At 72.1% G+C, this 115,343-nt stretch carries 97 protein-coding genes and 3 tRNA genes; 40 read left to right on the plus strand and 60 right to left on the minus strand.

The features are described 5' to 3' along the window. Positions 1–377 precede the first annotated feature (377 nt). The 3 genes from LPA27_RS06755 to LPA27_RS06770 all read right to left on the minus strand — a co-directional run bounded on the left by LPA27_RS06755 (position 378) and on the right by LPA27_RS06770 (position 4,649). Positions 378–1,781 carry an MFS transporter gene (locus LPA27_RS06755; protein ID WP_228941955.1) on the minus strand — a complete coding sequence of 468 codons (1,404 nt, stop codon included), beginning with the start codon at positions 1,779–1,781 and terminating at the stop codon, positions 378–380. Positions 1,782–2,356: 575 nt separating this feature from the next. Beyond that, positions 2,357–3,070: a TetR/AcrR family transcriptional regulator gene (locus tag LPA27_RS06760; RefSeq protein WP_267477187.1), complete on the minus strand. Its 714-nt coding sequence runs from the start codon at positions 3,068–3,070 to the stop codon at positions 2,357–2,359. Between the two features lie 79 nt (positions 3,071–3,149). After that, positions 3,150–4,649, minus strand: a complete 1,500-nt coding sequence (locus tag LPA27_RS06770; RefSeq protein ID WP_324251246.1) for a fatty acid desaturase — start codon at positions 4,647–4,649, stop codon at positions 3,150–3,152. A 144-nt stretch (positions 4,650–4,793) separates the two neighbouring features. On the opposite strand from LPA27_RS06770, the gene ppgK reads away from it, so the two are divergent. Further along, entirely contained in the window at positions 4,794–5,546 is a 753-nt protein-coding gene (gene ppgK / locus LPA27_RS06775) for a polyphosphate--glucose phosphotransferase (RefSeq protein ID WP_414855744.1), read from the plus strand. Positions 5,547–5,570: 24 nt separating this feature from the next. Here the strand turns inward: ppgK and LPA27_RS06780 are convergent, their stop codons facing one another. After that, complete coding sequence (locus LPA27_RS06780; protein ID WP_267477188.1) at positions 5,571–6,680, minus strand: alkaline phosphatase family protein; 1,110 nt, start codon at positions 6,678–6,680, stop codon at positions 5,571–5,573. Positions 6,681–6,824: 144 nt separating this feature from the next. Between LPA27_RS06780 and LPA27_RS06785 the strand changes: the two genes are divergently transcribed. Then, positions 6,825–7,676 (plus strand): hypothetical protein, encoded by an 852-nt coding sequence (locus tag LPA27_RS06785; protein WP_228941956.1) that lies wholly within the window; start codon positions 6,825–6,827, stop codon positions 7,674–7,676. A 52-nt stretch (positions 7,677–7,728) separates the two neighbouring features. Here the strand turns inward: LPA27_RS06785 and LPA27_RS06790 are convergent, their stop codons facing one another. After that, positions 7,729–9,066, minus strand: a complete 1,338-nt coding sequence (locus LPA27_RS06790; protein ID WP_228942015.1) for an NAD-dependent malic enzyme — start codon at positions 9,064–9,066, stop codon at positions 7,729–7,731. A gap of 158 nt (positions 9,067–9,224) precedes the next feature. Here LPA27_RS06790 and LPA27_RS06795 point away from each other — a divergent pair, with 158 nt between their 5' ends. Together LPA27_RS06795 and LPA27_RS06800 are read left to right on the plus strand one after the other, a co-directional pair. Then, a complete protein-coding gene (locus tag LPA27_RS06795; protein ID WP_228941957.1) occupies positions 9,225–9,860 on the plus strand; it encodes a TetR/AcrR family transcriptional regulator in 636 nt (211 codons plus the stop codon). An 86-nt stretch (positions 9,861–9,946) separates the two neighbouring features. Beyond that, positions 9,947–12,388 carry an MMPL family transporter gene (locus LPA27_RS06800; protein ID WP_228941958.1) on the plus strand — a complete coding sequence of 814 codons (2,442 nt, stop codon included), beginning with the start codon at positions 9,947–9,949 and terminating at the stop codon, positions 12,386–12,388. Between the two features lie 98 nt (positions 12,389–12,486). Here LPA27_RS06800 and LPA27_RS06805 read toward each other — a convergent pair whose 3' ends face one another. The 3 genes from LPA27_RS06805 to LPA27_RS06815 form a co-directional block, all read right to left on the minus strand. Further along, entirely contained in the window at positions 12,487–12,966 is a 480-nt protein-coding gene (locus LPA27_RS06805; RefSeq protein ID WP_228941959.1) for a CoxG family protein, read from the minus strand. Then, complete coding sequence (locus tag LPA27_RS06810; protein WP_056865138.1) at positions 12,963–13,445, minus strand: glutathione peroxidase; 483 nt, start codon at positions 13,443–13,445, stop codon at positions 12,963–12,965. The genes LPA27_RS06805 and LPA27_RS06810 overlap by 4 nt, the downstream gene beginning before the upstream one ends. Before the next feature lie 119 nt (positions 13,446–13,564). Next, positions 13,565–14,539: an SDR family NAD(P)-dependent oxidoreductase gene (locus LPA27_RS06815; RefSeq protein WP_056905097.1), complete on the minus strand. Its 975-nt coding sequence runs from the start codon at positions 14,537–14,539 to the stop codon at positions 13,565–13,567. A gap of 340 nt (positions 14,540–14,879) precedes the next feature. On the opposite strand from LPA27_RS06815, the gene LPA27_RS06820 reads away from it, so the two are divergent. Beyond that, on the plus strand, positions 14,880–15,788 hold the full coding sequence (locus LPA27_RS06820) for a hypothetical protein (protein ID WP_056865136.1): 909 nt from the start codon (positions 14,880–14,882) through the stop codon (positions 15,786–15,788). Here LPA27_RS06820 and eda read toward each other — a convergent pair. Genes eda through zwf form a run of 3 tightly spaced genes read right to left on the minus strand, consistent with a single transcriptional unit; the run spans position 15,745 to position 19,977 of the window. After that, positions 15,745–16,425, minus strand: a complete 681-nt coding sequence (gene eda, locus LPA27_RS06825; protein WP_228941960.1) for a bifunctional 4-hydroxy-2-oxoglutarate aldolase/2-dehydro-3-deoxy-phosphogluconate aldolase — start codon at positions 16,423–16,425, stop codon at positions 15,745–15,747. The genes LPA27_RS06820 and eda overlap by 44 nt on opposite strands. Then, on the minus strand, positions 16,409–18,340 hold the full coding sequence (gene edd / locus LPA27_RS06830) for a phosphogluconate dehydratase (RefSeq protein WP_416383232.1): 1,932 nt from the start codon (positions 18,338–18,340) through the stop codon (positions 16,409–16,411). The genes eda and edd overlap by 17 nt, the downstream gene beginning before the upstream one ends. A 50-nt stretch (positions 18,341–18,390) precedes the next feature. Then, a complete protein-coding gene (gene zwf / locus LPA27_RS06835; protein ID WP_228941962.1) occupies positions 18,391–19,977 on the minus strand; it encodes a glucose-6-phosphate dehydrogenase in 1,587 nt (528 codons plus the stop codon). An 83-nt stretch (positions 19,978–20,060) separates the two neighbouring features. Between zwf and LPA27_RS06840 the strand changes: the two genes are divergently transcribed. After that, positions 20,061–21,380, plus strand: coding sequence for an ROK family transcriptional regulator (locus tag LPA27_RS06840; RefSeq protein ID WP_228941963.1), 1,320 nt, complete (start codon positions 20,061–20,063; stop codon positions 21,378–21,380). A 50-nt stretch (positions 21,381–21,430) separates the two neighbouring features. Here LPA27_RS06840 and ppsA read toward each other — a convergent pair whose 3' ends face one another. Both ppsA and LPA27_RS06850 read right to left on the minus strand, forming a co-directional pair. Further along, positions 21,431–23,905, minus strand: a complete 2,475-nt coding sequence (gene ppsA / locus LPA27_RS06845) for a phosphoenolpyruvate synthase (RefSeq protein WP_228941964.1) — start codon at positions 23,903–23,905, stop codon at positions 21,431–21,433. Then, complete coding sequence (locus LPA27_RS06850) at positions 23,902–24,801, minus strand: pyruvate, water dikinase regulatory protein (RefSeq protein WP_056865134.1); 900 nt, start codon at positions 24,799–24,801, stop codon at positions 23,902–23,904. The genes ppsA and LPA27_RS06850 overlap by 4 nt, the downstream gene beginning before the upstream one ends. A 160-nt stretch (positions 24,802–24,961) precedes the next feature. Between LPA27_RS06850 and tpx the strand changes: the two genes are divergently transcribed. After that, complete coding sequence (tpx, locus tag LPA27_RS06855) at positions 24,962–25,456, plus strand: thiol peroxidase (protein ID WP_228941965.1); 495 nt, start codon at positions 24,962–24,964, stop codon at positions 25,454–25,456. Here the strand turns inward: tpx and LPA27_RS06860 are convergent. The 3 genes from LPA27_RS06860 to LPA27_RS06870 are packed head-to-tail and all read right to left on the minus strand — an operon-like array spanning position 25,426 to position 30,173. Further along, positions 25,426–26,697, minus strand: a complete 1,272-nt coding sequence (locus LPA27_RS06860) for an MFS transporter (protein WP_228941966.1) — start codon at positions 26,695–26,697, stop codon at positions 25,426–25,428. The genes tpx and LPA27_RS06860 overlap by 31 nt on opposite strands. A gap of 5 nt (positions 26,698–26,702) precedes the next feature. Then, the gene (locus tag LPA27_RS06865) at positions 26,703–28,031 is read right to left on the minus strand and encodes an AI-2E family transporter (RefSeq protein ID WP_200919179.1); all 1,329 of its coding nucleotides are present in this window, start codon (positions 28,029–28,031) and stop codon (positions 26,703–26,705) included. Between the two features lie 57 nt (positions 28,032–28,088). Further along, entirely contained in the window at positions 28,089–30,173 is a 2,085-nt protein-coding gene (locus LPA27_RS06870; protein WP_228941967.1) for an MMPL family transporter, read from the minus strand. A gap of 146 nt (positions 30,174–30,319) precedes the next feature. Between LPA27_RS06870 and LPA27_RS06875 the strand changes: the two genes are divergently transcribed. Together LPA27_RS06875 and LPA27_RS19245 are read left to right on the plus strand one after the other, a co-directional pair. Then, positions 30,320–30,721 (plus strand): MarR family winged helix-turn-helix transcriptional regulator, encoded by a 402-nt coding sequence (locus LPA27_RS06875; RefSeq protein ID WP_228941968.1) that lies wholly within the window; start codon positions 30,320–30,322, stop codon positions 30,719–30,721. Positions 30,722–30,870: 149 nt separating this feature from the next. Continuing rightward, positions 30,871–32,535: an alpha/beta hydrolase gene (locus LPA27_RS19245; RefSeq protein WP_267477189.1), complete on the plus strand. Its 1,665-nt coding sequence runs from the start codon at positions 30,871–30,873 to the stop codon at positions 32,533–32,535. 376 nt (positions 32,536–32,911) lie between these two features. On the opposite strand, the gene LPA27_RS06890 is transcribed toward LPA27_RS19245, so the two are convergent. Beyond that, a tRNA-Leu gene (locus tag LPA27_RS06890) sits at positions 32,912–32,995 on the minus strand. 174 nt (positions 32,996–33,169) lie between these two features. Here LPA27_RS06890 and LPA27_RS06895 point away from each other — a divergent pair. From LPA27_RS06895 to pknB, 7 genes are all read left to right on the plus strand, one after another. Further along, positions 33,170–33,937 (plus strand): FhaA domain-containing protein, encoded by a 768-nt coding sequence (locus LPA27_RS06895; protein ID WP_227488770.1) that lies wholly within the window; start codon positions 33,170–33,172, stop codon positions 33,935–33,937. After that, positions 33,930–34,406 carry an FHA domain-containing protein FhaB/FipA gene (locus LPA27_RS06900; RefSeq protein ID WP_056865128.1) on the plus strand — a complete coding sequence of 159 codons (477 nt, stop codon included), beginning with the start codon at positions 33,930–33,932 and terminating at the stop codon, positions 34,404–34,406. The genes LPA27_RS06895 and LPA27_RS06900 overlap by 8 nt, the downstream gene beginning before the upstream one ends. Further along, a complete protein-coding gene (locus tag LPA27_RS06905) occupies positions 34,403–35,818 on the plus strand; it encodes a PP2C family protein-serine/threonine phosphatase (RefSeq protein WP_228941969.1) in 1,416 nt (471 codons plus the stop codon). Before LPA27_RS06900 ends, LPA27_RS06905 begins: the two co-directional genes overlap by 4 nt. Next, positions 35,818–37,230, plus strand: a complete 1,413-nt coding sequence (locus tag LPA27_RS06910; protein WP_228941970.1) for an FtsW/RodA/SpoVE family cell cycle protein — start codon at positions 35,818–35,820, stop codon at positions 37,228–37,230. The genes LPA27_RS06905 and LPA27_RS06910 overlap by 1 nt, the downstream gene beginning before the upstream one ends. A gap of 76 nt (positions 37,231–37,306) precedes the next feature. After that, positions 37,307–38,806, plus strand: coding sequence for a peptidoglycan D,D-transpeptidase FtsI family protein (locus tag LPA27_RS06915; RefSeq protein WP_056865126.1), 1,500 nt, complete (start codon positions 37,307–37,309; stop codon positions 38,804–38,806). Continuing rightward, positions 38,803–40,494, plus strand: a complete 1,692-nt coding sequence (locus tag LPA27_RS06920; RefSeq protein WP_228941971.1) for a serine/threonine protein kinase — start codon at positions 38,803–38,805, stop codon at positions 40,492–40,494. The genes LPA27_RS06915 and LPA27_RS06920 overlap by 4 nt, the downstream gene beginning before the upstream one ends. After that, the gene (gene pknB, locus LPA27_RS06925; RefSeq protein WP_228941972.1) at positions 40,491–42,365 is read left to right on the plus strand and encodes a Stk1 family PASTA domain-containing Ser/Thr kinase; all 1,875 of its coding nucleotides are present in this window, start codon (positions 40,491–40,493) and stop codon (positions 42,363–42,365) included. Before LPA27_RS06920 ends, pknB begins: the two co-directional genes overlap by 4 nt. On the opposite strand, the gene LPA27_RS06930 is transcribed toward pknB, so the two are convergent. Continuing rightward, a complete protein-coding gene (locus LPA27_RS06930) occupies positions 42,341–43,222 on the minus strand; it encodes a DUF881 domain-containing protein (protein WP_228941973.1) in 882 nt (293 codons plus the stop codon). The genes pknB and LPA27_RS06930 overlap by 25 nt on opposite strands. Positions 43,223–43,314: 92 nt before the next feature. On the opposite strand from LPA27_RS06930, the gene LPA27_RS06935 reads away from it, so the two are divergent. Continuing rightward, complete coding sequence (locus LPA27_RS06935) at positions 43,315–43,773, plus strand: cell division protein CrgA (RefSeq protein WP_056865123.1); 459 nt, start codon at positions 43,315–43,317, stop codon at positions 43,771–43,773. 353 nt (positions 43,774–44,126) lie between these two features. On the opposite strand, the gene LPA27_RS06940 is transcribed toward LPA27_RS06935, so the two are convergent. Further along, the gene (locus tag LPA27_RS06940; protein ID WP_227488772.1) at positions 44,127–44,831 is read right to left on the minus strand and encodes a rhomboid family intramembrane serine protease; all 705 of its coding nucleotides are present in this window, start codon (positions 44,829–44,831) and stop codon (positions 44,127–44,129) included. Between LPA27_RS06940 and LPA27_RS06945 the strand changes: the two genes are divergently transcribed. Continuing rightward, complete coding sequence (locus tag LPA27_RS06945) at positions 44,821–44,997, plus strand: hypothetical protein (protein WP_227488773.1); 177 nt, start codon at positions 44,821–44,823, stop codon at positions 44,995–44,997. The genes LPA27_RS06940 and LPA27_RS06945 overlap by 11 nt on opposite strands. A 128-nt stretch (positions 44,998–45,125) precedes the next feature. Here the strand turns inward: LPA27_RS06945 and LPA27_RS06950 are convergent, their stop codons facing one another. Further along, complete coding sequence (locus LPA27_RS06950) at positions 45,126–45,638, minus strand: peptidylprolyl isomerase (protein ID WP_056865121.1); 513 nt, start codon at positions 45,636–45,638, stop codon at positions 45,126–45,128. Between the two features lie 165 nt (positions 45,639–45,803). Here LPA27_RS06950 and LPA27_RS06955 point away from each other — a divergent pair, with 165 nt between their 5' ends. Beyond that, positions 45,804–46,607: a hypothetical protein gene (locus LPA27_RS06955; protein ID WP_228941974.1), complete on the plus strand. Its 804-nt coding sequence runs from the start codon at positions 45,804–45,806 to the stop codon at positions 46,605–46,607. Between the two features lie 168 nt (positions 46,608–46,775). Here the strand turns inward: LPA27_RS06955 and LPA27_RS06960 are convergent, their stop codons facing one another. The 5 genes from LPA27_RS06960 to LPA27_RS06980 all read right to left on the minus strand — a co-directional run bounded on the left by LPA27_RS06960 (position 46,776) and on the right by LPA27_RS06980 (position 51,726). Further along, on the minus strand, positions 46,776–47,831 hold the full coding sequence (locus tag LPA27_RS06960) for a 1-acyl-sn-glycerol-3-phosphate acyltransferase (RefSeq protein WP_228941975.1): 1,056 nt from the start codon (positions 47,829–47,831) through the stop codon (positions 46,776–46,778). Continuing rightward, on the minus strand, positions 47,828–48,685 hold the full coding sequence (locus tag LPA27_RS06965) for a patatin-like phospholipase family protein (protein WP_227488820.1): 858 nt from the start codon (positions 48,683–48,685) through the stop codon (positions 47,828–47,830). The genes LPA27_RS06960 and LPA27_RS06965 overlap by 4 nt, the downstream gene beginning before the upstream one ends. Then, entirely contained in the window at positions 48,682–49,122 is a 441-nt protein-coding gene (locus tag LPA27_RS06970; RefSeq protein ID WP_056865119.1) for a DUF3817 domain-containing protein, read from the minus strand. The genes LPA27_RS06965 and LPA27_RS06970 overlap by 4 nt, the downstream gene beginning before the upstream one ends. After that, positions 49,119–50,117 carry an SURF1 family protein gene (locus tag LPA27_RS06975; RefSeq protein ID WP_228941977.1) on the minus strand — a complete coding sequence of 333 codons (999 nt, stop codon included), beginning with the start codon at positions 50,115–50,117 and terminating at the stop codon, positions 49,119–49,121. Before LPA27_RS06975 ends, LPA27_RS06970 begins: the two co-directional genes overlap by 4 nt. Before the next feature lie 700 nt (positions 50,118–50,817). Next, on the minus strand, positions 50,818–51,726 hold the full coding sequence (locus LPA27_RS06980) for a hypothetical protein (RefSeq protein WP_228941978.1): 909 nt from the start codon (positions 51,724–51,726) through the stop codon (positions 50,818–50,820). A 377-nt stretch (positions 51,727–52,103) separates the two neighbouring features. Between LPA27_RS06980 and LPA27_RS06985 the strand changes: the two genes are divergently transcribed. Both LPA27_RS06985 and LPA27_RS06990 read left to right on the plus strand, forming a co-directional pair. Further along, positions 52,104–52,877, plus strand: coding sequence for an HNH endonuclease (locus LPA27_RS06985; RefSeq protein WP_228941979.1), 774 nt, complete (start codon positions 52,104–52,106; stop codon positions 52,875–52,877). 320 nt (positions 52,878–53,197) lie between these two features. Further along, positions 53,198–54,298, plus strand: coding sequence for a tyrosine-type recombinase/integrase (locus tag LPA27_RS06990; RefSeq protein WP_228941980.1), 1,101 nt, complete (start codon positions 53,198–53,200; stop codon positions 54,296–54,298). 159 nt (positions 54,299–54,457) lie between these two features. On the opposite strand, the gene LPA27_RS06995 is transcribed toward LPA27_RS06990, so the two are convergent. Then, complete coding sequence (locus LPA27_RS06995) at positions 54,458–55,273, minus strand: DUF7701 domain-containing protein (RefSeq protein ID WP_228941981.1); 816 nt, start codon at positions 55,271–55,273, stop codon at positions 54,458–54,460. A 1-nt stretch (position 55,274) separates the two neighbouring features. Beyond that, the gene (locus tag LPA27_RS07000) at positions 55,275–55,658 is read right to left on the minus strand and encodes a TIR domain-containing protein (protein WP_267477190.1); all 384 of its coding nucleotides are present in this window, start codon (positions 55,656–55,658) and stop codon (positions 55,275–55,277) included. Between the two features lie 967 nt (positions 55,659–56,625). Between LPA27_RS07000 and LPA27_RS07005 the strand changes: the two genes are divergently transcribed. Continuing rightward, on the plus strand, positions 56,626–57,786 hold the full coding sequence (locus tag LPA27_RS07005; protein WP_228941983.1) for a CBS domain-containing protein: 1,161 nt from the start codon (positions 56,626–56,628) through the stop codon (positions 57,784–57,786). A 246-nt stretch (positions 57,787–58,032) separates the two neighbouring features. On the opposite strand, the gene LPA27_RS07010 is transcribed toward LPA27_RS07005, so the two are convergent. The 3 genes from LPA27_RS07010 to mobF form a co-directional block, all read right to left on the minus strand. Next, complete coding sequence (locus tag LPA27_RS07010) at positions 58,033–58,230, minus strand: helix-turn-helix domain-containing protein (protein WP_228941984.1); 198 nt, start codon at positions 58,228–58,230, stop codon at positions 58,033–58,035. Next, positions 58,223–58,462 (minus strand): hypothetical protein, encoded by a 240-nt coding sequence (locus LPA27_RS07015; protein WP_228941985.1) that lies wholly within the window; start codon positions 58,460–58,462, stop codon positions 58,223–58,225. The genes LPA27_RS07010 and LPA27_RS07015 overlap by 8 nt, the downstream gene beginning before the upstream one ends. Before the next feature lie 170 nt (positions 58,463–58,632). Continuing rightward, positions 58,633–61,392 carry a MobF family relaxase gene (mobF, locus tag LPA27_RS07020; protein ID WP_228941986.1) on the minus strand — a complete coding sequence of 920 codons (2,760 nt, stop codon included), beginning with the start codon at positions 61,390–61,392 and terminating at the stop codon, positions 58,633–58,635. Between the two features lie 324 nt (positions 61,393–61,716). Here mobF and LPA27_RS07025 point away from each other — a divergent pair, with 324 nt between their 5' ends. From LPA27_RS07025 to LPA27_RS07035, 3 genes are all read left to right on the plus strand, one after another. Next, the gene (locus LPA27_RS07025; protein WP_228941987.1) at positions 61,717–62,820 is read left to right on the plus strand and encodes a hypothetical protein; all 1,104 of its coding nucleotides are present in this window, start codon (positions 61,717–61,719) and stop codon (positions 62,818–62,820) included. After that, positions 62,817–63,779, plus strand: coding sequence for a hypothetical protein (locus LPA27_RS07030; protein ID WP_228941988.1), 963 nt, complete (start codon positions 62,817–62,819; stop codon positions 63,777–63,779). The genes LPA27_RS07025 and LPA27_RS07030 overlap by 4 nt, the downstream gene beginning before the upstream one ends. A 187-nt stretch (positions 63,780–63,966) precedes the next feature. Next, positions 63,967–64,410: a very short patch repair endonuclease gene (locus LPA27_RS07035; RefSeq protein WP_267477191.1), complete on the plus strand. Its 444-nt coding sequence runs from the start codon at positions 63,967–63,969 to the stop codon at positions 64,408–64,410. Positions 64,411–64,532: 122 nt separating this feature from the next. On the opposite strand, the gene LPA27_RS07040 is transcribed toward LPA27_RS07035, so the two are convergent. Continuing rightward, on the minus strand, positions 64,533–65,180 hold the full coding sequence (locus tag LPA27_RS07040) for a DUF3883 domain-containing protein (protein WP_228941989.1): 648 nt from the start codon (positions 65,178–65,180) through the stop codon (positions 64,533–64,535). Between the two features lie 262 nt (positions 65,181–65,442). On the opposite strand from LPA27_RS07040, the gene LPA27_RS07045 reads away from it, so the two are divergent. Beyond that, on the plus strand, positions 65,443–66,834 hold the full coding sequence (locus LPA27_RS07045; RefSeq protein WP_228941990.1) for a DNA cytosine methyltransferase: 1,392 nt from the start codon (positions 65,443–65,445) through the stop codon (positions 66,832–66,834). A 12-nt stretch (positions 66,835–66,846) separates the two neighbouring features. Here the strand turns inward: LPA27_RS07045 and LPA27_RS07050 are convergent, their stop codons facing one another. The 16 genes from LPA27_RS07050 to dnaA form a co-directional block, all read right to left on the minus strand. Then, positions 66,847–67,128, minus strand: coding sequence for a hypothetical protein (locus LPA27_RS07050; protein WP_186339697.1), 282 nt, complete (start codon positions 67,126–67,128; stop codon positions 66,847–66,849). Beyond that, positions 67,125–68,000 carry a hypothetical protein gene (locus LPA27_RS07055; RefSeq protein ID WP_228941991.1) on the minus strand — a complete coding sequence of 292 codons (876 nt, stop codon included), beginning with the start codon at positions 67,998–68,000 and terminating at the stop codon, positions 67,125–67,127. The genes LPA27_RS07050 and LPA27_RS07055 overlap by 4 nt, the downstream gene beginning before the upstream one ends. Positions 68,001–68,003: 3 nt before the next feature. After that, on the minus strand, positions 68,004–69,110 hold the full coding sequence (locus LPA27_RS07060) for a hypothetical protein (RefSeq protein WP_186339695.1): 1,107 nt from the start codon (positions 69,108–69,110) through the stop codon (positions 68,004–68,006). Beyond that, positions 69,103–71,151 carry a Z1 domain-containing protein gene (locus tag LPA27_RS07065; RefSeq protein ID WP_228941992.1) on the minus strand — a complete coding sequence of 683 codons (2,049 nt, stop codon included), beginning with the start codon at positions 71,149–71,151 and terminating at the stop codon, positions 69,103–69,105. Before LPA27_RS07065 ends, LPA27_RS07060 begins: the two co-directional genes overlap by 8 nt. Beyond that, on the minus strand, positions 71,144–72,199 hold the full coding sequence (locus tag LPA27_RS07070; protein ID WP_228941993.1) for a sigma factor-like helix-turn-helix DNA-binding protein: 1,056 nt from the start codon (positions 72,197–72,199) through the stop codon (positions 71,144–71,146). Before LPA27_RS07070 ends, LPA27_RS07065 begins: the two co-directional genes overlap by 8 nt. A 315-nt stretch (positions 72,200–72,514) precedes the next feature. Continuing rightward, positions 72,515–72,590, minus strand: a tRNA-Ala gene (locus LPA27_RS07075). Positions 72,591–72,658: 68 nt separating this feature from the next. Beyond that, positions 72,659–72,784 carry a DLW-39 family protein gene (locus LPA27_RS07080; protein ID WP_228941994.1) on the minus strand — a complete coding sequence of 42 codons (126 nt, stop codon included), beginning with the start codon at positions 72,782–72,784 and terminating at the stop codon, positions 72,659–72,661. A 73-nt stretch (positions 72,785–72,857) separates the two neighbouring features. Further along, a tRNA-Ile gene (locus LPA27_RS07085) sits at positions 72,858–72,934 on the minus strand. A gap of 117 nt (positions 72,935–73,051) precedes the next feature. Next, entirely contained in the window at positions 73,052–73,642 is a 591-nt protein-coding gene (locus LPA27_RS07090) for a DUF3566 domain-containing protein (RefSeq protein WP_056865115.1), read from the minus strand. Beyond that, positions 73,642–76,317 (minus strand): DNA gyrase subunit A, encoded by a 2,676-nt coding sequence (gene gyrA, locus LPA27_RS07095; RefSeq protein WP_228942018.1) that lies wholly within the window; start codon positions 76,315–76,317, stop codon positions 73,642–73,644. Before gyrA ends, LPA27_RS07090 begins: the two co-directional genes overlap by 1 nt. 138 nt (positions 76,318–76,455) lie before the next feature. Further along, positions 76,456–78,639 (minus strand): DNA topoisomerase (ATP-hydrolyzing) subunit B, encoded by a 2,184-nt coding sequence (gyrB, locus tag LPA27_RS07100; protein WP_228941995.1) that lies wholly within the window; start codon positions 78,637–78,639, stop codon positions 76,456–76,458. Positions 78,640–78,823: 184 nt separating this feature from the next. Then, entirely contained in the window at positions 78,824–79,447 is a 624-nt protein-coding gene (locus tag LPA27_RS07105) for a DUF721 domain-containing protein (protein WP_228941996.1), read from the minus strand. Further along, positions 79,440–80,672, minus strand: coding sequence for a DNA replication/repair protein RecF (gene recF / locus LPA27_RS07110; RefSeq protein ID WP_228941997.1), 1,233 nt, complete (start codon positions 80,670–80,672; stop codon positions 79,440–79,442). Before recF ends, LPA27_RS07105 begins: the two co-directional genes overlap by 8 nt. 13 nt (positions 80,673–80,685) lie before the next feature. After that, positions 80,686–81,603 carry a phosphogluconate dehydrogenase (NAD(+)-dependent, decarboxylating) gene (gnd, locus tag LPA27_RS07115; protein WP_193661711.1) on the minus strand — a complete coding sequence of 306 codons (918 nt, stop codon included), beginning with the start codon at positions 81,601–81,603 and terminating at the stop codon, positions 80,686–80,688. 58 nt (positions 81,604–81,661) lie between these two features. Continuing rightward, positions 81,662–82,801: a DNA polymerase III subunit beta gene (dnaN, locus tag LPA27_RS07120; protein ID WP_056865110.1), complete on the minus strand. Its 1,140-nt coding sequence runs from the start codon at positions 82,799–82,801 to the stop codon at positions 81,662–81,664. A 461-nt stretch (positions 82,802–83,262) separates the two neighbouring features. Further along, a complete protein-coding gene (gene dnaA / locus LPA27_RS07125) occupies positions 83,263–84,696 on the minus strand; it encodes a chromosomal replication initiator protein DnaA (RefSeq protein WP_416383230.1) in 1,434 nt (477 codons plus the stop codon). A gap of 555 nt (positions 84,697–85,251) precedes the next feature. Between dnaA and rpmH the strand changes: the two genes are divergently transcribed. From rpmH to LPA27_RS07170, 8 genes are all read left to right on the plus strand, one after another. Next, positions 85,252–85,389 carry a 50S ribosomal protein L34 gene (rpmH, locus tag LPA27_RS07130; RefSeq protein ID WP_056156542.1) on the plus strand — a complete coding sequence of 46 codons (138 nt, stop codon included), beginning with the start codon at positions 85,252–85,254 and terminating at the stop codon, positions 85,387–85,389. 25 nt (positions 85,390–85,414) lie between these two features. Continuing rightward, positions 85,415–85,747 (plus strand): ribonuclease P protein component, encoded by a 333-nt coding sequence (gene rnpA / locus LPA27_RS07135; protein WP_056865108.1) that lies wholly within the window; start codon positions 85,415–85,417, stop codon positions 85,745–85,747. Next, a complete protein-coding gene (gene yidD / locus LPA27_RS07140; RefSeq protein WP_228941998.1) occupies positions 85,744–86,013 on the plus strand; it encodes a membrane protein insertion efficiency factor YidD in 270 nt (89 codons plus the stop codon). Before rnpA ends, yidD begins: the two co-directional genes overlap by 4 nt. 3 nt (positions 86,014–86,016) lie before the next feature. Beyond that, positions 86,017–87,018, plus strand: a complete 1,002-nt coding sequence (yidC, locus tag LPA27_RS07145) for a membrane protein insertase YidC (RefSeq protein ID WP_193661713.1) — start codon at positions 86,017–86,019, stop codon at positions 87,016–87,018. A 164-nt stretch (positions 87,019–87,182) separates the two neighbouring features. Next, positions 87,183–87,638 (plus strand): protein jag, encoded by a 456-nt coding sequence (locus tag LPA27_RS07150; protein ID WP_056865305.1) that lies wholly within the window; start codon positions 87,183–87,185, stop codon positions 87,636–87,638. Between the two features lie 102 nt (positions 87,639–87,740). Continuing rightward, positions 87,741–88,436, plus strand: coding sequence for a 16S rRNA (guanine(527)-N(7))-methyltransferase RsmG (rsmG, locus tag LPA27_RS19250; RefSeq protein ID WP_267477193.1), 696 nt, complete (start codon positions 87,741–87,743; stop codon positions 88,434–88,436). A gap of 206 nt (positions 88,437–88,642) precedes the next feature. After that, a complete protein-coding gene (locus LPA27_RS07165; RefSeq protein WP_324251247.1) occupies positions 88,643–89,563 on the plus strand; it encodes a ParA family protein in 921 nt (306 codons plus the stop codon). Next, a complete protein-coding gene (locus tag LPA27_RS07170) occupies positions 89,560–90,609 on the plus strand; it encodes a ParB/RepB/Spo0J family partition protein (RefSeq protein WP_228942000.1) in 1,050 nt (349 codons plus the stop codon). Before LPA27_RS07165 ends, LPA27_RS07170 begins: the two co-directional genes overlap by 4 nt. Before the next feature lie 100 nt (positions 90,610–90,709). Here the strand turns inward: LPA27_RS07170 and LPA27_RS07175 are convergent, their stop codons facing one another. Together LPA27_RS07175 and LPA27_RS07180 are read right to left on the minus strand one after the other, a co-directional pair. Further along, complete coding sequence (locus LPA27_RS07175) at positions 90,710–91,480, minus strand: lysophospholipid acyltransferase family protein (RefSeq protein WP_319804932.1); 771 nt, start codon at positions 91,478–91,480, stop codon at positions 90,710–90,712. After that, positions 91,480–92,799 carry a PLP-dependent aminotransferase family protein gene (locus LPA27_RS07180; RefSeq protein ID WP_056905117.1) on the minus strand — a complete coding sequence of 440 codons (1,320 nt, stop codon included), beginning with the start codon at positions 92,797–92,799 and terminating at the stop codon, positions 91,480–91,482. The genes LPA27_RS07175 and LPA27_RS07180 overlap by 1 nt, the downstream gene beginning before the upstream one ends. Before the next feature lie 153 nt (positions 92,800–92,952). Here LPA27_RS07180 and LPA27_RS07185 point away from each other — a divergent pair, with 153 nt between their 5' ends. Further along, positions 92,953–93,642, plus strand: a complete 690-nt coding sequence (locus LPA27_RS07185; RefSeq protein WP_228942001.1) for a GNAT family N-acetyltransferase — start codon at positions 92,953–92,955, stop codon at positions 93,640–93,642. A 30-nt stretch (positions 93,643–93,672) separates the two neighbouring features. Here LPA27_RS07185 and trxA read toward each other — a convergent pair whose 3' ends face one another. The 7 genes from trxA to LPA27_RS07220 all read right to left on the minus strand — a co-directional run bounded on the left by trxA (position 93,673) and on the right by LPA27_RS07220 (position 103,846). Beyond that, positions 93,673–94,005 carry a thioredoxin gene (gene trxA, locus LPA27_RS07190; RefSeq protein WP_156697989.1) on the minus strand — a complete coding sequence of 111 codons (333 nt, stop codon included), beginning with the start codon at positions 94,003–94,005 and terminating at the stop codon, positions 93,673–93,675. An 85-nt stretch (positions 94,006–94,090) separates the two neighbouring features. Further along, on the minus strand, positions 94,091–95,116 hold the full coding sequence (gene trxB / locus LPA27_RS07195) for a thioredoxin-disulfide reductase (RefSeq protein WP_228942002.1): 1,026 nt from the start codon (positions 95,114–95,116) through the stop codon (positions 94,091–94,093). 178 nt (positions 95,117–95,294) lie between these two features. Beyond that, positions 95,295–96,131 carry a hypothetical protein gene (locus LPA27_RS07200; protein WP_056905120.1) on the minus strand — a complete coding sequence of 279 codons (837 nt, stop codon included), beginning with the start codon at positions 96,129–96,131 and terminating at the stop codon, positions 95,295–95,297. Between the two features lie 145 nt (positions 96,132–96,276). Further along, on the minus strand, positions 96,277–97,020 hold the full coding sequence (sigM, locus tag LPA27_RS07205; protein ID WP_228942003.1) for an RNA polymerase sigma factor SigM: 744 nt from the start codon (positions 97,018–97,020) through the stop codon (positions 96,277–96,279). Next, complete coding sequence (locus tag LPA27_RS07210) at positions 97,017–99,269, minus strand: protein kinase family protein (RefSeq protein ID WP_228942004.1); 2,253 nt, start codon at positions 99,267–99,269, stop codon at positions 97,017–97,019. The genes sigM and LPA27_RS07210 overlap by 4 nt, the downstream gene beginning before the upstream one ends. 276 nt (positions 99,270–99,545) lie before the next feature. Beyond that, positions 99,546–101,339 (minus strand): murein biosynthesis integral membrane protein MurJ, encoded by a 1,794-nt coding sequence (murJ, locus tag LPA27_RS07215; protein ID WP_228942005.1) that lies wholly within the window; start codon positions 101,337–101,339, stop codon positions 99,546–99,548. Further along, entirely contained in the window at positions 101,336–103,846 is a 2,511-nt protein-coding gene (locus tag LPA27_RS07220) for a DUF6049 family protein (protein WP_228942006.1), read from the minus strand. Before LPA27_RS07220 ends, murJ begins: the two co-directional genes overlap by 4 nt. A 75-nt stretch (positions 103,847–103,921) precedes the next feature. On the opposite strand from LPA27_RS07220, the gene LPA27_RS07225 reads away from it, so the two are divergent. The 3 genes from LPA27_RS07225 (at position 103,922) to LPA27_RS07235 (ending at position 107,167) form a co-directional block, all read left to right on the plus strand. Further along, positions 103,922–105,385, plus strand: a complete 1,464-nt coding sequence (locus LPA27_RS07225; protein WP_416383231.1) for a CCA tRNA nucleotidyltransferase — start codon at positions 103,922–103,924, stop codon at positions 105,383–105,385. Positions 105,386–105,417: 32 nt separating this feature from the next. After that, a complete protein-coding gene (locus tag LPA27_RS07230; protein WP_056905123.1) occupies positions 105,418–105,891 on the plus strand; it encodes an SRPBCC family protein in 474 nt (157 codons plus the stop codon). A 97-nt stretch (positions 105,892–105,988) separates the two neighbouring features. Further along, the gene (locus tag LPA27_RS07235) at positions 105,989–107,167 is read left to right on the plus strand and encodes a MerR family transcriptional regulator (protein WP_228942007.1); all 1,179 of its coding nucleotides are present in this window, start codon (positions 105,989–105,991) and stop codon (positions 107,165–107,167) included. 123 nt (positions 107,168–107,290) lie between these two features. Here LPA27_RS07235 and LPA27_RS07240 read toward each other — a convergent pair whose 3' ends face one another. Then, on the minus strand, positions 107,291–108,376 hold the full coding sequence (locus tag LPA27_RS07240; protein ID WP_056865092.1) for an inositol-3-phosphate synthase: 1,086 nt from the start codon (positions 108,374–108,376) through the stop codon (positions 107,291–107,293). Positions 108,377–108,388: 12 nt separating this feature from the next. Continuing rightward, positions 108,389–109,015, minus strand: coding sequence for a PadR family transcriptional regulator (locus LPA27_RS07245; RefSeq protein ID WP_056865091.1), 627 nt, complete (start codon positions 109,013–109,015; stop codon positions 108,389–108,391). A gap of 218 nt (positions 109,016–109,233) precedes the next feature. On the opposite strand from LPA27_RS07245, the gene LPA27_RS07250 reads away from it, so the two are divergent. Both LPA27_RS07250 and LPA27_RS07255 read left to right on the plus strand, forming a co-directional pair. After that, the gene (locus tag LPA27_RS07250; protein ID WP_228942008.1) at positions 109,234–111,570 is read left to right on the plus strand and encodes a transglycosylase domain-containing protein; all 2,337 of its coding nucleotides are present in this window, start codon (positions 109,234–109,236) and stop codon (positions 111,568–111,570) included. 6 nt (positions 111,571–111,576) lie between these two features. Further along, on the plus strand, positions 111,577–113,088 hold the full coding sequence (locus tag LPA27_RS07255) for a glycosyltransferase family 87 protein (RefSeq protein ID WP_228942009.1): 1,512 nt from the start codon (positions 111,577–111,579) through the stop codon (positions 113,086–113,088). Here the strand turns inward: LPA27_RS07255 and LPA27_RS07260 are convergent. Together LPA27_RS07260 and LPA27_RS07265 are read right to left on the minus strand one after the other, a co-directional pair. After that, positions 113,049–114,131 carry an alanine racemase gene (locus LPA27_RS07260; RefSeq protein WP_228942010.1) on the minus strand — a complete coding sequence of 361 codons (1,083 nt, stop codon included), beginning with the start codon at positions 114,129–114,131 and terminating at the stop codon, positions 113,049–113,051. The genes LPA27_RS07255 and LPA27_RS07260 overlap by 40 nt on opposite strands. A 4-nt stretch (positions 114,132–114,135) precedes the next feature. After that, positions 114,136–115,305, minus strand: a complete 1,170-nt coding sequence (locus LPA27_RS07265; RefSeq protein ID WP_228942011.1) for a lipid II:glycine glycyltransferase FemX — start codon at positions 115,303–115,305, stop codon at positions 114,136–114,138. Positions 115,306–115,343: the final 38 nt, after the last annotated feature.

Here is a 115,343-nt window from a genome sequence, read left to right on the forward strand (position 1 = left end):
GAGGTGGCCACGTCGTGGTTCTCGTCGTGGGCAAGCGCGGCGAGGAAGTCGAGCGCGGTGGTGCGGTAGGTGTCGACACGTCGATCCCTCCCCTGGTCCAGCGTAGGCGGCGCGCTGTGACGGCGGGCACGCTCCCCGGAAGTCGTGCGCGTCGACGGGTGTTCGTCGCCGCGGCCCGACCGGACGGGGGCCGCCCGCGCGGCCGTCGGCGGGCTCGCGCCCCGGACCCGTCCACCCGCCTGCGAGCGGTCCGACCGACGCTCTTACTGACCGTTGCACCCTCTGGGCGGGCGTCCTGACGGTCAGGTAGTGGTCGCAACGGTCAGTAAGAGGCAGCGGCGCCAAGCGCCACCAGCGCACCGGGTCGGCGCACCGGGTCAGCGCACCGGGGCGCGGAGCACGTCGGCGCGCACGGTGAGCCACGACAGCACGCCGCCGGCGACGAGCAGCCCGGCGCAGGCCAGCATGGCCCGGCCGAAGGCGGGGTCGAGGAGGGCGGGGTCGGCGTACTCCTCCCCGCCGAGGCCCACCGCCCTCGGCAGCGCGGCCACGGCGAGCAGCGTGCCGGCGCGGGCCACGGCGTTGGAGACGCCGCTGGCGACGCCCGCGTGCTCGTCGGGGGCGGCCGCCAGCACGGTGGCGGTCAGCGGGGCGACGAGCAGCGCGAGGCCGAGGCCGAAGACGGTGATGCCGGGCAGCACACCGACGACGTAGGGCCGCTCCCCCGCGCCGAGCAGCAGCAGCACGCCCGCGGCCATCACGAGCGGGCCGAGGCTGAGAGGCAGCCGTGGCCCGGTGCGGGCGCCGAGGGCCCCGCCGCGGGAGGCCAGCAGCAGCATGCACACGGTGAGCGGCAGGCTCGCGAGGCCGGCCTGCAGCGCGGTGTAGCCGCCGACGACCTGCAGCTGCAGGGTGAGGAAGAAGGTCATGGCGCCCAGCGCGCCGTAGACGAGCAGCGTCATCGCGTTGGCCGCGGCGAAGGTGCGGTCGGCGAAGAGCCCGGGCTCGAGCATCGGCCAGCGCTCGCGCCGCTCGACCACGACGAAGGCGACCAGCCCCGCCACCCCGACCGCCGCCGCCACGGGCGCCAGCGGCCGGCCCCACTCGATCAGCGCGTACGTCGCGCCCGCCAGCCCCAGCGTGGCCAGGGCCGCCCCGGCCCAGTCGAGTCGCGGGGCGGCGTGGGGGTCGCGGGTCTCGGGCACGCCGCGGGCTAGCCACACGGTGGCCGCGGCGAGCGGGAGGTTGACCAGGAACACCCACCGCCACGAGGCGTGGTCGACCAGCAGACCGCCGACGAAGGGCCCGGCCGCGGCGGCGATCGCGCCGAGACCGGTCCAGGTGCCGATGGCGGCCGCGCGGTCGGCGGGGCGCACCGCGCCCTGGATCATGGCCAGGCTGCCGGGGGCGAGCGCGGCCGCGGCGACGCCCTGGGCGACGCGGGCGGCGACCAGCACCTCGGGGGTCGGCGCCAGGCCGCACAGCAGGCTGGCCAGCGCGAAGCCCACCGTGCCGGCCACGAAGACGCGGCGCCGCCCCAGCCGGTCACCGAGCGAACCGCCGAGCAGGATCAGGCTGGCCAGGGCGAGCAGGTAGCCGTTGGTGACCCACTGCAGCTGGGCCAGGCTGGCGTCGAGGTCCTCCCCGATGGAGCGCAGCGCCACGTTGACCACGGTGCCGTCGAGCATCGTCAGGCCCGAGCCGAGCACCGCCGCCGCGACCACGCGGCGACCGGCGGGGCTGGTGCGCGCGACGCCTCCCGCGGCGGGCTCGACGGTCATGGGCCCACCGTAGGGGCTGCGCCCCCGGGTCACCCCCGCGTGCGACCCGCCGGGGCGCGGACCACCGTTGCGCGGACCACCGGTGCGCCGACGTCATGCGGACCGTGGATGCGCATCCACCCTGCGCATGACGTCCCGCCCAGCCCGCCGTACCGCAGGGCGACCACCCGCCCGCGCCACCCCCGCCCCAGCACCCCGGACGTCATACGGACCGAGGATGCGCATCCACCCTGCGCATGACGTCCCGCCCGGGCCGCACCGCCTGACCCCGCCCGCCCGCGACCCGCCGGTGCGCGGACGTCATGCGGATCGAGGATGCGCATCCACCCTGCGCATGACGTCCCGCCCGGGCCGCACCGCGGGCAGACCCCGCCGGCGCCACCCCCGCCCCAGCCCCAGCCCCGCAGACGTCATGCGGACCGTGCGTGCGCATCCACCCCACGCATGACGCCCCGCCCGGCCCGCCGCACCGCGGGTCGGACGTCATGCGCACCGTGGATGCGCATCCACCCCACGCATGACGTCCCGCCCCGGCCGCACCGCCCGACCCTGCGGCCCGCGCCCGCCCGGTCCGGCTAGGGCCGCAGCACCCGGGCGGAGACCCAGGCGATGGCGTCGGCGGAGGCCTCGGGGGTCGCGGTGGGCTGCATGACGTGGCTCAGCACGAGCCGCACGACCATGTCGATCGCGGCGTCGAGGCGCTCGCCGGGCAGGTCGAGGCCGTAGGGCGGCAGCCGCTCGCCGACCACGGTCTTGGCCACGGCGAGCAGCGACTCGGCGTGGGTGGTGAGCAGCGGCAGCAGCTCGGTGTCGGCGCCGTGGGTGGCCGAGACGACCGCGTGCAGCAGGGGGTTGCCGTGGGCGTTGCGCAGCACCAGCAGCGCCGAGTCGTGGATCGCGGCCACCAGGTCGTCGGGGTGGTCGTCGAAGGCGGAGGACACCAGCGCGAGGAAGTGCTCGAGCTCGCGCAGGATCATCGCCTCGGCGAGGCCCGGCTTGGTGCCGACCTCGTTGTAGACCGTCTGCCGGCTCACGCCCACCCGGTCGGCCAGCCGGGCCATGGTGACCCGCGACCAGCCCACCTCCGCGGTGAGCTCGACCGCGGCCTCGACCACGCGGTCGCGCGTGCTGCCCGCCGTACGCCGCACCGGGCCCGCGTCGCCCGCCGACCCCACCCGCGCGCCCGAGGACTCCATGCCGGTCAGTCTAGGAAGGTCCACCAGGGGCTCCCGGACCGACCCGACCAGCCCGACCAGCCCGACCAGCCCGACCAGCCGGACGACCAGCACGTCCCGACCGGCGCACCCGCCCCGACCGACCCGACCGGGGGGACCGGGTCGGCGGAGGCGGGCGCGCCGGCGGGGAGGCTCAGGCCGCCTCGGCGGTGGACAGCGGCACGAAGTCGACCTTCTCGCGCACGCCGCAGTCGGGGCAGCACCAGTCGTCGGGGATGTCGGCCCAGGCCGTGCCGGCGGCGAAGCCCTCCAGCTCGTTGCCCTTCTCGACCTCGTAGGTGTGGCCGCAGCCGGGGCAGCGGGCGGCCAGCACCTCCTCGGCGACCGCGCCGGGCATCGCGTCGACCGCCCCGCCGGTGAGCGCCGCCGCGGTGGCCGCCTGCTCGGCGCGGGCGGCGGCGGAGGGGTAGCGGGCCAGGTAGCGCTCGCGCTTCGAGGGGTGCACGTTGGCGCGGGTGACGTCGCCGTCGAAGTGGGCCAGGACGCGGGGGTCCATGACCCGGCGGAAGAGCGGCGGCACGAGGGCGAGCACGATCATCCCGGCGTAGCCCGTCGGCAGCACCGGGCTCTCCTCGAAGTCGCGCAGGGTCTGGTAGCGCCGCGTCGGGTTGGCGTGGTGGTCGCTGTGGCGCTGCAGGTGGTAGAGCAGCACGTTGGTGGCGATGTTGTTGGAGTTCCACGAGTGCGAGGGGTCGACGCGCTCGTAGCGCTGCCGGGCGCCGACCTTCTGGCGCAGCATGCCGTAGTGCTCCATGTAGTTGACGACCTCGAGCAGCGAGAAGCCGACGACGGCCTGGAGCACGAGCAGGGGCAGGATCGACCACCCGAGCCACGCGACGAGGGCGCCCCACAGCACCAGCGACATCACCCAGGCGTTCAGCACGTCGTTGCCGGGCCGGAAGGGGTGCTGCTGCTTGCGGGCGTAGCGCTTGCGCTCCAGGCTCCAGGCGCTGCGCACGCCGCCGGAGACGGTGCGCGGCCAGAAGGCGTAGAAGCTCTCCCCGAGCCGCGAGGAGGCGGGGTCCTCCGGGGTCGCGACGCGCACGTGGTGGCCGCGGTTGTGCTCGATGTAGAAGTGGCCGTAGAAGCTCTGGGCCAGCGCGACCTTGGAGAGCCAGCGCTCGTTCTCCTCGCGCTTGTGCCCGAGCTCGTGGGCGGTGTTGATGCCGATGCCGCCGATCGTGCCGATGGTGATCGCCAGGCCGACCTCGCCGACCGTGCCGAGCTCGCCGAGGCCGAAGGGGGCGCCGCGGGCGATGACGTAGAAGGCCGCCACGAACCCGAGGTACTGGATGGGCAGGAAGAGGTAGGTGATCCAGCGGTAGTAGCGGTCCTTCTCCAGCGCCTCGATCGCGTCGTCGGGCGGGTTGGTGCGGTCGAGCCCGGCGACGAGGTCGATCGCCGGCACGAGTCCGAGCACGATGATCGGGCCGATCCACAGCCACACGCCCCACCCGGTCGCCGCCCACCCGCCGAGCGCGACGAAGGCCAGCGACGGCACGACGAGGCCGATCAGCCACAGGTAGCGCTTGCCGTCCTTCCACTGCTCGGTCGACGCGGCCGACACCGTGCTGTGCGGGATCGACTCGGGGGTGCCGGGTGCGGGCGGGCTCGTGCGGGGGTTCGTGGGCATCGCGTCCTCCAGGGGTGACCCCGATCACGACATCGGGTTGACAGAACCATAGGGATTGTCAAGCCGCTTGACAAGGGGGTCTGTGATGTAAAGCCGGCGGGGTCCGTCGGCGCTCGGGAGGCCGTGCCCGGCACAATGAGCCCGGTGAGCCACGACCAGCACCCCTTCGGCATCGACTTCGGCGGCACGGGCATCAAGGGCGCCCCCGTCGACACCGCGCTCGGGGAGTTCGCCGCCGAGCGCGTGCGGATCAAGACCCCCCAGCCCGCCACCCCCGAGGCCGTCGCCGCCGTCTTCGTCGACCTGCTCGCCCGGTTCGAGCCCTCCGACGCCCCGATCGGGGTCACCGTGCCCGGGGTGGTGCGGCGCGGCGTGGTCGGCTCGGCCGCCAACATCCACGACTCCTGGATCGGCACCGACGCCGACGCCCTCTTCACCGCGGCCACCGGTCGCGAGGTGCACGTGGTCAACGACGCCGACGCCGCCGGCCTGGCCGAGGTGAGGTACGGCGCCGCCCGCGACCGCAGCGGCCTGGTCATCGTGACCACCCTCGGCACCGGCATCGGCTCCGCGCTGGTCCACGACGGCGTGCTCGTGCCCAACGCCGAGCTCGGCCACCTCGAGGTCGACGGCCACGACGCCGAGTCGCGCGCGGCCAACAGCGTGCGCGAGGCCGAGGACCTCAGCATGGAGCAGTGGGCGAAGCGCCTGACCCGCTACTACCGCACGCTGGAGAGGCTCTTCTCCCCCGAGCTCATCGTCGTCGGCGGCGGCATCAGCAAGCGCTCGGAGGAGTTCCTGCCGCTGCTCGACCTCGACACCGAGATCGTCCCGGCCCGGCTGCGCAACCGCGCCGGCGTCGTCGGCGCGGCCTGGTGGGCCTCCCTCCCCCGCTGAGCGACCCGCGCGTGCGGTGCCGGGTCACTCCCAGTCGAGGTCCTGGTCGGCGTCGAGGAGGCTGTCGGCCAGCGCCGGCAGACCCAGCAGGTCGAGGGCGACGTTGGCCAGGTCGCCGTTGCGCACCGGCTGCTCCCCGTCGTACGACGGACGGCTGCGGCCGGGGTCGCGGTAGTCCGGGTTGAGCGCGTAGAGGTCGCCCGCGGCGACGCCGGGGCCCCACACCAGGAACGGCACCCGGTAGTCGACGAACCTCGTGGGGTCGGAGTGCCCCGGGCCGCGACCGCCGTGGTCGGCGGTGAGCACGACCCTCACCTCGGCGGCGTCCTCGGGGTCCTCGGCCATCGCGGCGAGGAGCCGCCCGACGAGACGGTCGGTGCGCGCCACCGCGTCGAGGTAGGCCGGACCCATGAAGCCCTCCGCGTGGCCCACCAGGTCGGGCAGGGCGACGTGGACGAAGGTCAGGTCGCGGTCGGTCTCGGCGAGGTCGGCCGCCGCCCGCGCCACGAGCGAGCGCGGCCGCTCGTCGAGCACGAAGGTGTCGACCGCGCCGGGCCAGGAGTCGTCGAACAGGCGGAACTTCGCCTTGCCCGCGAAGAGCGCCGTGGTGAGGCCCGCGTCGTGGGCGGCGCTGAGGACCGAGCCGACCGGGCGCCCGGCCGCCTCCTGCACGGTCGTGCCGGGGCGCTCGACGTTCCACGTCACGCCGTGGCCGCCGCGGTCGGCGTCGACCCTCAGCCCGGTGAGCATGCCGGTGTGGTTGGGCAGGGTGTCGGTCAGCTCCCGCTCGGTGCGGGCGTGGGTGGTGGCCGCGCCCTCGCGCAGCAGCCGGTGCAGCACCGGCGTCCGGTCGCGACCGAGCCGGTCGAGGGCGGTGACGTTGAAGCCGTCGAGGGAGACCGCGAGCACCCGGGCGGCGTCGTCACCCGCCACCGGGGCCGTGCTGGCGGAGGTCGGGGCCGTGCCGGCCGCGACGACACGGGCCGTGGCGCGCTCGCGGTCGGGCGCGCCGCCGGTGGCGCAGGACGCGAGGGCCCCGACCGCGAGCGCCGCCGCGAGCGCCGCGGCCGTGCTGCGACGCCGACCCGAGGGGGGTGCGGCGGAGGGGGACGGCGCGGTGGGCCGGGGCGTCATGCCGGCGACCCTACGCCCGCTCGGGCGCCCGGGTCCCCGGGACGGAGCAGACGCAGCGAGCACCGGGCCCCGGTCGACCTGCACCTTCTGCGGACGTGCGCCAGGGCCGTCGGTCACAATGGCGCGCAGACGACAGGAGGCCCGATGCCGGAGACCCAGGCGCAGCCGGGCGCCGAGTGCGCCACCTGCGGCGAGGAGCTCGGCGCCTCGCGGTACTGCCTCAACTGCGGCACGCCCCGCCCCGGCACCGTCCGCCCGCCCGCCGGCACCGCGAGCACCGCCGGCGGGTCGGAGGCCGACGGGCACGGCGTGGCGGGCGACGGGTCCGCCCCCGACGGCGAGGACCCGCTCGTCGGCGAGGACCCGCTCGTCGGCGAGCCGCCCCCGCTGGCGGCCTCCCCCACGGGCGCCTGGGGCGTGGTCTCGGTGGTGGTGCCGCTCGTCGTGCTGCTGGTCGCCGCCGGACTGGTCGCGCAGCGGGCGGTCTCCGGCGAGCGCGACGAGGCCCTCGCCGCCGCCACCGAGACCTGCTGGGACGGCCGGGTCACCGACGCCGGGTGCGAGCTGCCCACCGGCGTCGAGGGCCTGGAGTGGGTGTTCCCGTCGTTCCGCCCCGACGAGCAGACCTGCCGCGACTTCCTGCTCCGCAACCCGCAGTTCAACCGCCCCACCATGTGGCAGTGCGACGTGGTGGTCGACGACCTCCCGGTCGTGGTCACCTACAACGAGCTGACCGGCCAGCGCGCCGCCCTGCGCTTCTTCGACCAGCGCCACGGCCGGGAGAACCGCACCGAGGTGCCGGGCTACGACGGCCAGGACGCCGCCTGGGTCTGGCTCGACGAGGCCGGCGACCGGCGCAGCTCACGCACGCTCATGCTGCAGGGCTACCCCTACGCCGTCACCGTCGAGAGCGGCTCGACCACCGCGGTGGAGGCCGCCTTCGAGGAGGTCGTGGAGATCCGCCCCGTCGACGAGCTGGCCGTGCGCCCCGACTGAGGCGCCCGGCCGCGGGGCCAGCCACGGGCCGGCCGTGGGGCCGGCCGTGGGGTCAGCCGCGGATCGCGTCGGCGACGGCCTTGGGCACGTCGGGGTGGAAGACGGTGGGGATGATGAAGTTGGGGTTGAGCTCCTCGTCCTTGACCACGAGCGCGATGGCCTCGGCGGCGCGCAGCAGCATGTCGAGGGTGACGTCGGAGGCGCGGGCGTCGAGCAGGCCGCGGAACACCCCGGGGAAGGCCAGCACGTTGTTGATCTGGTTGGGGTAGTCGGAGCGGCCGGAGGCGACGACGGCGGCGTACTTCTCCGCCTCGGCGGGGTCGACCTCGGGGTCGGGGTTGGCCAGGGCGAAGACGACGGCGTCGTCGGCCATGTCCTTGATCCACAGCGGGTCGAGCAGGTTGGGGCCGCTGACGCCGATGAAGACGTCGGCGCCGGTGAGCCCGTCGTGCAGGTCGCCGCGCACCAGGCGCGGGTTGGTGACCTGGGCCAGCTCGTGCTTGGCCGGCGGCAGCGACTCGTCGTCGCGCGACAGGCAGCCCTCGCGGTCCCACACGACCACGTCGACGGCGCCCGCGGCGAGCAGCAGCGTGACGATCGCCGTGCCGGCGGCGCCGGCGCCCGAGACGACGATGCGCACGTCGGCGAGCTGCTTCTTCACCACGCGCAGCGCGTTGGTGAGGGCGGCGAGCACGACGATGGCGGTGCCGTGCTGGTCGTCGTGGAAGACGGGGATGTCGAGGCTGGCGCGCAGGCGGCGCTCGATCTCGAAGCAGCGGGGGGCGGCGATGTCCTCGAGGTTGATGCCACCGAAGCCGGGGGCGATCATCTCGACCGCGCGCACGATCTCGTCGGTGTCCTGGGTGTCGAGGCAGATGGGCCAGGCGTCGATGTCGGCGAAGCGCTTGAAGAGCGCCGCCTTGCCCTCCATCACCGGCATGGCGGCGCCGGGGCCGATGTTGCCGAGACCCAGCACGGCCGAGCCGTCGGTGACCACGGCGACGGTGTTGCCCTTGGTGGTCAGACGCCAGACGTCCTCGGGGTGCTCGGCGATGGCCATGCTGACCCGGCCCACCCCGGGGGTGTAGGCCATGGAGAGGTCGTCGCGGTTGCGCATCGGGACCTTCGAGCGGACCTCGATCTTGCCGCCGATGTGCAGCAGGAAGGTGCGGTCGCTGGTCTTGTGCACCGTGACGCCGTCGACGGCGTCGACGGCCTGCTCGAGCAGCTTGGCGTGGTCGGCGTCGCCCGCGGAGCAGGTCACGTCGACGACCAGGCGCTCGTGGCTCGACTCGGCGACGTCGACGGCCATGACGATGCCGCCGGCCTGGGCGATCGCGGTGGCGACCGCTCCGACCACCCCGTGGTCGGGCGCCGTGTGCAGGCGCATGGTGATCGAGTACGACGACGTGGTGGCGGCACGGGAGGTCACGGGGTCACTGTCGACCCGGCACGGGGTTACCAGCAAGTCACCTGCGGCCGCAACGACCAGAAGTGACCGCCGTCACCTTTCTGCACTTCTTGGGAGATAGTGCAAGAATGCACTCCATGTTGGAGAGTGCAACGCCGCGGGCGTCGAAGCGTCGACGCACCGAGCACCACATCAACCACTGCGCCCAGCAGCTGACCGAGGCGCACGGGCTCGACGGCTTCACCATGGACGACCTCGCCGAGGCCGCCGAGGTCTCGCGCCGCACCCTCTTCAACTACTTCCCGAGCAAGCTCGACGCCGTGCTCGGCAACATGCCGGTGCTCTCCGCCTCGGCGCTGGCCACCTTCGAGGCCGGCGGGCCCCACGGCGACCTGGTCGACGACCTCGGCGAGCTGGCCCGCGTGATCTTCACCGACGAGGGCCTCAGCCGCGAGCAGCTCGAGCTGAGCCAGCGGGTCTTCTTCGCCAACCCGCGGCTGATCGTCACCGCCCACGAGCGCTTCGAGGCCTTCTCCGAGGCCCTCGTCGAGCACATCCTGGCCCGCGAGGGCGCCGACTTCGGCCGGGCGCGGGCCCGGCTGCTGATGCGACTGCTGGTCGCGGTCTTCGACTCCTCCCTCGTGCTCGACCCCTCCGCCGAGGGCCCTGGCGCCGGCGGGACCGACGGGGACGGCGCGCCCGACGTGCCCGACCGGCCCCTGGCCGACGTCTTCAGCGACCACCTCGCGACCGCGCGGGCGCTCCTCGCCTGACCACGGCGCCGGCCCGCCGGCGTCCCCGCCCCTGCGGCGTACCCCTGACCCGCTCGTCCCTTCCCCACCCCGACCAGGAGACCTCGATGGCCACCCTGCTCCACCGCCTCGGCACGACGGCCTTCCGCCGCTGGCCGCTCTTCATCGCCGGCTGGGTCGCCGTGCTGCTCGCCATCGGCGCGCTGGCGGCCGGCTTCGCCAAGCCCACCTCCGACTCCTTCTCGATCCCCGGGATCCCCTCGGAGCAGGCCGCCGACCTGCAGGCCGAGCTCTTCCCCGGCGCCACCGACGCCTTCGACCAGGCCAACGTGACCGTGGTCATCGCCGCGCCGGAGGGCGAGAGCCTCAGCGACCCGCAGTGGTCGGGCGCCGTGGACGACCTCGTCGCCGCGCTGTCGGGGCTGCCGCAGCTGCCCGAGGACCCGCAGGCCACCAACCCCGGCCTCGGCAACCCGGTGCAGGTGGCCGCCGGCCAGGAGCAGCAGCTGGTGCAGCAGGCGCGCCAGTCCGGGGGCGACGTCGACGCCGCGCGCGCCGACGCCGCCGCCGTCTCGCCGCTGTCCTCCGACGGCCGCGTCGGACTCATCACCTTCGCCTGGGACGTCGACACCGTCGCCGACGTCGAGCCCACCACCATCGACGACCTCACGTCGGTCATGGACGACGCCCGTGACGGCGGCCTGGTGGTCGAGGCCAACGGCGCCGGCTCGCAGACCCAGACCGCCCCGGGCGGCACCGCCGAGCTGATCGGCGTCGGCATCGCCCTGGTCGTGCTGCTGCTGACCTTCGGCTCGCTCGTGGCCGCGGGCCTGCCCATCCTCATCGCCCTCGTGGGCGTGGCCATCGGCAGCCTCGGCATCACCGCCGCCACCGCCCTGGTCGACGTCAGCTCCTTCACCCCCGTGCTCGCGGTGATGATCGGCCTGGCCGTCGGCATCGACTACACGCTCTTCATCCTCGCCCGCTACCGCACCGAGCTCGAGCACACCGACGACCGGCAGGAGGCCGCCGGCCGCGCCGTCGGCACCGCGGGGTCCGCGGTGGTCTTCGCCGGCCTGACCGTGCTCATCGCGCTCTCGGCGCTCTCGGTCGTGCGGATCCCGTTCCTCACCGCCATGGGCGTCGCCGCCGCCGCCACGGTCTTCATCGCCGTGCTCATCGCGCTGACCCTGCTCCCCGCCGTGCTCGGCATGCTCAAGTCGAAGTCCTTCGGCGGCCGCGTGCGCCGCTACGCCCCGAAGCGCGAGGCCGACGGGCGCCTGCTCAACAACGGCGTGCGCTGGGCGCGCGTGCTCGGCAAGCGCCCCGTCGCCTTCGTGCTGCTCGTCGTGGTCGCCCTGGGCGCCCTGGCGATCCCGCTCAAGGACCTGCGCCTGGCCTTCCCCACCGACTCCACGGCCTCCACCGACACCACCCAGCGCCAGGCCTCCGACCTGATGGCCGAGGCCTTCGGCGCCGGCCGCGAGGGACCGCTGCTCGTCGTGGTCGACGCGCGCGACGTGGCCGCCGCCGACCGCAACGCCGCCTTCGGCGAGGTCGCGGCCTGGGCCGCGGGCCAGGACGACGTGGTCAACGCCCAGATCGTCGCGACCAACGCCGACCCGACGGCCGACCCCGCCGACCCGGCGTCGGCGCCCACCGGCGCGCTCGTGCAGATCACCCCGGCCTCCGGCCCCGACGACCCCGACACCCAGGACCTGCTCACCGCCCTGCGCGACGGGCAGTCCGACATCGAGGCCTCCACCGGCACCACCACCGGCGTCACCGGCCTGACCGCCATCACCACCGACGTCTCCGACCGGCTGGCCGACGCCCTGCCGATCTACCTGGTCATCGTGATCGGGCTGGCCTTCATCCTGCTGATGATCGTCTTCCGCTCGATCCTCGTGCCGCTCACCGCCACGCTGGGCTTCCTGCTCTCGGTGCTGGCCACCCTGGGCGCCACCGTCGCGATCTTCCAGGAGGGCGCCTTCGGCATCTTCGAGGGCCAGCCGATCGTCAGCTTCATCCCGATCTTCCTCATCGGGGTGGTCTTCGGCCTGGCGATGGACTACCAGGTCTTCCTGGTGACCCGCATGCGCGAGGCGCACGTGCACGGCATGACGACTCGCGAGGCCGTGGTCGACGGCTTCCGCAACAGCGCCCGCGTCGTGACCGCCGCCGCCACGATCATGACCGCCGTCTTCGCCGGCTTCATGCTCGAGGACGACCCGATCATCAAGTCCATGGGCTTCGCGCTGGCCATCGCCATCGTCTTCGACGCCTTCGTCGTGCGCATGGTGCTCGTGCCCGCCCTGCTCTACCTGCTCGGTGAGAAGGCCTGGTGGCTGCCGCGCTGGCTCGACCGCATACTGCCCGACGTCGACGTCGAGGGCGAGAAGCTCGGCCGCCCGGCCGGCGTCGCGGCCGGCGGGGCCCACGCGGGCGCCGTCGCCGACACCGAGGACGCCGCCCACCACGGCGGCGCCCACGCGGCCCGCGGCCACCTCGCCGCGGACCGCTCCGAGGAGGAGCGCACCCGCTCCTGACCGCAGCGCCCCGGCGTACGACGGGCCCCGGTGACCTGCTGGTCACCGGGGCCCGTGCGCGTGCCCGCCTCCCGCGGTCCGGCGCGGCAGCGCGGGTGTCAGGCCTTCGGGTCGATCCCGAGGTGGTCGAGCAGGTTGCGCGAGAAGCGGTCGCCCATCTGGTCGATGACGCCGCGCATCGCGGAGGTGACGACCTTGGAGGAGAGCTTGGGCAGCGGCAGGTCGAGGGCGATCTCGAGGCTGGTGGCCAGGTGGGTGCCCCCCTCGACCTCCTTCAGGACGTACCACCCCGTGACCGCGGTCCGCTCGGTGCGACCGGCGGGCGGGTCGTGGTGGAAGTCGATGCGCTCGAGCTCGACGAACTCCATCTTCTCGGTGAAGACCGGCGCGACCTCGATAGGCAGCACGTCGAGGCCGGTCATCTCCCAGCGCCAGTGCGAGTCGCCCTCGGGCGTGATCCGCTTGAGGAAGGGCGTGAGCGAGGCGAGCGTGTCGGGGTCGGTCAGCGCGTCCCAGATCGCCTGGCGCGGCGCCGCCACGACGGCCTCGGCGGAGGTCCTCGCGGTGAAGACCGTCACCGGGCGAGCGCCTTCTCGATGTCCTTGGCGATCTTCTCCGGCTTGGTGGTCGGGGAGTAGCGGCCGAGCACCTGGCCGTCCTTGCCGATGAGGAACTTGGTGAAGTTCCACTTGATCTTGCCGCCCAGCAGCCCCGACTTCTCGTCCTTGAGCCACTGGAAGAGCGGGTGGGCGCCGTCGCCGTTGACCTCGATCTTGGAGAAGAGCGGGAAGCTGACGCCGAAGTTGCGCTCGCAGAAGCCGGCGATCTCCGCGTCGTCGCCGGGCTCCTGGTTGCCGAACTGGTCGCAGGGGAAGCCCAGCACGGCGAAGCCCTGGCCGGCGTAGCTGTCCTGGAGCTGCTGCAGGCCCTGGTACTGGGGGGTGAAGCCGCACTGCGAGGCCGTATTGACCACCAGCACCACCTGGCCCTGGTACGTCGAGAGGTCGACGTCGTGGCCGTCGATGCTGCGCGCGGAGAAGTCCTGGAGGGTCGTCATACCGACAGTCTGCCAGCGCGGACCAGCCGCCGTGGCGGCCCGGCGGGCGGGTCGGGGTGCGGGTCGGGGTGCGGGTCGGGGTGCGGGTCGGGGTGCGGGTCGGGGTGCGTCGGGGTGCGTCAGTCGAGGACGGGCGTGCCGGTCGCCGACGCGACGTAGGCGAGCAGGCGCGCCACCAGCGCGGGGTCGTCGGAGCGCTGCCAGCCGTAGGTGGTGGGGCGCTGGGCGCGGTCGTGCCAGAAGTGGCCCGGGCGCGACTCCGGTCGGGTCGCGACGAGCCAGACCGCGGTGTCGGCGCCGTCCTCGGCGTCGCGCAGCAGCGGACCGGTGAGCCGGTTGAAGCCCGGCAGGCTCTCGGCGAAGCCGGCCGTCTCCACCCAGCCGGGGTGCATGCTCTCCACCCGCACGTCGTCGGCGCTGAGCCGGCGCGCCCAGGCGTCGGCCAGCACGACCTGCATCCGCTTGGTGCGCGCGTAGGCCTGGACGCCGCTGAAGCGGCCGGTGCGGTACTCGATGGCATCGTCGTCCTCGGCGCGCAGGCGTGCGCCGTACATGCCGCCCGAGCTCATCCACACCACCGACGAGCCGTCGGCGGCCGCGAGGAGCGGGGCGAGCAGGTCGGTGGCGAGGTGCGGGCCGAGCACGTGCGCGGCCAGCGACATCTCGTGGCCCTGCGCGCTCTCCTCCCGGTCGGTCGTCATGACGCCGGCGTTGTGCACCAGCCCGTCGAGGGAGGGCACGCGGGAGGTGAGGTCGGTGGCCCAGGCGCGCACCGCGTCGAGGTCGCTGAGGTCGCACAGCTCCTCGACGACCTCGGCCGTCGGGTGGGCCAGCCGCAGGCGCCGCGCGGAGTCGGCGGTCTTGGCGGGGTTGCGCCCCAGCACGTGGACCGTGGCGCCGAGCGCGGCGAAGGAGCCCGCCATCGCCTCGCCGATGCCCGAGGTGGCCCCGGTGACCAGCACGCGGCGCCCCGTCATCGACCCCGGCTCGGGGTCGGCGGGCCACCAGCGGCGGCGCAGCGAGGAGCCCACCTTGGTGTAGCCCAGCACCACCGAGCGGTCGAGCGCGGCGTCGAGGACCCGGGTCAGACTCATGGCCCCAACCTAGCCAGACCGCCCCCGCTGCCCGACGTCGGACGTCATGCGTCGCGAGGCCCGACATCGGACGTCATGCGATCCGAGGATGCGCATCCACCCTCCGCATGACGTCCGCACCCGGCGCCACGCCACCCCACCACGCCGCCCCACCACGCCCCACACCCGCCACCCGCCACCCGCCGTCGGACGCCCGACATCGGACGTCATGCGTTCCGAGGATGCGCATCCACCCTCCGCATGACGTCCGCACCCGGCGCCGCGCCACCCCACCACGCCGCCCCACCGCGCCCCGGCTCCGACGCGGGCGCCGACGCGGGGCCGTGGGACGATCGCGCCCATGAACCGGGTCCGCTCCGCCCTCGCCCACCTGATCGCCGTCGTGGCCGTGCTCCTCATGCCGCTGGCGCTGACCTCGGCGTGGTCCTCCGCGGTCGTCAACGACGAGGACCGCTGGGTCGAGACGGTCGGGCCGCTGGCCACCGACCCCGACGTGGTCAACGCGGTGGCGGTGCGCCTGGAGGACCTCGCGGTCGGCACGGTCGATGTCGGCGGGGCCGAGCGCGCCCTGGAGGACATCCTCGGAGCCGACCTCGGCGGGGCGGGCGCGCGCACCGAGCAGGCGCTGCGCGAGGCGGTGCGCCAGGTGGTGGTGCGGGTGGTCTCCAGCGACGTCTTCCCCCCGGCGTGGGAGGAGGCGATGCGGGCCACGCACACCCAGCTGCTGCGCGCGCTGCGCTCCGACAGCGGCGCCGAGGTGAGCGTCGACCTGGGCCCGCTGCTGCAGGCGGTGCTCGACTCGCTGAGCGAGCAGGGCCTGCCGGTGACCGTCGACGCCTCCGGGCTCGACGCGGCCTTCTCGGTGGCCTCGAGCGGCGAGCTCGACCAGGCCCGTGCGGGCTACCAGGTCGTCGACGCCGCGGGCCTCGGCCTGCCGGTGGCGGTGCTGCTGCTCGCCGCCGTGGCCCTGCTCGTCAGTGCCCGGCGCATGGTCACCGCCGGCATCCTGCTCGTCGGCGCGGCCCTCGCGGCGGTCGTGGTGTGGCTCGGCCTGGGCGCGGCGCGCACGCTGCTGCTCGACCGCGCCCCGACGGCCGACCGCAACCTGCTCGCCGCGATGTACGACGTGCTCGTGGCCGACCTCGAGCGGCTCGCGCTGCTGGTCGTCGTGGCCGGACCGGCGGTGCTGGTCGTGCTGCTGCTGCTCAGGCGCCTCGGAGGTCGGCGGCGGCGCGAGCCAGCTGCGTGACCCGGGCCCAGTCGCCGGCCCTCACGGCGTCGGCCGGGGTGAGCCAGGAGCCGCCGACGCAGCCGACGTTGGGCAGGGCGAGGTAGGACGCCGCGCTCGCCGCGGTGATGCCGCCCGTGGGGCAGAAGCGGGCGGCGGGCATCGGCGAGGAGATCGCCCGGAGGAAGGGCGCTCCCCCGGAGGCCTCGGCGGGGAAGAACTTCATCTCGCTCAGCCCGGCCTCGAGCACGGCCAGCACCTCCGAGACGGTGGCCGTGCCGGGCAGGAAGGGCAGCCCGGTGGCGAGCATCGCCTCGAGCAGCGCCGGCGTCGCGCCGGGCGAGACGAGGAACTGCGCGCCGGCGTCCTGCGCCTCACGGGCCTGGGCCGGCGTCACCACGGTGCCGGCGCCGAGCACGATCTCGGGCACCTCGGCGGCGATCGCGCGGATGGCGTCGAGCGCCACCGGGGTGCGCAGGGTGAGCTCGATGACGGGCAGGCCGCCCTCGACCAGCGCCCGGGCGATCGGCACGGCGGTGTCGAGCTCGTCGACGACCACGACCGGCACGACCGGCACGAGGTCGAGCAGCGAGGCCAGCGGCGCCGGGGCGGCGAGCGGCGAGCCGGTCGAGGAGCGGGTGTCAGACGTGCTGGGCAAGGGGGACCTCCTGCTGAGGGGCGTCGTACGCCGGGAACACCGAGGCGCCCGCGTCGGCGGGGCCGACCGTGGCGCGGAAGGCGGAGAAGAGCTCGCGGCCGGTGCCGGCCCAGTCCTCGCCCTGGGGCGCGGAGCCGGTGGCGGGGCGGGCCAGGACCGTCTCGGCGTCGGCGAGGCCGAGCAGGCCCCGCTCGGCGTCGACGGTGACGACGTCGCCGTCGCGCACCCGCGCGAGCGCACCGCCGAGGGCGGCCTCGGGGGTGACGTGGATCGCGGCGGGCACCTTGCCCGAGGCGCCCGACATGCGGCCGTCGGTGACGATGGCGACCGCGTGGCCGCGGTCCTGGAGCACCCCGAGGGCCGGGGTGAGCTTGTGCAGCTCGGGCATGCCGTTGGCGGCGGGGCCCTGGTAGCGGATGACGGCCACGAAGTCGCGGTCGTCGAGCTCGTGCGCGGCGAAGGCGGCCAGGAAGTCGGCCTGGTCGTCGAAGACGACGGCGGGCGCGGTGACCACGCGGTGCTCGGGCTTCACCGCGGAGGTCTTGATGACCGCGGAGCCCAGCGGCCCGCCGAGCACCCGCAGGCCGCCGTCGGGGGCGAAGGGGTCGCTGGCGGGGCGCAGCACGTCGGTGTCGAGGCTGGCGGGCGTGCCCTCCACCCACTCCAGGCTGCTGCGGCCCTCGGGGCCCTCGGGACCCTCGACCAGGCGCGGCTCGCGGGTGTAGCGCGACAGGCCGGGCCCCGCGACGGTCTGCACGTCGTCGTGGAGCAGGCCGGCCTCGAGCAGGGTGCGCACGAGGAAGCCGATGCCGCCTGCGGCGTGGAAGTGGTTCACGTCGGCGGAGCCGTTGGGGTAGATGCGGCACAGCGACGGCACGACCGCGGAGAGGTCCGAGAGGTCGGCCCAGGTGAGCACGATCCCGGCGGCGCGGGCCATGGCCACGAGGTGCATGGTGTGGTTGGTCGACCCGCCGCTGGCCAGCAGGGCCACGCAGGCGTTGACGATCGCCTTCTCGTCGACGACCTCGCCGACCGGCGCGCGGTCGGGCTGGGCGGCGCGCTGCGACCACTCGCCCAGCGGCAGGCCGGCGAGCCCGGCGCTGCCGCGGGCCAGGGCCACCGAGCGGGCGGCCGCGGCGTCGGTGAGCGCCTCGCGCAGCTCGGTGCCCGGGTTGACGAAGGACGACCCGGGCAGGTGCAGCCCGAGCACCTCCATGAGCAGCTGGTTGGAGTTGGCGGTGCCGTAGAAGGTGCACGTGCCGCGGGAGTGGTAGGAGGCCGACTCGGCCTCGAGGAGCTCCTCGCGGCTGGCCAGGCCCTCGGCGTAGCGCTGCCGCACCGCGGCCTTCTCCTTGTTGGGCAGCCCCGAGGTCATCGGCCCGGCGGGCACGAAGACCGTGGGCAGGTGGCCGAAGGACAGCGCACCGATGAGCAGGCCGGGCACGATCTTGTCGCAGACGCCGAGCATGAGGGCGCCGTCGAACATGTCGTGGGAGAGCGCGATCGCCGCCGACATCGCGATGACGTCGCGGCTGTAGAGGGAGAGCTGCATGCCGGCGCGGCCCTGGGTCACGCCGTCGCACATCGCGGGGACGCCGCCGGCGACCTGGGCCAGCCCGCCCGCGCCGATGACGGCCTTCTTCAGCTGCCGCGGGTAGGTCTCGAAGGGCTGGTGGGCCGAGAGCATGTCGTTGTAGCTGGTGACGACGGCCAGGTTGGGCTTGACCCCCGAGCGCAGTTCAGCCTTCTCGGCCGGGTCGGAGGCGGCGAAGCCGTGGGCGAGGTTGGCGCAGGCCAGCCGGCCCCGCGCGGGGCCGGTCTCGGCGGCGCGGGCGATCCGGGCCAGGTAGGCCGCGCGGGAGCCGGCGCTGCGGGCGACGATCCTCTCCGTCACCTCCTCGAGCACGGGGTGCAGCCGCTCGGGCAGCACGGGCGCCCCGGAGGGGGCGGGCGTCTCGGGGGTGCTCACTGGTCGGTCTCCTGCCAGGCTCGGCCGTCGCGCTCGAGGAGCATCGCGGCGGCGGTGGGGCCGGTCGTGCCGGCGGGGTAGCGCAGGGGCCGCTCGCCGAGCTCGTCCCAGCGCTCGAGGATCGGCTCCACCCACGACCAGGCCGCCTCGACCTCGTCGCGACGCATGAAGTGGGTGGGGTTGCCGCGCACGACGTCCATGAGCAGCCGCTCGTAGGCGTCGGGCGAGCGCTGCGTGAAGGTCGTGGCGTACGACAGGTCCAGCGACACCGGCCGCAGCCGGATCCCGCCGGGGCCCGGCTCCTTCGCGGTGAGGTGCAGGCGCATGCCCTCGTCGGGCTGCACGAGGATGTGGAGCCGGTTGGCGGTGGTGGCGCCCTCGCTGCCGGGGAACATCGCGTGCGGCGGCTCCTTGAAGACCACGACGATCTCCGAGACGCGGCGGTCCATCCGCTTGCCGGTGCGCAGGTAGAACGGCACGCCGGCCCAGCGCCAGTTCTGCACCTCGGCCTTGAGCGCCACGAAGGTCTCCGTCGGGGAGCCGGCGCGCCCCAGGTCGTCGGAGTACGCCGCGACCGCCTGGCCGTCGACGAGCCCCTGGCGGTACTGCCCGCGCACGGTGTCGCGGTCGACGTCCTGGGGACCCATCGGCTTGAGCGCCTGGAGCACCTTGAGCTTCTCGTCGCGCACGGTCTCGCGCCCGACGTAGGTCGGCGGCTCCATCGCGGTGAGGCAGAGCAGCTGGAGCAGGTGGTTCTGCACCATGTCGCGCAGCGCGCCCGAGCCGTCGTAGTAGCCCCCGCGCTCGCCGACGCCGAGTGACTCGGCCACGGTGATCTGCACGTGGTCGACCCACCGGGAGTTCCACAGCGGCTCGAGGAAGGTGTTGGCGAAGCGCGTGACCAGGAGGTTCTGCACGCTCTCCTTGCCCAGGTAGTGGTCGATGCGGAAGATCTGCGACTCGTCGAAGACCGCACCGACGGCGTCGTTGACCGCGCGCGCCGAGGCCAGGTCGCGCCCGATCGGCTTCTCCATCACCACGCGCGCGGTCGGGTCGACCACGCCGATCTCGTCGAGGCGCGCGCAGATCGGCCCGAAGAGGGCCGGTGCCACCGCGAGGTAGAAGACGCGCACGGCCTCGTCGGGGCCGCCGACGGCCTCGGTGCGGCCGCGGTCCTTGAGCAGGCCGTGCAGCTGGTGCCAGTCGTCGGGCTCCTCGGCGTCGAGCACGAGGTGGTGCAGGCGCCCGACCAGGCGCTGGAGGGCGGCGTCGTAGGTGGCCGGGTCGTGGCCGGCGGGGTCGACGTGGCCGGGCAGGGCCTCGCGCACGAGCTGCTGGTAGCCCTCGGTGTCGAGGTCGCTGCGCGAGACGCCGATGATGCGGAAGTCGTCGGGCAGCTGGCCCTCGAGGTCGCGGTGGAAGAGCGCGGGCAGCAGCTTGCGGAAGGCGAGGTCGCCCGTGCCGCCGAAGACGGTGAAGTCGCAGTGCTCGGGCAGCGCGGCCGCCGCCCCGGCGGGGGTGCCGGGCTGGCTGCTGGGCTGGCCGCTGGGATGGCCGCCGAGCGGGGGGTGCTTCTGGTCCATGCCTCTACGGTCGCAGGACTTTTGGATCGATACAAGCGCTCTTACGCTTTTTTGTGAACAAAGTCTGTGCTTGACTCCTCGTCGTGACCGACAGCACCGCCTCGCGCCCGGGCTCCCGGCCCGCCCCGCCCGACGGCGCGCGCGGCCCGGTCCCGGCCACGAAGGCTCCGGCCCCGACGCCCCCCGCGACCCCCGCGACCTCGGCCCTGCCCGGCTCGGCGGCCCTCCCCGACACCGGACCCGGCGGCACCAGCGGCACCGGTACGACGGCCGGCGCGCTGCTCCACCTCGTGCGCACCGGTCGCGCCGCCACCCGCTCCGACCTCGCCCGCGTCACCGGGCTCTCGCGCAGCGCGGTCACCTCCCGCGTGCACGCCCTCCTCGACGCCGGGCTGCTCGTCGAGGGCGGCGGGTCGACCTCCACCGGCGGCCGCCCGCCCGGCACGCTCGGCCTCGACGTCGACGCCGCGGTGGTCGTCGGCATCGCCGTGGGCCGCTCGCGCAGCCAGCTCGGGCTCTTCGACCTCGCCGGGCGCGAGATCGTCGGCGACACCCGCGACCACGTCGTCGGCACCGCTCCCGGCGTGCTGATGCCCGACGTCGCCGCCCGCCTCGCCGCGCTGCTCGCCGGCACCACGGTGCCGGTCGCCGGCATCGGGATGAGCCTGCCCGGCACGGTCGACCCCGAGACCCGGATGAGCCTCGACGCCCCGGTCATGGGCGGCTGGGACGGCGTCGCGCTGGGCCCCTACCTCGCCGAGGTCTGCCCCGCGCCGCTCCACCTGGCCAACGACACCGCCGCCCTCGCCCACTCCGAGCTCTTCGGCGTCGTGCCGCCCGCCGACGTGCTGGTCGTCAAGGCCTCCACCGGCCTCGGGCTCGGCGTCGTCGCCGACGGCCGCCTGCTCGGCGCCCACCGCGGCATCACCGGCGAGCTGGGCCACACCCGCATCGACGCCGCCGACGGGCTGCTGTGCCGCTGCGGAGCGACCGGCTGCCTGGAGTCGCTGGCCGGCGGCTGGGCGCTGGTCAACACCATGGTCGACGAGGGCCACGACGTACGCCACGTGCGCGACCTGGTGCAGCTCGCCCTCGACGGCGACACCCTCGCCCGGCAGCTGCTGCGCCAGAGCGGGCGCCACCTCGGCGAGGTGCTCGCCACCGCGGTCAACCTCCTGCACCCCGGCCTCGTCGTCGTGGGCGGCGACATGGGCGCGGCCTTCGACCTCTACACCGCGGGCATCCGCGAGACGGTCTACGCCCGCGCCGCCGCGTCGGTCGTGCGCGACCTCCGCTTCGCCCCCGCCGCCCACGGCGAGTCGGCCGGGCTGGTCGGCTGCGCCGCCCTCGCCATCGACGCCGCGCTCACCCCCGCCGCCGTCGACGCGCACCTGCGCGCCTGAGCAGACGGGGGCCGCCGGCCGAGGCCGACGCAGGCCGGCCGCGCCGCGGCTCAGCCGGCGCTGACGCCCCCCAGCCGCAGCCAGGTGTCGACGACGGTGTCGGGGTTGAGCGACATCGACTCGATGCCCTGCTCCACCAGCCAGTCGGCGAGGTCGGGGTGGTCGGAGGGGCCCTGGCCGCAGATGCCGACGTACTTGCCCTGGCGCTTGCAGGCCTCGATGGCCGACGACAGCATGTGCAGCACCGCCGGGTCGCGCTCGTCGAAGCCGTCGGCGACCAGCGCGGAGTCGCGGTCGAGGCCCAGGGTCAGCTGGGTCATGTCGTTGGAGCCGATCGAGAAGCCGTCGAAGTGCTCGAGGAAGGCCTCCGGGATCACGGCGTTGGAGGGCACCTCGCACATCATGACGACCTTCAGGTCGTTCTCGCCGCGGCGCAGACCGTGCTCGCCCAGCAGCGCGATCACGCCCTCGGCCTCCTTGACGGTGCGCACGAAGGGGATCATCACCCTGACGTTGGTCAGCCCCATCTCGTCGCGCACGTGGCGCAGCGCCTCGCACTCCATCGCGAAGCACTCCGCGAAGTCGGCCGAGAGGTACCGCGACGCGCCGCGGTAGCCGATCATCGGGTTCTCCTCCTCCGGCTCGTAGCGCGTGCCGCCGACGAGGTTGGCGTACTCGTTGGACTTGAAGTCGCTCATCCGCACGATGACCGGCTCGGGCGCGAAGGCCGCCGCGATCATGGCGATGCCCTCGGCGACGCGCTGCACGAAGAACTCGCGCGGCCCGGCGTAGGCCGCGATGGTCTCCTCGATGTCGGCGCGCAGGTCGCCCGGCAGCGAGTCGGGGTCGGCGGCCAGGTCGAGCAGCGCCTTGGGGTGGATGCCGATCTGGCGGTTGATCACGAACTCCAGGCGGGCCAGTCCCACGCCCTTGTGCGGCAGCCGGGAGAAGGCGAAGGCCTGCTCGGGGGTGCCGACGTTCATCATGATCTTCACCGGCACGTCGGGCATCGAGTCGAGCTCGGTGCGCTCGACGCTGAAGTCGAGCACGCCGTCGTAGACCAGGCCGGTGTCGCCCTCGGCGCACGACACGGTGACCTCGCGGCCGTCGGCGAGGTCGCGGGTGCCGCTGCCGGTGCCGACGACGGCGGGGATGCCGAGCTCGCGGGCGATGATCGCGGCGTGGCAGGTGCGCCCGCCGCGGTTGGTGACGATGGCCGAGGCGCGCTTCATGATCGGCTCCCAGTCGGGGTCGGTCATGTCGGCGACGAGCACCTCGCCCTCGTGGAACTCGTGCATGTCGTCGATGGAGCGCATCACGCGCACCGCGCCGGCGCCGATCTTCTGCCCGATGGCGCGGCCCTCGACGACGACGTCGGCGCCCGCGGTGGCCTTGGCGTCGATCTTGAAGCGCTCGAGCGTGCCGCCGCGGCGCGACTGCACGGTCTCGGGGCGGGCCTGGAGCACATAGAGCAGCCCGTCGAGGCCGTCCTTGCCCCACTCGATGTCCATCGGGCGCCCGTAGTGCTCCTCGATGGTCAGCGCGTGACGGGCCAGCTCCTCGACCTCGTCGTCGGTGAGGCTGAAGAGCCGGCTCTCGGCCGGGTCGACCTCGACGAACTCCGTGGTGCGGCCCACGGTCTGGTCGTCGGTGTAGACCATCTTGGTGGCCTTGCCGCCGATGCCGCGCTTGAGCAGCGCGGGCCGGCCCGCGCGCAGGGCGGGCTTGTAGACGTAGAACTCGTCGGGGTTGACCGCGCCCTGCACGACGCCCTCGCCCAGCCCGTAGGCCGAGGTCACGAAGACGGCGTCGTCGAAGCCCGACTCGGTGTCCATGGTGAACATGACGCCCGAGGAGCCGATGTCGGAGCGCACCATGCGCTGCACGCCGGCCGAGAGGGCCACGGCGTCGTGCTCGAAGCCGTGGTGCACGCGGTAGGCGATGGCGCGGTCGTTGTAGAGCGAGGCGTAGACCTCGCGGATCGACAGCAGCACCGCGTCGATGCCGCGCACGTTGAGGAAGGTCTCCTGCTGCCCGGCGAAGGAGGCGTCGGGCAGGTCCTCCGCGGTCGCCGAGGACCGTACGGCGAACGACGGCTGCTCCCCCGACCCGGCGCCCGCGTCGGAGCCGCCGGCGCCGGCGACGAGCTGGTCGTAGGCGGCGCGCACGTCGGCCTCGAGGTCGGCCGGGAAGGGCTGGGCCACGACCTCCTCGCGGATGGTGCGGCCGACCTCGGCCAGGCGCCGCACGTCGTCGGTGTCGAGGTCGCGCAGCAGCCCGCTGATGCGCTCCTTCAGGCCGGTGTCGCCGATGAAGTGGTGGAAGGCCTCGGAGGTGGTGGCGAAGCCGTCGGGCACGCGCACGCCGAGGTCGGTGAGGTGGGAGACCATCTCGCCGAGGGAGGCGTTCTTGCCGCCGACCTGCTCGATGTCGCCCATGCCGAGGTCGGAGAACCACCGCACGTTGACGGTGGACCCGCCCGCCGGCTGCTCGCCGGCCGGGCTGGGGGTGGAGGTCTCGGTCATGGGGTGGTGCCTCTCTCTCGACGGGTCTGCTCGCCTCGCCGGGACTGCTCGCGGCGCAGGGACTGGATGATGAGGGCCGAGATCTCCTCGACCGACTTCGCGGAGGAGTCGATCGTCGGGACCCGGTGGGCGTTGAAGAGGTCGGTGGCGCGGCGCAGCTCCCAGCGGCACTGCTCGGCCGAGGAGTAGCGCGACCCCGGCCGGCGCTCGTTGCGCACGCGGCTGAGCCGGTCGACGGTGGTGGTGAGACCGAAGCACCGCTCCTGGTACTGCTGCACCGGCTCGGGAAGGTGGCTGCGCTCGAGGTCCTCGTCGACCAGCGGGTAGTTGGCCACAAAGAGGCCGTGCTGGAGCGCGAGGTACATGCTGGTGGGGGTCTTGCCGCACCGCGAGGGCGCCAGCAGGATCACGTCGGCCTTGTCCAGCGCGCGCAGGCTCTGCCCGTCGTCGTGCTCGATGGTGAACTCCACCGCGGCCATCCGCTCGTTGTAGCGGTGCACGTCGCCCACGCCGTGCAGGCGCAGCGGCTGGCGCACGCCGCGCTGGCCCAGCAGCCCCTCGACCTGCTCGATGTGGACGCCGAAGAAGTCGATCACCGGGGCACGGGTGCGCAGCAGCTCCGCGCGCACCTCGTCGTTGGCCGCGGTCACGAAGGCCAGCGGGGCCTGGCCGTGGTCGAGCAGGGTGTCGAGGGCCGCCACCACCTCCTGCGCGTCGGCGACGGTGGAGATGAAGGGGATGACCGTGCGGTCGAAGGTGCGGTCGGGGAACTGCAGCAGCAGGGCGTTGCCCATCGTCTCCGCGCTGATGCCGGTGGAGTCGGAGAGGAAGAAGACCGGCACCACGTCGTCGGCCCCGGGACGCGCCTCCTCCGGGATCGGGTCGGTCTGCGACATGTGGGCCCTCCAGCGGCTCCCGCCCCGTGCGGCGCGGTGCTCGGGAGGCTACCGCGCACCGTGCCCGGACGCAGGTGACGTCCGCCACCACGGACGGTGCCGGCGCGGCCCCACCCGGCCTCGCGGGCCGCGGGCTCGACGTACCTGCTAGACCTTGGCCATGACCATGACCACCGCCCTGGGCGGCACCCCCTGCACGACCGTCGGCGACCTGCCCGCCGTCGGCGCCACCGCTCCCGAGGTCCGCCTCGTCGGCTCCGACCTGTCGGAGGTGACCCGCACCCCGGGCCTGCGCACGGTGCTCAACATCTTCCCCAGCGTCGACACCGGCGTGTGCGCGGCCAGCGTCCGCGAGTTCAACGCCCGGGCCGCCGACCTGGCCGACACCGAGGTCGTGTGCGTCTCGCAGGACCTGCCCTTCGCGCTCAAGCGCTTCTGCGGCGCCGAGGGCATCGAGGCCGTGACCGTGGCCTCGGGCTTCCGCTCCACCTTCGGCGACGACTACGGCGTGCGGCTGGCCGACGGCGGCTTCGCCGGCCTGCTGGCCCGCTCGGTGGTCGTGCTCGACGCCGACGGCACGGTGCTGCACTCGCAGCTGGTGCCCGAGATCGGCCAGGAGCCCGACTACGACGCCGCGGTCGCCGCGCTGGGCTGAGCGCTCCCGCGGCCACGCTCGGCCGCGACCATGGCCGCCGCCCCGACCGCGGGCCCCAGCGCCAGCACCACGAGCGCCAGGCGCCACGACACCGCGTCGACCAGCGCCGGCACCAGCCACAGGGTGAGCGTGGTGGTGGCGTAGCCCAGCGCGAGCTGCACCGAGAGCGCGCCGCCCACGCTGCCGGGCGGGGCGCTCTCGGTGACCATGGCGGAGAACTGCGCGGAGTCGGCGATCACCCAGAAGCCCCAGAAGGCGCAGAGCGCCACGACCACCCCCAGCGGAGCGACCGGGTAGCTCGCGGCCAGCACCAGCGCGGCGCCACCGGAGCAGACCAGGCTCAGCAGCGCCGCGCGCGGGCGGCCCCACCGGTCGCCGAGCACGCCGCCGAGCAGGCAGCCCAGCGCGCCGACCCCGATGCAGGCGAAGGCCAGCACCCCGGCGTACGCCGCCGCGTCGGGGCGGGCGGCGACCTGCGGCAGCGCCAGCAGGAAGGCGCCGACGCCGGCCCACATGGCGTAGAGCTCCCACATGTGCCCGACGTAGCCCAGGTCGGCCAGCAGCACGTCGCGGCGCGACAGCGCCCGGAAGCCGGCGCCGAGACTGACCGGGCCGCGGGCCACCGCGTGCGGCCCCTCCCCCCGCACCGCGGCGAGCAGCAGGCCGCCCGCCACCGCCAGCACGCTGGTGACGCCCACGACGACCCGCCAGTCTGGCCCCGCGGCCTCGGCGCCGCCACCACCACCGGCGAGGCCGCCCACCAGGTGGGGCAGGGCCGAGCCGAGGGTGAGCGCACCGATCATCAGCCCCAGCGCGACCCCCCGCCCGCGCAGGAACCACGCCGAGACCTCCTTGAGCGCCACGGGGTAGAAGAGCGCCAGGCAGACCCCGGTGAGCAGCCGCAGCGGCACGGCGAGCGCGAGGCCGTCGGCGAGGAGCAGCCCTGCGGTGCAGGCGGCCGCGCCGAGCGCCCCGGCGGCCATGAGGGCCCGGCCCGGCAGCGCGTCGGCCAGCCCCAGCACGGCCGAGCCGACCGCGCCGAGCACGAAGCCGACCTGCACCGCGATGGTCAGCGCCGCGGCGCCCCCGCTGCTCAGCCCCCAGGCGACCTCGAGGCGCGGCACGACGGCGGTGGCGGAGAACCACACGCCCATCGTCAGCAGCGTGCTCGCCGCCACCACCGCCAGCGCCCAGGCCGGCGAGCTGCGCGGCCCGGCGTCCGTGGTCGTGGCGGGGGGCACCCGGGTCAGTGGCCGCGCAGCGGCCGGGTGTCGTCGCCGGTGTCGTCGCCCGTGTCGTCGGCAGGACCCTGGCCGGGACCGCGCTCGTGGGCGCGGGCGCGCAGCTCGTCGGCGTCGACCTCGCCGCGGCGCAGCGCGTCGTCGTGGCGGTCCATCTCGGCCCGCTCGGCGTCGCCCTGCTCGGCCAGCTCGGCGTCGGAGCCGCGGTGGGGCGCGGGGCCCTGGCCGGTGCGGGCCAGCAGCAGCTCGTCGAGGTAGCGCAGCACGACGGCCACCACCGCCACGACCGGCACGGAGAGGAAGGCGCCGGCGACGCCGAAGAGGGTCGAGCCGAGCACGATGGAGAGCAGCACGACGCCGGCGTGCAGGCGCAGGCTCTTGCCCTGCAGCCACGGCAGCAGCACGTTGCCCTCGAGCTGCTGCACGGCGAGCACGATGAGCAGCACGATCACGGCGGCGACCCAGCCGTTGGCCACCAGCGCGACCAGCACCGCGACGGCGCCGATGGTGATGGCGCCGACGATGGGCGCGAAGGCGGCCACGAAGGTGAGCACGGCCAGCGGCCCGGCCAGCGGCACGCCCACGATCACCAGGCCGAGGCCGATGAGCACGGCGTCGATGAGGCCGACCAGCGCCTGGGTGCGGATGAAGCTGCCCAGGGTCGACCAGGCGCGGCGCAGCACCTCGGAGAGGTGGGAGCCGACGCCGCCGCCGGAAACGTGGGTCAGCCACGGCAGGAAGCGGTGGCCGTCCTTGATGAAGAAGAAGGTGAGCACGAGGGTCAGCACGAGGTTGACCAGCGCGTTGGTGACCGCGCTGACCCCGACCAGCAGGCCCGAGGCGATCGAGCTGGCGCTCGACTGCAGCTGCGACTGGGCGGCGGCCACGGCGTCGTCGAGCTGGCCCTCGGTCACCGGCAGGCTGCTGCTCAGCAGCTGGTCGCGCAGCTTGAGCAGGCCCTTCGAGGCGCTGTCGGCGATGTCGGCGACCTGCGAGCCCACCGAGGGGGCGATGAAGGTGACCACGCCGGCCACCACCGCGAGGGCACCGATGATGACGAGGCCGGCGGCCAGGCCCCCCGGCACCGGCGTGCGCCGCTGCAGCCAGTGCGCCGCCGGGGCGAGCACGGTGGTGACGATCAGCGCGAGGATGATCGGCAGCAGGATGCTCCACAGGTACTGCACGGCCTCGCCCAGCACGTAGGCGCCGACCACGATCACCAGCCAGCGCAGCGTCCAGCGCGAGAGCCAGTGGACGCCGCGCCCGATCTCCTGCTCGCGGGTGGCCGCGCCCGGGTGGCGCGCGGCGGGGGTCTGCTCGGAGGAGGAGGTCACGATCGGCCATCCTGTCAGCGCTCGGGCCCCCGGGCCTACACCGCGTGGGGGGAGCGTCTAGACCGTGCGGGCGGGCCGCGCCGCGTGCTGCGGCCCCGCGTCGCCGCCCACCCGGCGCGGCCACCAGAAGCGGTCGCCCAGCAGCACGGCCAGCGCCGGCACGAGCACGGTGCGCACGACGAGGGTGTCGAGCAGCACGCCGACGCAGATGATCGTGCCGAGCTGCGCGAGCACCACCAGCGGCAGCACGCCGAGCACCGCGAAGACCGCGGCGAGCAGGATGCCCGCGCTGGTGATCACCCCGCCGGTGGCGGTCAGCGCCCGCAGCATGCCCTCGCGCGAGCCGTGGGCCGCGGCCTCCTCGCGGGCGCGGGTGACGAGGAAGATGTTGTAGTCCACGCCCAGGGCCACCAGGAAGAGGAAGGCCAGCAGCGGCACGCCGCTGTCGAGGGCGCTGAAGCCCAGCACCTGGGTGAACAGCCACCACGAGGCGCCGAGGCTGGCGGCGTAGGTCGCCACCACGGTGGCCACCAGCAGCAGCGGCGCGACCACCGAGCGCAGCAGGAGCAGCAGCGCGCCGAGCACGAGCAGCAGGATGATCGGCAGGATCAGCAGCCGGTCGCGGGCGGCGCCCTCCCCGGCGTCGAGGGCCTGGGCCTCGCTGCCGGTCACGTGGGTGTCGTCGAAGCCCTCGAGGTCCTCGCGCAGGGTCTCGATCGCGTCGGCGGCCTGCGTGCTGCCGGGGGCGGCGTCGAGCACGGCGTCGACCTGGGTGATGCCGGCGCCGCTGGCACCGATGCTGGCGCTGGCCACGCCGGCGCTGCCCTCGACGGCGGCCAGCACCTCCTCGCCGTCGGCGCGGGTCAGCACCTGGGTGGGGTCGGAGACACCCGCGGGGAAGGACTCCCCGAGCCGGGTCGAGGCCGCGATGGCCTCGGGCTCTTCCAGGAACTGCTCGGCCTGGTCGAGGCCGGTGTCGATGCGGAAGAGCCCGACGGCGAGCACCGCGAGGAGCACGAGGGTCCCGGCCACGAAGGCGGCGGGGCGGCGGGCCACCTGCACGCCGACCTTGTGCCACAGCGAGTCGCTCTCGGCCAGCGGGGCCTCGCCGACGCGGGGCACGCGCGGCCAGAAGACCCAGCGCCCGAAGCACACCAGCGCGGCCGGCAGCACCACGAGCGCGAAGGTCGCGGCGATCACCACGCCGATGGCGCAGGCCAGCCCGAGGCCCCGGGTGGTCGGCACGAGGGAGAGCAGCAGGGTCAGCAGGCCGAGCACCACCGTCACCGAGCTCGACAGCACGGCCTCCGCCGTACGCCGCAGCGCCGTGGCCATCGCCCGGTGCCGCGACTCCTCGTGGCGCAGCTCGTCGCGGTAGCGCGAGATCAGCAGCAACGCGTAGTCGGTGCCGGCGCCGAAGACCAGCACCGAGAGGATGCCGACGGTCGACTCGTCCCAGGCCACGCCCAGACCGGCCATCGCCTGCGTCGAGGCCACCGCGGCCAGGCGGTCGGCGACGCCGACGACGGTCAGCGGCACCAGCCACAGCACGGGGCTGCGGTAGGTGAGGATCAGCAGGATCGCCACGACCGCGGCGGTGGCGCCGAGCAGGCGGAAGTCGGCGCCGTCGAAGACCGCGGCCAGGTCGGCCTGGATCGCGGCGGGCCCGGTGACCTGGGCCGTCACCCCGGCGGGCACGCCCTCGTCGAGCCGATCGCGCAGCTCGGTCACGGCGTCGGCGGTGTCGGTGGCCGAGCCCGCCGCCACCGGCACGACCACGATCGCCGCGGTGCCGTCCTCGGCCACGGTGACCGGGCCGTCGGGGCCGGTGGCCACGCCGCCGACCTGCTCGCCCAGCCGGCCGAGCTCGCGCACGGTCGCGTCGTCGAAGGTGCCCTCGTCGGCGGTCAGCACGACCACGGCCGCACTGGAGTCGTCCTCGGGCAGGGCGTCGCGCAGCTCGGTGCCCTGGGTGCTGTCGAGACCGGCCGGCACGCTGTCGGTGCTGCGGGCCTCGCGCTCGCCCTCGCCCACGAAGAGGATCGCGAGCACGGCGAGCAGGAGGGGCACGAGGGCCACCAGGGCGGCGGTGCGACGGCCGGTGACCACCCCGGTCACGCGGTCGCTCAGCGAGGACGACATGGCAGGCTCCTGGGGCTCGACGTAGGCTTGCGGGCGTTGGTTCGGAACCTTAGTCACTAAGTTGGTGAAACAAAATCTCCGAGGCCCCCACCCCGCCCGAGGGTCCCCTCTCGGCCCAGCTGCTGCGCGACGTCGTCGACCGCGCCGTGCGGGTGCGCCACGAGCTGGCCCGCCGCTCGCGGGTCAGCGACTCCGAGCTCTCCGCCCTCGAGCACCTCGTGCGCGAGCCGATGGGCCCGGCCGAGCTGGCCCGGCTCCTCGAGGTCAGCACCGCGGCGTCCACCGGCGTCGTCGACCGGCTCCAGACCAAGGGCCACGTGCAGCGCGAGCCCCACGCCGAGGACCGCCGGCGCACGGTCGTCACCCTCACCGACTCCGGGCGCGCCGAGATCCTGGGCCACCTGATGCCGATGTTCGAGGCGCTGCGGGCCCTCGACGCCGACCTCGACGACACCGAGCGCGCCGTCGTCGCCCGCTACCTGCGCGGCGCCGCCGCCGCCTTCGAGACCGTCACCGGCCCTCCTCCCGCGCCGCGCCCCACCACGTGACCACCGCCTGACCACCGCCTGACCACCGGCCGAGCGTCACCCGGCCCCACCCGCGACCCGGGCGCCTGTTGCCAGGCCGGTCGCCGGGCAGCAGGATGGCGGAGGTGCGCAGGACAAGACACCTCTCAGGCCCCCGACCCCTCCCCGCGGTGCTCGCCGCCGGCCTCGCCGCCGTGCTGGCCCTCGGACTCGCCTCCGCCCCCGGCGGCGCAGCCGCCGCCCCGAGCGCGGACCCCGCGACCACGACCCCGGCCGCGACCGTGCGCGTCGCCGACACCCCCGCCTCCGACCGCGCCGTGCCGCGCGTGCGCTTCCGCGACTGCGGCCGCTTCCGCTGCGCCCGCGTGCCCGCTCCCCTCGACTACGACGCCCCCGACGGCGCCACGGTCAGCCTCGCCGTGCTCAAGGTCCCGGCCCGCAAGCCGTCGCGCCGCATCGGCACCCTCTTCGTCAACCCCGGCGGCCCCGGCGGCTCGGCCACCGAGTTCGCCACCTACGCCGGGCAGTTCCTCGGCTCGACGGTCCGCAACCGCTTCGACATCGTCGGCATCGACCCGCGCGGCGTGGGCGGCACGGCCGACCTGCTCTGCGAGGGCCGGGGCCAGGTCGGGTACCCCCGCCAGGCCTACCCCCGCACGTCGCCCCAGATCGACCGCTGGCTGGCCTTCGACGCGCAGGAGCGGCGGCTGTGCGAGGGCCGCCGGATCCTCGACCACATGAGCACCGCCGACGTCGCCCGCGACATGGACCACGTGCGCCAGGCCCTGCGCGAGGACACCGTCAGCTACTTCGGTGCCTCCTACGGCAGCATGCTCGGCTCCACCTACGCCGCGCTCTTCCCCTCCTCGGTGCGCGCGCTCGTCGTCGACGGCGTCCTCGACCCCGTCGAGTGGACCAGCGGGCGCGACGGCACCGGCACCACCGTGCCCGTCACCACCCGCCTCGGCAGCGGGGAAGGCTCCCGCGAGGCCCTCGTGGCGGGCCTCGCCGCGTGCGACGCGGCCGGGCGCCCCGCCTGCCCCGTGGCCGGCGACGCCCTCGGCGCCTGGGACACCGTGGCCGGCCGGCTCCAGGACGACCGCGCCCTCGGCCGCGAGATCCGGCTGAGCTACGACGACTTCGTCGGCACCACCCTCGGCCTGCTCTACGCCGGCGACCTGTCCACCGTCGCGCAGATGACCGCCCAGGCCCGCCGCGCGATCCGCGCCCAGGACGCCCGCGGTCGCGGCGCCGGGACCGGCGCGGCCGTGGCCGACCTCGCCGCCGTACGCCGCGCCGCCGCGCGCACCGTCGACGCCCTGCCCTTCCCCGGCCCCGACGAGACCGTGCTCGCCCGCACCGGCTCGACGCCCTCCGCCCCCGGCACGTCGGCGCGGGCGCGGATCGCGATCAGCGGCGCCTTCCACGGCGTGCTCTGCTCCGACAGCGTCAACCCGTCCTCCACCGACGTCTGGCCCACCGCCGCCGACACCGCCGACGCCGCCGCGCCCGACTTCGGCCCGCTGTGGACCTGGTCCTCCTCGGCGTGCGTGGACTGGCCCGGCTCGGGCGACGACGCCTACCGCGGCCCCTTCGCCACCGACGCCGCCGACCGGATGCTCATCGTCAACAACCGCTACGACCCCGCCACCCCGCTCACCGGCGCCCTGGCGCTGCAGGGGGAGACGGGCGCCCGCCTGGTCACCGCCCAGGCCTACGGCCACGTCGCCACGGGCACCAACCGCTGCGCCACCCGCGCGGTGTCGGACTTCCTGGTCTCGGGCCTCGCCCCGGCGGCCGACCGGACCTGCTCGGGGGTCGGTCCCTTCGGGTGAGCCGTCCTGAGAGGGGCACCCCCGGACGTCTGCACTCCCCCGCGTGAGAGGTCGCGGACGGGCCCGATCCGGCCCGTCCGCGACCGCCGCACACGGGACCTCAACAGAACCTCGAAAAAAATCTGCATCTTTCGAGTTTCAACGAGTACGGGCCCGGGCATCAAGGTGTCAGGCACCCAGAACAAGCGCTCCCCGCCCCCGACCCGGTCACGCACCGGCCCTCGGGGGCGGGTCGCATTTACCGGCACCCGACCGTCGCCCCGACCGCCGCCCCCTGCGTCGGCGAGGGGCCGGGAACAGCAGAAGGCCGGACCACCCTGAGGTGATCCGGCCTTCCGTCGTCGTGCTGTCCCGAGGAGCTGTCCTCGGGTCCACGTGCGCGAGGGGGGAGTTGAACCCCCACGTCCTTTCGGACACACGGACCTGAACCGTGCGCGTCTGCCTATTCCGCCACTCGCGCGTGAAGCGACTGCACGGTATCCCAGACGCGAGGCCATCCCCAAACCCGGGCCGACCCCCCGCTCGGGGTGACCAGCCGCACGGCCCCGTCCCGTTACGATCGTCGGCAACCCGGGCACACACCGGGTCGCTAGGCCTGCCATGCGCGGGCCGCGCACCGACCAGTGCCGACACGATGGCCAGCACCAGGGCCGACACCAGGGAAGGAGGCGACACGGTGGGTGGGATCCAGAAGTTCGAGCAGCGGCTCGAGAGCATGATCTCCGGCGCGTTCGCCCGCGCCTTCCGCTCCGCGGTGCAGCCGGTGGAGATCGCGGCCGCCCTGCAGCGCGAGTGCGACAACAACGCGCAGATCCTCTCCCGCGAGCGCCGCCTCGTGCCCAACGCCTTCCACGTCGAGCTGTCGATCACCGACCTCGACCGCCTCGCGCCCTACGACACCGCGCTGGCCGACGACCTCACCGGCCAGCTCCAGGAGCACGCCGACGCTCAGGGCTACTCCTTCCCCGGCCCGATCAGCATCGAGTTCGAGGAGTCCGGCGACCTCACCACCGGTCGCTTCCGCATCCGCAGCCGCGCCCAGGCGCGCGTGACGGGCAACGCCACCCACACCCAGGTCAGCCGGGCCCGCGCGATCCTCGAGGTCAACGGCACCCGCCAGCCGCTGCACCCGCCCGGCGTGGTCGTGGGTCGCGGCAACGACGCCGACCTGCGCATCAACGACCCCGGCGTGAGCCGCCGCCACATCGAGTTCCGCGTCGCGGCCCGCACGATCGGCACCCGCGAGGGCGTCCACATCGAGGTCCACGACCTGGGCTCGACCAACGGCATGCTCGTCAACGGCCAGAAGATGAGCCGCTCGATCGCCGACGACGGCACCGAGGTGCGCATCGGCAACACCACGCTGACGGTCCGCATCGTCGAGGAGCGCATCGATGTCTGAGCTCACCCTGCTGCTGGTCCGCATCGCCTACCTGGCGATCCTGTGGATCTTCGTGCTCTCGGCCATCTCGGTCATCCGCTCCGACATGTTCGGCGCGCGCGTGCCCGAGGCCGCCCGCGGCCGGGGGCAGAAGGCGCCCAAGGAAAAGAAGGCCAAGGCGGCCAAGCCCCGGCGCGGCTCCCCCACCCACGTGCTGGTCGTGGAGGGCTCCAGCGCCGGCGAGCGCGCCGAGCTCGACCAGGCCCCCATCCTCATCGGCCGCGGCAACGACGCGGCGATCCGCCTCGAGGACGACTACGTCTCCACCCGCCACGCCCGGATCGCCGCCGCCGGCGACCAGTGGTTCGTGGAGGACCTCGGCTCCACCAACGGCACCTACATCGGCACGGTCCGCATCACGCAGCCGACCACGATCACCCTCGGCACCCAGGTGAGGATCGGCAAGACCATCCTGGAGCTGCGCAAGTGAGCTCCCCGACGCTGGTCCTCGACTACTCCGCCATCTCCGACGTCGGGCGGGTGCGCAAGGACAACCAGGACTCCGGGTACGCCGGCCCCTGGCTGCTCAGCGTCTGCGACGGCGTCGGCGGCGCGGCGCGCGGCGACATCGCCAGCGGCACCGCCGTGCAGCAGCTGCGCCGCCTCGACGAGCAGCCCCCCGGCGAGCTGGCCCCCGACGACCTGGTCGGCCAGGTCGCGGGCGCCCTGCACCGCGCGCACGACCGCATCGGCGAGCTGGTCGACGAGGACCCCGCCCTCAACGGCACCAGCACCACCGCCACCGTGCTGCTCTTCGACGGCCACCGCGTCGCCGTCGGCCACGTCGGCGACAGCCGGGCCTACCTCTACCGCGACGGCCGCATCAGCCAGCTCACCAGCGACCACACCTTCGTGCAGAGCCTCATCGACGAGGGCCGCATCACCGAGGCCGAGGCGCGGGTCCACCCCCACCGCAACCTCATCCTCAAGGCCCTCGACGGCATCCACGAGGCCGAGCCCGACCTCTTCCTCGTCGAGCTCGAGGCCGGTGACCGGCTCTTCCTGTGCAGCGACGGCGCCTGCGGCGTGCTCGACGACGCCCGGCTGGCCGACATCCTCTCCTCCGGCACCCCCGACTACGCCGCCGTCGAGTTGGTGCGCGCCAGCCTCGAGGCGGGCAGCTCCGACAACGTCACCTGCATCGTCGCCGACGTGCTCGACGAGACGGGCGCGGCCCAGCGAGCCGACGAGCTCGCCGCCCTCGAGCCGCTGCTGGTCGGTGCGGCCGCCGAGCTGCGCCGCCGGGTGCCGCGCGGCACCCGCAGCCCCAGCCTCTTCCGCGGCCACCGCTCCGGCGACACCGGTGAGCTCGAGCCGGTGCTCGCCGAGATCCCCGAGGGCCTGCCGCCCGACGCCCACGCGATCCCGTCGGACCCCATCGACCCCGAGGCCGCCCGCTACGCCCTGCGCCCGCCGGCCCGCTTCGCCTGGCTGCGCTGGGTGATGGTGGCCGCCGTCGTCGTCGGCCTGGTGTGGATCGCCGCGGCCGCGGCCTGGTCCTGGAGCCAGCAGCAGTACTTCGTCAGCGAGGAGGAGGGCGTCGTCTACATCTACCGCGGCGTCAACACCGAGCTGCCCGGTGCCTCGCTCTACGAGCCCTACGAGCGCACCAACGTCGACCTCGACCGGCTCACCGAGCTGCAGGCCGACAACGTCCGCCAGGGCATGAGCGCCGGCAGCCTCGACGGCGCCCGCCAGATCATCGAGAACCTGGTGGCCGCGATGGAGGACGAGACCTCCGACTCCGGCACCGACTCCGGCACCGACTCGGGCACCGGCGAGGCCGGCGTCGAGCCGGGCGCCGACGCCTCGTCGAGCCCGGCCACCGCGGGAGCCCGCTGATGGCCGCCCGCACCGCGCTGCCCGCGCAGGGCGCCAACCCGATCATCGGCTTCGTCCACCGGCGCCGCCGCGGCGCCGAGCTCTTCCTGCTGGTGCTCGCCCTCGCGGTCGGCATCGGCGCCTACGCCGCGGTCGGCATCGGCGTGCAGGGTCGGGTGCCGGCCGACATCGTCGGCTACGGCGGCTGGCTGACCGCGCTGGTGGTGGCCGCCCACGTGGTCGTGCGCATCGTCGCGCCGTACGCCGACCCGGTGCTGCTGCCGGTCGTGGCCGCGCTCAACGGCCTCGGCCTGGCCTTCATCCACCGCGTCGACCTGGTCGACGGCACCGACCTGGCCCGCAACCAGCTGATCTGGATGACCCTCGGCGCGGTGCTCTTCATGGTCACCCTCGTCGTGCTGCGCGACCACCGGGTGCTGACCCGCTTCACCTACACCGCCGGGCTCAGCGCGATCGTGCTGCTCCTGCTGCCGATGATGCCGGTGCTCGGCACCGAGATCCGCGGCGCGCGGATCTGGATCTCGCTGGGCCCCTTCAGCTTCCAGCCCGGCGAGGTGGCCAAGGTCCTGCTGGTCATCGCCTTCGCGGGCTACCTCGTGCTCCACCGCGACGCGCTCGCGCTCGCGGGGCGCCGCGTGCTCTTCGTCGACCTGCCCCGCGGGCGCGACCTGGGCCCGATCCTCGGCATGTGGCTGGTCAGCCTGGGCATCCTCATCTTCCAGAAGGACCTGGGCTCGAGCCTGCTCTTCTTCGGCCTCTTCCTGGTGATGCTCTACGTCTCCACCGAGCGGCCCGGCTGGCTCGTGGTCGGCGGCGCCCTCTTCCTCGGCGGCGCCCTCACCGCCTGGCGCCTCTTCGGCCACGTGCAGACCCGCGTGTCGGTGTGGCTGGACCCCTTCGCCTACTACGGCGAGGGCACCAACGACACCGGCTTCCAGAACGTCGAGGGCCTCTTCGGCATGGCCTGGGGCGGTCTGCTGGGCCGCGGCTTCGGCGGCGGTGACCCGACCCGCATCCCCATCGTGGAGTCCGACTTCATCATCGCCGGCCTCGGCGAGGAGCTCGGCCTGACCGGCGTCATCGCCATCCTGCTGCTCTACGGCCTCATCGTGGAGCGCGCGCTGCGCGCCGCGATCATCTCCCGCGACGGCTTCGGCAAGCTGCTGGCCACGGGCCTGGGCAGCGTCTTCGCGCTGCAGGTGTTCGTCGTCATCGGCGGCGTCACCGGCCTGATCCCGCTCACCGGTCTCACCACGCCGTTCCTGTCGCAGGGCGGGTCCTCGCTGGTCGCCAACTGGGTGGTCATCGCCCTGCTGCTGCGCATCTCCGACCTCGCCCGGAGCCCGGTGCCCGACCTCACCGCCGACGCCGAGGACGACGCCGACGAGTCGACCCAGGTGATCAGGCTCTGACCACCCCGACCCGCCGACCGGGCGCCACCCCCGTCAGCGCCCCCGCCAGCACCCGCCCAGGAGAGGAGCACCACCGGTGAACAAGCCCATCCGCACGGTCTCGGTCGGCATCATGCTGCTGTTCCTCGCCCTGATGCTCAACGTGACCTACCTGCAGTACTGGCGCGCCGACAGCCTCGACAGCGACCCCGAGAACCGCCGCGCGGTCGACGCGACCTTCTCCCAGGAGCGGGGCGCGGTGCTCGTGGGCCGCCAGGCCGTCGCCGAGAGCGTGCCCTCCGACGACCGCTACGAGTTCCAGCGCACCTACGCCAAGCCGCTGCTCTACGCCCACGCCACGGGCTGGTTCAACTACTACAACGCCCAGTCCAGCGACTGCACGACCTGCCAGCAGTGGATCGAGCAGACCCAGAACGACATCCTCTCCGGCGACGACGACCGGCTCTTCGTGACCCGTCTGGTCGACCTGCTCAGCAACCAGGGCCAGAAGGGCGGCAACGTCCAGCTCACCCTCGACCCCGAGGCCCAGCAGGCCGCCTTCGACGGTCTGCGCCAGACCATCGGCCCCGACGGCCAGGGCTCGGTCGTCGCGCTCGACCCGCGCACCGGCAAGGTGCTCGCGATGGTCTCGCTGCCGTCCTTCGACCCCAACCGGCTGGCCTCCCACGACCTCAGCGAGGTCAACGCCGCCTACGAGCAGCTCGACGCCGACGAGGACGACCCGCTCAACAACCGCGCCATCCAGACCACGCTCCCGCCGGGGTCGACCTTCAAGATCGTCACGGCCGCCGCGGCGATCGAGAGCGGCGAGTACACCGCCGCCGACCAGGTGCCCGGCGGTGCGACGTACCAGCTGCCGCTGACCTCGGGCGAGACCGGGCTGATCGACAACGAGGGCCGCTCCTGCGGCACGAGCCTCATCCCCTTCGCCCAGGCGATGGAGCAGTCGTGCAACACCACCTTCGCGCGCCTGGCCGTCGAGGTCGGCGCTGACGCGATGCGCGACCAGGCCGAGGCGTTCGGCTTCAACGAGGAGTACTTCGACGACCTCCAGCCGCAGGCCGAGTCGGTCTTCCCCACCGACATGAACGAGCCGGAGACCGGCCAGAGCGGCATCGGCCAGTTCGAGGTGCGGGCCACGCCGCTGCAGATGGCCATGGTCGCGGCCGGCATCGCCAACGACGGGAAGGTCATGCGGCCCTACCTCGTCGACGAGGTGCAGTCGCCGGAGTTCGAGCGGATCGAGGCCACCGAGCCCGAGCTGCTCTCCGAGGCGGTCAGCGAGTCGACGGCCAACCAGGTCACCGAGCTCATGGTCTCCACCGTCGACAACGGCACGGCCTCGCCGGCCGCGATCGACGGCATCAGCGTGGCCGGCAAGACCGGCACGGCCCAGAGCGGCATCGACGACGTGCCGCCCTACGCCTGGTTCACGTCCTTCGCCCCGGCCGACGACCCCCAGGTCGCCGTGGCCATCGTCATCCAGAAGGCCCCCGGCATCGACCGCGGCGAGATCGCCGGCGGCCTGCTCGGCGGGCCCATCGCCAAGGCCGTCATGGAGGCCGTGATCCGATGACCACCTCGATGCCCGAGATCGGCGGCTCCGCCGACGACGCCGGCCGCTACCGCCTCGACGCCCGCATCGCCACCGGCGGCATGGGCGCGGTCTGGCGGGCCACCGACACGACGCTGGGCCGCACGGTGGCGGTCAAGCTGCTCAAGAGCGAGTACGCCGACGACCCGTCGTTCCGGTCGCGCTTCGAGACCGAGGCCCGCCACGCGGCCTCGCTGCACCACCCCCACATCGCCGCGGTCTACGACTTCGGCGAGGCGCAGAGCGCCGACGGGTCCGGCGTGCCGCGGCCCTACCTCGTGATGGAGCTCGTCGAGGGCCAGCCGCTCTCGGCGCTGCTGCGCCCGGGCCAGCCGATGGACCCCGACGTCGCCCGCGACCTGGTGGCCCAGGCCGCCGACGGCCTGGCCGCGGCCCACGCCGCGGGCATCGTGCACCGCGACGTGAAGCCGGCCAACCTGCTGGTCACCGCCGACCGGCAGGTCAAGATCACCGACTTCGGCATCGCCCGCGCGGCCCAGTCGGTCGGGCTGACCCAGACCGGCCAGGTCATGGGCACGCCGCAGTACCTCTCCCCCGAGCAGGCCCGCGGCACCACCGCGACCGGCGTCTCCGACGTCTACAGCCTCGGCGTCGTGGCCTTCGAGTGCCTGGCCGGGCGTCGCCCCTTCCAGGGCGACACCCCGGTCACCACCGCCCTGGCCCACCTCAACCAGCCCGTGCCCGACCTGCCGGCCGCGGTGCCCGCCGACCTCGCCCGCGTCGTGCGCCGGGCCCTGGCCAAGGAGCCCGCCGAGCGGTACGCCGACGCCGCGGCCTTCGCCGCCGCGCTGCGCGACCCCTCCTCGCTGGGACCCGACGCGCCCTCGGCCGCCTCGACCCAGGTGCTCGCCCCCGGGGCGGTGCCCGCCGACCGGACCCAGGTGATGACCGGCGTCGGCGCCCCCGTGACGCCCGACCCCACCCCGACGCCCGCGTCCACCCCGCCGCCGGCCGACGACGAGCGCCGCAGGGGCACCGCCGGCTGGGTGTGGGCCCTGGTGCTGCTCGCGCTGCTCGCCGTCGGCGCCCTGGTGCTGTGGCTGGCCCTCTCCGGCGGCGGTGACGACACCGAGGAGACCCCGGAGCAGCGGCCGAGCCCGACGCGCACGCAGCAGAGCCCCAGCGAGTCGCCGAGCTCCAGCCCGACCGAGGAGGCCCCGGCCACCGTCGAGGTCGACCCCGACCAGTACGTCGGGCGTGACTACCGCGACGTGCAGGAGGCGCTGGAGGCCCTCGGCCTCAACGTCACCCTCAACGAGGTCGACAACCCGGGCGAGGAGGAGCAGGGCATCGTCGACTCGGTCAACCCCACCGGCACCCTCACCGAGGGCGACACCGTCACGGTGAGCTACTGGGGCGCCGCCCCCGAGCCCGAGCCCACCCCGACCCCGACGCCGACCCCCACGCCGACGCCGACCCCCACACCCACGCCGACCCCCACGCCGACCCCGACCGCGGCGTCGCCGGCCGAGGGACGGGCGCCGGCGGATCCCGCAGCACCTCCCGCCCCCGACGCGACCCCCGGGGCCACCGACCCGGCCGCCACCACGACCAGCCCCTCGACCGCCACCGGGTCCGGCGGGACCACCACCTCCGGCCGCTCCGCCGACACCGCCGACACCGCCGACACCGAAGGGACCACGCCATGACGGGCTCGCAGCCGATCCTCATCGGCGGGCGCTACCAGATCGGTGAGCTGCTCGGTCGCGGCGGCATGGCCGAGGTCCGCAAGGGCACCGACACCCGTCTGGGGCGGGTGGTGGCCGTCAAGCGCCTGCGCACCGACCTGGCCAGCGACGCCACCTTCCAGGCCCGCTTCCGCCGCGAGGCGCAGTCGTCGGCCTCGCTCAACCACCCCTCGATCGTGGCCGTCTACGACACCGGCGAGGAGCCGGCCGCCGACGGCTCGGGGGTGCAGCAGCCCTACATCGTGATGGAGTTCGTGGCCGGCCGGACGCTGCGCGACATCCTGCGCGAGGGCCGCAAGATCCTGCCCGAGCGGGCCCTGGAGATCACCAGCGGCGTGCTCTCGGCCCTCGACTACAGCCACCGCGCGGGCATCATCCACCGCGACATCAAGCCCGGCAACGTCATGCTGACCCCGTCGGGCGACGTCAAGGTCATGGACTTCGGCATCGCCCGCGCCATCAGCGACGCCTCCTCCACGATGACCCAGACCGCCGCCGTCGTGGGCACCGCGCAGTACCTCTCCCCCGAGCAGGCCCGCGGCGAGACCGTCGACTCCCGCTCCGACGTCTACTCCGCCGGCTGCCTGCTCTACGAGCTCCTCGCCGGCCGTCCGCCCTTCGTCGGCGACAGCCCGGTCGCCGTGGCCTACCAGCACGTGCGCGAGCAGGCCCAGCCGCCCTCGGACCACGACACCTCGCTGCCGCCGGAGATCGACGCGATCGTGATGAAGGCGCTGGCCAAGCGGGTCGAGGACCGCTACCAGTCCGCGGCCGCGATGCGCAGCGACATCGAGCGCTACCTCGCCGGCCGCCCGGTGCAGGCCACGCCGCCGCCGCCGCTCCTGCCCGTCTCGCAGACCCCGCCGCCGCGCCCCATGCCCGTCGCCGCCCCGGCGCCGACCCCCGACGCCACGCCTGCGGAGGAGTCCTCCTCCTCGCGCGGCGGTCTGGTCGTGGCCCTCGTGCTGCTGCTGATCGGGCTGATCGTGGCCGGCGTCCTGCTGTGGCCGCGGCTCTTCCCCACCGCGCCCGAGCAGACCCAGGTGCCCGACGTCGTGCGCACCAACATCGACCGCGCGCGTGCCGCCATCGGCGAGGCCGGGCTGACCCTCGGCGACATCAACTACGTCGCCAACGAGAACGTCGCGGCCGACCGCGTCATCTCCCAGGACCCCTCCGGCGACAGCTTCGTCGACCCCGGGAGCACCATCGACCTCACCGTCTCCACCGGCACCCCCGAGGTGCCGGTGCCGAGCGTGGTCGGCCTCCAGCAGCGCGCCGCCGTCGCGGCGCTGGAGGACGTCGACCTCGTGGCGCGGGTCGCCGAGACCCAGTCCGACCTGCCCGCGGGCCAGGTCGTCTCCACGGCCCCGGAGGCCGGCCAGGAGGTCGAGTCGGGCTCCACGGTGACCCTCACCGTCTCCGACGGCCCCGAGACCGTGCCCTCGGTCGAGGGTCTCACCGAGGCCGAGGCGCGGCGCCAGATCATCGCGGCCGGCTTCAACCCCGTGGTGCGCGAGGAGGACGGCGAGACCGACGCCGAGACCGGCACCGTGGTCGACCAGGTGCCCGAGGCCGGCGAGGAGCTGGCCCAGGGCAATGACGTCTACATCTTCGTCACCACCTTCGAGCAGCCCAGCGAGGAGCCCTCGGAGTCGCCGTCGGAGTCGCCGAGCGGGGACCCGTCGGGCTCGCCGTCGCCGAGCCCCGGCGACACGACCTCGCCCGGGCGCGGCGGTGGCCGCGCCCTGCTCCCGGCCACGCCCTCCCGGCGTACGGCGGGGCGGCGCGCGCGGCGCGGGCCGGCTCAGCCCTCGAGCGGCTCGGCGTAGCTGAGGTCGAGCAGCCCGTCGAAGGCGGGCGCGACGACGTCGGACTCGGCGGCGAAGTCCCAGCCGATCTGCACGTCGGGCAGCTCGCTCTGCGCGCGGTAGCGCGCGAGGTAGTCGTCGCCCTCGATGGAGGCGGCCAGCGCCGAGGGGTCCCCGACGGCCTCGATGACGTAGGGCTGGGGGTAGGGCACGTTCTGCAGCAGCACGGAGTTGCCCTCGCACTTGATGCCGGTGGTCGACACGACCCGCTGGCCCGCGACGGTCACCGCCGTCGCCCCGCCGCGCCACATGGCGTTGACGACGGCCTGGATGTCCTGCTGGTGCACCACCAGCAGCTCCAGCGGCTGCTCGGTGACCTGGGCGACCTCGAGCGGGGCGTCGGCCAGCGTGACCGAGACACCGGCGCCCTCGCGCGGCTCGAGACCCGCGGGGTCGCGCAGGGTCTCGATGCGCTCCTGCACCCGCCGGGTGTCGGCGTCGCCGACCTGGGCTCCGAGGGTGGCGACCTCGCCGGTGAGGTCCTGCACCCGCTGGCGCAGCTCGTCGTACCGGTCGGCCTCCGCGCCGACCAGCGACGACAGGTCGGTGTAGCGGCCCGGTCGCAGGTCGGTGCCCTCGCTGGACTGGGCGCTGATGACGAAGAGCGACCCGCTGAGCAGCACCACCAGGGGGGTGCCGACCCGCCAGGCCGGCGGACGCGCGGCGCCCGGACGCCGGCGCGCGCGCAGCGACGCCGCGATGCGGTGCCACCCGGCCACGGCCCCCGAGCCGCCCTGCGGCTCCCGCTGCTCCGACGACCCCGACGGCCCCGACGGGTCCGGCGGCTGCGGCGGCGCGGCGTGGGAAGTCGGGGTCATGCCGACTAAGGTAACCCGCGACAAGCGACGGGACCCCGTCCCCGCCCACCCCGAACCCCGAGGCGTCCACGCCCTCGACGAGGAGCACCACCGTGAAGTTGAAGGACAAGGACCCCTTCGCCGAACCCCGCCAGGGCCCGGCGGTCGGCCCCCGCTTCGTCGTCGCGCTCCTGCTCGTCGCGGCCGGCATCGCCTGGATCGCCTACTACTACCTCGGGGTCCGCGCCGACCCGTCCGTGCTGGACGCCGAGGCCTCGGGCCCGGCGTTCATGGGCGACATCGAGCGGTGGAACTACGTCATCGGCTTCGGCCTGGTCCTCCTCGGACTCGTGGTCTCGGCCCACCCCTCGACCCCGCTCGGTCGCGGCCGTGGCGTCGTCGTCGGCATGCTGGGCTGCTTCGTGGTGGGCCTGATCTGGATCTGCACGTTCTACGTCTTCAGCAACGACCTCACCGACGTGCCGGTCTTCAACGACCTCAACCAGTCCAACCTCATCGTCGGCATCGCCTTCATGGCCGTCGGCTTCGTCTTCGCCACCCGCTGGGAGTGAGTCCCCCGGGGCCCTCGCCGGCCCACGGACCCGTCCCCGCCGCAGCACCCGCACCGCCCGTCGTCCCCCCCGGACGGCGGGCGGTTCTGCACATCTGGGGACAAACCTGTGGAGAACTACACGCGTGTAGTTCTCCACATGTGATTCCACAGCTGTGGACAACTCGCCCCCGCGCCGGTGGTTTCGAGACGCTCGTCGCTAGCGCTCCTCGCTCCTCAACCACCACGGTGGTTGAGGAGCGAGCGCCAGCGAGCGTCTCGAAACCACCCGCACCCCGGTGGTTGAGGAGAGAGCGCCAGCGAGCGTCTCGAAACCACCCGCACCACGGGTGGCCGGAGAGGGCCAGGCTCGGCTCAGACGGTGAGCAGCCGCAGCACGACGGCGGCGGCGAGCACGGCGACGACGCCGGCGAGCCCGGCGGCCTGAACGACGGAGCGTCGGGGTCCGCGGGGGGAGTAGACGAGCACGGCGGCGACGGCGGCGCCGCCGAGGAAGCCGCCGAGGTGACCCTGCCAGGAGATGTAGGGCACCGTGAAGGTGATCAGCGCGTTGAGGCCGACCCACAGCAGGATCTGCTGGACGTTGCCGCCGACCTTGTAGGCGATGACGAGCGTCGCGCCGAGCAGCCCGAAGATCGCGCCGGAGGCGCCGAGGGTGAGCGTGTTCTCGTCGGCCGCCCAGAGCACCAGCGTGGATCCGGCGAGCAGCGACACGAAGTAGAGCGCGAGGAAGCGAGTGCGGCCCAGCGCCACCTCGAGCTGCGGGCCGAGGGCGTAGAGGGCCAGCATGTTGAGCCCGATGTGGAGGATCGAGGCGTGCAGGAAGCCGTTGCTGAGCAGCTGCCACAGCGCCCCGTCGGCCACGCCGGGGGCGAAGTAGGCGCTGCTGGGGCCCGCCCCCTCGCACACCGCCTGCGTCACGCCGGGGAAGTACCGCCCGTCGGGCAGCTCGCAGCGCCCGAGGGTGTGCTGGCCGAGGTAGGCGACCAGCTTGCCGGCCGTGCCACCCGAGGCGAGCGCCATCAGGAAGACGACCACGTTGACGCCGATGAGCACCATCGACGTCGTCGACGCCTTGGTCGGGCGCAGCCCGCCGTACGCCGTGCGCCCGCTCCTGGTGCTCTTCGCCCCCTCCGCCACGCACGACGGGCACTGGAACCCGACCGCGGCGTCACGCATGCAGTCGGGGCAGATGGGCCGGCCGCACCGCTGGCACCGGATGTAGGTCTCCCGGTCGGGGTGCCGGTAGCAGGTGGGCACCCCGGTCTGGGAGGTCGGGTCAGCGGTCACGGCTCGGCCTGGTCGTGGAGTCGGTGCGGGGGCGAGGAGTCAGGAGCGGGCGTCGGGGAGGGCTCAGCCCTCGCGGATCTCCACCGACTCGAAGACGACGGGCTCCACGGGGCGGTCGCCCGGGCCGGTCTTCGTGGCGGCGATCTTGTCGACCACGTCGCGGGAGGCCTGGTCGGCCACCTCGCCGAAGATCGTGTGCTTGAAGTTCAGCCACGGGGTCGCGCCCACGGTGACGAAGAACTGCGAGCCGTTGGTGCCCGGGCCGGCGTTGGCCATCGCGAGCAGGTAGGGCTTGTCGAAGGTGAGCTCGGGGTGCGGCTCGTCCTTGAACGTGTAGCCCGGACCGCCGGTGCCGGTGCCGAGGGGGCACCCGCCCTGGATCATGAAGCCGGCGATGACGCGGTGGAAGCCGAGACCGTCGTAGAACGGGCCGGTCTTGCCGTTGCCGGCGTCGTACTTCTTCTCGCCGGTCGCGAGACCGGTGAAGTTGGCCACCGTCTCCGGGGCGTGGTCGGGGAAGAGGTCGAGGACGATGTCGCCCTGGTTGGTCTTGAGGACCGCCTGCGGCTGCGCCATGACTGCCTTTCGCGCTGATTGGGTACTTCGGGGTGTGCGCTACGTGCCCACCCGTGCGGGACGATCCTCGCACGAGCCGCAAGAGCAGGCCCGTCCCGGCCGGGCTCGCCCCGCCGGTGCGGGCGTGGTCTGATGGCTGAGCACCCGACGAGAGGAAGTGGCGCGATGCGTCTGCGCAAGAAGAAGACCCTGATCGAGCAGGCGGGTGACTACGTCGAGTCCGTGCGGCCCCAGATCGAGGCCGCCGTCTCCACCGCCCGCGACGAGGCCGTGCACCTGCTCGGCGAGGCCCGCGACAAGGCCGCCCCCTACGTCGCCGACGCGCGCGACAAGGCGGCCCCCTACGTCGCCGACGCCCGCGACAAGGCCGCCGAGCGCGCCGCCGACGCCCGCAGCAAGGCCGCCGACCTGAGCGCGGAGGCCCGCAGCAAGGCCGCCGAGCGCGCCGCCGAGGCCCGCAGCAAGGCCGCCGAGCTGGGCGCGGAGGCCCGGAGCAAGGCTGCCGACACCGCCTCCTCGGTCTCCAGCGACGCCAAGACCAAGGCCGCGGCGCTCGGCGCCACCGGCACGGCGCTGGCCAGCAGCAAGGCCTCCGACCTCCAGGACCTCGCGCAGGCCAAGATCGCCCAGGTCAAGGGCGAGCCGGCCCCCTCCAAGGGCGGCAAGCTGAAGAAGCTGCTCCTGGTCGTCGTGCTCGCCGCCGTCGGCGGCGTCGTGGCCAAGAAGCTCCAGGGCGGCAAGCAGGCCGACAACTGGCAGTCCTCCTACGTGCCGAGCCCCGCTCCCGCGGCCCCGGCGACCCCGGCCTCTCCCGCCGCGCCGCTGGCCGGTGTCAGCGAGGACGACGCCGACGACGCCGCCGGCTCCTCGCCCGACGAGGCCATCGCCGACCGCGCCGAGGCCGCCCACCCGATCACCACTCCCGACGAGCCGGCCGAGGTCGTCGACCTCGACGGCGACAAGAAGTAGCACCCGGGGCCGCCACCGCGGCCCGCACGACCCCCGCGAGACCACGGCACCGCCACGAGGGCGCCGGACCACCACGGTCCGGCGCCCTCGTCGTGTCCGCGGGCACCCCGGGTGGACGGCGGGGTCGGCGCAGGGTCGGCGCAGGGTCAGCGCGGGGTCAGCGGAGGGTCAGCGCCGCCCGGCGGGCAGGTCCTCGGGGCGGTGCTTCTCGACCCAGGCGTCGATGCGCTCCCACCAGTCGTAGAGCCAGGCGATCTGCTCGTCGCGGTCGGTGGGGATCTCGGCGCGCGGCACCTGCCACCACCGCATGGTGATCCGCTTGTCCATCGGCAGCTCGCGCCACAGGTCGCGCACGCCGAGCACGTGGTCGAGGCCGGTGTGGGCCACCATCACCACGTCGGCCTCGGGCGCGGCCTCGAGCGCGGCGAGCAGCCCACCCGGCTTGGGGGCGAGCACGTGGAGCATCGCCTCCGCGCGCCCGGCCATGGCGTGCAGGCCGAGGCGGTGCAGCCGGGCGATGGCGCGCTCGCGCCGCTCGGGGGAGAAGTTGCCGCCCTCGGGGAAGATCACGAAGGCGTCGTCGCGGTCGAGGCCGGTGGCCAGCGAGGCGATCTGCGACTCCAGGTCCTCCCCGTCGCCGGGGCTGGGGGAGATGAAGCGCGCCGGCAGCCGGGTGAGCAGGCAGCCGATGACGGGGTCCCACGCGAGGGTGTCCTTGAGCACCACCCGCGGCTCCCTGTCGTACCAGTCCATGAGGGCGTGCACGAGGGTGAAGGAGTCCCCGGGCCCGGCGTGGCGGCAGCACACGAGCAGCGGGTGGCCGGGGTGGGCGTCGGGCGCCGGGCCGACCGTGGTGATCGACAGGTGCAGCACACGGCGCGCCTCGGAGAACAGCACCCACATCACGCCCTGCACGAGGTCGTAGTGGATCCCCTCGAAGTACGGCGTGCGCAGGCGCCGCCCGAAGCCCGACGAGAGCCACAGCCCCAGCAGCACCGCGAGCAGCACCGTCTCCATGGTCAGGTAGACCACCGCGAGCCAGGCCAGGCGCAGCGCGCGCCAGCGCCCGGGCACCCACGGCGAGACCGCGGCGGCGCCGAGCAGCCACAGCGGCAGGGCCAGCCAGAGCACCGCCGTCAGGCCCACGACGAGCGGGGCCACCAGCCCCAGGCGCAGCACGCGGGCCGCCCCGGCGGGCAGGCGGCGACGACCGGGCGTGCTCACGGCAGGTGCTCGCGCAGGTAGTCGCGGGAGGCCTCGTAGGTCAGCTGCACCCGGGTCTCCACGTCACGGAAGTCGCTGCCGGCCCGCAGCCCGTCGTCACGGCTGCTGGTGCCGCGGGCCGGGAGCACGTGGGCCTCCACGCCGGCGGGCAGCTCGGCCAGCTCGCGGGTGAAGCGGTGGCGCCGGGCCACCTCGAAGGACACCCGGGCCACCTCCCAGGGCCGCCGCGGCGGGCGCAGCGGGCGGTCGAAGCGACCGACCTGCAGCACGAAGACCCGCGTCGCGCCGAGCTGGTGGGCGCGCGCCAGCGGCACGGAGTTGACGATGCCGCCGTCGAGGAAGTGCTCCCCGCCCACGCGGGCGGGCGGGAGCAGGCCCGGCACCGCGGCGCTGGCCATCACCGCGTCGACCACCGGCCCGGAGTCGAACCAGTGCTCCGCCGCGCGCTCGATGCTGGCCGCGCACACCTGGAGCGGCACGGCGAGCTCGGCGAAGGTGACCTCGCCCAGCTCCGCACGCAGCCGCCGCTCCAGCGGACCGGCCGACCACAGGTGGGTGCCGCTGGCCACCGCCCGCCGCACGCTGCGCAGCGGTCGGTCGCCGAACACCGCCTCCTCGCGGGCACGCCGTACGCCGCTCGCCGCGCCGGCCGCGGCCTGCCACAGCCCGGTGAGGTGCTCGACGACGTCGAGGGTGGGCTCGCGGGCCACCAGGGCGCCGTTGAGGGCGCCGACGCTGGTGCCGAGCACGAGGTCGGGGCGCACGCCGTGCTCGAGCAGGGCCCGGAGCATGCCGACCTCGACGGCGCCCAGGGCGCCGCCCCCGCCGAGGACGAAGGCGGTGGTGATGCTCAGGCCACCGGGTCGGGCACGGTGAGCGCGCGGGTCGCGCGGGTGGCGCGGCGCTCGGCCCAGAAGCTCAGCAGCGGCACGGTGCCGCACAGCAGCGTGACCACGGTGAAGCCGGGCTCCCAGCGCGCCTTGCGGGCCAGCAGGAAGGCGGTGACGAGGAAGATCATGTAGAGCCAACCGTGGGCGACGCCGAGGTACTCGGTGATGTCCTCACCCACCTGCTGCACGCCCGAGCCCGGGGTGACCAGCTCGGGGGTGCCGGGGATGAAGCCCCACATCGAGCTGCCGTCGAAGTTGGCCAGGGGCACGCCGACCAGGATGAGCACGACGAGCAGCACGCCGACGACGCTGGCCATGATCCGGTAGCGCAGCAGCGTGCCGCGCACCTCCGACTCGGTCAGCGTGGTCGTGCGGCGGGACGAGGCGGGTGCGGTGCTCACGGCTTCGACGGTACCGGGTCGGCCACCGGCCGCGTGCCCGCTCCCGGGGCGGAGGCGTCGTCGGTGTCGGCCACCTCACCACCCCCGGCGCGGGCGGGCTCGCCGGGGCCCGGGGCGGGGTCTCCCCCGGGCTCGTCTCCGGGTCCGTCCCCGGGCTCGTCTCCGGGGCCGTCGCCCTGTCCGTCCTCGCCCAGGAGCTCGGCCTCGTCCTCCGGCTCCGCGGTCACCTCGTGCACGTAGCGCCACCACACGAAGGCCGCGAAGGCCGCGAAGATCCACCACTCCAGGGCGTAGAGGAAGTTGCGCAGCCCGGTGAACCGGTCGGCGGCCGGCAGCTGCTCCAGGGTCGCGGCGGAGAGGCCCTCGGTGCCGTCGTTGACGGCGGTGTCGCCGGTGGGCCAGTCGCCGGGGGCCACGTCGGTGGCGACGACGCCGTAGGCGCCGTAGAGGTCCTGGTCGACGCGCTGGATCAGGTCGGCCGTGCGCACCTGCGGGATGACGTCGTCGCTGCGGTCGGTGTCGGCCTCGCCCGTGCCCTCCGCGGGCTGCAGCCAGGCGACCATCTCGGCCGCACCCTCGGGCGGCGCGGGCGCCTCGGCCGGGTCGGCGGTCCAGCCCCGCACGATCGGCAGGGCGGGGGCGTCGCCCGCGCCCGGCTCGTCGGCGGCGTCGACCGGCCCGATCGCCAGCGGCGTCACGACCCAGTAGCCGTCCTGCCCGTCGAGCTCGCGACCCGAGACGTAGACGGTGCCGTCGGGTACCCACACCCCGCTCACCACGACCGGCTGCCCGACCTTGTCACCGGGGAAGCGGTCGTCGGCCCCGATCACGTCGGCCAGCGGCTCGGGGTCGAGCCGGGTCAGGTCGGAGGCCTCGGCCGCGCGCTGGGCCTGCCACGAGTCGAGCTGCCACATGCCCAGCCCCGACGCCGCCACGATCGCGGCGACCCCCAGGGCGTGCACGCCCCACAGGCGCGGGGCGAGCGGCGACGACACGCCCCCAGTCTACGAAGCCCCCCACGCCGCACCGCCCCGACGAGGCCGGGCACCCCGCTCCCCCGTGACCCACGACTCAGCCCCGCTGGTCGAGGAGGGAAACCCACACCCGCACGGTGGTTGAGGTGGGAGCGCCAGCGACCGTCTCGAAACCACCCCACCCTCACGGTGGTCGACGATGGACCGCCCGCAACCGACGCTCCCATGGATCGTCACGTCGTGACCCGTCGGTGCCCGAGTAGTCGGTGGAGGTCTCGAGCACCCGGCCCCGGACGGTCGGTCGCCGCGAGCGCCGCCGACCGGCCACGCGGGGCTGCCTCGCGTCCCCGGCCGGGTCGCCCGAGAAGTGGCGGCATACGACCGGTCGACGGCCGCCGCAGGTGTCGTCTCCCGCCACTTGCCCCACAGCCGGTCACCGCAAGTGCCACCAGCACCAGCCCGGCCACGCGCGGCTGCCTCGCGTCCCCGGCCGGTCGCCCGAGAAGTGGCGGCATACAACCGGTCGAGGGCCGCCGCAGCTGTCGTCTCCCGCCACTTGCCCCACGGCCGCTCACTGCGAGCGCCGCCAGCACCGGCCGGCGACACGGGGGCGCCTCGCGTCGCCGGCCGACCCGCCCGAGAAGTGGCGGCACACGACCGGTCGACGGCCGCCGCAGGTGTCGTCTCCCGCCACTCACCGCACGATCGGCCACCGGGCCGCTCAGTCGCAGGAGGCCACCGGCACGTCACCCGAGGCGACCAGGTCCGCCGCCGCTGGCGGGTCGCTGAGCCGGAAGCCGATGCGCCCCGTGGAGGGGTCGGCCACCCCGTCGGTGAAGCTGCGCGCGAAGGTCGTCGAGGCCTCGGCCACCTCCAGCCGGTCGAAGAGGTCGGCCCGGTCGGGGCCCAGCGTGGCCGTGGCCAGCCCGCCCTGGAAGGACATGGCCCACACCTGGAGGTCGTCCAGCCCCGACACGTCCGCCCCGTCTGGGTCGGGGCAGCCCCGGGCGAGGTAGGTCGAGATCGCCGGCGCCCCGACCAGCGCGACGACCGCCGGGTCGTCGGCGTACGAGCCGCCGGAGGCGTCGAGCCCCTGCACGATGACGCTGTCCTCGGCCACCACGCTCGCCCCGGCCAGCGGGCCCACGCCCGCCTCCACCGCGCGGGTCAGCGCCTCGGGGTCGACGACCCGGTCGATGCCGAGCACGAAGCCGGTCTCGGTGCCGTCCTCGGCGAAGACGTGGGCCTCCCAGGTGACGTCGGCCTGCCCGAAGCCGAAGCGCCGCACCAGCTGCTCGTCGACGGGCCGCAGGGTGCCGTCGGTGAGCGCCGCGGTCTCGGCCGTCGTACGCCGCTCGAAGGCCGCCCGGTCGGCCGCGGGGTCCTGCGAGGTCGGGTCCTCGACACCCAGCTGCACCGCCACGCGGGCGAAGTCGGTGACCTCGAGCCGCGCCGCCTCGACCGGCACGTACGGCAGCGCCAGCACCGCGGGCTCCGGCACGCCGCCGGCGACCACCGTCTCCACCGCGGCGGGCGGAGGCTGGTCAGCGTCGGGCGGCGGGATCTCCTCGGCGCACCCGCCGAGCAGCAGGGTGGCCGCGCAGACGGCGAGTGTCAGGCGGGGAAGCACGCGCGGCAGTCTGCCACCCGGCCACCGTGGGCGGGTCGAGTCCGCCGAAGTCCGCCCAGCGCGTCGCTGCCCGTGGTCATCGGTCCGACGGCAGCGTCAACCGGGTGTTTCCCGTGGAACATCGACGCGCCGATTCACCCCCCCCCCCCCCCGACCGTTCCCGAGACGTCGCGGCACGCCGTGTCTCATCGCGGTTGCTCCCGCGGGCCGGCCGAAGCTGCCACACTCCAGCGGAGGACCCCGACCAGCGGCTACGAGAACTGGCGGTTCGGCACGCCGCCTTCGCCTGGCTCGACCGACAGCGAGCCACGGGCAAGGAGGTCTTCAGTCAGGACGACACCAGTCAGCTGTCCCTGGCTGGAGAGACCGTGCGCCTGATGCCGACTCAGCAGGGGATCTGGAAGCCTGGTCACCTCGCTGCCGCGCTGTCCATCCGCACGGTCTACCGACCCGAAGGAACTGACCGGCCGTACGACGACGCCGTAGGGGCCGACGGTTTCTACCGGTACAAGATGCGCGGCGACGATCCCGGTCACTACCAGAACCGGGCGCTACGCGAGGCGATGACCGCGCGCCTCCCCCTCATCTGGTGGCTCGGCGTGCAAGGAGGCGGGTACAGCGCGCTGTATCCGGTTCGCCTGGTCGACGAGGAACCCGTCGCTCTGCAGTTCGTGGTCGACATCGATGCCGTGCCGCAGACGGACATCGTCTGGCCCGCCGCCGACCTCGAGCTCGACCCGGCCTATCGCCAACAGCTGACGCGCATCCGGCTCCATCAACGCCCGTTCCGCGCGGCGGTGCTCCGGGCCTATCGCACGTCCTGCGCGATCTGCTCCTTCCGGCACGGTGACCTGCTCGACGCAGCGCACATCCATGAGGACAGTGCCGGTGGCCGTCCGGTGATCACCAACGGCCTCACGCTGTGCAAGATGCACCACGCGGCCTACGACAGAATGATCTTGGGCATCACCCCCAGCCACGAGGTCAGGGTCAACGCCGCCGTTCTGGAGGAAGTGGACGGGCCGATGCTCCGTCATGGGATCCAGGAGTTCCACGGCAAACGCCTCATGGTGCTTCCCGAGCGACGCAGCCAGCACCCCGACTCGGAGTTGCTCGAGGCTCGCTATCAGGCATTCCTCGACGCCAGCTGACCTACAACAGCTGACGCGGTCTTGGTCGGTGGAGCCTAGGGGACTCGAACCCCTAACCCCCTGCTTGCAAACGCGCTTGGAGTTGCGCTCGAAGTGCCAGTTGAGTGTGAAAGCGCAGGTCAGGAGAGGTCTCTGTCGGACTCGTTAAGACATTCTTTCCCCCTAGGTGCCCCATTGCTCAACTGCCAGAGTATGGGGTTAACTCGTAGCCGGTGGATTGCGGGCGAACGGGCGGCGCGGACATGACACGGCGACGAGGTTTCGGCGAGCTCGAGCGACGCTCCGGCGCGACGGGACCGTCCTACCGTGCGCGGTACGCGATGCCCGACGGCACGCGCCACTCGCGCAACTTCCAGACCAAGATGGATGCCGAAGCATGGCTCGCCAAAGAGCGATCCCTCATCGACCGTGACGAGTGGACGCCGCCCAAGGCCCGGAAGGTCGCCGAGGCCCGCCGCGAACGCGAGCAGGCGATGAGCACCGTGGAGACGTTCGCCGAGCGTTACTTGGCCGAGCGGGGCCTGCGGCCGACGACGGTGCGCAGCTACAAAGCCTTGCTGGAGCATCGGATCCTGCCGTACTTCGGCGCGATGCCGCTGCGCGACGTCACCCTCTCCGAGATCAAGGCGTGGCGACGCTCGCTCGATGCGAAGACAGCGTCGTCCAACGCGTCGGCGTACCGGCTGTTGCGTTCGATCCTCCAGGCAGCCGAGGAGGAGGAACTGGTCGACCGGGCTCCGCCTAAGATCCGTGGAGCCGGCAGTGCTCCGGTCAAGGAGGTCGTGGTCCCAGCGACCTTCGACGAGATCGCGGTGATCGTCAACGAGATGCCCGAGCGGCTGAGGCTGCTCATCGTGCTGGCCGCTTTCGTCGGCTTGCGCGAGGGGGAGCTGCTGGAGTTGCGCCGGTCCGACGTCGATGGCGTCCCTGGCCGGATCACGGTCACAAGGAAGATCGACAAGGACGTTAACCCATCGGTTCGGGGTGCCTGCCCTCAGTGCGGGCGGCACATCAGCTCGCCGAAGACCAAGAGCGGCGTGCGGACGGTCCACGTGCCTCCTCCGTTCCTGCCGATGCTGCAGAAGCACCTCCTCGAGCACACCGGTGCGGGACCGAGCGGGCTGCTCTTCCCTGGGGACCGCACCGACCACATGAGCGTGCGCTACCTGATGGACCGGTACCGCCCCGCCCGCGAGGCCGCCGGCCGTCCAGACCTCACAATCCACCACTTGCGCAACACCGCTCTGACCCTCGCCGGGCAGCACGGCGCGACGGCGGCCGAGCTACAAGCGCGTGCCGGCCACGCCTCTCAGGCCGCGATGGCGATCTACCAACACGCCACTCTCGACCGCGACAGGTCGCTCGCCGAGAAGATCGGAGCGACATACGAAGCGTGGCGCGAGAGTCGACCGGAGTCCTAAGAGGGCCATCTGGTGGCGGAAGCTAATGAGTCAGTCGCCCGGTCTCGCGTGCGGAGAGGTTGCAGTGGACGGCCCACTAAGGGCCGAGCTTTCGCGTCTGATTGATGTCCCGTCGTGGCGCCTCGCTACCGTAGAGGAAGTACAGCTCGGATTGCACTCTTAGCCGTTCTTGGCGATCGTCATGGTTCCCGAAGCTACTAGTCCGGCAACAACAACGGTGATGAAGTAGACGACGACCAAGGTGTTTGGCACCCATATTTCACGTGACGTGAATGAGCGGTATACCCGGGGATCTTCACCTCGTCCGAGTGCTTCCCATTCGGCAGCGTAGATGGCAGCACCGAGGTGGCGTTCCATTTCGTTGATTACTTTGAACTTGCCTGTATTGAGTTGGCCGAAAGACGTGATTAGGGAGCGCCACGCAAAAGAAAGAAGGCCGCCAGTGGCCGCGAGGAACGCGATGCCCAATGCGCCTAGTGAGGTCTGGACAGCACTGCCGCCGATCAGACCAAGAGCCGTAAGCAGGACGCCGTTGATGGTTATGAAGAACGTATTCACACCTTGACGCCTTGCGACGAGCGACTCAGAGCTCTGCACCATAACCTTGTATAGATCGTAGAACCTGTCTGAGTCCACAACGCTCGCCCGGGGGTGACCGGCAGAGAACAAGATCCGCGACACAGCTGACTCGCCCTTCGTCCGCGCTACTGAGCGGATCGCTTCCGCGAACAGGGCATCCTGTTCGGCAGTCTCTGAATCGAGATCGTCGTAAGGCACTAGGGACTCATGGTCCTTGTCATGTGACGCCATCCACGCCGCCCACGCATCGTGAACATCGCTTTCGGAGACCTGGACGCCTTTGGCGCGGGCCAAAACTGCGTACGTTAAGAACAGTTGCTCCTGGTGGTCCTCCTGGGGCAACATTTCGTGTGGGATGTTGGCTCGGACTTGAGCGGCTAGATCGCTGAGATACACGTCATGTCCAGGTGTCGAGCCAGTCGACTATTTGTTGGAAGTTCCACCGGATAACCGACGAGGTCGGGACTCCCGCCGGGACGGGGTGCGTCTTGTCCCTGTTGATTTGGATCCCGAACAGGTAGTGGTCCTGACGCGCGGTTTCTGCAATCTCCCACTGGACAGCCTCAGACAGGTACGTAGTCGGTCCGATCAGCACGATCGTGCCCTTAGTCCTGGCCATCCTGGCCCGGCACTGAGTCTTCCATGAGGTGTCGAAAGGATCCTGCACCGAATAGTCTTCGAAGTGAATGTCGTTCCGCTTATCCCGGGCGTGCTCCTTCAGGAAGTCCCTCGCCCACCGGTCCTCCATCTCGAAGCTGATAAACGCTCGAGGTCCTGCCATGCTGTTACCCCCTCATTCGACGTAAGTCGTAACCTACCCGGCGGCTGGAGATCTCCGAGCTAGCGACGAGGTGTTTCCCCTAGCTGCCGCACGATCTACGATCCCGCTATGGCTGGCGACCAAGACCCGTATGACCGTACGCTGGAACGAATCGCCCTGCGGCGGGAAAGTCTTTCGATCGGCGCGCCCGCCGCAACTGAAGACGGTGCGTGGTCCGAAGCTCGCGTGGATGCAGCCCTCGCGGAGCTGGACGCCGACGCGACTGCCTTGCGCGCACACTGGCGTCATGCCACTCAGGTCGTGGTGAAGGGCGAGCCGGAGCGATGCGGAGAGTGTGGAGAGGAACGCGATTGCCCTTCCGCGACAGCGTTGTTCCGGTAGTACGGCGACTGAAGCCGCCTGCTTGAGCATCGCGGAAGACTCCGAAAGCAGGACGCCCCGGCACGAGGCGGGGCCGTGCGACAAGACCCATCAGTCCGCCGCCTGTCCGGCGTCCCGGCCAGCGTCAAGGCCTGCCCGGAGCGACGAGGGGCGACGCGCGGGGGTGGTGGCAGTTACCGTGAGCGAGCGATATCGGCACGAGTGATCTGGGGGAGCAATGACGCGTGCGTGGATGGTGCGAGCCGGGAGTGATGGCGAGAGGGAACTCGCTGCGATCGCAGAGTCGCGCGCCATTGCTGGGTGGAGCGAGTTGGACGACATATCGGGCTGTCGATCCCGGGATCAGGTCAAGGATGCGCTCAGGACGGCATACGGAGACCAGATCTCAGGTGCAGTTTTGGGCAACTGGTCCGGACAGTTGTGGAGGTTCCGCGATGTCATGCAGGTCGGTGACGTCGTAGTTATGCCCCTTAAGAAGACCGCTGACTCAGTCGCACTCGGCACGATCGCCGGCCCGTACTTCTACGATTCCGGCCAACCGGAGGGGATGCGGCATTCACGCCCTGTGGAGTGGCGACGTCCCGAGGTGAGCAAGACCGAGTTGGGGTCCGACCTCCTCGCGTCCCTGGGATCGCTCCTCACCATCTGTGAGCTCTCGCGTCGCAACGCTGCTGCGCGGTTGGCAGAAGTGACAGCAGGCAACGCGGACCCGGGTTGGCAATCCGCCGAATCGGATCCCCTCCCGAATAGTCTGCAAGACCTCGTGGAAGCCGCCCCTCGAACTATGACGATTCGCGAGCTTCTCAACTTCTGGGACTTTCGTCGCCGCACAGCGCGGATCGTTCAAGAGGTTACTGATGATCTCGCAGAACTAGGATTGTTGGCCGTCCCTTCCATAGCTGAAGGATGGATCGACGGGCAGGTCGCGATCGTACCGGCACCCGGCCAGTCCGACGAGCCCTCTGACTCCTCATCAATCTCTAACGCGGCCGTAGATGCGGCGGAGGCGCACGCCGAAGCCGTCATGAGTGGCTCGGTGCACTACTCCGTGAGCACCATGGATACAGCCCGATGCGAGGTCATGACGGCACAACCGGACGATCCGCTCGCAGTGGTCGTTACGAAGATGGCGTTGCAGGACTACTCGCAAGTGGCGGTCGTAGATGCCCAAGGACGGCTCACCGGAGCAGTGTCATGGGAATCCGTAGCGCTCGCTTGGACTTCGGGCGAGCCCTCCATCGTGCGTGACGCGATGCGATCTGCACCGTCGACCACTCCTGAAGACGAACTCCTTGGCCAGGCAGAGGTTATCTTCCAGTTCGGGTTTGTCTTTGTACGCGACCCAAGCGGCGCGGTACAAGGCATCATCACTAGCGCCGACCTCAGTCGTCGATTCGGGGACGACTACCGTCCTATCGTCCTACTTGACGAGATCGAGCGCCGCCTGAGTAACAGAATCAAGAGCCGCTGCTCCGACGACGAGATGAAGGCAGCGGGCGTCGGGATAAGCAACCATGGCGCTACGCTCGGAACTTACGTCATGGCCCTGTCAAAAAAGCCCCTTTGGGACAAGCTGAGCTGGAGCGGTCTCGGTCAGACTGAGTTCCACGAGCGGATGGACCGCGTTCGGCAAATTCGCAATCAACTCATGCACTTCTCACCGGACCCAATAACCGCTGAGGAGGTCGAGTTGCTGGAGAAGACGGCGCGTGTACTTCGTCTCGTGACTTCCGACGCCGAAGTTTGAATACGCGTAGGGGTACGGACACTCAGCGAGCACAACTGGCGCAAGCTTCGTTCGCAGCGGCTACGCCGCGGTAGGCCTCGGTTCCCAGCGTCCAGACTTGACCGGGTGCATGGCTCTTCGATCCCAACGGTGTCGCGTCGTGTGACGCGCATATGGTCCGACGCTGAACCGCGGTCCGCACACCGAGGCAGGCGTGGCACACCCAGAACACGTGCTCGTTGACCAAGTGTCCGCAGCCGTCGGGCTTTACCACCGCGCTGACGGGAGCTGCCGTGGCGCGGCCTCGAGGTCCTCGAGCTTGATCCGGATGGCCCGCTTGCCGCAGCGGTACGCGGGGAGGGTGCCACCGGCGATCCAGCGTCGGATCGTCTTGACCGACACCGACATGCACTCGGCCGCTTCCTCCAGGCTGAGGTAGACCGGGATGGCACGTCGCTCAGCCATCAGAATTCAGCTCATCTCGCGTAACGGTGGCCGAGGCGAGGAAGCGACGGGCCTCGGCGACTGTGATGTAGAGCCGGCCGACTCCCTGGAAGCGGGTCCATCGTGGGCCGACGCCCCGCTGTCGCCAGTCGCGGACGGTGCGCTGCGGTGTGCGGATGAGGTCGCAGAACTCCTCGAACAGGATCAGGTTGTTGTCGTCCCAGTCGTCTGGGATGCCGATTGGTGTCACCATCACGTCGCCTCTCGTCCTGGCCGCCGACGAGGTTCGGCGGCTCATCTGGAGAGGCAACCTCGTGCTCGGCGGTTCGGACGTCTGTGGCCGCGGCTGTCGAGACCAGAGCCTCTCCTGGTCACCTATGTCGACCGTCCCGCTCCGGGCGATCACTCGACGGGAGCAAGTGGTCAGCGTCCGATCCCGTGAGCAGTCGGCGAGGAGGTGGGGATCGGCTGGGGTGGGCGACGTGGGCTGTCGCGTAGCGCGGCCGCCTGCAATGCCGCCGAGGTACGACGGTCGTTCGGTCCGTACCGGTCGATGTCGTCAGCGGCCTTCTGTGCGGCGTGCAGTGGTCCGAGGTCGGCGCGGCCACGGCTGAAGACCTCGACCCATTGGCTGCGGGCGTCGTCGACGGACTCGGCGACGAGGTGGGCGGTGTTGTGGTGACGGCCCCGGGTCAAACCAACGTACGCCGAGGCGGCGCCGGTCGTCTGCCCGAGCACGAAGTGGGCGGAGTCGACGGTCTCGCCTTGGGCTCCGTAGGCGGTGGTGGTGAACGCGAGCTCGACGTGCGCGCGGACGTATTCGGCGGGCAGGTTGCGTTGGCCGGCGCGGCCGATGACGAGCAGGCTGCCGTCCGCGCCGATCCCCGCGACGGTCCAGGCGTCCCGGTTGGCGACTGCGAGGTCGCGGTCGTTGCGTCGGGTGGCGACTCGGTCGCCGAGGCCGATCCGCTCACCGCGGCAGGTGACGGGCTCACCAGCCCGCTCACCAACCGGCGCACCAGATGGTGCAGGAGTCGATGCGCCGGCGCCGTGGCGGCGGTCGCGGATGGCTGCGTTAAGCGCAGCGACCTGGTCGCGGGTGTCGGCGATGACGAGCTGATCACCGTCATCAAGGCCGACGGCGCCGATGGCGGCCAGGGCTGCGGTGCGTTCGACCTCACTTGCGTGGAGGACGATCTGTCCGCGCTCGTAAAGCTTGTCGAAGATCTCACCAGATCGCTCACCAGTACGCACGAGCAGGCTGAGGTTGGCGTACGCGGGATCGCTGGACCGGTGGACCGACTCGAACTCGTGGTGGGCTGCGGGTTGCACCCAGCGTGCGGCAAGGTCGAGGACGCCGCCGCGACCAACAGCTGGGAGTTGGTGGCGGTCTCCGAGCAGCGCGATGGTGGCGTGCGCCCGGTCGGCGATCGCGAACAGCGCGCGGGCGGTGTCCTGGTCGAGCATGCCGGCCTCGTCGACGAGGAGGACGTCGCCCGGGAGCAGGCGGGCGCGTGCGTCCGGCGCAGCGCCGGGTGCAGGGTTGACTCGTGTCCAGTGGCCGTCGTCGTCCCAGCGGTAGCCGTGTTGGTGGATGAGCCATGCGGCGGAGAAGGCGTCGGCGCCGACCTGCTGCCGTGCTGCTTGGGCAGCCTTGAGGGTGGGAGTGACGACCACGAGTCGACGTTCCGATGCATCGAGTACCTCGCGTGCGGCCGCGAGGGTTGCTGTCTTGCCAGTTCCGGCGGCACCTTCGATCACGAGCAGACCAGCGCCGCCAGCCAGCGCCGCGACGACGCGTTGCTGCGCCGGGTCGAGGTGCCGGCTGTCGCGGAGCCGGCCCGCAGTGGTCACCGGTTGCGAGGCGCGAGCGGCGATGGTGTTGACCAGGTCGGCTTCGGCGGCGAGCACGTGGTCGGAGGTCAGGCTGCGGACGTGTTCGGGGACGTCCCCTCGGTCCAGCAACGGCACGCCCCGGGCCCAAGCGCGCTCAGCGCTGCCTTCGACCAGCTCGTGCCGGACCGCTCGTTCGGCGACGACGCCGACGGAGGCGATCAGTCGCTCGACCTCCCCACGAATGTCCGGTGCGTTCCACGCCGACCGCTTGGCGCCGAGCCGGGTGAGCACGAGGTCGGCGGCGACGTCGCGGTTGATCCGACCGATCTGCAGACCCAGCTGTGCTGTCGGGTGCGCCGTCGAGATGGTCTGCGCGGTGGCGGGAGGGGCGAAGCCGAGGTCGCGTAGTTCGTTGTTCCATGCGGCGACGAGGTCGGCGCCGCTGCTGGGCACGACCTTGTCGGGCCGCGCGTCGGCCCAGGCGCGTCGGTCCCAGGTCTGGCGCAGTCGCGGGCCGGGCTCCTGGTCGGGGCGCTCGGCGCGCCAGGCGGCTTCGTATCGGTCGACGTTGCGACCGATCTGTGCGGCGCGCTGGCTGAACCGTCCGGCGTACGGCGCGAGCTGCTGGATCTCACCGGCCTCATCGAGCGTGTAGCCACGCGCGGCAAGGGCCGTCCGGAACTCGGGGTCGCACATCACGGCCGCGTGCCCGATCCCGTTGAGCGCCTCGATGCTGTCGACGACACCGACCGAGTGCAGCCCGCGCCACGCCTCGCGCGCGAACACGCGTGCGTTGAACTGCACGTGGAGGTGGCGGTGCGGGTCACCGGCTCGCGAGGTGTAGTGACGCACGAGGGCCGCCTCGAGCTTCTCCACCGGGACCTGCACCTGCCGGCCACGTGGCCCGACGCGGGTGGTGGCGTGCTCGGCCACCCACCCGATCACCTCACCAGCCGCGCGATCCATTGCCGCGTCGTACGCCGTCGCAACGTCGGAGTGAAGTGCGGCGGCGAGCGACCACGACTTCGGACCGTTCACGACGACCTCGACGAACCGCAGCGCGTGTGCGTCATCGCGCAGCCGGCCCTTCGGCGTCCCGCTGTCGAGGTTGTAGCCGGCGACCCACCGCTCGTAGGCGTCCCCATCCAACGTCCCCCCGTCCATAATTGCGAGAACACCGCGTCCCCCCTCCCCCAGCGGAGTCGAAGCGACGTAGCGCTCGGCCACCCCGGTGCCCTCGGCGAGGTAGTAGTCGTCGACCCGCGAACGGTCGGCCTCGACGTACGAGCGCGCGGCGGACGGGGAGCCGCGGTAGAACTTGACCCCACCGTGCATCGCCGTCGTCACCGCCCGTCAGCCGTCGTCACCTAGCCTTGAAATGACGCTCGACCCGCCCCGAGGGGCGGACCGATCTACGGACATTCGTAGCATGCATGCCGCTCGGTTTGAATCGTTCAAGGGACCTGTGGGGACGCCGGATCTCGGACTCGTAGGCGCTCGTCATTCCTCGTCATCGGAAGTGTCGTGTCGCGCGAGCAAGGCGTCCCTGGTGTCAGGTTTGCAGCGCACTTGCTCCGCCACTGACTGGGACTGGATGCAATTGGGGCTGGTTCAGTCTTCGCTCCCCCCACAACGCTGAGTCCACGGGCAGGAACCTTGTAAGTTACGCATATGGTTCCCGCTGCAGACCAGGGCACGCTCGAGATGTTGCCGACAGGTCAACTACTGCTCGACTGGCATAACCCGCGTTTGCGGTCCGAGGATCAACTCGGCGATGAGGATGAACCAGACGGCGATGAACGCCAGAGGGCCCTGGCCGTTCTCATGGCCAAGGAGTATCACCCGTTTCGGATTGCAGAGTCCATATCAAGGCATCAGTACTTCTTGAGCGAGCCGATGATCGCCGTGCGCCATGGCGAGAAGTATCGAGTGATTGAAGGCAACCGGCGGCTGACGGCGCTTCTCGGCCTTCAGCACGATGCACTTCGTGACGAGTTCATCAGCGAGAACAAGGGTTGGAAGGTTCTGCCCAAACTCGATCCGGCTGCTGTCTTTCCTGTTCTGATCGTCGAGGATGAGCGAAGCATTGCGCCGCTCCTTGGGTACAGACACATCGCCGGCATTGAGCCATGGGGCGCGTATGCCCAGGCCAGATACATCGTCGGGTTAGTGGAAGCCGGAAACTCCCTCGTCGATGTTGCTGAACTCGTCGGCAAGACTCCGACAGCGGTCCGAGCGATGTACCGCGATCACGACATCCTGGAGCAGGGCACAAAGATGTTCCGCCTTGACACCAGCCCCGCTCGTCAGAAGTTCGGTGTGTTTAATGCAGCAATGGGGAACCGTGGTATTCGGGACCACATAGGCGGTCCCGCGCCTCGCCATGTCGATCCGGAGCATTGGCCGCTGCCCGATGATCGTAAACAAGAACTTCAGGAAGTTCTAGTTTGGATATTCGGCACGAAGTCACAACCGCCGCTGCTCACCGACTCTCGCCAGTTGGGCACTTTATCGCGAGTGCTCGCGGATAGTTCTGGTCGAGGTCTCGAGGTTCTGCGTCGCGGCGGCACGCTGACCCAAGCTGAGGCGGCCACCAAGGATCCTGATGAGCAATTCGCCCGAGCCGTCGACACAGCGCTTAGTCAACTGCGGGCCACTAGGCCGCGCGAGGCTGGGGTGGATCTCCCACGCCCGACGGTAGAGCTGTTGGGGGAACTCCACGACCTTGTGGACGATATATTGGCGCAGCCCGGCACCGGCGAGGGCAACGAATGACTTGGATCGAAGCGCCCAAGAGTTCGGATCCCGTCGAACTCGCGCACTACATCGAGGCGGAGATGCTCGTTTCAGGCGAGGAATATCTTTCACTCGCCGAAGTGCGGGACGGATGGACCAGCGGGCAAGCTCCCTCAGAGGAGGAACTTGACTTCGCTTTTGCAGAGATTGATCGACGGGCTCGCCACATGGGGACGCACTACCCATTCTTCACCGTGGACAACGGCGTCGGTTTCGACAAAAGCGGAAGTTCGGACCTCTATTCCTTCCTGACGCTTTTGTCCCTTAGAGAGACCCCTCTGCGACTGGCCAAAGACTATCCCCGCTCCGACCCACTCTTTGACGCAGTTGTACGCGAAGCCGTCCGAGCCGCGCTTGGCCCCCGAGCCCAGGCGCTGGTGTTCGGTTGGCCCCCGCGCGGGGGACGGCCAAGCGAGTTCCCGAAAGCCGTCGAGTGGCTTGCCAAACGTCTTGGCGTTGGGCTCCGTAGTCACGAGGCATATTCGGAGTCACTGGACGGGGGGGTTGACATCATCGGCTGGGCCCCGTTTCCAGACGGGCAGATCGCGTTCCCGATCGTACTTGCCCAGAACACAATCCAGCGTGCCTTTGTCAAGAAGCCCCGTGATGTAGTCCCTGAAGATTGGCGCGAGTGGATCCGGGTCAAATCTGACCCTTTAGTGGGCTTCGCAGTTCCCTTCTTTATGAGGCCGAAGGATCCCTGGTGGGAGCGTGCAGGGACGAACGTGACGTACCTGTGGGATCGGGGACGACTTGTACACGAATTGCGCTTGATCGACCCTACGTCGTGGCCTGAATGGCCAGATATCCGTGCTTTCGTTGAGGAAGAGGTCGCTGGGCTCCATGGCTCAGTAGCGGCGGCGAAGCCGGTCGACGCTCTACCTCGGTCGAGGAAGGACCGAGTCATCCCTCCGCCAATTGCCGCGACGGGTTGCTGAGTCCCCGATAGTTGGGAGCGGGTCGGTACGGCAGATCCGGGGACTCAGTTGCTCGACTCTCTAGGCCTGTGTGGCTCGGTGTGTCGGGTAGCGACCGAATCCGGCGGGGCCCGAGGTCCGACACCGGGTCCACCGGGCGCGGCCCGTCCGATATGTAGCCACGGGCTAAGCCACGGATGATGAGTGCATGCCACCGTATGAGAGCTGGGCAAGCAGCACCGCCGCTCGGAAGGTGATGAAGGGCAACAGGTCCCGAGACACCACGCCTGAACTCGCAGTCCGGCGCCGACTCCACGCAGCCGGCCTCCGCTTCCGCGTCGCCCATCGACCGGAGCCGGGTCTCAACCGCACGGCCGACATCGTCTTCACCAAGCAGCGCATCGCCGTATTCATCGATGGCTGTTACTGGCACGCCTGCCCGAAGCATCGGACCGTAGCGCGGACGAACGCGTCCTACTGGTCGGAAAAGTTGGCTCAGAACGTCGCCCGTGACGCCGACACCACCTCACGGCTGCAGGACGCTGGATGGACCGTCCTTCGCTTCTGGGAGCATGACGATCCCGAGACGGTCGCGACGGCCGTAGCCGTGGCCGTCCGGAGTCAGGATCCAACTGAGGGCAGCCCACGATAGGTGTCGGGCCTGAGCCGGGCGTGCTGAGTCAACGGGCCTGGCAGCCGGTAGTAGCCGGTGTCCGCCTTGCCGTAGCGATACACGCGCCACAGCCGGTACGCCGGCCCGAGATCGATGGACGCCTAGACTTCGGTTCCGGAGATGTAGAAGGGCACTTCCTTGCCATACCGCGTGGTCTTGACCTCGATGAAGACCGGCTCATCGGTCAGGCCTTGGAAGGACCGAATGTCGTAACCCAGTCCGTCGCCGTCGACTACAGAGACATGGCGGACCTCCGCTGCGAGATCTGCGCGGCCCGCGGTAGCCAGCCGTCCGCGCTCGCAAACAAGCACGGATTCTTCGCCTGCACGCCCGAGGGCTCTGTTGGATGACTCAATCGCCGCGAAGTCGAGTCCCAGGACGCCGACACGTGCGCCCCGGGCCGCTGGCCAGTCGGCGTTCGGTGGGGCGACCTCTGCGCCGAGGTCGGAGGGATCGACGTCACCATCGGCCACTGCCTTCAGCATGAAGGCGCGGAGTTCGCTGTCCGCCTCGAAGCGCTCGCGAACGACAACCCGTAGCCGATCCTGGACGTTGCGCAGCGGCATATACCCAGGAATCCAGACGGCGCCCAACTCGTCGAGGACCGCCGAGACGTTATTGAACTTGTACTCGATCGCGCCCGACGAGCGAGCGACGTCCCGCTCGACCTCACGACGGAACTCAGTCTTCGTGTAGCTCTCGCCAGCGAGCTCGAGTGTCAGCATGCGGAAGTAGACATCGACGGTCACGCCGATCTCGTCGTCACTCCAAGGTCCAGACACCACGCATCAAATCGTCCAGGAAGAGGTCGTCGGCTATCAGCGGATTGCCGAAATTGGCCGCCGCCCGCCCCAACTCCTCCAGGCGGCAGCTCCGCAATCCGTCGGTGGTGGCGTCTACCATCCAGGTTTGGCGACGTCTGTGAGTCGCACGCCGGGATCGGGGCAACGGACGGGAAACACCATGCGAGAACGTACGCACAAAGCTGAAATCTCAGCTAAGCTAGCTGACATGAGCTCGGCTCCGTTCACCTTCGTCGATCTGTTCGCAGGCGTTGGCGGGTTCCACGCTGCTCTCGGCGCCCTGGGTGGCGAGTGCGTCTACGCTGTCGAGAAGGACGTTGAGGCCGCTGCTGTCTACGAGCGGAACTGGGGCATCCAGGCTCACGGCGACATCATCAATGACACCGAGACCCACATGCGGGTGCCCAAGCACGATGTCTTGGCTGCCGGCTTTCCGTGCCAGCCGTTCTCGAAGTCTGGCTTCCAGCGGGGCATGGACGAGGCACGCGGAACGTTGTTCTGGAACATCCTTCGGATTCTTGAGGTGCGGAGGCCAACCGTCGTTCTGCTGGAGAACGTCCGGAACATCTACGGGCCGCGTCATAGGCACGAGTGGATCGTGATTGTCCGCTCGCTCCGGGAGCTCGGCTACCAGGTGTCGTCTCGGCCGATCGTGTTTTCGCCGCATCTGCTTCCGCCCGAGCGTGGAGGACGACCGCAAGTTCGCGAGCGCGTCTTCATCATGGCGACGTATGTCGGAACCCGCGGCTCCCGCATCGATGTCGATCCGTCAGTCCCTCACCTTCCAGTCGACGGTTGGTCACCATCCGAGTGGGACCTAGAGACACATCTGCCCGTCCAGCCCGATCCAGAGCTCCGAAATAAGTTGCGGCTGAATCTTGGACCTGCGGAGACGACTTGGGTGGAAGCGTGGAACGACTTCGTGGTTACGCTGCGATCCGCAGGTGTCGAGAAGCTGCCGGGCTTCCCGGTGTGGGTCGACGCGTTCATCCACGAGGACGACCTGGTGGTCCCTGTCGGGACCGCGGACTGGAAGGCCTCGTTCCTTCGCAAAAACGCGGCTTTCTACACCGAGCACCAGGACGTTCTAGAGGACTGGCTCTCCCGATGGAACTACCTCCGCGACTTCCCGTCGTCCCGAAGGAAGTTCGAATGGCAGGCGCAGGCCGCCAGTTCACTAGCCGAGACGGTAATGCACCTGCGACCGTCCGGCTTGCGAGTGAAGCAGGCGACTTACGTTCCAGCGCTGGTGGCGATCACTCAAACGAGCATCCTTGGCGATCGTCTCCGCCGAATTTCCCCTCGCGAGGCTGCTCGGCTGCAGGGCCTGCCGGAGTGGTTCGACTTCGGTGACCAGCCCGACGCTGCCACCTATAAGCAGATGGGCAACGGTGTGAACGTCGGCGCCGCATACCACGTCTTCCGCGAGCACGTGCTTAGCTCATTGGCCGCCGTGCGACGCCGCGCGCCACGCCTCGCGCTAGCCGTCGAGGAGTCGGCGATCAGCCCAGACGAGGCCCTTGAGCGTCATCGTGATTCGAGCCGCGAGGTCATCGTTAGGCGTCGTCGCTCGGCTGACGCTCGCCGTGTCGCCGGCTGATCAGCGACCCAATCAGGCAACAAAGTGCTCGACAGCCTCGAGCACTGCCGCAAGGCCCACCTTGGTCACCGTCCCGCCACTGGATTCGTAGTGGGCGTTCCAGGTCAAGCCTGCGGCCTCGACGATCTGGCGAGCCATGTCGGGTTTCGTGAGCCGGCTGTCGATGCCGAGTCCTAGGCGGTCGTTGACGATCTCGAAGATCTCTCGGGGCTCCGTCGATCCCGTGGACATCCTCGGAGGCTCCGCTCCGAGTTGCAGTGCGATGTCCCAGACGATGTCAGCCTTGGTGGTCACAGCTCTGACGCTCTCACGACTGCTTGCAACAACGAGGTCGTTCCGGTTACCCACGAATTGTCAACGTCCTTTGTGGGACCACGCCCGAGGAGTTCGAGCAGTCGAAGGCGATCAATGACCATGACCACGGTGGCCAGTTGTCTCCAATCTGGGCCGGCGGCCCGAATCGTCCCTGGAATGACCAGCAGGCTAAGGGGGTCGACGTCCATCGCGAGCCAACTTGCCCAGAGTCGAAGGTCTATGTCGGTGGTCTTGGTGAAGGTCTCTGCCTGGATCGTGCATTGGGCGAGTGCGACAGGAAAGCCCGGTCGGCGGTCCGCGAACTGACGCCAGGCGACGACGTCGACGCCGCCGTCCTTTCGGCGTGGCGGGCGGTATCCCCGTCCCGGCTCAACGCCGATTCGTTTGGCGAGCCATCCCACAGCCTGATCAAATGACTCTGGACGGCCGTGCTTCGACGGGTATCCGAACGACACGGCGTTCCCGCCATCGCCCCAAAAATTTGCAAGCGCGGCCTCGCTAATCTCCTCGAGCAGCTCGCCCATCACGGCGGTATCGGACGCCCGCACCGTCTGACGCGCGACCGAACCTGGCGTGAGGTGAAGCAGTGCCGCATAGTGGCCGGCATGCGCGCCGTCTCGTCGCAGGACTGCGAGGTCGCTGACGACAAACGGGTAGGAGCTACCGAGCACGCTTGCCCGCTTGGCCATCGTGTCGAGCGCCATAGCGACCTTCATCGAGGAGGCGCCGATCTCGCTCTGCGCCAGGTCGTCCAGCTTGTCGCGTCCGAAGTGGCCTGAGCGGCTGACGAGCACACTGGTCTCGATCCAGTCTGCGATGGCTTCGGTGGTCGAGACCTCCAGGTCCGTCATTTGCTAGAGGTCGGTCTCTGCGGTGACGTCATCGAGGGTCGACCGAATGCTTCCAACCAGTGACTCGATGTCGTCGACGAGGCTTTGAACCTCGGCGTCGATCGCGAACTCGGCGACGTCGCCGCTGGCGGCGTTCAGCGAGTTCTTGGCAGCGTTGAGCTTCAGTGTCAGCGCCTTCAGCGGGTCCAGGCCCTTCTCCTGTATCCGTTGCTTCGCCTCCTCAAGCGTCTTGCCCTCGCGTAGCGCTTCGAGTCCGACCTCAGAGGCGACGACGTTGCCGAGTTGCGACATCTGCCGCGAGTCAGAGATCAGGGACTCGTGCTCCTCGTCGCCGAACACCCACTGGATCACCTCCTTGAGCTCATCGAATCTGTCGGCGGGCACGGGATCCTGTCCGATCACAGTCTGCGATCCCAACGGTGCGCCAACGTGGCCGCGGATCTTCGTGCTGCCCATGGCCACGGTGAGCACCGAGAAGGCACTCTCGACCTGCGAGGTCTCAAGCCCGAGGTTCGCAGCCTGTGTCAGCACGGCCTGGTCGCGGTACAGATCGGCAGCCTTGCTCTTGGGAATGCCGATCAGGTCAGCGACTTCCTGCAGTGTTCGTCCCTCTGCCACGCGAGCAGCGATGTACCGAGCCTGCATGAAGGGACGCCACCCGAGCTTGCCGACGACGTGAACTCGCGCGATCTCCGCATGCGTCGTCTCGCGGGTCTCGTGGACGACGATCGGGACCGCCATCTCGGGGCTGATCGAGCGGCTGGCGGCCAACTTCTCCCAACGATCGGGTGTCGCGAAGCCTGCTCGAATCTCGGGATAGGCCAGTCCGATGAGTGCGGTGAGCCGTCGGTTCCCCTCGACGACGATCCAGGCGTTCGCCTCATCGGGGCTGGGGATCACGATGAGTGGCTCGGCATTGAAGAAGCCCAGTTCGGCTATCGACTGCGCGACGGGATAGGCCTCGAACCCCATCTCTAGCAGCGTCGCGAGCTCAGCGGTGTCCTTGGTGCGGTGCGTCTCGGGTATGCGCGGATTCTCCGGATCGAGACGCAGAGCTGACAGAGGGGCGCTCGACGGGCGACCCGCGCTGGCCGGGAGGTGTTCAGACATTCCGTTCCTTTCGAACTACGAGCCCTGATCCGAGGTAGACCGCGAGCGCCAGCACCTCGCCGTCGTCCTCGTGCTGCCGCACTTGAGTGCGATGAATCTGGATCACGATCTGGTTCGGCTCGTTCTCCAGGTTCTCCACGAGTCGGTCCCCGGGATAGAAGTCACCGTTCTGCTGTGGTTTCAGGTCGCGGCCCTGGAAGAGATTGACGAAGCCAAGCTCACCAGACCATCGGCGCTTGCGTGGAGCCTCGCCGTCCTCCATCAGCATGATGGTGGCGCTCTTCAGGTGAGTGAAGCCGCGGCCGATGGCACCCGCGAACTCGTCGTGGAGCCATCCTGGGCTGTAGTCGGGACGAGCCCATTGTGTGAAGAGGCGCTCCAAGGGTTCGAGTGACTCGACCGTGAGGGTGCGAAATGCCAGGCGACCCTGGCAGACTCGCGGGGCGTCCAACAGGCCAAGATCCTCGAGAAGTCCGTAGTTGTGAGATGTGTCGACAGCCTGGCGAGAGGGCGTGCGCATCTGGTGCCAGCCCAGCCCCATCGTCGACAGGGCTGAAACCACGCTCGATCGAGTAGGTGTCATCCCGTCCGGCAGCACGAGTCCGATCTCGCGCGCCCACGTGTGAACCGACCCACCGCTCTCGATGTGATCGTGCAGTCGCGCGCGTAGGTCCTCTTCGGTGTGCACGATCTCGGTAAGGGAGCGGATCGTCTTCTTGCTGGCGAAGAACTGGCAGTAGGGCAGAAAGTCCCTTCGGTAGCCGAAGGCTCGAGCACGTTGCTCAAGTGTGTCTACCTGCGGACTCGCAGGCCTGTTCATGTAGGTGACCGTGAGCCCTTCGACGGTGAATCCTCGATCGAGCTTGTTGCCGCCGACGAGGACGTGGACGGGCGATACGTGCCAGTCGACCTTGTTGATGTCAGCCGCGCTGTTCACGAGCCAGGTCATTGCCTGTGCGAGTACGAACTTCAGCTTGTGAGCGAAGGTCTGATCGTCGACGTCTGAGGCACCGTTCTGCACGAGCCGTTCGCGTTCGTCGGTGATGGACTCTGGAATTGTTTCGGGGTCGTCGGGCACCAAGGCCTTGCGCCACTGGTCCAGCTGCCGGCGAATGAGGAACTCGTACCGCGCCTGAACGTCGTTGCGAGCCGTGGAGTGAACCAGCATGCTGATCGGCGGGCTCGCCGCGTCCTTGAGTAGAAGGAGTGCAGTGCCTGCTAGGAACGACGACAGGGCCTGATGCAGGCTCTTCTGTAACTGTAGCGGTGGGCTCTTGGAGGCCTGCTCGTCCAACATGGGCACGTTGCGAACGACTCGATCGGCATGGTCGATGAAGAACTGCTTGCCGCCTGTGTATCCCTCGCCCGGGGTCAGGAACTCCACGTGTTGGGGGCTCAGTATGTCGGCAGCGTCCAGCATGAGGGGCGCGTACGGCGTTGCCGTGTATTGCACGTAGAGATGGCTCGGTACGGACGACCGCAGCTCGCGAATGGCAGCGTAGGTCTGACTTTCGGCGTCCTTGCTGGTGTTCAGCGACGCCTGGTCTGCCTCGTCGTCGATGACGAGCACGCGCAACTCGTCCGGAAGCTTCGCCAGTTGCTTCGCAACGGCCCTGATGCGTCCTGCGTGCTTGAGCACAGGCACAAGACATACCCGGCCCATGTCGACGAAGCTGCGAAGCTTCTTGCCCGCAGCGTCGGTGGCTGGGTTCGTCTCGCTGATCCAGACGTAGTCGCTGCGAGTCGTGATCCCTAGGGACCCTTCGAGCCGCTGCTTGTTCTGATCGAGAAGCAGGTTGGTGGACCCAAGAAGAGCAACGATGACCTGATAGCCCTCGTCCGCGGCAGCGGCAGCAAGCGCGGTGATCGAGGTCGTCTTGCCGGACTGCACGTAGCCCAGCGCGAGCACGGTCGGATCGCTTGCCTGACCTGGGTTGGGACCATGCTTCAGGATGGCCGACGCTGACTCCCAGATTCCTTTCCGCGTGTTGTCGTCGATGGTCGTAGCCAGGATCCCGTCCAAACGTGTGACTTCACTCATCCTCGGATCCCGTCGGCTTCAACGCTCGACGCTTCGCCTCAGTCCATGAACCGAACCGGTTGCGCACGGTCTGGAAGGATGGACCGTCGGGCACGTTCACTCGCCTCCACTCGTCGAATCGGTGTGCGGAGTTCGGCGCGCTTGGGTCGAGCAGATACTGACGAACAATGTCCGCGATGTCCTTGTCGTTCCACTTCGACTGATAATGACTGCGGACCGTTCGACCGGGTTCAACGCCCGCAGCCTCACAGGCGGCTGTCCAGGATCCATACCGCTGGCCGATCCTCGGGACTGAGGGGCCGGTGATCTGGCCCACTGCGAGGAGGGCTGTGTAGGCCTTCGAAGTCAACGGGTACTCGTACACGGCGGCCGCCCTCATGGCGTCCATGATCTCCTCGTCCGACCAGCGGTTCTCGGGAGCCGTCGTCGCCCACAGCCGGAGATGCGCCAGATCGTCCGGCCAGCATCTGGCCATGTCCTCGCTGGCGATCCCGGTCAAAGTCGCGACTTCCTCGACGGACCTCGGATTCATGTCAGCGAGCACATCCCGGATGGCCGCCGAGACGGACATGCCGTGCGCATGCTCCTCGGACCGGTTCCGCTCGATCTGTGCCTGCCTCACCGATGCCGCGTCGGGGCCCCCGTGCTTGCGCATGAGTTGCCGCACGCGTTCCCGAGTGATCCCGAAGACCTTGCCGATCTCGTCCAAGGTTCGGCCACTTCGCCGCAACTCCATCATGGCGACGACTCGAGCCGGAGGCGGCGGTGGGGGCGGGGTTCCGTCTGGCGCCCACGCGTACGCGCCCTGGCCGACCCTGAAGAAGTTCTCTCGGGTTGTCACCAGAGCTCGGGCGGCCAAGCTCACGTCGTTCTCGGTGGGGACGAAGTCCACGAGGTCGAAGGCTGCCTCGTAGAGGGCAGCGAGTGACAGCGGCTCGTCTGGGCGAGTACGCAACGCTTTCTCGACTGCCTCGGCGGTGGCCCGGCGGCGCTGGGAGGCGTTCGCGCGGGGTCCGCCAGCGGCCAAGTGCGTCGTGCCGATAGGCATATGGGTCTGATCGTCTGCCTTTGGCCACGGGGACCTGGGCGTCATCCAATCGGCGTCGAAGGGGTCCGTCTGAGGGGGCGTGTCACCAGTGCTCTGCCCATGCACATGCGAAACCAACTGCGAGCCCCCGTACGCGACTGATCTATAGCGACGCTCACCATAGTTCGATTTTTGCGACCGACGGGGCGAAAGGTAAAAGTGCCAGCGGTGCCTGTTGGGTTAGATTTCCCCCACCAGTCCCCCTAGAGACCGATCCCGAAGTCGACCGGAACACTCCGGAAATCACAGAAACCGCAGGCTGACCTGCGGTTTCTCTGGTGGAGCCTACGAGACTCGAACTCGCAACCCCCTGCTTGCAAAGCAGGTGCGCTACCAATTGCGCCAAGGCCCCGTACGGCGTGAGCCGCGGGTGTGGCCGCGGGGGCCACCTGGTGGATCAGTCGGTGGGAGGCCGAGGCCTCAGGAGCGGGCGACCGGGTCGGTGGCCTCGGCCCACAGGGCCTGCTCCGAGCGGCTCTCGTCGAGCTTGCGCTTGGTGAGGACGGCTCCGGCGGCGGCGAGGGCCAGCAGGACGATCTTCTTCACGGTGTGCCTCCGCAGTGGTGGGGCGATCGGTGACTCCGGCTGTGCCTCGTGGAGCGGGAGGCGGTGGTCGTGCTGGTGGGCCTAACAGGACTTGAACCTGTGACCTCTTCCTTATCAGGGAAGCGCTCTAACCGTCTGAGCTATAGGCCCTCTTCCCGACCTGGATCGGGGTGGACGCCGGGCGACCGAGGCGTGACGTTACCCCACCGCGCCGGGCCGGGACAAAACGGGCCGCGGCCGGTGGTCCGGCCGCGGCGCCGCGAGGTGTCAGTTGTCCTCGGAGAGGGTGACCTCGATGCCGCCGAGCAGCGCGGCGGCCATGTTGTAGAGGAACGCGCCGAGGGTGGCGACGGCGGTGATCAGCACGACGTCGATGGCGGCCACCAGCATCGTGAAGCCCAGGACGCGGGAGGTGCCGACGTAGTTCTCGACGTCGAAGTCGCCGGCCTCCTGGCCGCCGATCATGTTGCGCACGGTCTCGTTGATGGAGTCCCACACGCCGGCGGCGCCGAGCACCGACCAGACCATGAGCACCGAGACGACGGTGACGACGGCGAAGGCGATGGCCAGCAGGAACGACGTCTTCATCACCGACCAGGGGTCGATGCGGGTCAGCCGCAGGCGCGCCCGGCGCGGGCCCCGGGAGGGAGCGCCGCCGGCCGCCGGGGTGACGGTGGTGCCCGTCGCCTTGGCCTTCTTCTCTTGCGTCATCGAGGAGAAGGCCGACTGCACCCGGTCGGTCAGCGCCGGCCGCGTGGCGGTGGCGTCGGGGTCGTCGGCGGCCCTCGCGCCGGAGGCGCTGCCCCCGGGCTGGGGATCGGTGCGGGTGGCGCCCCGCTCGGCGGGTCGGTCGGTCATCAGTCCTCGCCCTCTCCGTCATCGGTCACGGAGGTGGTCTCGTCGGCGGCGCCGTCGACAGCGGCGTCGGCGACATCATCAGCGGTGGCGCTCACGTCCTGCGACGCGTCACCGCCTTCGATTGTTGCATCCGCGTCTGCATCGGCCGACTCCTCGACCTGCTCCTCCACCTTGGCCTCGACCGAGCGGGCCACCACGGCGACCGCGTCACCGGCCTTCGGGCCGACGAACTTCACGCCCATCGTGGAGCGGCCCGTGGGGCGGAACTCCTCGTTGACAGGGCTGCGCACGACCTGGCCGCTCTGGGTGATGGCCATGATCTCGTCGCCGTCCTCGACGATGAACGCACCGACCAGGCCGCCGCGGTCCTCGTTGGCCAGCGACATCGCCTTGATGCCGATGCCGCCGCGCGACTGCAGGCGGTACTCCGAGATCCGGGTGCGCTTGGCGAAGCCCCCGTCGGTGATGGTGAAGACGTACTGCGGCTTGACCTCCTCCACCTGCTCCGGGGAGGCCTCCACGTCGGGGGCGTCCAGGTCCGTCTCGGTGTCGAGGCCCGCGGCCATCTCGGCGGCCACCTGCGCCGCACGGATGACCGACATCGACAGCAGCGAGTCGCCGTCGCGGAACTTCATGCCCGAGACGCCCGAGGTCGCGCGGCCCATCGGGCGCAGCTGGGTGTCGTCGGCGCGGAAGCGGATCGACTGGCCCTTGCGGGAGACCAGGAGGATGTCGTCCTCGGAGCCCACCAGCTCGGCGCCGATCAGCTCGTCGTCGTCCTCGCGGAAGTTGATCGCGATGACGCCGGCCTGGCGCGGGCTGTTGTAGTCGCCGAGGCGGGTCTTCTTCACCAGCCCGCTGCGGGTCGCCAGGACGAGGTAGTCGGCCTGGTCGTAGTCGCGGATCGCGAGCACCTGGGCGATCGACTCGTCGGGCTGGAACGACAGCAGGCCGGCCACGTGGCCGCCCTTGGCGTCGCGGGAGGCCTCGGGCAGGTTGTAGGCCTTGGTGCGGTAGACCCGGCCGGCGGTGGTGAAGAAGAGCAGCCAGTGGTGGTTGGAGGTGGCGATGAAGTGCTCGACGACGTCGTCGCCGCGCAGCGTGGCGCCGCGCACGCCCTTGCCGCCACGCTTCTGGGTGCGGTACTGCGCCCGCTGGGTGCGCTTGGCGTAGCCACCGCGGGTGATGGAGACGACGAGCTCCTCGTCGGGGATCAGGTCCTCCATCGACAGGTCGCCGTCGGCCGCGATGATCTGGGTGCGCCGGTCGTCGCCGTACTTCTCCACGATCTCGCCCAGCTCGTCGGAGACGATCTGACGCTGTCGGGTGACGTTGGCCAGGATGTCCTGGAGGTCGGCGATGGTCAGCTCGATCTCGGCCAGCTCGTCGATGATCTTCTGCCGCTCCAGCGCGGCCAGGCGGCGCAGCTGGAGGTCGAGGATCGCCATGGCCTGCACGTCGTCGATCTCGAGCAGCTCCATCAGCCCGTCGCGCGCATCGGCGACCTCGGGCGAGCGGCGGATGAGCGCGATGACCTCGTCGAGCTGGTCGAGGGCCTTGGCCAGGCCGCGCAGGATGTGGGCGCGCCGCTCGGCCTCGCGCAGGAGGTACTCGGTGCGCCTGCGGATGACCTCGACCTGGTGCTCGACCCAGTTGCTGATGAACTGGTCGATGCTCAGGGTGCGCGGCACGCCGTCCACCAGGGCCAGCATGTTGGCGCTGAAGTTGGTCTGCAGCTCGGTGTGCTTGAGCAGGTTGTTGAGCACGACGCGGGCCACGGCGTCGCGCTTGAGCACGACCACGAGCCGCTGACCAGTGCGGTCGGAGGTGTCGTCGCGGACGTCGGAGATGCCCTGGACCTTGCCGGAGTCGGCGAGCTCGGCGATCTTCAGCGCGAGGTTGTCGGGGTTGACCATGTACGGCAGCTCGGTGACCACCAGGCAGGTGCGGCCCTTGGCGTCCTCGTCGACCTCGATCACCGCGCGCTGGGTGATCGAGCCGCGACCGGTGCGGTAGGCCTGCTCGATGCCCTGACGGCCGGTGATGAGCGCGCCGTTGGGGAAGTCGGGGCCCTTGATCCGCTCGATCAGGGCGTCCTGGAGCTCCTCGCGGCTGGCGTCGGGGTGCTCGAGGGCCCAGCGGGCGCCGGCGGCGACCTCGCGCAGGTTGTGCGGCGGGATGTTGGTGGCCATGCCGACGGCGATGCCGGCCGAGCCGTTGACCAGCAGGTTGGGGATGCGCGAGGGCAGGACGACGGGCTCCTGCGAGCGACCGTCGTAGTTGGGCTGGAAGTCGACGGTCTCCTTCTCGATGTCACGGACCATCTCCATGGCCAGCGGCGCCATCCGGCACTCGGTGTACCGCATGGCCGCGGCGGAGTCGTTGCCCGGCGAGCCGAAGTTGCCCTGGCCGTTGATGAGCGGGGCGCGCATCACCCACGGCTGCGCGAGGCGCACCAGGGTGTCGTAGATCGCGGTGTCGCCGTGGGGGTGGTACTGACCCATGACGTCGCCGACCACGCGCGAGCACTTCGAGAAGCCGCGGTCGGGGCGGTAGCCGCCGTCGAACATCGCGTAGAGCACGCGGCGGTGCACCGGCTTGAGGCCGTCGCGCACGTCGGGCAGCGCGCGCCCGACGATGACGGCCATGGCGTAGTCGATGTAGGCGCGCTGCATCGAGGTCTGCAGCTCGACGGGCTCGATGCGCCCCCCGGGTGCTCCGTCGGAGGGAGGGGTGCCGTCGGTCGGGGTCTGGGTCACGTGTCTCGGTCTCTCTGGTCGGTTCTACCGGAATCTAGCGATCTCGCGAGAGAGCTAGATATCCAGGAATCGGACGTCCTTGGCGTTGCGCTGGATGAAGGAGCGCCGCTGCTCGACGTCCTCGCCCATGAGGATCGAGAAGATCTCGTCGGCGTGGGCGGCGTCGTCGAGGGTGACCTGCAGCATCAGCCGCTGGTCGGGATCCATGGTGGTCTCCCACAGCTCCTTGGCGTTCATCTCGCCGAGGCCCTTGTAGCGCTGGACCGGGTTCTCCTTGGGCAGCTTCTTGCCCGCGGCCTGGCCCTCGCGCAGCAGCGCGTCGCGCTCGGCGTCGGAGTAGACGAACTCGTGCTCGGCCGGCTTGTTCCACCGCAGGCGGTAGAGCGGGGGCTGGGCCATGTAGACGTAGCCGCCCTCGATGAGGGGGCGCATGAAGCGGAAGAGCAGCGTCAGCAGCAGCGTGTTGATGTGGTGGCCGTCGACGTCGGCGTCGGCCATCAGCACGACCTTGTGGTAGCGCAGCTTGGCCGGGTCGTACTCCTCCTGGATGCCGGTGCCCAGGGCGGAGATGATCGACTGCACCTCGGTGTTGCCCAGCACCTTGTCGATGCGGGCCTTCTCGACGTTGAGGATCTTGCCGCGGATCGGGAGGATCGCCTGGATGCGCGGGTCGCGGCCCTGACGGGCCGAGCCGCCGGCCGAGTCGCCCTCGACGATGAAGACCTCGCACTCCGCGGGGTTGGTCGACTGGCAGTCCGAGAGCTTGCCGGGCAGGCCGCCGCCGCCGAGCAGGCCCTTGCGGTTGCGGGCCAGGTCGCGCGCCTTGCGGGCGGCGAGGCGGGCCGACTGCGCGGCCTGGGCCTTGCGCACGATGTCCTTGCCCTCGGCGGGGTTCTTCTCCAGCCAGTCGCCGAGCTGCTCGTTCATCAGGCGCTGGACGAAGCCCTTGGCCTCGGTGTTGCCGAGCTTGGTCTTGGTCTGGCCCTCGAACTGCGGCTCGCCCATCTTGATCGAGATGATCGCGGTGAGGCCCTCGCGGATGTCGTCGCCGGAGACGCGGTCCTCCTGCTTCTTCATCAGGCCCCACTCGAAGCCCCACGTGTTGACCAGCCCGGTCAGCGCCGCTCGGAAGCCCTCCTCGTGGGTGCCGCCCTCGTGGGTGTTGATGGTGTTGGCGAAGGTGTGGACCGACTCGGTGAAGCTGGTGTTCCACTGCATCGCGACCTCGAGCGACATGTGGTTCTCCACCGACTCCGGGGTCTCGGCCTCGAAGGAGATCACCGTCGGGTTGGCGGCGGTCTTGCGGCGGTTGAGGTGCTCGACGTAGTCGACCAGGCCGCGGTCGTACTTGAAGACCTGCTCCAGGCCGCCGGCGTCGCCGCGCTTGATCGCGTCGTGGCCGGCGTCGTCGATGCCGCCCTCGTCGTCGGGGTCGACGGTGTTGTCCTCGACCGCGTCGGCGACCTCACTCGCCGCGGGCCGCTCGTCGCGCAAGACGATCTCGAGGCCCTTGTTGAGGAAGGCCATCTCGCGGAAGCGGGCGGAGATGGTCTCGAGGGAGTACTCCGTGGTCTCGAAGATCTCCGGCGAGGCCCAGTAGGTGACCGTCGTGCCGGTCCGCTCGCCGGGCTCCATCGCGCGGACCTGCTCGAGCGGGCCGTCGGGCACCCCGATGGTGAAGGACTGGCGCCACAGGTGGCCGCGGTTGCGCACCTCGACGACCAGGTGGGTCGACAGGGCGTTGACCACGGAGACGCCGACGCCGTGCAGACCACCGGAGACCTTGTAGCCGCCCCCGCCGAACTTGCCGCCGGCGTGGAGCATGGTCAGCGCCATCGTGACCGCCGGCATCTCCTGGCCCGGGGCGGTGTCGGTGGGGATGCCGCGCCCGTTGTCCTCGACCCGGATGGCGCCGTCGTCGGTCAGCGTCACGACGATCCGGTCGCAGTAGCCCGCGAGCGACTCGTCGACCGCGTTGTCGACGATCTCCCAGATCAGGTGGTGCAGGCCGCGCACGCCGGTGGAGCCGATGTACATGCCCGGGCGCTTGCGCACGGCCTCGAGGCCCTCGAGGACCTGGATCGCGGAGGCGTCGTACTCGACGCCGTTGGGCGGCTGGGGGGCTGTCGTCTCCGGGATCTCTGCCTGGTTGTCCTCGGACACGTCCACCTCTTCAGACTCCGGCTCCGCGAGGAGCGTGACATGAGCAGGGTCGCGCGAGGCGACCCAGATGCCCATGATAGCCCGCTGAGGGCCTCTGCTCACGCAGGCGTCCCCAGCCGGGGGTCCTCACTGTGGAAAAAACCGCCCTGAGCGCTCCCTGAGGGCCTCGTGGAGCGCACGGGAGGGGGTCGGACAGGGACGGGTACGCCGGAGCCGCTCCGTGGGGCGCCGAGCGGCGCAGGCGCGACGCGGCCGCGGGTCAGCCGTAGGTGTCGCGCGGGCCGCGACCGTCGCGCACCGAGCGCGGGCCCTTCTTCCACGTTGGCCCGTGGGGGCCGAGCACCTCGATCACCACGACCGTGCCGTGGCCCAGCTCCTCGTTGAGCCGGCGCACCAGCGTCGGCGCCAGCAGCTTGAGCTGGGTGGCCCAGGCGGTGGAGTCGGTGCGCACGACCAGGCGCCCGTCGGCGAACGACTCCGGCGTGCAGTGCGAGGAGACCTCCTGGCCGACCAGCTCGGGCCAGCGCCCGAAGACGCCGTGCACCCGCAGGTCGAGCTCCCAGCCGTGGTCGCCCACGAGCCGCGCCAGCGTGGCGTCGAGCAGCTGGGGGTCGCGGTCGTCGGGGTGCGAGCCGCTGACCCGACCGCCGCCGCCGCGGTCGCGGCGCGGCTTGCGGCGGCGCGCCGCCGACGTCGTGCCGGCCGTGGCCCGTGCGATCGCCCGGGCCAGCTCCAGCCCGTCGGGGCGGTGCTCCGGCTGCTCGTCGGGCTCCGCCGCGGTCGGGCCGTCGGAGGCGGCGGGCCCGGCGGGCCGCTCGGGGCGGTCGGGTCCGCGGGCGTCAGCGGGTTCGGTGGGGTCGGTGGGGTCGGTGGGATCAGTCATCGTCGCGGCGTACCTTCCCCTCCCCCACCAGGAACCTCGCCCCGGCCAGCGCGGCGGGCACGTCGGCGGCGACGGCCGCGGTCACCAGGACCTGCTCGGCCCCCGCGACCAGCTCGGCGAGCTGCGCCCGCCGCTCGGTGTCGAGCTCGGCGAAGACGTCGTCCAGGATCAGGATCGGGTCGTCGCCGTCGGAGCGCAACAGGTCGTAGGAGGCCAGGCGCAGCGCCAGCGCGAACGACCACGACTCGCCGTGGGAGGCGTAGCCCTTCACCGGCAGCCGCGGCCCGCCGTTGGTCGGGGCCTCCTCGCCGTCACCGGCGCCGGGGTCGGCGTCGGCCTCGGCCGCCGCATCGGCCGAGGGCCCGGCGCCGTGGCCGATTGTGAGCAGCAGCTCGTCGCGGTGGGGTCCCACCAGCGAGATGCCGCGGTCGAGCTCGTCCTTGCGACGCCGCTCCACCTCGGCCAGCAGCGCCTCGGCCAGCTCGGGCTGGGTGCGGGCACCGCCGAGCTCGAGGCTGGGGCGGTACTCGATGTCGGCGTCGTCGCGGCGCGCGCCCCGCGCGACGGTCGCGTAGGCGGAGCCGACGTAGGGCCGCAGCTGCTCGACCAGCGCCAGCCGCTCGGCGAGCAGCTCGGCGCCGGTCGTGGCCAGGTGGGAGTCCCAGACGCCGAGCGTCGACAGCGCGCCCTCCTGCGCCGAGCTGCCGCGGCGCGCGGCGCCCGCGGTCTTGAGCAGCGAGTTGCGCTGGCGCAGCACCCGGTCGTAGTCGGAGCGGACCCCGGCCAGGCGCGGGGTGCGCAGCACGAGCAGGTCGTCGAGGAACTTGCGCCGGTCCGACGGGTCGCCCTTGACCAGCGTGAGGTCCTCCGGCGAGAAGACCACGGTGCGCACCAGACCGACCAGGTCGCGGGCCCGCGGCAGCGGGGAGCGGTTGATCCGGGCGCGGTTGCTCCTGCCGGGGTTGAGCTCGACCTCGAGCACCGCCGTGCGCCCGTCGCGCACGACGGCGGCCCGCACGATCGCCTGCTCCGCGCCGGCCCGGATCAGCGGGGCGTCGCTGGCCACCCGGTGGGAGGCCAGGCGCGAGAGGTAGTCGATCGCCTCGACCAGGTTGGTCTTGCCCTGGCCGTTGCGGCCGATGAAGGCCGTGACGCCCGGCTCGAGCGCGACGTCGGCCGCGGGGTAGGAACGGAAGTCGTGGAGGGTGAGGTGGGAGACGTACACCCGGCGGCCGGGCCTAGCCGCCGCGGACGTCGGGGTTGGCGTCGCCGCCGACGGGGGCCTCGGTGTGCACGGCGTGACCGCCGAACTGGTTGCGCATCGCCGCGATCGCCTTCATCGCCGGGCTGTCGTCCTGGCGCGAGGTGAACCGGGCGAAGAGCGAGGCGGCGATGACGTTCATCGGTACGGCGTTGTCGATGGCCGCCTCGACCGTCCACCGGCCCTCGCCGGAGTCGTCGGCGTAGCCGCGGAGCTGGTCGAGGTGGGTGTCGTCCTCGATGGCCGCCACGAGCAGGTCGAGGAGCCACGAGCGGATGACGGTGCCGGAGCGCCAGGAGTCGAACACGGCCGGGACGTCCTCGACGAGGTCGACCTTCTCCAGCAGCTCCCAGCCCTCGGCGTAGCTCTGCATCATGGCGTACTCGATGCCGTTGTGGACCATCTTGGCGAAGTGGCCCGCGCCGGGCTTCCGGCCGGCGTGGACGAACCCGCCCTCGGCGGGCTTGAGGGCGTCGAGGGCCGGCTGGACCTTGGCGACGTCCTCGTCGGAGCCGCCGCACATCAGGGCGTAGCCGTTCTGCAGGCCCCACACACCGCCGGAGACGCCGCAGTCGACGAAGCCGACGCCCTTCTCGGCGAGCATCGCGGCGTTGGCCTGGTCGTCGGTCCACTTGGAGTTGCCGCCGTCGACGACCAGGTCGCCCTCGCCGAGCAGCTCCCCCAGGGCCGCGACGGTCTCGCGGGTGGGGTCGCCCGCGGGCACCATCACCCACACGACCTTCGGCGAGGGCAGCTGCTCGACCATCGAGGCCAGGCTGTCGGCGTCGGCCAGGTCGGGGTTGCGGTCGTAGCCGACGACGGTGTGGCCGGCCTCCCGCAGGCGCGAGCGCATGTTGCCGCCCATCTTCCCGAGTCCGACGAGTCCGATGTCCATGAGTACCTCCGGGTGCGCGGGCAGGGGTGGGCCCCGGCGGGGGCCGAGGAGTGGTGGGTCAGGAGAGCAGGCGGCGCGGCATGAGCAGGTAGCGGAAGCCGGTGTCGGTGCCCGCCTCGGCCGGCGACCCGCTGATGACGACCGGCTTGGCGGCCTGGGTGAAGGCCAGCTCGACGATCGGCTCGTCGATGGCGCTCAGCCCGTCGAGCAGGAACTGGGGGTTGAAGCCGGTCGTGATGTCGTCGCCCTCGATCTGGGCCTCGATCGACTCCGAGGCCTGCGCCTCGTCGCCCGACCCGGCGTCGAGGGTGAGCACACCGTCGCTGAAGGCCAGCTGCACGGCGGTGTTGCGCTCGGCGACGAGCGAGACGCGCTTGACCGACTCGATCAGCGCCGCCTTGTCGACCTTGGCCACGGTGAGGTGCTCGCTGGGGAAGAGGCTGCGGACCTTGGGGAACTCACCGTCGAGCAGTCGCGTCGTCGTACGCCGCACCCCGCCCGGCGCCGCGCCCTCGAAGCCGATGATGCCCTCGCCGCTGCCGCTGGCGGCCAGCGCGATGACGACCTCGCTGCCGGCGGTCAGCGACTTGGCGGTGTCGCCGAGCACCTTCGCCGGCACCAGCGCCGCGAGGGTCTCGTCGGGGGTGCGGGGGTCCCAGCCCAGCTCGCGCTGGGAGAGGCGGAAGCGGTCGGTGGCCAGCAGCGAGATGCTCGAGCCGTCGATCTCGAGCCGCACGCCGGTCAGCACCGGGAGCATGTCGTCGCGCCCGGCCGCCGTGACGGCCTGGGCCACCGAGTGGGCGAAGACGTCGCTCTGCACCGTGCCGGTCGCCGCGGGCATGTCGGGCAGCGACGGGTAGTCGGCCACCGGCATGGTCTGGAGGCTGAAGCGGGCCGAGCCGCAGGTGAGGGACACCCGTGAGCCGTCGAGCACCATCTCGACCGGCTTGGCCGGCAGGCTGCGGCAGATGTCGGCGAGCAGCCGGCCGCTGACCAGGGCGCGGCCCTCGGTGGTCACGTCGGCCTTGAGCGTGGCGCGGGCCGAGGTCTCGTAGTCGAAGGTCGAGAGCACCAGGCCCTCGTCGTCGGTCTCGATCAGCAGGCCGGCGAGGACGGGGACGCTCGGACGGACCGGCAGGCTGCGGGCAGCCCAGGCGACGGCATCGGCGAGCACGTCGCGTTCGACGCGGAACTTCACGGTGTGTCCTTCGGGTGCGGCTGGGCTCTGGGGGGCTGATCCTGCCACGTCGTCCCGGCCGCTGGGAGTCCGGTGCGTCCTGTCGTGCTCCGTGCACCGGGTGCTCGCCCTGCGCTCCTCGGTCCGTCGCAGGCGCCGGGCGAGCGAGTTGTGCACAGGCAGGGGGGTCGGAACATGTTCACGGAGGATCTGGTCGTCTGGAGGTACGGAGGAGTCATAGCAGCGGTGGAATCTGTGGACAGCCGGCGTCTGTGCAGGTCAGGCCGCGTGGCGCTCGCTCACAGGCCCTGTGCAGGACGCCGTGGAACCACAAGGGCCGGTGTGCAGTCGTGGGCGGCCCGTGAGCTCCGTCCACCGCTCGTCCACAGCCTCTCCCGGCGATCCGGGGCCGGCGCACAGGCGGCTCCACATCACACAACGGTGTAGTTCACCCGCGCACCGACGAGGTGGCGACGAGTCGATCAGACCTGACGGGCCTGCATCTTCACGCGGTTGGTGAGCTCGCTGACCTGGTTGAAGACGGCCCGGCGCTCGGCCAGCAGCTGGTTGATCTTGCGATCGGCGTACATCACCGTGGTGTGGTCGCGGTTGCCGAACTGCGCGCCGATCTTCGGCAGCGACAGATCGGTGAGCTCGCGGCACAGGTACATCGCGATCTGGCGGGCCATGACGAGGTGCCGACCGCGTGAGGGGCCGGTGAGCTCCTCGATGGACAGACCGAAGTACGCCGCCGTCTGGGCGATGATCAGCGCCGCGGTGATCTCGGGCTCCCCGCCCTCGGGGATCAGGTCCTTCAGCACGATCTCGGCCAGGGTCATGTCGACCTCCTGGCGGTTGAGGTTGGCGAAGGCCGTCACCCGGATCAGCGCGCCCTCGAGCTCGCGGATGTTGGTCTGGATCTTCGAGGCGATGAACTCCAGCACGTCCGGCGGCGCGGTCAGGCGGTCCATGGCGGCCTTCTTGCGCAGGATCGCGATGCGCGTCTCGAGGTCGGGGGGCTGGACGTCGGTGATCAGCCCCCACTCGAAGCGGTTGCGCAGCCGGTCCTCGAGCGCCTCGAGCCGCTTGGGCGCGCGGTCGGAGGTCAGCACGATCTGCTTGTTGGCGTTGTGGAGGGTGTTGAACGTGTGGAAGAACTCCTCCTGGGTCTGGGTCTTGCCCTCCAGGAACTGGATGTCGTCGATCAGCAGAACGTCGACGTCGCGGTAGCGCCGCTTGAAGCGGTCCTGCCGGTCGTCGCGGATCGCGTTGATGAACTCGTTGGTGAACTCCTCGCTCGACACGTAGCGGACCTTGGCGCCGGTGTAGAGCGAGCGCACGTAGTGGCCGATGGCGTGGAGCAGGTGGGTCTTGCCCAGCCCGGAGTCGCCGTAGACCAGCAGGGGGTTGTAGGCCTTGCCGGGAGCCTCGGCGACAGCGACGGCCGCCGCGTGGGGGAAGCGGTTGGACGAGCCGATGACGAACGTCTCGAAGGTGTACTTGGGGTTGAGCCGGGTCTCCAGCGCGCTCGTCTGGCGGCTGCCCGCCTGCTCCGCGACGGGGGCGGGCTCGGCGCGCCGTGTGTCTATGTCGACATGTCGATCAATGGACTCGACCGGGGTCGGGTCGGGACTGGTGGGGCGGGGCTCGTCCTCGAGCTGGGGGTTCACCGTCACCGCGATGCGGATCTCCCGGCCGAAGGAGACCGTGAGGGCGTCCTCCAGCTGACCGCGCAGTCGGCCCTCGAGCTGCCCGCGCGTGAAGTCGTTGGGCACCGCGATGATCGCCGTGTTGCCGTGGAGGGTCACCGGCTCGCTGGCGTTGAGCCAGGCGCGCTGGTTGGGCTGCAGGTCCGCCACCACCGACCGCCAGGCCGGGCCGAGCTCCGGGGGCGTCTGGTCCACGTCTTGGTCCACGTCCTTGCCGCCTTCTGGTTGACCTTCTGGTTCGGTCCTCCGAAGGGGACCCCGGCCCGGGCGGGCCGCACGGTGCTCTGCTTCTCCACACCTTTGTCCACAGGTTGTGAAACTCCGTCGTGACCTCGTCGTCGCCGTGGTGCCGAGGAGCCCGGTGCGCCCGCTCCCCCCAGCGTCTTCGCAGGTCAGAGGGGTGATGCGAGGGTGCTGCGGCGCGGTGTGGCGGTGCTGGCCACCTCGTCGGAGCCGTGGGTGCACGGGTCGTCGGAGACCGCGAACGTAACGCGGTGCGCGAGCCGCGAGCAAGACGTCATCCACAGGCTGGGGCGACCCCGTAGGCTGGGGCCGCCCGAGGGTTTGACCCTGTGGAATTCGAACGCGTACCGTTTGCCGGTCATCCGGCGTCGACGGGTGCCGCATGTCCAGGTGCAGCAGTGGACCTGGGTGGGCGGTGCCAGCCGACAGGTGCGTCGGGGGTCCGGTCCGCCGGACGCCCCCGGGGTCCGGGCTCGCAGAGCCGTTGACCGCCAGTCCCTTGAACCGAAAGAGAAGCTCGTGAGCAAGCGTACGTACCAGCCGAACAACCGTCGTCGCCACAAGGTGCACGGGTTCCGCCTGCGCATGCGCACCCGCGCCGGCCGGTCGATCCTCTCCTCGCGCCGCCGCAAGGGCCGCAAGAGCCTGGCCGTCTGAGCCTGACGACGGCCTCGGCCACCCGGTGCTTCCCCGCGACCACAGGCTCCGCGACTCGGACTCGTTCCGACGCGCGGGGCGTGGTCGGCGCGCGGGGAGCCGCACGCTCGTGGTGCACCTGAGCACCCCGGACGCCGCGGGACCGGCACGGGTCGGCTTCGTCGTCAGCAAGGCCGTCGGCAACGCCGTGGCGCGCAACAGCGTCAAGCGGCGGCTGCGACACCTCGCCCGGGAGCAGCTCGACACGCTCCCGGGCGCTGCTGTGCTCGTGGTCCGTGCGCTGCCGGCCGCCGCGGGCGCCCCCAGCGCGGAACTCCGCTCCGACCTCGAGCGTTGCCTCCAGCGGGTGATGGTGTGAAGTACCTGCTCATCGGCTTCCTCCGGCTCTACCGCGCGGTGGTGAGCCCGCTCTACGGTCAGGTCTGCCGCTACCACCCGTCGTGCTCCGCCTACGCGCTGGAGGCGGTGACCGTGCACGGCAGTGTCCGCGGCAGCTGGCTCGCGGCCCGTCGTGTGGCGCGGTGCCACCCGTGGGCCGCCGGCGGCTACGACCCCGTGCCACCCTCTGTCCGTCCCACCCGCCGCTCGGCGGGACCCGTCTCGACATCCCAGCAAGGAGCCTGATCGGTGGGCGCAATCGGCGACTTCTTCACCTTCATCGCGACCCCGCTCTACTACGCGATCTCGGGCGTGCTGATCCTGTGGCACAAGCTGTTCACGGCCCTGGGCCTCGACCCGGCCGGTGGCGCCTCGTGGGCGCTGTCGATCGTGGGTCTGACGCTGGTGATCCGCGCGGCGCTGATCCCGCTGTTCGTCAAGCAGATCAAGTCCAGCCGCAACATGCAGCTGATCCAGCCCAAGGTCAAGGAGCTGCAGAAGAAGTACGGCCACGACCGGGAGCGTCTCGCGCAGGAGACGATGAAGCTCTACAAGGACACGGGCACCAACCCGTTCGCCTCGTGCCTGCCGATCCTGCTGCAGATGCCGATCTTCTTCACCCTGTTCCACCTGCTCAACGAGGCCGCGAAGGACTACACGGCCCGCGGCTTCCTGACCAGCACCCTGGCCCGGCAGTTCGGTGACTCGAAGCTCTTCGGGTCGATCCCCCTGGCCGACAGCTTCTGGGGCTCGGGCGTCTGGCGCGAGGGCGGTGGCGACCTCAGCGTCATGCTCCTGGCGCTCTTCCTGGTGCTCGCCATGACCGCCACGACGTTCTTCACCCAGCGTCAGCTGATGAGCAAGAACATGCCTGCCGACGCCCTCTCGGGCCCCTACGCCCAGCAGCAGAAGTTGCTGCTCTACGTCCTGCCCGTCGCCTTCGGCCTCGGCGGCGTGGCCTTCCCGATCGGCGTGCTCCTCTACTGGACCACCTCCAACCTGTGGACCATGGGTCAGCAGTTCTACGTCATCCGCAACAACCCCGCGCCCGGCACGCCGGCCTTCGCGGCCAAGGCGGACCGCGACAAGGCCAAGGCTGCGAAGCACGGCACGGTCGTCGAGGAGGTGGAGGCACCCGTCGAGGAGCCCCGCCGTCCCGCCGTGCGGCAGCAGCCCAAGAAGACCACGAAGCAGCAGCGCAAGTCGGGCGGCAGCAAGCCCGGCGGCGGCACCCAGGGAGGCAAGAAGTGACGCAGGAGTCCGCCCAGCAGGAGGCCCTCGAGGGCGAGGAGCAGGCCGCCTCGACCGACGACGCCCGGACCTCGACCGTCGCCGGCGTGGAGGCGGTTACCCACGACCTCACCGCCCAGGCGGCCCAGGGGCCCGGCAGCGAGTCGTCGGCCGCCGAGCGTCGCCTGGCCGAGCTCGAGGCCGAGGGCGACATCGCCGCCGACTACCTCGAGGAGCTCCTCGACATCGCCGACCTCGACGGCGACCTCGACATGGACGTGGAGGGCGACCGGGCGTCGGTCTCCATCGTCGGTGCCGACCTCAGCCAGCTCGTCGGGCAGCGCGGCGAGGTGCTCGACGCCCTGCAGGAGCTGACCCGTCTCGCGGTCTACCGCGAGACCGGCGAGCGCTCGCGTCTCATGCTGGACATCTCCGGCTTCCGCGCGCAGAAGCGGACCGAGCTGGAGGCCCTCGCGGCCGACAGCGTGGCGCAGGTGCGTGACTCCGGGGAGCGTCTCTCGCTGCAGCCGATGTCGCCCTTCGAGCGCAAGGTCGTCCACGACGCGGTCGCTGAGGCCGGGCTGTCCTCGGAGTCCGAGGGTGTCGAGCCGCGGCGGTACGTGGTGGTGCTGCCGGAGTGACGGTCCACTCCCCCGCCCGCGGTCGGGCCGCCTCGGTGGACCGGCGTGTCCGAGGCTGACGTTCCACGTGAAACACCCTCCCCGCCCGACGTGGCCGGGAGGGTGTTCTCGCTCGACCGCCTTCCCCTGGCCGTCCGGCTCTGGGAGCTGCTGGCCGACGCTGGCGTGGTCCGGGGGCTGATCGGCCCGCGCGAGGTCCCGCGACTGTGGGACCGGCACCTCCTCAACTGTGCGGTGCTCGCCGACGCTCTGCCGGCGGGGTCCTCGGTGTGCGACATCGGGTCCGGGGCCGGCCTGCCCGGGCTCGTGCTCGCGGTGCGACGGCCCGACCTGAGGCTGACCCTGGTCGAGCCGTTGCTGCGGCGCACGACGTTCCTCGACGAGGCGGTGGAGGAGCTCGGCCTCGACAACGTGGTCGTACGCCGTGGACGCGCCGACGACCTCCATGGCGAGCAGACCTTCGACGTCGTCACCTCCCGGGCCGTGGCGCCGCTGGAGCGGCTGCTGGGATGGTCGATGCCCCTGGTGGCGTCGGAGGGCGCCCTGGTGGCGATGAAGGGGTCCTCGGTGGCCGACGAGGTGGAGGAGGCGCGCGGCGCGCTGCAACGCTGGGGATGCGCGGAGCCTGAGGTGCTCACGCTGGGGGCCGGTACCGTCGATCCCCCGACCACGGCCCTCCGGGTGGCCTGGTCCGACCCGGCGACGGTACGTTGGCCTCCTGCGCCGACGCGCGACGAGCCCCGCAGACCCGCCCGCGGGGGGCCCGCCCGTCGTCGTGGCGGTCGCCGCCCCCGCTGAGGGGCCCCGGAGTTATCCACCGGGACGCGCCCCTGCATTCCGCCTGTTCCACGCTCAGAGAGGCCAGTTCTCCACAGATGGCACACCATTCTCCACAGGGCGTACCGACGTCGTCAGACCAGTCCGTTTCACGTGAAACGGGACCGGCGAGCAGCGGCCCCGGGGCCGCGGGGTCGTCGGGCTACACGGTGAGGACGGCGGGCGAGATGGCGGCGTACGAGCCCTCGCTGCACGACGACGCCACTCCCCTGGCCCGCGCGGCCGAGCACACGGTGCTGGCACGCGAGGGACGGCGCACGGGACCGGCCCTCCCCCGGCCCCGTGAGACCCGCGTCTTCGTGGTGGCCAACCAGAAGGGCGGGGTCGGGAAGACCACCTCCACGGTGAACGTCGCCGCCGCCCTGGCCCAGCTGGGCCAGAAGGTGCTGGTGGTCGACCTCGACCCGCAGGGCAACGCTTCGACCGCGTTGAACATCGAGCACCGGCGCGGTGTCGCGTCGACCTACGACGCCCTGGTCGACGGCGCTCCCCTGGCGGAGGTCGCCGTGGCGTGCCCCGACGTGGCGGGACTCATGGTCGTGCCGGCGACCATCGACCTGGCCGGTGCCGAGATCGAGCTCGTGAGCGTCGTGGCGCGCGAGGGCCGGCTGCGCAAGGCCATCCACGGCCATCCCCTGGTCGGCAGCCTCGAGGAGATCGGGGACGAGCGCATCGACTACGTGCTCATCGACTGCCCGCCGTCCCTGGGGCTGCTCACCCTCAACGCCCTGGTCGCCGGGGACGAGATGATGATCCCGATCCAGGCGGAGTACTACGCGCTGGAAGGGCTGGGACAACTCCTGGAGACCGTCGACATGGTGCGCAAGCACCTCAACCCGGAGCTGTCGGTCTCGACCATCCTCATCACCATGTACGACGCGCGCACCCGCCTGGCCGCCGGCGTGGCCAGCGAGGTGCGCGAGCACTTCGGGGAGCAGGTGCTCCGCACCAACATCCCCCGCTCGGTGCGGGTCTCCGAGGCGCCGTCCTACGCCCAGACCGTGATGACCTACGACCCCGGCTCCCCCGGCGCGCTCAGCTACCTGGAGGCCGCCCGGGAGATCGCGACGAAGGCGGTGGCGTTGTGAGCGGGTCCCGGCCTCCCGCGCGTCGGGGCCTCGGACGCGGCCTGGGCTCGCTCATCCCGACCTCCGCCCCGGCGGCGGAGGCCGACGACGCCTCGACGTCTCTCGACGGGGCCAGCCCGGGACGCGCCGCCGAGGGCTCGGCCCCGACCCACGCCGTGGGCGGCGCGGCGCCCGCGCAGGCCGACGTACGCCGGCCCGCGCCCGGGAGCACCGGTGAGGAGCTGGCCCCGGTGGCGGGCGCCTACTTCGCCGAGATCCCGCTCGACCAGGTGCACCCCAACCACGCGCAGCCGCGGCAGGTCTTCGACGAGGAGGCGATGGCCGAGCTGGTCCACTCGATCTCCGAGGTCGGGCTGCTGCAGCCCGTGGTGGTGCGGCGCACGGGGCCGGAGTCCTACGAGCTGGTGATGGGGGAGCGGCGCTGGCGCGCCTCCCAGCAGGCCGGCACGGGCACCATCCCGGCGATCGTGCGCTCCACCGACGACACCGACATGCTGCGCGACGCGCTGCTGGAGAATCTCCACCGCAGCCAGCTCAACCCGCTCGAGGAGGCCTCGGCCTACGCCCAGCTCCTCGAGGACTTCGACTGCACCCACGACGAGCTGGCGCAGCGGATCGGACGGTCGCGCCCGCAGATCAGCAACACGCTGCGGCTGCTGCGGCTGAGCCCGGCGGTCCAGCGGCGCGTGGCCGCGGGCGTGCTGAGCGCGGGCCACGCCCGCTCGCTGCTCGCCGTGGCCGACGCCGACGCTCAGGACCGGCTCGCCAGCCGGGTCGTGGCCGAGGGCATCAGCGTGCGCGCGCTGGAGGAGATCGTCGCGCTGGGGGAGACCGGCGGCGAGGACGAGCCGCGGGTGCGGCGCCGCAAGCCGGCGGCACCGGGTCTGGCCGACCTGTCGGACCGGCTGGCGGACCGGCTCGAGACCAGGGTGAAGATCGACCTGGGCAAGAGCAAGGGCCGGATCACCGTGGAGTTCGCGACGCTGGAGGACCTGCAGCGGATCATCGACCTGATGGACCCGGACACCGGGACGTCGAGCAATTGATCGATAGGTTGCTTTGTCGACAAAGCAACCTATCGATCAAACGGCGCCATGTGCAGCGCGATCAGGAACGACAGGCGTCTGATCGGCGCTCCGGAGTTCGTCAGGAGCGATTCTGAGCGCGCTTGGCCGCGCGCCGCGCCGCGCGATCGCGCTTCTCGGCCGCGTCGAGCTCCTCAGCGCGCTCGGGAGTGGGCGCCGAACCGCCGTGACGGGCGGGGAGCCACCACGATCCGGGCGGCTGCTCGTCGGCGGGGTAGGCCGCGATGGTCTCGTCGAGCATGCGCGACATCACCGAGCGGAGCTCGGCGGTCTCGCCCACGGGGTCGGCACCGGTCGGGTGCAGGGGGGCGCCGACGGTGAGGGCGATGGTCTTGCCGCGGGAGAAGTCGCGGGGGTGGTCCTTGGTCATCATCCGCTGGGTGCCCCACATGATGACGGGCACCAGCGGCACGCCCGCCTCGGCGGCGATGCGCACCGCGCCGGACTTGAACTCCTTGAGCTCCATGGAGCGGGAGATCGTGGCCTCGGGGAAGATGCCGACGGCCTCGCCCTCGCGCAGCCGGTCGACGGCGGTGCGGAACGACGCGACGCCCTCGCCGCGGTCGACCTCGATGTGGTGCAGCGAGCGCATCAGCGGTCCGCCCAGGCGGTGGTCGAAGATCTCCCGCTTGGCCATGAAGCGCACCAGGCGACCCGACGGGTTGGCGGCCAGGCCGCCGTAGACGAAGTCGACGTAGCCGATGTGGTTGTAGGCCAGCAGCACTCCGCCGCTGCGGGGCACGTGCTCGGTGCCCGTCATGACGAAGCGCTGCCCGAGCAGCTTGAAGCCGGTCTTGGCCGCGACGATGATTGGCGGGTAGGTGAGGTCCATCAGGACAGGTCCGTCCCGGGCGCGTCGTAGCCCTGGTAGGGACCGATCCCGCGCTCGGGGGCGGCGGCACCGAAGGTGGCCCGCAGCTCCATCTCGGCCTCGAGCACGCCGGCGAGGCGGCGCACGCCCTCACGGATCCGCTCGGGCGTGGGGTAGCAGAAGGACAGCCGCATCGAGCTCGAGCCGTAGCCGTCGGCGAAGAAGGCGGTGCCGGGCACGTAGGCCACCCGGGCGGTCACGGCGCGGGGGAGCATCGACTTCGCGTCGATGCCCGGGGGGAGGGTGAGCCAGACGTAGAACCCGCCGTCGGGGACGTTCCACTGGCAGGCCGCCGGCATGAGGTCCTCGAGCGCCGAGACCATGGCGTCGCGCCGCTCGCGGTACATCTCGCGGAACTGCTTGATCTGGCCCTGCCAGTCGTGGTTGGCGAGGTACGCCGACACCGCCATCTGCGAGAACTGCGGCGGGCACAGCGTGGCCGACTCCTGGGCCAGCACGAGTTTCTCGCGCACCGGGTGCGGCGCGAGCGCCCACCCGACCCGGAAGCCCGGGGCGAAGGTCTTGGAGAACGACCCGAGGTAGATGACGCCCTCGGCCTCGTCGGCGCGCAGCGCGCGCATCGGCTCCTGGTCGAAGCCGAGCAGACCGTAGGGATTGTCCTCGAGCACCAGGACGCCCTCGCGGCGGCAGATGTCGAGGATGCGGGGGCGCCGCTCGGCCGAGAGCGTGATGCCGGCGGGGTTGTGGAAGTTGGGGATCGTGTAGAGGAACTTGATCCGGCGACCGGAGGCCTGCACCGAGGCGATGGCCTGCTCGAGGGCCTCGGGCACGAGCCCGTGGGCGTCCATCTCCACGTGCACGACGTCGGCCTGGTAGGCCTTGAAGACGCCGAGCGCGCCGACGTAGGAGGGGGCCTCGCACAGCACGACGTCACCGGGGTCGCAGAAGATGCGCGTGACCAGGTCGACGGCCTGCTGGGAGCCCACGGTGACCACGACGTCGTCGGGGTGGGCCTCGATGCCCTCGAGGCGCATGACGTCGGTGATCTGCTCGCGCAGCTCCGGCACGCCCTGGCCCGAGCCGTACTGCATCGCGACCGGGCCCTGCTGGGTCACGAGGTCGCCGATGGCGCTGCTCACGACGTCGAGGGGGAGCCCGGAGATGTTCGGCATGCCGCCGGCGAGCGAGACCACCTCGGGCCGCGACGCGACGGCGAAGAGAGCTCGGATCTCCGAGGCGGTCATGCCGGCCGTGCGCGCGGCGTATCGGTCGACGTAGGAGTCGAGACGGGACTGTGAGCGCGCAGGCGTGGATTCCATGACCCCTCTAGCATGAAGGATGGAGGCGACTCGCGCACGCGCGGATCGCTGTTCGGTCGGCCACCTTTGCCCTGGCCCGTGACGCGGGCCGGCGTGGAGGCAGGGTTGAGCGGCCACGAGCCCCGCCCGGTGCGGGGGAGTCCGGGAGGTCCCATGTCGCGCAAGGTCGTGCACCTCACCCTCGACCACCTCGCCGCGCTCGCCGCGCCGTGCCGCGACTGCGTCTTCTGGCAGCTCGACCCGGTGCGGCGCGCCCGCGTCGACCTGGAGGGCGACGCGGGGGAGGAGAAGCGGGCGTGGCTCTCGGCCGTGCTGCGCGACTGGGGCTCCTGCGGGCGGGTGGTGCTCGTCGAGGGACGGCCCGTGGGCCACGTGGTCTACGCGCCGCCGGCGCTGCTGCCGAGCGCCGACGCCTTCCCCACCTCGCCGGTCTCGCCCGACGCCGTCCTGCTCGCCTCGGCGTACGTCGACCCCGCGCACGCGGGCGCCGGGCTGGGCCGGCTGCTCGTGCAGGCGATGGCGCGCGACCTCGTGGAGCGCGGCGGCTACCGCGCGGTCGAGGCCTTCGGCCGCGTCGACGGCCCCGGCGCGCCGGGCCGGCGAGGACGGCAGTGCCTGCTGCCGGCCGACTTCCTGGGCCGCGTGGGCTTCGGCACCCGCCGCGCCCACGGCGGGGTGCCGCGGATGCGGATGGACCTGCGCTCGGCGCTGACGTGGCGCGACGAGGTCGAGGTGGCGCTGGAGCGGCTGCGCGGGGTGGTGCGCCCGGCGCCCGCGCGCGCGCCGAGCCCGGACGCACGCGTCCCCGGCACCCCACGAGGGGTGCCGGGGACGGAGGAGTGAGCCCGCGGCGACCGCGGGTGCTCCGGTGCGTCAGGCGTTGATGAAGTCCGACAGCTCGTTGAGCAGCGTCGCCTTGGGGCGGGCGCCGACGATGGTCTTGACGACCTCGCCGCCCTGGTAGACGTTGATCGTCGGGATGCCGGTCACGCGGTAGGACGAGGGCGTGACGGGGTTCTCGTCGACATTCATCTTCATGAAGGTGATCTTGTCGCCGTGGGCCGTGGCGATCTCGTCGAGGATCGGGGCGACCTGGCGGCACGGGCCGCACCACTCGGCCCAGAAGTCCACGAGGACCGGCTTGTCGGACTTGAGCACCTGAGCCTCGAACTCGGCGTCGGTGACGGCACTGATGTTGGCCACGATGATCCCTACTCTCTCTGCTGACGTCTGTGGTGGTGGAACGCGGCGCGCGGGGTGGTTGTTCCCCGCGACGGCCGCGCGGGGGCGCTCAGAGCCCGGCGGTCTTGACCGCGTCGGTGGCGGCGGAGCCGGCCACGGCGTCCTGCGCCTCGGCGCGGGTGGCCGCGGTGTGGTCGAGCTCGGCGACGTAGCGCTCGGCGTCGAGGGCGGCGGCGCAGCCCGTGCCGGCCGCGGTGATGGCCTGGCGGTAGTGGTGGTCGACCAGGTCGCCGCAGGCGAAGACGCCGGGGATGTTGGTGGCCGTCGAGGGGTGCTCGACGAGCACGTAGCCCTCGTCGTCGAGGTCGACCTGGCCGGTGAGCAGCTCAGAGCGCGGGTCGTGGCCGATGGCGATGAAGAGGCCGGTGGCCTCCAGCGCGCGGGTCTCGCCCGTGGTGGTGTCCTCGAGGGTGAGCGACTCCAGCTTGTCGGCGCCGTGGATCTCCTTGACCGCGGAGTTCCAGACGATCTCGAGCTTGGGGTCGGCGAAGGCGCGCTCCTGCATGATCTTGGAGGCGCGCAGCTCGTCGCGACGCACGATGAGGGAGACCTTGGAGGCGAAGCGGGTCAGGAAGGTGGCCTCCTCGACCGCGGAGTCGCCGCCGCCCACGACCGCGATGTGCTGCTCGCGGAAGAAGAAGCCGTCGCACGTCGCGCACCACGAGACGCCCCGGCCCGACAGCTCGTCCTCGCGGGCGATGCCGAGCTTGCGGTAGCCCGAGCCGGTGGCGAGGATCACCGAGCGCGCGGTGTAGGTGTCGGTGGCCGTGCGCACGGTCTTGACGTCGCCGGTGAGGTCGACCTCGACGATGTCGTCGGAGACCAGCTCGGCACCGAAGCGCTCGGCCTGGGCGCGCATCTCGTCCATCAGCGCCGGGCCCATGATGCCGTCGCGGAAGCCGGGGAAGTTCTCCACCTCGGTGGTGTTCATCAGCGCACCACCGGCGGTGACCGAGCCCTCGAAGACCAGGGGCTCCAGGCTCGCGCGCGCGGCGTAGACCGCGGCGGTGTAGCCGGAGGGACCCGAGCCGATGATGATGACCTGTCGGGTGACGTCTGGGCGGGTGTCGGACATGGAGTCCAGTCTCCTCGGGATGACGGGGGCGGTGCCTGGGAAGGGGTGCTATGGCACCTGCGGGTGGAACCGATCCTAGGTGAGCGGCATTCCCGGGCCGGCGCCGTCGCGCCAGGGTGGCCGGGCGCGGGGTCGCGGCGGTGTGTGGTGGCGGCGGTGTGTGGTGGCGGTGGCGGGCTCAGCGCCGGGGGAGGGTGACCGAGCGGAGCACCTCGGCGGTGCCGCACTGGAGCAGGTCGACGACCTGGGTGTCGCCGGCGGGGCTGCGGAAGGCCAGCACCGCGGGCTCGCCGGCGTAGCGCACGCGCACCAGCAGGCCGGGCCCCCAGTCGGCGCTCTCGCAGACGTCCCATCCCGCGAGGGCGCGGGCGGCCCGCCGCGCCGACCGCTCGGCGAGGGCGTTGAGGCTGCTGTCGTTGCTCGGACCGGCCAGCTCCTCGGAGCCGTCGTCCTCGGCGGCGAAGGCGTCGACGCGGCGGGCGGCGGCGGAGGCCTCGTCGCGCACCCGCGAGACCGAGCCGGTGAAGTCGCGCTCGGTGAGGCGGCGTACGCCGGGCACCGCGAGCTGGGCCGACTCGAGGAAGCCGTCGGCGGCCGCGGTGTCGGACTCCACGTCGGCCCGGTCCTCGGTGGCGGGAGCGGTCTGGGACGGGTCGGCGCCCGACCCGGCGGAGCCGGCCGCCTCGGCGCCGACGTCGGCGGTGGACTCGTTGGCGTCGCCCGAGCCGGCGAGGGTGAGCCCGGGGACGACCTGGGCGGCGCCGACACCGACCACGACGACCGCCGCGGCGGCCACGAGGAGCCGGGTGACGCGGCGTCGCCGGCGCGCCTGGTGGGCGGCGAGGTCGATCGGGGCCGGGGAGGTGGCGACGTCCTCGCCGGCGTCGAGACGGGCCAGCACCTGGTCGAGCCGCGCGGCCACGTCGACCGGGAGGGGCTCGGTGTGGCGGGCGTCGGCCAGCCGCCGGGTCACCTCCCGCTGCTGCTCGGGGGTGAGGTCGGGGTCGTGGGCCATCGGGCTCCTCCTCTCGGGGCCGGTGCTGGTGCTGGTGGTGGTGAAGGTGGTGGGTGCGGGGCTGGTCGTGCTGGTCGTGCCGGCCGGGGGTCCGGTGCCGGCGTCGGTCCGGGTGGGCTGCTGGTCCAGTGTGGCGGGGGCCCGGTCAGGCCGGTGGGCCTCGTGGGTCGGCCTCGGATCGGACGGCCGACGGCGCGGTCGGGTTCCGAGGCTCGGGGTGGTCGTCGTCACGCCGCTCGCGCAGCACCCCGAGGAGCGGGGCCAGCCGGGCCCGCCCGCGCGAGCACCGCGACTTCACGGTGCCGACGGCGCAGTCGAGCACGGCGGCCGCCTCGGCCACCGAGTAGCCCTCCATGTCGACCAGCACCAGGGCGGCGCGCTGCTCCGGGGGCAGCGAGGCCAGCGCGGCGAGCACCTGTCGCCGCTGCTCGGCGCGCACCGACCGGTCGGCGGGGTCCTCGGCCTCCGGCGCGGCGGAGAGGCGCGAGCCGCGGTCGCCGTACTCCTCGAGGTCGTCGGGCAGGGCGTCGGTGCGGCGCACGCGCGCCGCACGGAGGCGGTCGAGGCAGGCGTTGACCACGATGCGGTGCAGCCAGGTCGTCACGGCGGCGTCGCCGCGGAAGGACCCCGCGCGCCGGTAGGCCGCGATCATGGCGTCCTGCAGGCCGTCGGCGGCGTCCTCGGGGTGCCCGGTCGTGCGCAGGGCCACCGCCCACAGCCGGTCGCGGTGGCGGGCGAAGAGCTCGCCGAAGGCCGCGTGGTCACCGGCGACGTGGGCGTGGAGGAGCTCGGCGTCGCTGCGGGAGCCGGCGCCGGCCTCGTCGGCAGCGGGGTCCTCGGCGTCGTCGGCGTCGTCGGGTCGCGGCCCCGCCGCCCCGGGCTCGCTCACCCGCGGACCTCGACCTCGGCCACCTCGCCGCGCCAGCCGCCCTCGACGGCGGGCAGCGAGGTGAGCCAGACCGTGAGGTAGGAGCCGGCGGCGGGCTCGTCGAGCACCGCCTGCTGCTGGGTGCCGCCGGAGGTCTCGGCCACGGGGTCGAGACCCTCCACGTCGGTGGGCGCGGTGTCGGTGACGTAGAGCGCGGTGGCGGTGCCCTCGCCGACGAGCGTGAGGTCGACCTCGCTGACCTCCTGCTCGCCGCCGAGGTCGATCACCAGGCCCACGCCGGTCTTGAGGCCGCCCGGCCCGAAGTTCTGGAGGTACGTCGCGGTGCGCCAGACCGTCGCGGGGTCGCCGTCGACGGCGAGCGGGGTCAGCTCGGGGTACTCCTCCTGCGGCGGGTCGCCCTGGGGGTCGAGGTCGCTCGCGCTGAGCCCCGTGAGCGGGGTCGGCGCCGCGGTGGGCGTGGCCGACGACGACGCGCTCGGGGAGCTCGACCCCTCCGGCTCCGGCTCGGCGCCCAGCGGGGTGCGACCGCGGCCGACGTTGACGGCGACCACGACGCCGACGAGCAGCACCAGGCCCAGCAGCAGCGCCGCGGCCAGGCGGAAGGTGTTGCGACCGGGGACCTCGCCCGCGGCGCCGTCGTCGGGCTCGGCGTCGTCGGTGCCCGGCGGGGGCGGCGGCGCCGCGGGCCCCCACGGCCAGAACTCCCCCGACTCCGCCTGCTCGGCGCCGGGGCGGGCGCGACGCACGGGGCCGCCGTCGTCGGGCTCGGGGGCGAAGAGGGGGCGCTCGGGCGGGTCCTCGAAGGGCGGGGGCGGGGGCACCGGCTCGCTGCGCGCCTGCAGCCAGGACACGTCGTCGGTCTCGTCGTCGAAGATCGGCAGCCCGGCCTGGGTGGGCTGCTCGGCGGCCACCGGGGTGGGGGAGGAGCCCGCGAGCAGCCCGTCGCCGAGCGCCGAGGGGCGGGCGGGCTCGTCGGCGCGCGCGGCCCGGGTGGTGTCGTCCGCCGGGTGCGTCGCGGTACCGGTGCCCGCGTCGGTGTCGGTGTCGGCCGCGGTGTCGGCCGCGGTGTCGGTGTCGGCCGCGGTGTCGGCCCCGGTGTCGGCCCCGGTGTCGGGGAGTGCCACGACGGTGGTGGGCGCGTCGGTGGGCGCGTCGGGGCTCTCACTTGCGGTGTCGGTGGTGTCGGCGGGGGTCTCGGGGGTCCCGGCGGTCAGGGGCACGACCGTGGTGGGCTCCTGGTCGGCAGGCTCCGGGCCGGGGGTCCGGGAGTCCGGGGAGGGCGCGGGACCCAGCGGGTCGCTCGAGCGGACCGGGGCCGCTGCGGGCGTCGCGGCCACGGCCGGCCCGGCGGTCGTCACCGCGGGCGTCACGGGGGCCGGGGCCGGGGTCGGGGTCGGTCCGGGGACCGCGGGCAGGCTGATGGTCTCGTCGCCGCGATCGACCAGGCGGGTGGCGAGCTCCTCGGGGATGCCGACGGGGTCGCCGACGAACTCGACCAGCTGGTCGGCGAGCGCCTGGGCCGTGGCGGGGCAGCGGGGGTCGTGGCCCCGCTGGGCGGCGGTGGCGGGGTTGAGGACGTTGTCGCACAGCTGGTCGAGCATCCGGGGGATGCCGGCGCGCACCTGGCGCGGTCGCAGCAGGCGCCCGTGCTCCTGCGGGGCCGGCACGACGACCGACCCGGAGATGCCGGCCCACCGGCCCGTGAGGGCGGCGTACAGCAGGCCGGCGAGATCGGTGAGGTCGTCGTCGGGGTCGGTGTGGGTCAGCCCGTGGAGGGCGGCGTCGACGCACAGGCCGATCAGCCGCACCGAGCCGTTGCGGTCGACGAGGACGTTCTCGGGGTTGAGCCGCCCGTGGGAGACCCCGGCCCGGTGGGCGGTGGCGGCGGCGGCCGCGACCTCGGCGACCAGCCAGGCCGCCCGCCGCGGGGCCAGCGGGCCGCCCGCGGCCAGCATGATGTCGAGCGACGTGCCCGACCCCCACTCGTTGACGACGTAGCAGAGGGCGTCGGTGCGCTCGGCGTCGAGCACGCGCAGCACGTGGGGGTCGTGCACCGTGGCCGAGCGTCGCGCGGCCTCGAGCAGACCGGCGGCCCGGTCGTCGTCGGCGGCGATGACGTGGATCGCCACCTGTCGCTCGAGCACGCGGTCGTGGGCCCGCCAGAAGCGACCGTCGCCGCTCTCGCTGAGCAGGTCGACCAGCCGGTAGCGACCGGCGAGCTGGTCTCCGTGCCTGATCGAGTGGGGCACCGCGGTCCTGGCTCCTTCGTGCGCTGGGGGCGGGCGTCGGGCCCGGGTGAGCCGGGCGCGCGGGCGCCAGCGGCGCCCGGACCATGGTAGGCGCCCGGGTCGGGACGGGGCGACCGACGTCGCACAGCCGCGAGACGCCCGCGCCGGGTGCCGTACGCCGGGTCCGGACCGCCCCTCGCCCGGGCGCCGGGCCGGTGGTGCCGGGTCCCGGGGGAGGGGCAGGAGAGAGGGGCAGGGGGGACCGGGGGGAGTGCGGGGAGTGCGAGGAGCCCCGGGTCAGCGGCGCCCGAGGCGCCCGGTCACGGTGGCCAGCACGTCGGTGACCTCGGTGAGCCGGAAGACCCGGGCCAGCGCCAGGAAGGCGACCACGTCGACCAGGGTCACCCCCACGCCGCGGGCCAGGGTCGGCAGCACGGCGGCGTCGAGCGGCAGGTCGCCCAGCAGGGCCGAGACGGCGTAGGCCAGGCCGGTGGACAGCGCGACCACCAGGCCCAGGCGCACCAGGAAGCGCGAGGTCGTGCGCCCGCCGAGGTCGCCGGTGCGGCGCTCGAGCACGGAGTAGGAGACGGCGGTGCCGACGAGGTAGGCCGCGGCGTAGGCGGTGGCCAGGGCGGCCGAGGTCGCGGCGGCGTCGGTGAGGGCCACGAGGACGACGGCCGCGCCGATGTTGGTGGCCGCGACGCCGCACTGGATCCAGAACACGGTGCGGGTGGCCTCGAGGGCGTAGAAGCCGCGCAGCATCAGGTAGTGGACGGTGAAGAGCACGATCCCGGGGCCGAAGAGGGCCAGCGTCGGCACGGCGTTGGGCCACGACTGCGAGGCGGCGGCGTAGCCCCACACCACCCGGGCGACCTCGGGCGCGACCACCGGCAGCAGCGCGGCGAAGGGCAGCAGCACGGCCAGCGAGGTGCGCAGCGTCGCGCCCAGCGAGCGGCCCAGCCCGGCGAGGTCGCCGTCGGCGGCGCGCTGGGAGAGCCGCGGCAGGATCGCCGTGGCCAGCGAGACCGTGATGATCGAGTGGGGCACCATCACGATGAGGAAGGCCGAGGCGTAGACGGCGTTGCCGGTGCCGTCGGCGCTGCCGTCGGCCACGCCGGTGCCGGCCAGGCGCACCACCACGGTGTAGGCGACCTGGTTGACGATGACGAAGGCCACCGTCCAGCGGGCCAGGCGCAGGGTGTGGCCCAGGCCCGTGCCGCGGAAGTCGAAGCGCGGGCGGAACCGGAAGCCGGCCGAGCGCAGGTAGGGCACGAGGATGAGCAGCTGCGCGGCGATGCCGAGCGTGGACCCCAGGCCCAGCAGCAGCTCCTGGGAGGCGCTGAAGGGGCCCACGACCTCCGCACCGGAGGCGGCGCCGAAGACCACGAGGTAGACCACCAGCACCGCGACGGCGATGACGTTGTTGGCGATCGGGGCCCACATCATCGGCCCGAAGCGGCCGCGCGCGTTGAGGATCTGCCCGACCAGCACGAACATGCCGTAGAAGAAGACCTGCGGCAGGCAGTAGCGGGCGAAGTCGATCGCCGAGTCGCGCGCCTCGGGCGGCCACGAGTCGGGCAGGTAGATCGCCATCACCCAGGGCGCCACCGCCACCAGCAGCAGCGTCACCGCCCCGAGGAACAGCAGCGCGAGGGTCACCACCCGGTTGGCGTAGGCCTCTCCGCCGTCGGGGTCGTGCTTCATCGAGCGCACGAGCTGGGGCACCAGCACCGCGTTGAACACCCCGCCGGCCAGCAGGATGTAGAGCATGTTGGGGATGGTGTTGGCGACGGTGAAGATCTCGCCGTGCAGCTGGATGCCCAGCGCCGCGGCCAGCAGGGCCGAGCGCACGAAGCCGCTGAGCCGCGAGACCACCGTGCCGGCGGCCATGACCGCGCTGGAGGAGAGGATCGAGCGCTGCTCGGCCGCCGACGACTCGGCGGTGCCGGGGCTCCCGGGGTCGGAGGGGTCGGAGGGGCGCGCCTCCTCGCGGGCGGCGCCCACGGCCTCGAAGGAGCCCGTGGGGTCGTCGACGGCGTCGGCGGCGTCGCTGTAGCCGACGACGGGGGGGCCGGGGGCGCGGTGCCTCATGCGGGGGTGCCTCTCGGCGCGTGCGCCGGGTCGCCGGCGCTGCCGGGGGTGGTGGCGGGGAGGTCGTCGGCGGGGCCGGCGTCGGAGGGCCGGTCGGACGGCTGGTCGGACGGCCCGCCGCGTCGCGCGTCGCGGAGCCGGCGTACGAGGCGCAGGCCGATGGTGCCGAAGAGCAGCACCAGGCCGGTGCCCATGATCAGCCAGATCACCTGGCTGACCTGCGCGGAGCGCACGGCGAGGTCGTCGCTGGAGCCGAGCACGCGGCCCTCCTCGTCGGTGAGCACCAGACGCAGGTCGTGCACGCCGAGCTCCGAGGTGCTGGCGTTGAGCAGCACCGTGGTGGCGCTGTCGGCCGGCACCTCGATGCTGCCGGGCGGTCCCTCGATGGTCATCGGCCGGTCGGACTCGTAGCGCAGCCGGATCGTCACCGGCTGGTCGAGGCCGTTGACGATGGTGGCGCCGAAGCGCCCGCTCTCGCTCGACAGCGTCACCGCCCGAGGCGCCATCACGTCGACCTGGCCCCGCAGGGCGTCGATGCTCGCCTCCGCGGCGCCGGCCGAGGCGAGGGCGTCGAGCGGGGCGGTGCGCGCGGTGTAGGAGACCGAGGCCAGGGCCTGGTCGAGCACGGCGGTGCCCACCTGGTCGTTGAGCGTCAGCAGGTCCTGGAGCGACTCGCCGGCCGTGATGAGGTCGTCGGCGGCCTGGAAGCCCGAGGCGGGGAGCGTGATCTCGCGCTGGTGCTCGGGGTAGGTGAGGGCGTCGCCGGCCACGGAGGCGTCGCGCGCGGTCTCGTCGGCGGTGGCGTCCTCGACGGTGGCCAGGTCGACCCAGCCCTGGTCGAGGCCGGAGAAGAACTCCTCACCGTCCTCGGGGAGCCAGTCGAAGGGCAGCACGGTGACCAGCGGGTGGTGGCGTCCCTTGGCCAGCACGCGCACGGCGGCCTCGGCCAGGATCCGCTGACGCATGGCGGTCGCGGTGCGCTGCTCGCCCGGTCCGGGTCCGCCCGCCACCGCGCCGGAGGAGGTGAGCACGACCCGGCGACCGTCGACGGAGGCGACCGCGGGCAGGGTGCCGGCGTCGTCGCGCAGCTCGGCCGCCCGGTCGCGGGGCACGGCGCGATCGGTGAGGAGGACGGTCTCGCCGTCGACCGCACCCGCGACGGCGGCCCCGGGCAGGAAGCCCACCGGGGAGCCGATGGCCGGGGTGGTCTCCACGCCGAAGGGGGCCAGGGTCGACCCGCCACGACGCCGGGCGCGGTCGTAGAGGTCAGGGTCGTGGGCCTGCGCTCCGGCCACGTCGACGTCGCCGTACGGCAGCGCCAGCACCTGGCTGTTGGCGCCCAGGGCGTCGCCGAGGTCGTCGAGCCAGGTCTGGCCGGCCTCGGCCGCAGCTGCGGTCACCGGGTCGAGCGGGTCGACGTCCTCACCCTCGTCGTCGCCCTCGCCGCTGCCCCCGTCACCCGGGCCGGTCGTCGGGTCGCCGGGGCTCGTGGGCTCCGCACCGGCCGTGCCGAGGGAGGCGGAGGGGGAGCCGGACGTGTCACCCGTGTCGCCGACGGCGCCCGACCCGTCGTCGGCCGGGGAGTCCCCGTCGGAGCCCTCCCCGTCGCCACCGGGCTGCTGCGGGTCGATCGTGGGGGCCAGCGAGCGCTCGGGGTTGCCGGCCGCGAGGCGGGTGACGGCGTCGGTGAGCGCGGGGTCGACCAGCCAGCTCACCGGACGCGACCCGGCCGCGGCCCCGAAGTCGAGCAGCGACCGCAGCCGGCCGCCCTCGCCGAGGTCCTCGTCCCAGTCCGCGACGTCGTCGAGCGCGCCCTCGGGGGTGTAGTCGAGCTGGCGGCGCAGCGGCACGACGATGGAGACCGGCAGCGAGCGCTCCCGCAGCCTCACGAGGGGCAGGAAGGTGCGGGCGCGGCCGTCGGCGGTGTCCTCGCGACCGTCCTCGTTCTCGCCGTTGGCGTGCACGCCGAACCAGTAGACGCCCGGCTCGGTGACCTCGATGCGGTTGCTGGGCAGGGTGATCCGGTAGTCGGCGCTCTCGCCGGGGGCCAGGGAGTCGATCGTGTCGTAGGGCCCGGGGTCGGTGATCCGCTCCCCGACGTAGGACAGCGGGTCGGAGGCCACGGCGGCCCGGAGGTCGCCGGCGGTGGTCAGCGGCGCGTCGCCCACCACGGGGTAGAGGTTGATGGCCGACCACGCGGTGTCGTCGAGGTTGGTCACGGTGCCGGTCACGCGCACCGGTCCCGACTCGGGCACGACCGAGGGCGTCATCGACTCGATGGTCACCGACAGCGGCTCGACCGGCTCCTCGTCGGCGCGGCGCGGCAGGGGACCGGTCGCCGGGCGCAGCACCGACCCGGGCTGCACGGTGGCGGGCGGCGGCGCGGCGGACAGGCTCGTCGGGGTGGACGCGACGGCGGGTGCGACGCCCGGCCCGAGTCCCGCGGCGCCACCGGCGACCGCGACCACCGCCGCGAGGGCAGGCAGCAGCGAGGACGGTCGGGACACCCCCCGATGCTAGACGGTGTCGCTGTGGCTCCCGGGGAGCGCGGCACCGCCCGGGCGCGGATAGACTGCCCGCCCGTGTCGACCGACGATCCCGCACTGCTGCGCACCCCCGGCCCCCTCAGCGTGGTCGAGGTGCAACGGGCCGTCACGACCGAGCTCGACCGCATCGCCGAGGTCATCGACGAGCTGGGCCGCCGCTTCAGCGCCGCGGGCCACGAGATCGCCCTGGTCGGCGGGCCGGTGCGCGACGCCATGCTGGGCCGCGCCCACAACGACCTCGACCTCACGACCTCGGCGCGCCCGGAGGAGACCGAGCGGCTGATCAAGGGCTGGGCCGACGCGACCTGGGACATGGGCCGAGCCTTCGGCACCATCGGCTGCCGCCGCGGCGAGTGGCAGGTCGAGATCACGACGTACCGCTCCGAGGTCTACGACCCGTCCTCGCGCAACCCCGAGGTGCAGTACGGCGACTCGCTGGCCGGCGACCTGGGCCGGCGCGACTTCACCGTCAACGCCATGGCCGTGCGCCTGCCCGGCCGCGAGGTCGAGGACCCCTTCGGCGGCGTCGTCGACCTGGCCCACCGGGTGCTGCGCACACCCGGCACGCCGGAGGACTCCTTCTCCGACGACCCGCTGCGCATGCTGCGTGCCGCACGCTTCGCCGCCCAGCTCGGCTTCACCGTGGACCCGGGCGTCACCGCGGCGATGACGGCGATGGCCGACCGGATCTCGATCATCTCCGCCGAGCGCGTGCGCGACGAGCTGGTCAAGCTCATCTGCGCCCCGCACCCTCGCCTCGGGCTGACCCTGCTGGTCGAGACCGGCCTGGCCGAGAAGGTGCTGCCCGAGCTGCCGGCGCTGGCGCTGGAGCGCGACGAGCACCACCGCCACAAGGACGTCTACGAGCACACCCTCACGGTGCTCGAGCAGTCGATCGACCTCGAGGAGCGGCTCGGTGGCGGGCCCGACTTCGTGTCGCGCTTCGCCGCGCTCATGCACGACGTGGGCAAGCCCCGCACCCGCAAGTTCCTCGACGACGGCACGGTCACCTTCCACCACCACGACGTGGTCGGCGCGAAGATGACCCGCAAGCGGATGAAGGCGCTGCGCTTCTCCAACGACCAGATCGAGGCGGTCAGCCGGCTGGTCGAGCTGCACCTGCGCTTCCACGGCTACGGCTCGGGGGAGTGGACCGACTCCGCCGTGCGCCGCTACGTGCGCGACGCCGGCGAGCAGGTCGAGCGCCTCCACGTGCTGACCCGCGCCGACTGCACGACCCGCAACCGGCGCAAGGCCGAGCGGCTGCGGCGCACCTACGACGAGCTCGAGGAGCGCATCGCCGTCCTGGCCGAGGCCGAGGAGCTCGACGCCCTGCGACCCGACCTCGACGGCAACGCGATCATGGAGCTGCTGGGCCTCCCGCCGGGCCGCGAGGTCGGCGAGGCCTACCGGTGGCTGCTGGAGCGGCGCATGGACCGCGGACCGGTCGAGCCCGAGGTGGCGCGCGAGGAGCTCCTCGCATGGTGGTCGACACGCTGACGCGGGCGGCGTACTGACGGTACGGTCCGGACATGACCGACACCACAGCCGCCCCCGACGAGCTGGAGGCCTCCATCGAGGTCTCCACCTCCCCCGCCCAGACCTGGGCCCTGGTCTCCGACCTGCGCCGCATGCGCGAGTGGAGCCCCCAGGTGCTGCGCACGTTCATCCCCGGCGGGCCGGTGAGGCTCGGCAGCCGCATGATCAACGTCAACCACCGCGGCGCGCTGGTGTGGCCGACGACCGCGAAGGTCGTGCGCTTCGAGCCCCACACCAGCGTGGCCTTCCGGGTGGCGGAGAACCGCACGATCTGGTCCTTCACCCTCGAGCCCACCGACGGCGGTGGCACGCGGATCGTGCAGCGCCGCGAGGCGCCCGACGGCATCTCGACGCTGTCCAACAAGCTGGTGGGCGTGGCCATGGGCGGGGTGCCGACCTTCGTCGGCGAGCTCCGGCAGGGCATGCGCCAGACGCTCGAGCGGATCAAGGCCGAGCTCGAGCGCTGAGCCCGGGCCGTGGGGCCCTTGACCTTGACCCTGCGGCAGGCCCCACGGTCTCCTCACCGGTGGATCCCCCACCGGTGACGAGGACCCAGGAGGCGGCGTGGACGGACCGGCCGGCAGGAGCGGCACCGCGGACCCACCGCGGCTGATGAGCATCGGCGACTTCGCGCGCGCCAGCGGGCTCACGCCCAAGGCGCTGCGGCTCTACGACGACTCGGGCCTGCTGGACCCGGCCGAGGTCGACCCCCACACCGGCTACCGCTGGTACGCCGAGCAGCAGCTCCCCCGCGCCCGGCTGGTCGCGCGGCTGCGTCTGGTCGGCATGCCGCTGGCCCGCATCCGCGTGGTGGCCGGGCTCGGGCCCGCCGCCGCCGTGGCGGAGCTGGTCTCCTACGGCCGGCAGCTGAGCGCCGACACGGCCAGCGCCCGCGCCCTCCTGGCGTCCCTCGTCGACGAGCTCGGCCACGCGCCGGACGAGGAGACCCCGATGAGCACCGACGACCCCCGCCCCACCCCGGACGGCAGCACCGACCGCAGCACCGACCGCGGCGGCCCCGGCGGCCCCGCGCTCCCCGGGCCGAAACTGCGCTGCGCCGCCCGTCTCGAGCAGGGCGGCCGGGCCACCCAGGAGGACGCCGTCCTGGTCGGCACCCGGCTGGTGGCCGTCGCCGACGGCGTGGGCTCGGCGGGCGGCAGCGGCGAGCGCGCCGTGGCCGCCCTCGCGGCCGCCGAGCGCGACGGGCTGCTCGACGGGCTCCTCGACGGTCGGCTCGACGGGGCAGCGGCGCTGGGCGCCGTCGAGACGGTGCTCGCCCGGGCCGCCGCGGCGCTCGCGCCCGGCGACGCCACCACCCTGACGGCGCTGGCGCTGCACGCCGGTCAGCTGGTCGTGGCCCACGTGGGCGACTCGCGGGCCCACCTGGTGCGCGAGGGCCGGCTCACCCGGCTGACCCGCGACCACACGGTCGTGCAGACCCTCGTCGACGAGGGCCGCCTCACCACCGAGGAGGCCCGCTCCGACGAGCGGCGGGTGCAGCTCAACCGTGCGCTCGAGGGCGGCCGCCCCGCCGAGCCCGACCTCGCCGTGCACGCCGTGCGGCCCGGCGACCGGCTGGTGCTCACCACCGACGGCGTGCACGGTCGCGTCGGACCGGCGGTGCTGGCCGACCTGCTCGCCGGTGGCGGGGACCCGCAGGAGGTCGCCGACGCCGTCGTCGCCGCGGTGGAGGCCGCCGGCGCCGACGACAACCTCGCCGTGGTCGTCGTCGACGTGGCCTGACCTGACCTGACCCGACCCGATCCGGCCCGATCCGGCCCGGTCCGGCCGACGTACGACGACAGCGCCGGCCCCCTCGCGGGGACCGGCGCTGCCGGGTGCTGCTGGGTGACCGGTGCTGCTAGGTCACTCCTCGCCGCGGATGAAGGCCTCCACGCGACGGCGGCCCTCGTCGTCGGGCAGCTGCACCGGCGGGGACTTCATCAGGTAGGACGAGGCCGAGATGATCGGGCCGCCGATGCCACGGTCCTTGGCGATCTTCGCCGCGCGCAGCGCGTCGATGATGATGCCGGCCGAGTTCGGGGAGTCCCAGACCTCGAGCTTGTACTCGAGGTTGAGCGGGACGTCGCCGAAGGCGCGACCCTCGAGGCGGACGTAGGCCCACTTGCGGTCGTCGAGCCACTGGACGTAGTCCGAGGGGCCGATGTGCACGTTGCGGTCGTGGATCTTGTCCGCGAGCTCACCGTGCAGGTTGGAGGTGACGGCCTGGGTCTTGGAGACCTTCTTGGACTCCAGGCGCTCGCGCTCGAGCATGTTCTTGAAGTCCATGTTGCCGCCGACGTTGAGCTGGTAGGTGCGGTCCAGCGCGACGCCGCGGTCCTCGAACAGCTTCGCCATCACGCGGTGGGTGATGGTGGCGCCGACCTGGCTCTTGATGTCGTCGCCGACGATCGGGACGCCGGCGTCCTCGAACTTCTTGGCCCACTCGGGGTCGGAGGCGATGAAGACGGGCAGGGCATTGACGAAGGCCACGCCGGCGTCGATGGCGCACTGGGCGTAGAACTTGTCGGCCTCCTCCGAGCCCACCGGGAGGTAGGACACGATGACGTCGGCCTGGGTGTCCTTGAGGACCTGGACCACGTCGACCGGCTCGGCGCCGCTCTCCTCGATGGTCTGGCGGTAGTACTTGCCGAGGCCGTCGAGGGTCGGGCCGCGCTGGACCTCGACACCGAGGGTCGGCACGTCGGCGATCTTGATCGTGTTGTTCTCGGAGGCGTTGATGGCCTCGGAGAGGTCCTTGCCGACCTTCTTGTCGTCGACGTCGAACGCCGCCACGAACTCGACGTCGCTGACGTGGTAGTCGCCGAACATCACGTGCATGAGACCAGGCACGGTGGTGTCGGGGGTGGCGTCCTTGTAGTACTCGACACCCTGGATGAGGGAGGTGGCGCAGTTGCCGACTCCCACGATGGCTACTCGAACCGAACCCATCGGATTCCTTCCTTACTTCTGCTGGTCGGCCGCGGGGCTCGCGGGCGGTGTGGTCGTGCTGGTCATGCGGTCGGGACGACGGGCGAGGTCGTCGGCGACCCGCTCCGCGTCGATGAGGTCGGACAGCCAGCGCACCTCGCGCTCGACCGACTCGACCCCGTGTCGCTGGAGCTCGGCCGCGTAGCGGTCGACCTCCTTCTGCGTCATCGAGAGCTGGCCCTGGACCCGGTCCAGCCGCTCCTGCAGGCGGGTGCGCCGTCCCTCGAGCACCCGCAGCCGGATCTCCATGTCGGTGCGTCCGAAGAAGGCGAACCGGATGTCGAAGTTGTCGTCCTCCCAGGCGGTGGGACCGACCTCCGACATCAGCCGCTCGAACTCGCGGTGGCCGGCGTCGGTGACCTGGTAGACGATGCGCGGCCGGCGGCTGACCGGGGTGCCCGGTGCCTGCGTGGCCGCGACCTCCTCGATGAGGCTGCCCTTGAGCATCTTCTTCAGCGTGGGGTAGAGCGAGCCGTAGGACAGCACCCGCCCCCACCCGAGCATGAGGTTGAGCCGCTTGCGCAGCTCGTAGCCGTGCATGGGTCCCTCGTGCAGCAGCCCGAGGACTGCCAGCTCGATGGTCTCTCCACGACGTGCCATGCGACCTATCGTAGCGATATATCCGTCGAACGCGAACGCTGGACCTATCCAGGTCACCGTGTCGCGTGACACGTCGTACGCCGGTGCCGGCGCGGGCCGGGTGCGTACCCTGAGGGACGGTCCGGGGGCGCCGCGCGGCGCGCTGCGGGCCGGGACGACCCTCGAGCACCCCCGGGAGAGACGACGTGAGTGGCAAGCGCAGGGCCGACGGGCCCCCCGTGACACGGGCCCCGAAGCAGAAGGGTGCCCTGAAGCGCCGCGTGCTGAAGACGGTGAAGTGGCTCTCGATCCTCGGGGTCGTGGGCCTGCTGCTGGCCGCCGGCGGCTTCTACTACCTCTACACCGTCACCGACATCCCTGACGCCAACGAGGACTTCGAGGCGCAGACGTCGTTCGTCTACTACGCCGGCGGCACCGAGGAGATCGGCAGCTACGCCACCCAGAACCGCGTGCCGGTCGCCTTCGAGGAGATCCCCCAGGAGCTGCGCGACGCCGTCGTCGCCGCCGAGAACCGCACCTTCTGGACCGACAGCGGCATCGACCCCAAGGGGATCGCGCGGGCGTTCCTCAACAACGCCACCGGCGAGTCGACCCAGGGCGCCTCGACGATCACCCAGCAGTACGTCAAGGTCCTCTACCTCACCCAGGAGCGCTCCTACACCCGCAAGGTGAAGGAGGCGATCCTGTCGCTGAAGGTGGCGCGCCAGCAGAGCAAGACCGAGATCCTCACCAACTACCTCAACACCATCTACTTCGGTCGCGGCGCCTACGGCGTGCAGGCGGCGGCGCAGGCCTACTTCACCAAGGACGTCGGCGACCTCACCCTGCGCGAGTCGGCGGTGCTCGCCTCGGTGCTCAACAACCCGACCAACCTCGACCCCGACAACGGCCGCGACGCCCGGCAGGAGCTCAAGGGCCGCTACGACTACGTGCTCGAGAGCATGGCCGAGCTCGACATGGTCGAGCCCGCCGCCGCCGAGAAGGCGCTCAAGCGGCTCCCCACGTTCCCCGAGATCGACGCCGAGAGCACCTACGGCGGCCAGAAGGGCCACGTGCTGACCCTCGTGCGCAGCGAGCTGCGCCGGCTGGGCTACTCCGACGAGGAGATCGACGGCGGGGGCCTCGAGGTGACCACCACGCTGACCCCGCAGGCGATGAAGGCCGCCGAGGACGGCGTGCTCGCGGCCAAGCCCGAGGGCTTCGGCGACGAGCAGCTGCACATCGCGGTGGCCAGCGTCGAGCCCGGCACGGGGGCGCTGCGCGGCTTCTACGGCGGCCAGGACTACCTGCAGTCGCAGCTGAACTGGGCCGTCGAGGGCGGCATGGTCGGCTCGACCTTCAAGCCCTTCGCCCTGGCGACGGCGATCCAGCAGGGCTACTCCATCCGCGACAGCTTCGAGGGCAACTCCCCCTACGAGTTCCCCGACGGCCTGCAGGTGCGCAACGAGGGTGTGGGCCCCGACGGTCTCGGCAACGACTACGGCTCGAGCGTCGACGGCGTCTACGCCATGGAGCAGTCGATCAACACCGCGTTCGTCGACATGTCGGCGAGCATGGACGACGGCCCGGCCAAGATCTACGAGACGGCCGAGAAGATGGGCGTGCCGCCGCCGGAGGCCGACCAGGAGTACCCCGGCATCCCGCGCACCAGCGTCGACCTGAGCCCCGAGGACACCCTCATCACCCTCGGTCGCGCGCGGATCAGCCCGATCAACATGGCCAACTCCTACGCCACCATCGCCAACGGCGGCGAGCGGGCCGACGTGCACCTGATCGAGAAGGTCGTCAGCCCCACCGGCGACGACTACGAGTGGGACGGCCCCACCCGCCGTGCGCTCGACGAGGACATCGCCGCCGACGTGTCCTACACGATGGAGCAGACCGTGCTCGAGGGCACGGGCGCCACCGCGAGCAACCTGGGCCGACCGGCCGCGGGCAAGACCGGCACGGCGACCAACGACGACGACGAGGTCTCCTCGGCGTGGTTCGTCGGCTTCACCCCGCAGCTGTCGACCGCGGTGATGTACGTGCGCGGCGACGGCGACGACCAGCTCGACGGCTGGCTGCCGTCGTACTTCGGCTCCGACTACCCCACCGACACCTGGCTGGCGGTGATGCAGCCGCTGATGGAGGGCCGCGAGGTCGAGGAGCTGGCCGACCCCGTCTACGTCGACGGCGACGCCCCCGACGGCCAGGAGGACTACGTTCCGCCGAGCACCGAGGCCCCCGAGCCGGCGCCCACGCAGCCCCAGCCGCAGCCGAGCCGGACCCCCTCGGCCCAGCCGACGCCCACGGAGGAGCCGACCCCGACCGAGGAGCCGACGCCCACCGAGGAGCCGACGCCCACCGAGCCGACCGACGACCCGACGATCCTGCCGCCGCCCCCGCCCGAGGAGCCGACGCCCAGCCCGACGCCCTCCCAGGGCGGGAGCCGGGGCGCGAGTCCCTCGCCCGCGGCCGACACGGGTCCCGCGGAGCGGCGTACGACGGCGACGTCCACTCCCGTGATGGCGGCCCGGTCACCCTGGACGACCGGCTGGCTCTGGCCGTGGTGACCCCGCGTGGGTGAGGTCGCCGGCGACGCCGGGGCCACCGGCGTGCGCCCCCTCGACGGCCACGTCCACCCCACGCGCGACGACGCCGTGGCCCGCGCGCTCAGCGAGGGCCTCGGCGGCCCGGTGGGCGAGCACGCCGGGCGCCACCGGTGGTGGACGCCGGTGCGGGTGCTGCTCGCGCTCACCGCGGTGTGCTTCGCCCTGGGCATGGTGCAGAAGAGCGGGTGCTTCGAGCGGACCTGGCAGGACAACCAGGCCGGCTACGCCCAGATGTGCTACTCCGACCTGCCCTACCTCTACACCGGCCGCGGCCTGGTGGAGCGGGCCTGGCCCTACTCCGACGACCCGGCCGTGCGCGAGCGCTTCCCCGAGGTCATGGAGTACCCCGTGGGGATCTCCTACCTCGCCTACGGCACGAGCCTGCTCACCCAGGCCGTGGTCGGGTGGCCCGACCTCGCGCCCCGTCAGGCGCTCGCGACCGACCAGCTCTTCGTCGACCCCGAGGTCAGCCAGGAGATCCGGTGGTTCATGGTCGTCAGCGCGCTGGTCTTCGCCGCGCTGGCCCTGCTCACGACGTGGTTCGTGGCCGGCACCCACCGGCGCCGCCCCTGGGACGCCGCGATGCTGGCCGCCTCGCCGACCCTGCTGCTGACCGGGCTGATCAACTGGGACCTGCTCGCCGTGGCCCTGACCGCCGGCGCGGTGTGGGCCTGGTCGCGCGAGCGGCCCGTGCTCACCGGCGTCATGGTCGGCCTCGGCACGGCGGCCAAGCTCTACCCGCTCTTCCTGCTCGGCGGGGTGCTCGTCGTGTGCCTGCGCCAGCGGCGCTACCGCGAGCTCGCCGTCACCATCGCGGTGGCGGTGGCGGCGTGGCTGGTGGCCAACCTGCCGGCCCTGCTCACCGGACCCGAGCAGTGGCGGGTCTTCTGGAGCTTCAACTCCGAGCGCGGACCCGACCTGGGCTCGCTGTGGCTGGTGGCGCGCGACGCGCTCGACACCGACATCACCGCTCACACCGTCAACGTCGGCTCGTGGCTGTTCTTCGGCGCGTGGTGCCTGGGCGTGCTGGTGCTGGGGCTGCGCGCCCCGCAGACCCCGCGGCTGGCCCAGCTCGGTTTCCTCGTCGTGGTCGGCTTCCTGCTGGTCAACAAGGTCTACTCGCCGCAGTACGTCCTGTGGCTGCTCCCGCTGGCGGTGCTGGCCCGCCCGCGCTGGCGCGACCAGGTGGTCTGGCAGGGCGCCGAGATCCTCTACTTCGCCTCGGTGTGGTGGTACCTCGGCGGCTACCTCGCCCCGGGCGGCGGCGGCGACGCCGGCTTCTACTGGGTCGCGATCGTCGTGCGTGTCGCCGGCGAGCTCTACCTCACCGCGCTCGTCGTGCGCGACGTGCTGCGCCCGGAGCGCGACCCCGTGCGGGCCGCGCCCGACCTGGGTGGGGGCTCAGCCGCGCCGGGCCTGCCGCCGGGCGGCGGGGCGGGTCAGGAGACGACGACGCGGTCGAACGACGTGGTGGTGTAGCGCACCCGCACGTCGATCAGCTCGCCCACCTGCGGCACGCGGGCGCCGCCGGGCAGGAACAGCATCGAGGCCTGCATGTGCGGGGGCTCGGCGAAGAGTCGCTGCTTGCCGTCGGTGGAGAAGGGCGAGCGCACGAACCCGACGGCGTCGAGGCCGCCCCGCGCCAGGGCGCCGGCGCGGGCCTTGATGCTCGAGTCGCCCGTGGGCGCCTCCAGGCCGATGCCGTGGGCGGTGCCGCCGGAGACGATGAGCAGGTGGCCGTCCTTGGGCACGGTGCGCGAGCGGTAGCCGAAGGCGTCGCCCCGGCTGACCGGGTGCACGTCCAGCACGGTCGAGGTCACCCGCATCGCCTCGCGCGCGCCCAGCCACAGCGCCGTGCCGATGCGCGGGCGCAGCCGGAAGTCGGGGTACGCCGCGCGCAGCTCGGCCAGCTCGGCGTCGGTCAGGTGGCTGACCCAGATGGTGCGCGCGCCGGGGGTGTCGGGCAGCTCGGCGCCCGCCACGTCGGTCATGAGGCGGTGCACCTCGCCGACGTGGGAGCCCTGCTGCAGCGGCAGGTGGAAGGCGATGCCCTCGAGCCGGGCCCGGGGGTGGGAGCGCAGCTCGGCGGCGACGGCCCACAGGTCGCGTGCGCTCAGGCCGTGGCGCTGCATGCTGGTGAGGCGCTCCAGCACGAAGCGGGCGTCGGGCTGGCGCGCCAGCAGGTCGCGCACGTCCTCGGGGCGGCTCAGGGTGTGCACCAGGCGCCCCGACAGCGCGGGGTCGACCTCCAGCGCCGACTCGAAGGGCCGCCACGGGGTGAGCACCAGGAGGTCGCCGTCGAAGCGGCTGGCCAGGTGCGGCAGCTCGTCGTAGGTGCCCACGGCGATGGTGTCGACGCCGTGGCCGCGCTCGTCGAGCCACTGGGCCCTGCGGGCCAGGCGGCCCAGCGTGAAGCCGTAGCCGTTGCCCTTGCAGACCGGCACCAGGCCGGGGTGCTTCTCGGCGGTGGCGAGCAGGTGCTGGCGCCAGCGCTCGCCGTCGACGGTCAGGGTGAGGCTCATGTCGTCAGCGCCGCTTCATGTAGAGGTCGAAGGCCTTGTAGAGGACCGTGCTCAGCGGCAGGTCCCACTCGCCTGCGTACTCGACGGCCTCGCCGCCGGTGCCGACCTTGAACTGGATCAGCCCGACGTGGGAGTCGTCGCTGTCGAGGGTGTCGGTGATGCCGCGCAGGTCGTAGACGTCGGCGCCGGCGGCCAGGGCGTCCTGCACCATCGCCCACTGGGCGGCGTTGGAGCCGCGCACCTCGCGCTTCTCCGTGGAGGAGGCGCCGTAGGAGTACCAGCTGTGGGCGCCGACACGGATCGCGATGGTCGCGGCCACCAGGTCGCCCTCGTGGCGCGCCAGGAAGAGCTTGATCCGGTCGGGGTCCTCGGCGGCGAGGGCCTCGACCATGGTGCGGAAGTAGGACAGGGGTCGCGGGGTGAAGTGGTCGCGCTCCGCGGTGTGGACGTAGAGGGCGTGGAAGGCCTCGAGCTCGGCCAGGGCCTCGGCCGCGCCGGTGGTGGCGGTGACCACCACGCCCTCCTTGGCGGCCTTCTTGATGTTGCGCCGCCACAGCTGGTTCATGCCCTTGAGCACGTCGTCCTCGCTGCGGGGGCTGCCGTCGGCCGTGCGCAGCGGCACCTGGAAGACGTACTGCGGCTGACCGGCGGCGAAGCCGCCCTCGACCTGCTGCGGCAACCAGCCCAGCTCGCGCAGTTGCGAGACCACGCGCGCGCCGGTGTGGTCGCGCTCGGAGGGCGCGACCTGGCCCAGGGTGCGCACGCCGTCGTCGGCGATGCCGGCCTTGACCTGGGCGGCGCTCCACCGGCGGCAGACCACGGGCGGGCCCATGCGCACACCGAAGGCGCCCTGGCCGCGCAGGTGCTCGGTGAGCGGGTCGAGCCAGGCGCGCAGGTCGTCGCCGGCCCAGTCGATCACGGGACCCTCGGGCAGGTAGGCGAGGTAGCGCCTGAGCTTGGGCAGCTGGCGGTAGAGCACGAGCGCGGCGCCGACGGGGGCGGCGCCGCCGGGCTCGAAGAAGCCGATCGACTCGCGGCGCCACTCCGCCTTCACCCGGCCCCACGCGGGGGTCTGCAGGAAGCTCGCGGAGCGCTGCGTGGCCAGGAAGGCCAAGTGCTCCGCGTCGGAGATCGGGCGCACGCTCAGGGCGCTGGCGGTCTTGTCACGGGGCACGGCTGCGAGGCTACCGGTCCTCGCCGGCCGGTCCCGGC

Origin of the sequence: Nocardioides sp. Leaf374 (genome assembly GCF_916862475.1) — a bacterium.
Taxonomy (GTDB): domain Bacteria; phylum Actinomycetota; class Actinomycetes; order Propionibacteriales; family Nocardioidaceae; genus Nocardioides; species Nocardioides kribbensis.

Excerpts from the sequence above, each read along its gene's own strand:
- LPA27_RS06785 (WP_228941956.1), top strand. The coding sequence starts at position 6,825 with ATGCCGGAGACCCAGGCGCAGCCGGGCGCCGAGTGCGCCACCTGCGGC.
- LPA27_RS06780 (WP_267477188.1), bottom strand. The coding sequence starts at position 6,680 with ATGACGCCCCGGCCCACCGCGCCGTCCCCCTCCGCCGCACCCCCCTCG.
- LPA27_RS07060 (WP_186339695.1), bottom strand. The coding sequence starts at position 69,110 with ATGTCTGAACACCTCCCGGCCAGCGCGGGTCGCCCGTCGAGCGCCCCT.
- LPA27_RS07165 (WP_324251247.1), top strand. The coding sequence starts at position 88,643 with ATGGCGGCGTACGAGCCCTCGCTGCACGACGACGCCACTCCCCTGGCC.
- LPA27_RS06950 (WP_056865121.1), bottom strand. The coding sequence starts at position 45,638 with ATGGCGCAGCCGCAGGCGGTCCTCAAGACCAACCAGGGCGACATCGTC.
- LPA27_RS06895 (WP_227488770.1), top strand. The coding sequence starts at position 33,170 with ATGGCCAGCACCAGGGCCGACACCAGGGAAGGAGGCGACACGGTGGGT.
- LPA27_RS07180 (WP_056905117.1), bottom strand. The coding sequence starts at position 92,799 with ATGGAATCCACGCCTGCGCGCTCACAGTCCCGTCTCGACTCCTACGTC.
- LPA27_RS07260 (WP_228942010.1), bottom strand. The coding sequence starts at position 114,131 with ATGAGCCTCACCCTGACCGTCGACGGCGAGCGCTGGCGCCAGCACCTG.
- LPA27_RS06940 (WP_227488772.1), bottom strand. The coding sequence starts at position 44,831 with ATGGTGCTCATCGGCGTCAACGTGGTCGTCTTCCTGATGGCGCTCGCC.
- LPA27_RS07055 (WP_228941991.1), bottom strand. The coding sequence starts at position 68,000 with ATGACGGACCTGGAGGTCTCGACCACCGAAGCCATCGCAGACTGGATC.
- LPA27_RS06920 (WP_228941971.1), top strand. The coding sequence starts at position 38,803 with ATGACCACCTCGATGCCCGAGATCGGCGGCTCCGCCGACGACGCCGGC.
- LPA27_RS07015 (WP_228941985.1), bottom strand. The coding sequence starts at position 58,462 with ATGGTGACACCAATCGGCATCCCAGACGACTGGGACGACAACAACCTG.
- LPA27_RS07240 (WP_056865092.1), bottom strand. The coding sequence starts at position 108,376 with ATGGGTTCGGTTCGAGTAGCCATCGTGGGAGTCGGCAACTGCGCCACC.
- tpx (WP_228941965.1), top strand. The coding sequence starts at position 24,962 with ATGACCATGACCACCGCCCTGGGCGGCACCCCCTGCACGACCGTCGGC.
- LPA27_RS06810 (WP_056865138.1), bottom strand. The coding sequence starts at position 13,445 with ATGACGACCCTCCAGGACTTCTCCGCGCGCAGCATCGACGGCCACGAC.
- LPA27_RS07090 (WP_056865115.1), bottom strand. The coding sequence starts at position 73,642 with ATGACCGACCGACCCGCCGAGCGGGGCGCCACCCGCACCGATCCCCAG.
- trxB (WP_228942002.1), bottom strand. The coding sequence starts at position 95,116 with ATGTCCGACACCCGCCCAGACGTCACCCGACAGGTCATCATCATCGGC.
- gyrA (WP_228942018.1), bottom strand. The coding sequence starts at position 76,317 with ATGCAGCGCGCCTACATCGACTACGCCATGGCCGTCATCGTCGGGCGC.
- LPA27_RS07035 (WP_267477191.1), top strand. The coding sequence starts at position 63,967 with ATGCCACCGTATGAGAGCTGGGCAAGCAGCACCGCCGCTCGGAAGGTG.
- LPA27_RS07045 (WP_228941990.1), top strand. The coding sequence starts at position 65,443 with ATGAGCTCGGCTCCGTTCACCTTCGTCGATCTGTTCGCAGGCGTTGGC.
- zwf (WP_228941962.1), bottom strand. The coding sequence starts at position 19,977 with ATGGACCAGAAGCACCCCCCGCTCGGCGGCCATCCCAGCGGCCAGCCC.
- LPA27_RS07025 (WP_228941987.1), top strand. The coding sequence starts at position 61,717 with ATGGTTCCCGCTGCAGACCAGGGCACGCTCGAGATGTTGCCGACAGGT.
- LPA27_RS06800 (WP_228941958.1), top strand. The coding sequence starts at position 9,947 with ATGGCCACCCTGCTCCACCGCCTCGGCACGACGGCCTTCCGCCGCTGG.
- pknB (WP_228941972.1), top strand. The coding sequence starts at position 40,491 with ATGACGGGCTCGCAGCCGATCCTCATCGGCGGGCGCTACCAGATCGGT.
- gnd (WP_193661711.1), bottom strand. The coding sequence starts at position 81,603 with ATGGACATCGGACTCGTCGGACTCGGGAAGATGGGCGGCAACATGCGC.
- LPA27_RS06985 (WP_228941979.1), top strand. The coding sequence starts at position 52,104 with ATGCCGACTCAGCAGGGGATCTGGAAGCCTGGTCACCTCGCTGCCGCG.
- LPA27_RS06820 (WP_056865136.1), top strand. The coding sequence starts at position 14,880 with ATGAACCGGGTCCGCTCCGCCCTCGCCCACCTGATCGCCGTCGTGGCC.
- LPA27_RS06770 (WP_324251246.1), bottom strand. The coding sequence starts at position 4,649 with ATGCCCACGAACCCCCGCACGAGCCCGCCCGCACCCGGCACCCCCGAG.
- LPA27_RS06930 (WP_228941973.1), bottom strand. The coding sequence starts at position 43,222 with ATGACCCCGACTTCCCACGCCGCGCCGCCGCAGCCGCCGGACCCGTCG.
- LPA27_RS06790 (WP_228942015.1), bottom strand. The coding sequence starts at position 9,066 with ATGCGCCTGCACACGGCGCCCGACCACGGGGTGGTCGGAGCGGTCGCC.
- LPA27_RS07010 (WP_228941984.1), bottom strand. The coding sequence starts at position 58,230 with ATGGCTGAGCGACGTGCCATCCCGGTCTACCTCAGCCTGGAGGAAGCG.
- LPA27_RS07105 (WP_228941996.1), bottom strand. The coding sequence starts at position 79,447 with ATGACTGATCCCACCGACCCCACCGACCCCACCGAACCCGCTGACGCC.
- LPA27_RS06945 (WP_227488773.1), top strand. The coding sequence starts at position 44,821 with ATGAGCACCATCGACGTCGTCGACGCCTTGGTCGGGCGCAGCCCGCCG.
- LPA27_RS06900 (WP_056865128.1), top strand. The coding sequence starts at position 33,930 with ATGTCTGAGCTCACCCTGCTGCTGGTCCGCATCGCCTACCTGGCGATC.
- gyrB (WP_228941995.1), bottom strand. The coding sequence starts at position 78,639 with ATGGGCATCTGGGTCGCCTCGCGCGACCCTGCTCATGTCACGCTCCTC.
- LPA27_RS07000 (WP_267477190.1), bottom strand. The coding sequence starts at position 55,658 with ATGGCAGGACCTCGAGCGTTTATCAGCTTCGAGATGGAGGACCGGTGG.
- LPA27_RS07030 (WP_228941988.1), top strand. The coding sequence starts at position 62,817 with ATGACTTGGATCGAAGCGCCCAAGAGTTCGGATCCCGTCGAACTCGCG.
- LPA27_RS06955 (WP_228941974.1), top strand. The coding sequence starts at position 45,804 with ATGCGTCTGCGCAAGAAGAAGACCCTGATCGAGCAGGCGGGTGACTAC.
- LPA27_RS07200 (WP_056905120.1), bottom strand. The coding sequence starts at position 96,131 with ATGGCCCACGACCCCGACCTCACCCCCGAGCAGCAGCGGGAGGTGACC.
- LPA27_RS06870 (WP_228941967.1), bottom strand. The coding sequence starts at position 30,173 with ATGTCGTCCTCGCTGAGCGACCGCGTGACCGGGGTGGTCACCGGCCGT.
- LPA27_RS07175 (WP_319804932.1), bottom strand. The coding sequence starts at position 91,480 with ATGGACCTCACCTACCCGCCAATCATCGTCGCGGCCAAGACCGGCTTC.
- LPA27_RS07230 (WP_056905123.1), top strand. The coding sequence starts at position 105,418 with ATGACCGACACCACAGCCGCCCCCGACGAGCTGGAGGCCTCCATCGAG.
- LPA27_RS06755 (WP_228941955.1), bottom strand. The coding sequence starts at position 1,781 with ATGACCGTCGAGCCCGCCGCGGGAGGCGTCGCGCGCACCAGCCCCGCC.
- LPA27_RS06850 (WP_056865134.1), bottom strand. The coding sequence starts at position 24,801 with ATGTCGCAGACCGACCCGATCCCGGAGGAGGCGCGTCCCGGGGCCGAC.
- LPA27_RS07065 (WP_228941992.1), bottom strand. The coding sequence starts at position 71,151 with ATGAGTGAAGTCACACGTTTGGACGGGATCCTGGCTACGACCATCGAC.
- LPA27_RS06910 (WP_228941970.1), top strand. The coding sequence starts at position 35,818 with ATGGCCGCCCGCACCGCGCTGCCCGCGCAGGGCGCCAACCCGATCATC.
- murJ (WP_228942005.1), bottom strand. The coding sequence starts at position 101,339 with ATGAGGCACCGCGCCCCCGGCCCCCCCGTCGTCGGCTACAGCGACGCC.
- LPA27_RS06815 (WP_056905097.1), bottom strand. The coding sequence starts at position 14,539 with ATGAGTCTGACCCGGGTCCTCGACGCCGCGCTCGACCGCTCGGTGGTG.
- LPA27_RS06990 (WP_228941980.1), top strand. The coding sequence starts at position 53,198 with ATGCCCGACGGCACGCGCCACTCGCGCAACTTCCAGACCAAGATGGAT.
- ppsA (WP_228941964.1), bottom strand. The coding sequence starts at position 23,905 with ATGACCGAGACCTCCACCCCCAGCCCGGCCGGCGAGCAGCCGGCGGGC.
- LPA27_RS07185 (WP_228942001.1), top strand. The coding sequence starts at position 92,953 with ATGTCGCGCAAGGTCGTGCACCTCACCCTCGACCACCTCGCCGCGCTC.
- LPA27_RS06795 (WP_228941957.1), top strand. The coding sequence starts at position 9,225 with ATGTTGGAGAGTGCAACGCCGCGGGCGTCGAAGCGTCGACGCACCGAG.
- LPA27_RS07070 (WP_228941993.1), bottom strand. The coding sequence starts at position 72,199 with ATGCCTATCGGCACGACGCACTTGGCCGCTGGCGGACCCCGCGCGAAC.
- LPA27_RS07245 (WP_056865091.1), bottom strand. The coding sequence starts at position 109,015 with ATGGCACGTCGTGGAGAGACCATCGAGCTGGCAGTCCTCGGGCTGCTG.